Origin of the sequence: Acinetobacter sp. ANC 3832, assembly GCF_002135415.1 — a bacterium.
GTDB lineage: Bacteria > Pseudomonadota > Gammaproteobacteria > Pseudomonadales > Moraxellaceae > Acinetobacter.
In genome coordinates, this window is record NZ_NEGJ01000001.1 from 115,344 (window position 1) to 230,686 (window position 115,343).

The following is a 115,343-nucleotide window of genomic DNA, read 5'->3' on the forward strand; positions in this document are numbered from 1 at the left end:
CGGAGTACATGCGACAAACTGGGTTCATCTGCTAGAATCTTTTCAAATGTTGCTTGTAATGTTTCTGGACTAGAATCATCAAATTGATAATGATCAAAGAAATCTTGCTCTGCCACAACACCAAATGAACAACGACCATCTGCAAAAGGAATGAGCCAATACCAAGCACGATGATCTTTCTCATGTACGGTAATTAGAATTTTTTCACGATCAAATTCAGGGTCATCTAAAATACCATCTTCAATATGAGTGAAAATAGCACGGCGCACAGGAAAATTGGATGGGCTTTCCAAGTCTAAAAACTTAGGCAGTATTCGCCCAAAACCACTTGCATCAAGTAGAAATTTAGCCTGAATTTGGTATTGTTGTCCCTGCTCATCTTTAACCGTTAGAATTGGTTGTTCTGATTCCACATCCACCGCAATCACTTCATGCCCAAAGCGTAAATCAGCACCCTTTTTTTCAGCCTCAATCGCCAACAAATGGTCAAAATGAGCTCGACGAACTTGCCACGTTGTTCCAGGTCCATCTGTAAACTTTTCTGTAAAGTCATAAAAACTACGCTGTTGCCCTCTTAAAAAGGCAGCACCATTCTTAAATTGAAATGCATATTCATCCACATGATCACGAACGGTATCGAGTAATCCCGCTTCTTCTAAAAAAACCATCGATTGGGGTAATAAAGATTCACCAATTGAAAAACGTGGAAAATACTGTTTTTCAATGATTGTTACCTGATAGCCCTTTTGTCTTAACAAGGCTGCTGCTGAACTTCCAGATGGTCCAGCACCAATAATTAACACATCGGTTTGTTGTAATGAACTCATTTTCACCCCAAATTTCAGCTCTTTGGCTGATTATTTAAATTTTCATTTTGTAAAATAACACGATGTTGCCGATCTGCTTGAGTGAACACGGTTGCATAGATGAATGAAAAAATCACACCAAGCAAAACAGTTAAACCAAAACAATGAATGGCATAAGTGTGGCTAAACGATAATAAGCCAAACCCAAACAGTGTCGACATCATACATAAGAATAAAGCCATACCCACCACTTGTGGATGATCATGTCCATGCCGATAAAAAATGGCATAGTCTACGCCAATTCCAATAATCAGGAATGTCCCCATAATGCTGAATAGATTAATTTCTACCCCGAACCATGCTTGTACAGCAAAGGTACTGAGCAATGCCAAACTCACAGGAACAATTAAAGGTAAAATAGATTTCAACCCATAAATTAATCCTAAACCTACAGCCAAAGCAATCAATGCATAGACAAGCAGATATTGCGCCTGAATTCGATGCTGTTGGAATAAGTCCGATAAGTTTTTTACAGGTTGCAGTAACTTAATTTGTTCAGACTGCATTTGTTTGACTACTTGCTCATTTTTAATGCCTTGTAATAACACCAAACGCTCAGTCGGACTAGGTTGTAAAAATGCCAATGGATGTTGTTGAAACATATCTAAACTGAGTAATGGTTGATTTGAAAGTTGTTTCTGCCAAGCCAAAATATCCTGAATATTCAATTGCATCGCCTGAGCGTAGGTTTTTAAATCAACACTTGGAATGTGTTGTAACAGCTCAATATTCTGCTTTTGCTGTTGTAAAGAAGGAATGGATTGACCAATGGCCTGAAAACCATCAATCGAACCTGTTTCTTTTAATTGGCTTAATTTCTGAATCAACTGTTGTTCCAAGTGTTCAAGTTCAACACTACTTTTAGCTTGAATGACGAAATAATCACTGCCTTGTTGTTGCCCAAAGCGCTGGCGGACGTATTGATCTTCTTGTTTTAAAGTTTGATCCATACTTTGTAAATTACGAATATCATCATTAGGATCAATAAAAAGTAAACTCGCGACACTGCCAATAAAGATTAAAACAATCATTGAGTAACGTAGTTTATCTTGTGCTAAAACGTAACTGCGAATATTGCCTATAAATTTTAAAGTTTGAATTGCAGGTTCAGCATTTAATGCTTTTAAACGTGGCAATAATAAAATACTGGTGATCCATGCTGTTGTTAAACCAACAATTGAAAATACAGCAATCTGCCTAAACCCGGGAAAAGGCGTAAAACTTAAAAAAACATAAGCCACCAATGTTGTCATGAGACCCATAAATAAACTGGGTAATATGGGCTTTAAAATCGTAAAACCATCTAATTTACGGTGTTGAGATTGTAATGCCATAAAATAGAAAGAAAAATCAACACATACACCGACTAAACTTGCACCAAAAACCAAAGTCATTAGATGAATTTCAGAAAACATCCAATGCGTCACAACAAAAGCCACTAAGGTTCCACTACTGACTGCAATAAATTCTGTCAGCATCGGACGCAAAGAGCGAAAACCAAACCAAACCAAGAACAACACACCAAGGCTTGAACCTAAACCAATGGTTGAAATTTCTTTTTCAGCAGAGTTCGTCCCAAAACTTGAAAATAATAAAGTTCCTGTCCAATGCGGTTTTACGCCCATTTGCTTGAGTTGCTGTGTAGTTTGCTCCATCCATTCTGTCGTATCTTTCTGATAATTAATATTATAAGGGCTTTGAGTAAGCTCTAATATAAACATTCTAGAAATCGCATGTTCATCATGAATAGTTGCAAAACCTTGTTCCATCTCAATGGATGGATTGTTTTGTTGACTAGATAAACCCATAGCAAAACGAGGAAATAATAACAGTGGATCTTGCTTTAATAACTCCGCAGTAATGGGCATACCTGGGCTCATAATCTGCAATAAACTCTGCTCAGTTAACCCTGTATATTCCTGTTTAGACAGTAATTGGTGATCTTCTTTCGTCAGTAAACCTGCTCGATGCTGATACAATGTTTGAGCAAATTTTTCCGTATCTAATTGTGGCTTGAGAGGTTGCCACAAGTCACTATTTTTGATCTGTGTCTGCAATAAAGCTGTCGCTTTTGCTAAGGTTTGCTCATTCGGTGCATCAATGACCACGAAGACTTTATTATTCAGCTGCTGATTGATGTATTGCTGTGCCTGCTCCAATGCAGGGTCTTGATTTTCTTTAGGCAGTAAGGCAAAAATATTGGTCTGTATATGAATGTCTTTTTTTGCCCAAGACCATGCCAAACTTAAACCAATAGCCAATAAAAAAATTAACCAAATTGCAGAGAATTTATTTTGCCAATTGGAAAAGTGCATATTCTGCAGCCGTTAAAGTTTGAGGTTGTGTACTGTGTTGGCTAAAAAGAATCGTCGTCGAATTGTTGGCTTTTTCAGTGATAATAATCCGATCTACAAATTTCTGTCCTTGAGCATCAACTTGTACAAACAATTTTTTAAATAAATTACTTTTCGGTGTTAAAGAAACATTCCACTGCGTTGGACTATATTGCGCAGAAACAATATTAAAATTCTTAGCCAATGCCGCTTCATTACCAGACATCAGTTGTAAAAACATTGTTGCAACAGAACCATACGGAGATTTATCAATCTCAATTTGGCTCAAAGTCCGTTGTGTTTTTTGAACTAACTTTTGTGGTGTCACAATTAAACTGGCTTGCACTGGAGATTGAATCTGCCATACCACACCCTGTTGTTTAGAAAATAAAACTGTTCCCTTTGAAACAAAGGTTTTATTCAAAGACGCAAGTTTCTTTTGTTGTTGAAATTGAGCACGTACTGTAGGCGTGACAGATAATTGTTTAAATATCTGTTCAACTTGAATATTTTGAGCATAAGCTTGATTAGAAAAGCAAAAGCTTAAGAAAAACACCAAAATTAAAAGAACAGCAATATGGCGTTGCTTTTTGAGATGGTGATAATTCACTTCAAAATTAGCATAGAGGCTATCATTTTTTTGCATTTTTATACTCTTATTCAGCCTTAAAATCTGACCAAGCATTCAGTTGATTCAGTAAAATCTGAGGCGACTGAAAACACATTTCACGACTTTCAATATGCACTGCAACTTGAGAAGTATATCCTTTGGTTAAACGCTTACCTGATGTAGCATCGAAAATTAAATATTCAATTTTTAAACGGTTTTCCCACTCTTTTAGAATGGCACGAACCCGTATTTTTTGTTGAAACTCGATGCCTTGTACATAACGTACATAGCTTTCAATCACAGGCCATGCATAACCTGAATCTTTCATTTGCACATAGTTATAGCCAAATTGATCTAACAATTGACAGCGAGCAATTTCAAAATATTTTAAATAATGTCCATGCCAAACCACATTCATGGTATCAACGTCATGAAATGGAATATCAATAATGACATCAGCATGCATGTTCATTCTCCATTTTTACAGAATCAAGATGAGGGCTTTGTAATATAGCGCTCTGTAATAATGATAATTGTTCGAAACGATCGACCAAGTTTTGTAAATCTTGTTGTAAAGGACGATCTTCCTCTACAAAAGTGAAGCTTTCAAGCACCCAGTTTTGGAATTGTGTTAAAACTTGGCTTAAATTTTGGGATAAACCTTTAAGTTGAATCGCTTGCACACATGCACAACATAATGCTGCTATCACTTGTTCAGTCAAAATAATCACACGACTTGCATCACGTGCAGCAATCGTTCCCATGCTTACCTTGTCTTGATTATGGCATTCAGTAGACCGCGAGAAAATAGAAGCGGCTATCGTTTGCTTTAAAGCTTCAGCTGTCCATGCGGATACACCAATTTGTACCGCTTTAAACCCATGATTTAAAGGCAAGCGCTCATGACTTGCCCCAGTCAAGTTTTGTGGTAGTCCATGATTCATTTTATGATCGACCAACTGCGCCAATTGACGATCCATCAAATCAGCAATATTCGCAATCATAATTTTTAAGCTATCCATCGCTTGCGCAATATGTCCACCATAGAAATGACCACCGTGTAATACACGCAAATTCACTGGATCTATCAGTGGATTATCATTACTGGAATTTAATTCATTCTCGATAAATTGACGCAACCAAACTTTAGAATCTTCAAATACACCAATCACATGCGGCGCACAGCGTAAAGAATAACGATCTTGTAAGCGTGGGCTTTGATGTGCTGTTTGTACTTCACTGTTTAACCATTGTCGAAGTTGCAATGCAATCTTTTGCTGTCCCACATGAGGTTTTTGAGCAAATAATACTTCATCAAAATGGCTTGGATTACCTTCCAAAGCCAAAATATTCATGGCAGTGACTAAGGTACTGGTTAACGAAATTTGCTCTGCTTTTTTATAATTTAAACAAGCAATTGCAGTCATGACAGCAGTACCATTCATCAATGCTAAACCTTCTTTCGGTCTGAGTACCAGTGCTTGTATATTTTGCTTTTCGTAAATTGTAGAAATTGGAATAATTTTGCTTTCATCATTCCAGTACACATTACGTTCTCCAACCAATGCCCCTGCAATATACGACAATGGAGTTAAATCACCGCTTGCACCGACTGAACCTTCAGATGGAATCACAGGAATAATGTTTTCGTTCAGCATCCAAACCAAACGCTCAAGTAAGGTCAATGAAACTCCTGAATAACCACGAGCCAATGAACATAATCGGGTGATGACGACTGCTCGTGCAGTGACTAAATCTAAATTTTGTCCTAAACCACAGCCATGAAAACGAGTAAGATGTAAAGGAAGCTCATGAACTTGATGCGGAGGAACTTCAACTAAGCATGAATCGCCATAGCCTGTGGTTACTCCATAAATGACACCTTCGTCTTCAAGTAACTGATCTAAAAAATCAGCCCCTCGCTGAATTAATGCCTTCCATTCAGTAGATTCAGGTAAAGCCACTTTTACATTATTTTTTGCGACATCGATAATATCTTCAATGCTTAAAGGCTGTTCCCCAACCACGAGAATGCACATATTATTTTTTTCCACTTACTTATTCCAAAAAAGATAAAAATTAAACCATTGGTACGGCGCACGAATACAATGCTGTTCGAGTAAAGCCACATAATTTCGCATGACCCATTGCATGCTTTGCATACGTGTTGCACGAGGCAATTCAATACGATCTGCAAGTTGATGAATATGCACATCAAAATTATTTTGGTAGCGATAACAAAACACAGCCAACACGGGTACTTTCAATAAATTTGCTAAAATCCAAGCACCTTGTGGCCAATGTGCTTCATCGCCTAAAAAAGGAATTGATTGAACACGATCAGACTGCACAGGCACACGATCTGCAGCAACAATGATCCACTCCCCTTGTTCTAATTTTTCTTGCAAAAGTAATGCTGTTTCAATACCCAATTCATCTACAGACACTAAACTTACATCGGCTTTATCATTTAATTTTTTTAAAAACTGATTAAATTTTGAAGCATGCTTTTGATAAACCAATACATTAAGTTTTTGAGAGTGTTCAGATTTTATTGCTCTTAACAGCTCGACATTGCCAAAATGCGATACCACGATAATCGCACCCTTTTGGTAGTGTGCTTTAAAAAACTCATGACCATGTAAATTTAACTTTTCTTCTGGAATATGCCCTAGCCACCCTTCAATCTTATCTAAAATAGATTCACCAAACTGCATCAAATGAACATAAGTATTAGCGAGTGTCGGCATTTGAGGAAAAGGTGACTGCTCCTCAGCAAACTGATGAACCTTTTGTAAATAGAGTAATGAAGCCTGCTTCGCAGTGTGTGAAAAGAGCCAGTACCATAAAATAATAAAATTCAAAATAATGCGACATAAAAATCGTCCACCTAAACGGTAAAACCAGAGCATTAAAGTCAAAGGCAACATTCCACCTTTTTCTTTAATTTCATTCCATTGAGGTGAGTTGGATTCAGTCATGTTCTGAACCTTTTATCGATTTGGATTTCTGATCAATTTTTAATGTCTTCAATTTAGCAGTTCTAGAATTGGATATTTTATACATCATCAATTTCGGCAAACGTATCAACATACCTGCAAATAATCGCGCATGTGCTTTAGACATTCCGAGATTATCTCGCCAGACATTAAAATGCGAAATTCCATATTCAGGATAAATGACTTTGGTTGGCAGATTGATAAAAGGCACATTATTCCACTTTAAGCGGACTAAAACTTCACTATCAAAACCCATTCTCGGTTGAAATTTTGCCGAGTTTAAAACTTTTAATGTTTCATTGAGTGGATACACTCGGAATCCACACATGCTGTCCTTAATCTCGAAAGACAAGCTATTAATCCAAACCCAAATATGCGTTGCATAACGACCATACAAACGACCTTTGGGTACAGTTTCATCAAAAATAGGCTGCCCGATGACCATCGCCTGAGGGTTGGTTTCTGAAATTTTTAAAAACTGAGTAATATCATTCCAATCATGTTGCCCATCGCAATCTAATTGTAAAGCATGGCTTAAGCCCGAATCATGTGCTTTGTTAAGTCCAGTAATCACAGCCTGACCTTTACCTTGATTGCTTTCATGCTCGACTAAAACCATATTTGGAAATTGCTGGTCGAGCTGTTTTAATATTTCAGAACAATCCAGTTCACTACCATCATTCACTACAATAATCGGAAGATGAAAAGTATCTAAATGCTCAATTAAAGTCTGTAGATAGTATGGATGATTATAGACAGGGATGACAAAACCATATTGAGTATTCAACATTCAGCCCCAGTACTATTTTGGGATGCAAACAATAAACGCCCTGAAGCAAGAACTTTCAGCTCATTTTTAAGCTCAAAACTAATTTTATGTTGCTTACGTTTTAAGCTGAGTTCAAGCACACTATATGGATGAATTAAATCTTGAAATTTAAGTTGTTCATAACCATTACACCAAGCTAGATCTGACCATATTTGTTTGATAAAATGTTGAATAAACCCAATTTGCCCCACCCCAGGATAAATTGGATAATTGGGGAAATGTCCTTTAAAACATGCAAGTTCTGGCGGAAATTCTAATATATATTTTCCTTGCTCCAAACCCATTTGCTGCTCTAATACCACAGGCAATAATATTGGCTGAAATAAAGACTGAATATCGTGTTTATTCAATTTAGATTGTGCATTTTGTGGCAATTGACTTAAAAATCGCCATTGCCGTGGAATCGCAATAGGCTCTAATTTTTCTTGTAATTGTATTTTTAGTTTTCGAACAAATTGTGCTTTCCCTTCACTTTTTAAGTCTTGCTGTGCTTCTGAGTTTAAAACGGCTACACAAACTAGAATTTGTCGCTGATCATGATTAATCACGAGTACATGACACTGCTGTATTTCTTTCAGAGATACTATTTTTTGTTCAATCGCATCTAAACTTAAACGCTTCTCTTCTAATTTTACAATTCGATCTATACGACCCAAGAGCTGAAACGGGCTTTTATCATTATTTTGTTCAATGGCTTGCGCACGATCACCTGTCAAAATCCAATCTTGACTAAATGCATGATTACTTTTTACTGCAAGCTCTTCTTGTGCAACAATTTGAATATCAACATTAGCAAACGGCGTCCATAATGCTTCATCTTGCTGACGATGTGCAATACCACCTGTTTCAGAACTCCCCAAAACTTCAATAATTGGACGATTTAATAAAGGACGTACACCACTATCGAGCTTTCCACCCGAAGAATATACCATCGTGCAATCTTGCAAAATAACATCTGTTGTCCAGCGCTTAAGCAATGCTGGGCTCGAAATCACATAGTTATGACCACTCAATCCTTTTATTTTATTCTGGGTATCAATCACATCTTCAGGAAAGGCAAGTTGCGTATTATAAAAACAATGACCTTTCGCCAAAGGCCAAAGCAATTTAAACAATAAACCATAAATATGCTGATGGCTGACTGTCGCAATTGCAATAATTGGCTGCTCTAACACAAAACTTTGGTCTAAACCTTGTACTTCATTTAACAGTTGTTTCAGTGTTCTTGGAATTTTTTTAGGTTGCCCAGTTGAACCTGAAGTATAAAAATAAACCTGAGCCTGATTTAGAAAAGTATCATCCATATTTAAGGAAGCGATCTCTCCATCTCTAGATACAGAATGATCACTTCGTACTAAAAAATAAATCCCTTGCTCTTCGAGTTCAATCTCTAAATCTTTTACTCGGTGAGGCGCAATTAAAATATCTTTATTGGCAAACAATCCAGCAAATAACAGCACTAAAAACTCATAACTGTCACTTTCCCATAACGCCCAAGTTTGTTCTGTTTGTGTTTTTATAATAATAGATTGAGCATGCACATCTTGCCAAAACTCACTAAAGCGAATTTGAGTTAAATCATCTCGAACACATAAAACTTGTGTAGATTGAATATGATTTTGGAAATGGCATGTCATGATAAGTAAATAACTCGAGTAATATGATTGCAAATAAACGCCTGGGATCAAGCCTTTTAATATCTTGTTAGTATAGGAGATAAAAGGACTTGTAGAAATTTAAGTAAAGTATCTAATGATTTAACTCATTGGCATTTAAACGCTGATGGCGTTTACGCAAAATAAACTCACCCACAAATAATAGTCCCATCAATACATAAGACAGAAAGCCATTATAAATCACCCAGACCTGCATGGATGCTAAAAATACCGTCATTAAAGCAATGACAGCATTACAAGCAAAGAAAACGCACCAAACCAGTGTCACTTTCTTTGTCCAAACAACACCTGATTCAGGTAAATTAGGTTCAACCAGTCGTGCAAAACGCTCAATCATTGAAGGTGGTTTAATTAAGGTCGATGCGAAAATAATCAAAGCACCTAAGCTCATTAAAATAGGATACATTTTCAGCCAAGCATGATCTTTTAAAATCAAACTCAAACCACCACACAATATTGCAAACCAAGTTAATGGCCACATTAAACTATGGCTTTTACTGAATAAACGTATGATACCTAAAGCGACGAGTAAAGCACTGACCCAAATAAATTGCCCGTGGGACAAGCTCCACCCCACCAAAAAGGGATAAAGAATGAATAATGTAATCACTATCCCTTTTATAAAATGTTTCATTCAGCAGACATATTGTGAATAACAGTCACTACATCTTGAATGGTTCTCACATTTTTAAAGTCTTCAGGTTGCACTTGCTTTCCAGTTAATTCTTTAATTTTAACAACCAAATCAATTGCATCGATGCTATCTACATCTAAGTCAGAATAAAGATTCGAATCAAGCTGAATATCATTCGGCTCAATTTCAAATAATTCTTCCATCCATGAACGTAATTGTTTGAGTATTTGTTCTTGCGTTAACATCATAACCTCTTATGCTTTTTGTTGGGCTTCAACCAAAGCAACTAAACTTTGAACCGATTTAAAATGTTCTTTAGTATCTGAAGATTCAGCATTTAAATGGATGTTATAGCGTTTTTTTAACGCTAAACCCAACTCCAAAGCATCTATTGAATCTAAACCTAATCCATCACCAAATAGTGGTGCTTCCGTTTCAATATCATCTATGCTGATGTCCTCTAGAGCAAGTACATCAATAATCATTTGTTTTAATTCATCAGCAAGATTGCTCATTTTTTCAATAACTCTTGGTTAAAAAACTGTTGAAGTTTTTGGTTAAGCTGACGAACTTGCTTAGGAGACACTGTTGTATCTTCTAAGATCTCATCAACATGTATGGTATCTAATACTTTAATCTGAATATGAAAGGGCTCAGATGGAATGTGATACCACTTTTCATTTTTGGTTAATGTAGATGGTGTGCATTTTATTAAAATCGGACGTATTGGTACATTGGCACGAATAGCAATATTCGCTGCGCCACGTTGAAATTCATTGAGAATATCTCCTTTGGCTGTACGCGTTCCTTCAGGAAAAATCAATAAAGAAGCCGCTTGGTCTTCATTTAAGCGAACAACACAATCCTGAATAAACTGTTCAGAACCCGCATTGAGAATATAACCCGCACTGCGTACAGGCCCTTTGGTAAAAGGGTTTGACCATAATGCTTCTTTAACCACACAGTTGGCCTTTTCCATCAAACCAATTAAAACAACCACATCGATTAAAGTTGGATGATTCGCAATAACAAGTTCTTGACGACTATTTTCTAATTTATCTAAACCATCAACCTCATAAGTCATAATCCCTAGGCTGACCATCATTTCGACGAAACCTTTAAAACTATGTCGAATCACCTGTTGAGCACGTTGCTGTCTTAGAGCATGATTTCTTGAACTTAAACTCACTAACGGTGCAATAACGCCCCCAATAACAACCCCACCCACACCAAAACTTGCAAAGCTAAAACCTGTTGCACCAATACGCCATGCATAATGGGCTTTTGTTTTGAGTTGATTTACTTTCTTCTCAGCAGTTTTTTTGAAACCATTCAAATTTAACATACTGACCAAACACACATTTCACGGACTGACGTTTGTTTAAAAAAATCATGGAAATTTAGTGCATCCATAAATTTGTGCTCAATATTTGGAATATTATCTAATTTCAACATTAAATTTGGTTCATTTAACTCAACCAAAGCTGCCATTGCAAATCCTTGAAACGCTGTATATTCAGTATATACAGCAGGTAAAGGTTCATCATAATAAACCACCAATGCTTTACCATGGATCGCCTGTGTTTTTAAATAGGCATAAGCTTCAACTAAGGCTTCAGACCAAGTGGCACTCAAACTGATGGAAGGTGTTGAATCTTGGCATAAAATTGAATACAAGCCTGCAATTGCATTATGAACTGAAGTTGAAAACTGCGTAGGTGACGGCGTCATATCTTGTAAAACATCTTCTAAAATTTTATAAGTTTTAGTTTCATCACCATATTGTGAAGCCCAAACAATATACTCAATTTGAGTATCGGCTTTAGACTGAATTGCACTATTTAATGCCATTTTTGCAATTGTAGATAAACGTCTACGTTGCATCGCAGCAATATTCTCAAGCGCAGGATAAGTCTCTCCAGCACAACTAATACTCAGTTGCGATACTTTGATCTGAATCATGCTTATCTATTACCTAATCTTTTATTTTTGCATTTGCTGCGTTATTGAATCAATTATAGCATTTGAAACAAAAAACAACATAAAAAATACTCTTGAGTTTTTTTACCACAATCACTTTACAAAAAAACCCAAAGTAAACTTTGGGTTTTAGGGTTAAATAAATTTAGATTAGCTTCTAAATTTCTTCTCAGCCTTTTTGAACTTCTGAACATAACGACGCTTACGTGCAGCAATACGCTCATCCATTTGAGTTTTACGCCCTTCAAATGGATTTTCAGCAGTTTTAAAGTCAACTCGAACAGGTGTTCCTTCAAGGTTATACACTTTACGGAATACATTTTCTAAGTAACGACGATAATCCGCAGGCGTTTTATCGACTTTATTACCATGAATGACAATTGTTGGTGGATTTTGTCCGCCCATATGCGCATAACGCATTTTAATACGTTTACCACTGATCATTGGTGGTTGATGTGCATCCGTCGCATCATTCAAAATTTGTGTTAATTTTGCTGGTGTTACTTTCAAGTGTGACGAATCATAAGCACGGTGAATTGAAGGATACATTTCCCCCACACCTGTACCATGCAAAGCTGAAATTAAATGTACTTTCGCCCAAGGGATAAAGTCAAAACGACGATCTACATCTAATTTACATTGCTTACGATCATATTCAGTCATGTTATCCCATTTATTAATGGCGATTACCATGGCACGACCTGCTTCAAGCGCATAACCAATTAAATGCAAATCTTGTTCTACCACGCCTTCACGAGCATCCAAGACAACAACAATAACATGTGCATCTTTAATGGCTTGTAGCGTTTTCACAATTGAGAATTTCTCAATCATTTCATCTACACGACCTTTACGACGCACACCTGCTGTATCAATTAAGGTGTATTGACGACCATCACGTTCAAATGGAATATAAATAGAGTCACGTGTTGTACCTGGTTCATCAAATGCAACCACACGTTCTTCACCCAACAAACGGTTAACCAATGTAGATTTACCTACATTCGGACGACCAATAATTGCAAGGCGTAAACCTGTTGCTTTGTCGTGCGCATCAGCATCTTCATCTTCAGGCACATCAACAAGAATATCTTCAAGCATTTGTGCAACGCCACGACCATGGCTAGCAGCAACATGAATAGGCTCACCAAAACCAAGTTGATAAAATTCAACTACAGCGGCTTCAGCATGTACACCATCAACTTTATTGGCAACAAGATAAACTTTTTTGCCTAATGTGCGTATTTCACGGGCAATCTGCTCATCTGAAGCAAGTAAGCCTGCGCGCGCATCAACAACAAAAACAATAATATCAGCTTCATTGATCGCAGTTTTTGACTGCTCAGCCATATAGGCATCAATACCAGCATCATTCTCACCAATACCGCCAGTATCAACAACAATGAAAGATTTATTTTGATAAACAGCATCACCATATTTACGGTCACGAGTCAGACCGGCAAAGTCAGCAACAAGTGCATCACGACTTTTGGTAATCTGGTTAAATAGCGTTGATTTTCCGACGTTCGGACGACCAATGAGCGCAATTACGGGTTTCATAAAATAACCTTTATTCAAGATCAGCCAGTTGGACTGGTCTGAACATCAGAAATGTATAGGAAGAAAATAGGCATAGGCCTAAAATAAAAACACGGGGTATCGATTATTCAATCACCCCGGGTTTTAAAAATACGAATATGCTTTAGTTTAACATAAACTGAACAAAATTAACGATTCTGCCAAATGCTTAATGCACCCTTTCTGGTCGAAACATAAAGTTGATTATCAATTACACGTAAAAAACGAACTTCACCGCTGGTTTTTGAACGGCCAACGATTGTTCCAGTATTAGGATCAATCAGGTGCAGTACACCATCTAAATCACCTACAACCAAATTTTGTCCCAAAACAACAGGATTACTTAAATCACGATTAAGTAATTGTTCATTTTTCCAAAGCTGTTGACCCGTTGCCAAATCATAAGCGGTTAGCTTACCTGTAGTTTCAGCAACAAATACTTTATTATCAAACACTTCTGGGCGAGTTAAACTGCTCGCATCTTCACTCCAAACTACTCGGCGTGAAGCTAAATCTGTTGCTGTGACTTGTCCTTGATAGCTTGTTGTTACAAGTAGTTGTCCAGCCAAAACTGGATCACCATCAATGTCAATTAAACGTTGAATATCTGAACGCCCTTCAGATACTGCAACACGTTGTTGCATACGTGGTACACCTGTCAAACTATCAATGGCATAGATATAACCATTCGACGTTGCAACAGCAATTGTTCTTGGATCTATACTGATCGGCGCTGCTTGACCACGTAAACTAAACTGAGCATTGGCAAGTTTATATGTCCAAGCCTGCTGACCTGTTGCTTCATCAAAAGCAAATACAGTTCCATCATTCGCAACAACAATAACGCGACCTGTCTGAATCAAAGCAGGGCTGATAATTGCGCCAGACAATTGTGCTGTCCACGTTTGAGCACCCGTTGCTTGATCTAAGGCAAAAAGTTGACCTTTTTTATTACCAACAATCACTAAACCATCAGCAGCTTCGACACCTGAACTCAATTCATGTTTACTAACTTTCGTTTCCCAAAGGCGCTGTTTACCTTTGTAAGCAGCCACACCACCTTTAGGATTAACGATAAAAATCGTTCCATTATCTGTATCAAGTCTTAAACGTAATGGATCTTCTGCTGACGTAGCAGAAACACTTTGAGAAAATACAGGAACCAAACTCGTTGCCTGAGCAAGTTTAGGAAGTGGATTCGGTTTGACCTTTACTTCTTTCACTTTATTACTTGAGCAGCCTATGAGTGCCGCAGATAGAAGCGCTAAAGCAAAAGGTATTTTATATTTTCTTTCCATTAAGACTCATCCACTTGTGTTGCTAAAATTGGGCGTTCGAGTTGTGGATCATCCACTAATACGCCTACACTTTCGAGTTTAATTTGTAAAATTTGACGCTCTTGTTTACGCTCAATCAATGCATTCCATGCCGCTTGATACGATTTTTTCGCATTTTCAATATCATTTTTAGCCACATAAACATCGCCTTTTGCCTCTTCAGCAGTTGCTTTAAAAGCTGGCTCAGTCACTGTTGCTAATGTTTTCAATGCTTCATCAAATTTCTTTTGTGCCAATTGAGCATCTGCCAAACGGATTTTTACAATCTGCAATAATCCAGCATCTTTAAGGCTCGAATTTTCAACTTTTTTCAATTCACGTTCTGCTGTTGCATAATCATTTTTATCATATGCCAAACGTGCCATCACCATTTGAGCTTGAAGTGCTTGAATAGAGTTTGGATCTTCTTTCACAATTTTATCCGCAGAAGCAGCCAATGTTGCAAATGCATTTGGATTATCGGCAGCGGCTTTAGCATCATCCATCAGCTGCTGAACTTTCGCAGTTTGTATTTGATTATCCGCCAAAGTTTTTTTCTGCCAATATTCCCAACCAAAAAAGGCAATCAACGCGATTAAAATACCACTCATCATGGCTGAGCCATACTTTTTGAAAAATGACTTTAAACCATCAAGTTGTTCTTCATCAGTCAATGCGTTCATGTAATTGCCCTTTCCTTATATGTTATCGCTTATTTTGAAGAAAATTTATTGATGAAGAATGGCACGATATCCGCTACCGCAACTTCACTTTGTTCCGCTGTCGCTAACTCTTTCACTAAGAGTTGCTGAGCTTCCCATTCCCTTTCACCTAAAATTAAGGCATACACCGCACCAGATTGATCTGCCTTTTTCATTTGGCTTTTCATTGATCCTTGCGAACCGACTTTTAAACGAATAGGACTATTCTGCGCTTCCAAAAGATCACGCACTTGTTCCGCAAGAACCAAAGCTTTCGCCTGAGAAGCAGGATCAGCCAGTAAAAACACTTCACAATCACGTACTGGCGTATTATCTTCAACTTGTTCGAGTAAAAGCAATAAACGCTCCATTCCCATCGCAAAACCAACGGCAGGTACGGACTGATCAGCCTTAGCTTTCAATTGACCCACTAAACCATCATAACGCCCGCCTGCACAAATTGTACCTTGAGAACCTAGATGTGTCGTTGTCCATTCAAATACAGTTTTATTATAATAATCAAGACCACGTACCAATTTTTGGTTAATCACAAAAGCAATACCAGCATCCGTTAAATACTGTTGCAATTGTGCAAAATGATTCATGGTATCTTCTTTCATGAAATCATGTAATTTTGGTGCATTTTCTAGAATTTGCTGCGTACGTGCATCTTTAGAATCTAAAATACGTAAAGGATTCGTTGTCAAACGGCGTTGCGAATCTTCATCTAATTCAGTTTTATGTACAGTTAAAAACCCAACCAATGCAGCGCGATATTCAGCACGCTCATCGGACTCGCCAAGCGTATTGAGTTCAAGCTGAACTTTATCTGCGACACCCATGCGTTTCCACAAACGTGCTGTCATCAAAATCAACTCAGCATCCATATCTGGTGTTGCTACACCAAATGTTTCCACACCAAACTGATGAAACTGACGATAACGACCTTTTTGCGGTTTTTCATAGCGGAACATGGGTCCGACATACCATACACGCGGAGTAGCACCACGTAACAAGTTATGTTCAAGCATCGCACGTACACAACCCGCAGTCCCCTCAGGACGTAGCGTTAAAGACTCAGGTGGATTACCTTTATCTAAGAAAGTGTACATTTCTTTTTCAACAATATCGGTTGCATCACCGATAGAGCGTTTGAATAAGTTAGTTTGCTCAACAATCGGCAAGCGAATTTGCTGATAACCATAAGCATCCATTAATGATGCTAAATGTTGCTCAAGACGTCTCCAAGCAGCTGTTTGGCTCGGAAGAACATCATTAAAACCTTTAATTGCGACAATTGAACTCATGACTTATAACTTACTCAAAACTTGTACGAATAATCTCTTTCGATTTAGCTTTTTCAAGCTCTATTACACGTTGACGAACCATCGTTTCGATTTCATCAACCAACTGATTTGTATCGATCAAATGGCTCTTTTCACCATTTCGATACACAAGTGAGCGTGGTGCTGCACCGACAATACCAATATCTGCTTCTTTGGCTTCACCTGGACCATTCACTTTACAACCGATCACAGATACATCCATCGGTGTACGAATATCTTCCAAACGTTCTTCCAAAGCTTGCATCACTTGAATCACATTAAATTCTTGACGTGAGCAACTCGGACAAGCAATAAAATTAATACCATTTGAGCGCAAGCTTAATGATTTTAAAATATCGAAGCCAATTTTCACTTCTTCTTCTGGTTCTGCAGCCAAGGAAATACGCATCGTGTCACCGATACCATCCATCAACAAACCACCTAAAGCAATCGCTGATTTGACTGAACCTGTGCGATAAATTCCTGCTTCAGTCACACCTAAATGTAATGGATTATCAACCTGTTGTGACAACAAACGATACGCATCCATTGTTAGAAATACATTCGATGCTTTAACTGAAATTTTAAACTCATGAAAATTTAAACGGTCTAAAATATCAATATGACGCATTGCAGACTCAAGCAAAGCTTGACCTGTTGGCTCGCCATATTTTTTCTGAATATCTTTTTCTAAAGAGCCAGCATTGACACCAATACGCATGGAAATATCATGATGCTTTGCAGCAGCCACAACTTCACGAATCTTCGCTTCTGAACCAATATTACCCGGATTAATACGTAAGCAATCTGCTCCCATATCTGCAACTTTTAAGGCAATTTTATAATCGAAGTGAATATCTGCAACCAAAGGTACAGTCACACGCTTCCGAATTTCACCAAATGCTTCAGCTGCTTCCATCGATGGAACTGAAACACGCATGATGTCTGCACCCACATCTGCACAACGCTGAATCTGTGCAACTGTTGCATCAACATCACAGGTTTCAGTATTGGTCATACTTTGAATGCTAATAGGTGCATCACCACCTACATAGACAGAACCTACACGAATTTTCCGTGTAGGTTTGCGTTTAATCGGATTTGCAATCATTGTACTGCTCGACTCAATTAGATTAACGAGATAAACGGAATTCTGCTTTTCCGTTCACAGTATATGGAGACAATGAAATCTGTTCGTTATTCAAACTCAATGACACAGCTGTTGCATCATCAAGACGAATTTGAAATGGTGTTTGACCATGAACAGTTAATGTCGCAGCTTGACGACCAGTCGCTAAAACTTTACCTGTCGAATCTACAATATGTACTGCTGTCGGATGGCTAAAATTCAATACCATCTCATCACCAGAACTTGCAGTTGTACCATTATTTAATGATAAAACTTCAACTTGTGATTCTTGAGGCTTAGATTCAGCATCATCATTTTTGTTTGCTGACCATTTTTGGATGCCTGCGATCAATGCCCAAATCACAGCGATCACCACTAAAGTAATCACACTACGCTTTAGCCATTTTTTATTGCGATCACTCTTTGAACCTGGCAATTTCCCCATAATTTTAATTGGAGAATTATTTAAGGCATGATTCGGCAATAAGCCCGTATCATTTTCATAGATTTCATCAAAACGTTGAATAATGGCAGTTGCATCAACTTTTAAATATTTCGCATATAAACGATAGTAACCTTTAATAAAGGTCGCTTCAGGCAATGCCTTATATTCATCTTGCTCTAAAGCCTGTAATGTTTTTACAGGGATATTTAGATCAGCAGCAACATCCTTAATATCACGAACTTGTGATACACGGGTTTGGCGTAAATACTCACCTGGACGCTGAACATTTCCTAAACCATTAGGTACTGCATTTGAACCAGTAGGTTGTTGTGAATTAGGATTTACTTCCATACGGCCTCAGTACTGTACTGTAATTGCAAATAACGTTGATATTCTTGACTTTCAGGGAACAATGCTCGAAGTTGGTTGACCAATACTTGCATCCCCATATTATCACCATTGGCACGCGCAACACGAATGCCAATCCAAAGCGCTCTTGCGCCTTGATTCTTTTGACCAACCACACGAACATATTGTTCATAAAGTTGACTTGCAGCAGGAAAATTTTGCTGTAAATAAAAAATTTCAGACAACTCTATCATTGAAATGATTGAATCGCGATTGACTTGCAACGCTTGTTTGAATGTTTTCTCAGCATTCGGCACATCGCCAATTTTTAGATAAATACGACCTAAATTTTCCAACGCACGATAACGCTGATCATAACCCAATGTTGCACCAGCAATACTGAATTGTTCAATCGCTTCATTGTAACGTTCAAGTTGATATAAGTACGTACCATAATTATTACGAGCTTGTGCATTTTTAGGGTCTTTGGAAATTGCGCGCTTAAAATAAGCATCCGCTTTTTCCATATTCAGCTTACTGCCTTCTCGTTGCAGTAAAACTCCCATCATCATATTTGCGGTTGAATCACGAGGTTCAACCTCTAAAGCTTGATCTAAAGCGCGTTTAGCGGCATCTAAATCACCTGAACGAATATATTCAGCCGCTAACTGGGTGCGTACTTTTGCTGCTTTTTCAGGATCTTTTTTTGTAATTGTGCCACCAGTCTGTGTCGTCTGGCAGGCTTGTAAAAGCAAAGCTGAGAAACCTATCGCTATTACTAGGATCATTTTTTGATACATAGGTTTTCTCAAAGCTTGCCCCCTATAATTTTAAAAATCGTTATTAACCCTGTGAACGCATAATCACATGCTGTTCTTCAACTTTCTTTTTCCATTGTTCAGCACGACGTGTACGGTCAGCCACTTGTCCAACCAATTGACCACAAGCAGCATCAATATCATCACCACGTGTCTGACGAATCGTACACACAAATCCTGCATCAGACAAAGTTTTTTGGAAAGAAATAATTCGGTTTCGGCTTGAACGCGCATATGGCGCATGTGGAAATGGGTTAAATGGAATTAAATTAATTTTACTGGGTAAGTTTTTCAACAACTTAATCATTTGTTGTGCATGTTCAGGGTGGTCATTCACACCATCTAACATCACATATTCAATGGTCACATGCTTACGTGAGCTTTCATTACCATCTTTGGTAATATAACGCTGACATGCTGCAATCAATTGCGCCAATGGATATTTTTTATTAATAGGAACAAGTTCGTTACGTAACGCATCATTCGGTGCATGTAGAGAAATTGCCAAGGCAACATCAATATCTTTCACCAACTGATCAATTTTTGGTACAACACCAGATGTTGACAAGGTCACACGACGCTTAGACATGCCATAAGCAAAATCATCAAGCATGATCCGCATTGAACTCAATACAGCATCATAGTTCAATAAAGGTTCACCCATACCCATCATCACAACATTGGTCACCGAGCGCTCACGCTCAGCCACAGGCACTTCTTCCATATAAGAATAGTTTGCCACCCATAACTGCCCAATAATTTCATCTGGCGTTAAGTCACGTTGGAAACCTTGCTTACCTGTCGAGCAAAATGAACAGTCAAGCGCACAGCCAACTTGTGAAGAAATACATAAAGTACGACGTAATCCTGAACGATGTTCAGCAGGAATCAATACTGTCTCAACGAGAGAACCCGCACCGTCTCCGACACGGAATACCCACTTACGCGTACCATCTTTAGAATAGTTACGATGCACAACTTCAGGGGCTTTAATTTCACAAATTTTTTCTAATTTTTCACGAAGTTTGCCTGAAATATTGCTCATTTCAGCAAATTCAGTGATAAAGAACTGATGAATCCATTTCATCACCTGACCCGCACGGAATTTTTTTTCTCCAATTTCTTCGAAGAATTGTTCCATTTGCGGACGTGACATGCCAAGTAAATTCACTTTCTGAACAGTTTCAGTCTGTACAGACTTTGATGATGCAGGCTGCTGTTCATCTTGCTTTGACGATGAAGCGACAACTTCAGAATTCATGAGTATTACCTAAACAATGTCGGGGGATGAAGATTATGCTCAATATTTAAGCAATAAAATCTTAAAACAATAAAAAAACCAGACAAGCAGTATATCACTTATCTGGTTTAGGGTCTGTTATCAATTCATAAACAAGATGTGTTTTAAATCAGAATACTAGACCCTAGATACTACGAATTAACGAGTACGTGGGCAAACTTCTGTTTGAGCGAAGAAGTAGTTAACTTCACGATCAGCAGACGCAACAGAGTCAGAACCGTGAGCAGCATTTTCATCAATGCTTACAGCGAAATCTGCACGGATTGTACCAGGAGCAGCTTCTTTAGGGTTTGTAGCACCCAAAATTTCACGGTGAGCAAGAACAGCGTTTTCGCCTTCAAGAACTGAAACAACAACTGGACCAGAAGTCATGAAAGAAACGAGGTCAGCAAAGAAGCCACGTTCTTTATGTTCAGCGTAGAAACCTTCAGCTTCAGCTTGAGAAAGCTGTTTCATTTTAGTCGCAACGATTTTAAGACCAGATTTTTCGAAACGAGAAAAAATGTCACCGATGTGGTTTTTAGCAACTGCATCAGGTTTTACGATAGATAAAGTACGTTCAATAGCCATGATTGGCTCCTTAAGTCAATTTGACACGAAAATTTTGCGCATTATACCGAATAATGGACAATTTTCCGCTTTTGTAATGTAAAAAAACTGGATTTTTCGACGTGCTGATTAATTCGCTTCGTCAATCCACGCCATTTGAATTGCTTCTAATAGACCTTCTGTTGATTTTGTTGGGTCATCAGCAAACTCAGGTAAAGCACAAACCCAAGCATGTAGGTCAGTAAAACGTATCCATTGAGGATCGACATCGCTATGCGCTTCACTCAATTCAATGGCAATATCTATTGTATCCGTCCAACGTAAACCCATTAAGGTCTTCCTATACATCAAATCTAATAGATCGTTATTTTACCAAACTACGGCATCCGCAAGATACTGTTATTCGTAATCTTCACGTGCTCGAATCACAACATAATATTTAAGAATGGTGCACCTAGAATAATCAAACTTGCGACTGTTGCACCAATTAGAGCACCAACAATCACATCACTTGGATAATGTAAGCCTAAAACCATACGAGATAATGCGACCAATACCGTAAATGGAAGCATCACAAATAATAAAATCGGTTGAATATATCCCAGTACAACACTCGCCATCACTGCATGTAAAGTATGACCTGATGGAAAACTAAAATGATCCAATGGACGCTCGCCCAATACAATCACTTGATGCACCTGATAGGGTCTTGGTCGTGTCGTTTTATGTTTTAGAAATTTATAAATTGCAGTTCCAATTGAACCACCGAGCACAACATAAATAAGTTTTAAGCCGTAGATCAGACCTTTTTGCACCCAGATCAAAAGCAACATTGCATACCAAAATGCACCATCACCTAAGCGACTAATCATTTTAAAAAATAGTGCAATACTTTGGGTATGGGACAAATGATTGAGGTATAAACAACCTTTTAAGTCAAGATCGAGTATTTTTATTTTGGTATTTTTAAAGTTCATTTTATTCTTCTCCTGTTTTCTTTAACAGTCGTCATTTGGTCTAGTCAAGTGACCATGTAAGTCTCCTGAGCCACTTGATAAAATGCTTGTTCGAGTTGCTGAACAGGATGTTTCCAGCCGATGTCCTGTACATCTTGCATGGCACGCTGTCCCATTCGATGCAAAGTCATGTTATTTGGTAAATCTAAAATCGTTTGTATAAATTGTTCTACTTGCCCCAATGGACTTAACCAACCTGAAACTTGCTGTTTCACATGTAATTGTGCGCAGGCATAATTATAAGCAATAATGGGTAAACCACTTGCCATTGCTTCCAATACAACATTCCCAAAAGTCTCTACTTGACTCGCAAAGACAAAAACATCAGCACTTGCATAGGCTTCTGAAAGTTCCTTCCCATTTAAACTCCCCATAAATATCACTTGATCCGCACCTTGTTTTTTCTCTAAATAAACTCGGTCTGGACCATCGCCTACAATCACCAGTTTTACTTTCTTTTGATCTTTATTTTGCAAAGCAAATGTATCTATTAACACACCTATTTCTTTTTCTGGTGAGACACGTCCAACATACAACATCACGGTTGTATCTGTATCTGCGCCCCAAAGTTTCCTTAAATGCTCAGATCGATATTGTGCTGAAAACTTTTCGGTGTCGATTCCTCGCCCCACCACAACCAATGGACAAGTCACGCCAAATTGTCTCAGTGCCCTTTCTGTATCAACACTCGGTACACATGTTAATTGTGTATTGTTATGGAACCAACGTAAGTATTTTTGAATAGGTTTGACTAAAAAAGCCAAATCAAAAAAACGACTAAACTCCTGAAAAGGCGAATGAAAACCACTTGAGACTGGAATATGTTTAGACCTTGCTGCATGTAATGCGGTAAATCCCAATGGGCCTTCAGTCACGATATGTACAACATTTGGAGAAAAATCAGAAATGGCTTGTGATACTTTTAAATATTGTGGCCATCCAAATTGCATATCTGGATATTTAGGAATAGTTTGCGCTTTAATCAAGCACTCTTTATTGGGTTTAAATTCACTGCATTTATTTTTTTGTTCAGGTCGAATCAGTAAAATTTTATGACCTAGTTTTTGTAAACCTTTACACAGTTGCAATAAGGATAAAGCTACGCCATTAATTTCTGGCGCCCATGTTTCTGTGACAATGGCTATTTTTAATCTTGGGCGAACCAAATTTTGTAATAAATCTAAATATTGATTACCCAAATAATCTTTTTTTTGCTTAAAATAAAATTTAAAAATTTCTGGACAATCGTGTTGTTTATATCCTAAGGCTTCTACATGTGGGCTAATCATACAAACCCCGACCTATTCATTTTTTCTTATTTTAAATAGGCTTTCTTACATTTTAATGTGTTTTAGATGACAGTTTTTTGACTCACCCAAAAAAAACATCATCTTGACATAAACCACATCAAGATACTTTCCTACCTACATACGAATGGAAGGCTTACTCCCTAATGGCACTGCAATAATATATTTCGGCCCTATGTTTAATATTTGATGTTTAACTCGACAAAGGAATATTCCACATATTTGATCGTTCACCACCAATACTTATTTTTGTCCTGAGCCTATAAATACAATTACTCATAGAACTAAAACCTTCACTGCTACTTAAATTCAAACTATCTAAAAGATCTATTATAAGGATGTATTTACATAACTGCCCAACCTATCCACCTTCGCCAAGACTAGACAGTATATTTCACATGTTTATGATCATAAGATACTAATATTTTGACATAAATCAAATCCGTCATCATATTTAACCCTATTATTAAAACTCAAGACTGACATATAAATGATCTTGGTAAGTGCCTGCTGGTGTGAAAGCTGTTGGTCGTTCCAACAACTGAACCAACACGACAAATTTTTCATTCATACCTGCTGGTTGTACTAAAGGGACATTCCAACGTGAACTAGAAGCACCTGTAATATTCATTTGAGTTCTCAGCTTGTTGTTCCTTTGGTTAACCAAATAGCTTGCTCCATTCGTATTTGTTAAGTTTCGAGCATTAAATTGAATTGCATACCTCGTATCACATGAAACCGTAAAAGAGGTTGCTGCCTGACTCAAATAAGACGAACTCAATCTCAATTGATTTGATGTAAATCGATCAATCTGACATGGTTTCGCATCTACTGAAGCCATATAAAAGAATGATGCCATGATGATACAAACTTGAAGTTTCATATCCTACTCCTTCTATTTACAACTTATATCAACAGGCTGATTATTTTGCTCAGTCTGTTGAACCTTAACGACTAACTCAGACTTACAATCCTGATCCTCCTTTGACTTGATTGTTAAATGATATGTTTGTGGTATCAAACCATACAAAGTGACTGTGCCATCTGAAGATAAAGGATAGACATCCCCATCAATATTATTGACATAGACTTCCGAAGCAGCATCGAAGGTTTTCCCTTGAGCATTAACAGGACGAACAGTCACTTGTTTGGCATGATAAATTGGAAAATCAATTGAATAACCACGCTGATTTAAGGCTGTAATCTGCTTATTGGAATATAAAATTTTATCTTCAATAGGTAGCTGATTTTCATCAAAAGCGATGTCATATTTCACATAAGGAATAATGTCATGTACAAAGGCATAACCCTCTTTATTGGTTTTATCAACATGATTTAAGGCCCGATAAATATCAATGTCAGGATAAGAGTCAACTTTTACCAACGCAAATGCGTTATCGACTGCTTTGGAAAAGTTGAACTTTTTATTCAACATAACAACTGCACCACGATAGTAAACTTGCGACTCTCGATAAGAATCACTTTGTTGATGACTCAATTCCAAATCACCGACTTCAGTTTTTAAACGACCATCTACATTATATAAAATGTCGCCATTTCTCCGATTTGCACCGAAAGCATAGTCAAAACCAACTTGATTCGTATCATTTTTAACAAATTGAACATTACTATCTTCAGCAGTCGAATGACTCATATACAAGGTTTTTTGGCTATCAAAACTATAACTTAACGATAGTGTCGCACCTGAGTCAGAACGACCTCCTGTTTCATTAAAATAATTTAAACCGAGAATCATTTTTCGTCCAATTTGACGACTAAAACCCGCACGAAATATTCGCCTATCATCTCGCTCAAAATTTTCATTTTTATAATATTTTTGTTCTGCAAAATTCAAATTAATATTTTGCAACAATGGAACACCACTTATGCCCAAATAGACAAGATTCTCAAATTTTGGATAGCTACTTTCATTATTTAGCTCATCTCCTAAAAACTTAAAATGTTGTTCGGTATATTTACTATTTGCACCAAAGGAGAATCGACCAATGTCTTTACTTAATGATAAACCATATGAAAAATTGGTATCATTTCGATCATCATGTGAAGCTTGAGCAACACTTTCAAATAAAAACCAATTGCTTACCGCTTGTGTCCACATTAATCCAAGGTTTTGAATATCTTGACTATATAACGCATTAATACCTAATGATGTACTATTTGATATACCTCTTCTGAAAAATGTGTTCGCAAAAAAATCACGGTAATCACTACTTTCTAAATTGTAGTTATAACGCAACTTTCCGAGGGAAACATTGTATTCATTCAAGCCTGGGCGAAGTAATTTACTGGTCACCATAATCGGAAAATTCTGAACGCTTCTGTTACCCAAAATATCTTCGACAACAATTTGAGCATTACCAGATTGTTGAATTTGCGCACCCGTCTGTAAATTATAATCACCAGGACTGACCTTTTGATTATAAATATTGACTCCGTTAATATAGAGTTCAACTGTCGATGGCACTCGAGCACTACCTTCCAAAGAAGGTACATTCCAATAAATAAAGTTAGGTCTTTCTGTAAAATTAGTTCCCCAACTTAGCCCACCAAAACGCAATGAATTGATTAGTGGATTGTAAACCGTTGTGGTATCACCCAATGTCAGCCTTGTCATTTTTTCTGGAAATTCAAAATCAATACTGCTGTTAAGACGAATAAACTTATTTATTTCATCTTGATTTTGATAAAGTATTGCATTTTTAAACAACCAGTAATCTTTAAAAACACCAAGTTCAGTTAAGCCACTATAGCGATTTCCAGCATCACTATTGGCATAAAATAATTCATAATTAAAAAACCCACCTAAACTGGCTTTCTCTGGCATCTGAATAGTTTGATCAAATGTATTTGAAATAAAAAAACTTGGCGGTACTGTGACTTTTATTGCTTGTGAACCTTCATCAAAAAGCGATTGAACCTGTCCATCTGAAATAGAACAAAATTCAGGTTTCGATTGTAATATTTGAAATCGCGCAGTATCAATTCCCTTTTCTTTTAAAATACTGCATTCAATATAAAATTGATTGTTTTGTTTAATGAGTGTGACATCCGTATTCATATCCAATTCATTAACCCACAAATTTGCAAGAACTGGATCTACATTAGATTCACTCGCCTGAGCACTAAAGACCCAGAAAATATTAATCATGATTAATATTTTATTTTTAATAGGCATATAACCCCCTACAGACTACCCATTAGTCTGAAATTTGGAATTCAACCACCTTGTCATCTTTATCGGTATTGACTTGGACAGCATATTTTTGAGCACTATTCAGTCGTGTATTGCCGAGATCATAGCTATAGCTCTTTTTAGCCAATAAATAATTCATTTCATTACTTTTAAAAATTTCTTTTTTTGCAGTATCAACTATTTTTAAGTTTGTAATTTGAACATGCGAATTTGCTTCATTTATAACTTTCAACTGACTTCGTGAATGTTTAAATATAAGTTTTAAATCATCTTGCTTACCGACAAAAAGGGTAAGTTGAAGTTAAATAGAAAATTAACCGAGTTATCCTTGACCACTTGTGGCATTTCTTCAAGAATAATACGCCAAGCTTTTTCTTGACCACCCTCGACAATAGATGCAATAGGGCGAGAAAAACCAATTCTAATGGTTTGTTGTTTATATGGTTTTAAGATAAAACTTTTAGGATTAATCATCACGCTATCATCTGGAGTTAAAATATTTTTTCCAAATTCATCTTGTGTCCAGCTCAATGCCTTAACTTCAAATACTTTTTTTTCGGTTTCGTCGATAGATTCAACAGTTAATGTCGTTGACTTTTGTTTTGCAATATCACGAATGTAAAGTTGAACTGGATTAACCGCCACACCTGCATAAGTCATACCACCCAACAACATACTTATAGTAAAAAAAGAGATTCTTTTTTTCATTTTTCCACCCTCATATTATGAAAAATAAAACCTAACTCAATTAAGTCATTAAGTTAGGTTTATATCGGGCTTATATGTGTTTAGTAGAACACTCTGATTTTGTATGTATCAGTATAAGTGCCAGCTTTATTTGCTGCTGTTGTTGCGGCATTATCTACGGTCACAGTGTAGTTATCAGTACCAAAACCTGCATGGTTTGAAGTACCCCAACCTACTGCACCACCATTCGTTTTAATCGTTGTACTCACTTTCGCCAACGGATCAGTTACATGACGTACAAATGTTGTTGAACTTGTGCCTGCGTTAGCAGTGGATAACTCCAATACATAATTCGTATTACTTTGTATTGAATATGCCGATGTTTTAGTACCACCATTCGCACTTAAAACAATCGGATTCCCCCCAGTAACCACACATTTTTTAGGAACTTCTAGTGTAATTGGAATATCCTTACTACATCCTAGCTCTGTACAGCTACTCCAGTCTGGACTTCCACCTCCGCCACCTTTTTCTGCAACTTCGTCTGCATAAACGCCTGTTGAACAAACACCCAATACTAATGTCGCTAATGCGGCCTGTGTCATTTTATTCATGTTATTTCTCCCATTTTTCTTTATACAAGAAAATGTGCTTAGTAAATAAAACAATGTACAACTACACAGATTTCAACTCTTCTTTGAGTTATTGCGTAACTGCAACTAAAGCTTATTCCTAGCTTTTGAAAAATAAACAAAAAAACCACTATTCACGCTACTTATCTCACGCATCAATTTTGAATGAACATTATAAAAAAGCCATTGTTTTGGTTGTTTTTTAATCACAAAAACAACCATCGAAAGTTGCAATGTGGAATCATAAAATCAATCGCTTACCTCACTAGGCATAACAAACACATAATTTATATAAGGTTTTACAATTTACAAAATATTTCAAGACTTTTCATTTTGAATCACACTGTTACAAAAACCATCTATTTTTTTAACATTATTAAGATATATTTCTTAATATTTGCAATTATTAGTTTACTTTTCAACAAAATTATTTAGAAAAATTAAATACTTAATTAAATTAAGGACTAAAAATATACAAAATTCGTCACATTATGCTTAAATTTATGAGAATAAACATGAGATACACATAAGTTAAACTGATATGTATTTAAAAATTTGAATTAAACTCAATCCATCAGAATGTTAAATAATAATAACAAGTGAATAGATTGTTTTAGCCATTTCTTCTTCTTATCAAAAAACACAGACTGAACTAAATTACCCATTGAATATGACCACCCCCAATAAACCCTTTCTAGCACTAGAATTAAAATAATTTAAAAATAGATAGATATTTAAAATACTACTAAATAAAGAAGGCAGCTAATAACTACTTTTTTATCCAAATTATGCTTTTTACTGATAATTAATTTTTTTTAACAAACCGTTTTCAACCTGGTATAACTGTCCATTACCAAAATCAATTTGCTGTTTTTCACCATGCAAACTTGGAAAACCAACTATTTTGTCTAATTGTGGTGATCGCTGAAATTGTTGTGTTTTAGGGTTATACATCCAATAAATAAAATGCTTATCTTCAACTTTTAAACCGCTTGATACATCTGACAAAATCACATCATAATATCCGTCAAAATTAATATCCATATAGCCCATACTATTTGAAAATGCATTAAATCCCGTTAAGCTCTGTACCATCTTGTTTGTTGTCTTATTAATCACATCAACACGTTGTAAAATTTTTCCAGATGCTTGCGTACTATTATCCAAACCATAAAATTTAAAAATAAATGCAGGTTTATCTGCAATATTCACAGAAGGCTGAAATTGAATAGATTGCCCAAAAGTTTCTTTATTCTTTAATAACAAGGCATTCATATTGCCTGTATTTGCATTCAGCGTACCGATTAATTGATATACTGTATTATCTGCATCATTAGATTCTGATGCGACTGAGGTTAAATTCAGTTGATCACCTTTTTGCAGTCCTTTTAAATTGATACTTTTATTTTCCACAAGGTCATACAAAGTCCCATGTGGATTCCAAACCCCTGCATTAAGGTTTAAAAAATAGCGCCCTTCATTAGAACGTAACATCCGTTGCACCGAAACACGTACATTATTAAATGGTTTTAATTCAGCACCTTTTGAGCTTGTGACTGATTCAGCGAAGCTAGCACATGAAATAGACAATGCAGCCACACAAAGCAATAATTTTATTTTCATGATTTAGACATACTCAAACTCATAAGGAATATGAGTAATCTATCACAAAAAAACCCACTCTAAAGAGTGGGTTTTTGAACAAATTAAAGAATTAGTTCTTTTCTTTGTCTACAATTTTGTTTGCTTGAATCCAAGGCATCATACCACGTAACTTGTTACCTGTTACTTCGATACCATGTTCTGCATTTTGACGACGACGCGCAGTCATTGATGGATAGTTCAACGCACCTTCATTAATGAACATTTTCGCGTATTCACCAGATTGGATACGTTTCAATGCATTACGCATTGCTTCACGAGACTGTTCGTTAATCACTTCAGTACCCGTTACATATTCACCATATTCAGCATTGTTTGATACTGAATAGTTCATGTCCGCGATACCGCCTTCAAACATCAAGTCAACGATCAATTTAAGTTCGTGCAAGCATTCAAAGTAAGCCATTTCAGGTGCATAACCCGCTTCAACAAGCGTTTCATAACCCATTTTAACCAATTCAACAGCACCACCACAAAGAACTGCTTGCTCACCAAAAAGGTCAGTTTCAGTTTCTTCACGGAATGAAGTCTCGATAATACCTGTACGACCACCACCTACGCCAGAAGCATAAGAAAGCGCTACGTTACGTGCATTACCAGAAGCATCTTGGTGAATAGCGATTAAGTCAGGCACACCTGAACCACGTTGGAATTCTGAACGTACTGTGTGACCTGGTGCTTTTGGAGCAACCATAATGACATCTAAGTCAGCACGTGGGACAACTTGGTTATAAAGAATAGAGAAACCATGAGCAAAGGCTAAAGTCGCACCTTGCTTAATGTTTGGCTCAATAACATCACGATAAAGTTGTGATTGGAACTCATCTGGAGTCAAAATCATTACGACATCAGCTTGTGCGACAGCAGCAGGTACTTCAGCTACTTTAAGACCAGCATTTTCAGCTTTTTTCCATGAAGTAGAACCAGCACGTAAACCAACAGTTACGTCTACGCCAGAATCTTTCAGATTTTGCGCATGTGCATGACCTTGTGAACCGTAACCAATAATTGCTACTTTTTTACCTTGGATGATAGATAAATCACAGTCTTTATCATAAAAAATTTGCATTGTTGTCTCCGCTAAAATGCTTTGTTTTCCTCTTCCTATCCTAAAGATTTTTTTAATTTGAAATCTTCTAGTCTAAGTCCTCTCTTTTCAGCAAGAGAGGTTATACATGAGGTTATAAAAAATCAATCGAATCGATATTAAAACGATGACTTAAAGTGATAATACTTTTTCACCACGTGCGATACCTGACACACCTGAACGCACGACTTCTAAAATAGTATTTTCAGCCAGTGCATCAATAAAACCATCAATCTTTTCAGTTGTACCTGCAATTTGAATGGTGTAAGTCGTTGGCGTTACATCCACAATCTGTGCACGAAAAATATCTGCAGTGCGTTTAATTTCAGAACGTGCTGTACCTAATGCTTTGACTTTAATCAACATCAGTTCGCGCTCAATATGCGCACCTTCAGATAAATCAACAACTTTCACTACTTCAACCAATTTATTCAATTGCTTGGTGATTTGTTCAATTTTATGATCATCACCATAAGTCGTGAGGGTTAAACGCGACATGGTTGGATCTTCAGTCGGTGCAACGTTCAACGTCTCGATGTTATAACCACGTTGAGAGAACAAGCCGACCAAACGAGAAAGCGCGCCTGCTTCATTTTCTACCAGTACAGAAATTATATGTCTCATTCTGTGCGCTCCCCTTTAGATAACCACATATCCTGTAATGACTGACCTGCAATCAACATTGGATAAACATGCTCAGTACGATCAACCATGACATTAATGAAAACACACTTATCATTAATCGCCATTGCTTCAGCTAATTTCGATTCAAGCTCATCTGCATGATCAATTTGAATACCAACATGACCATAGGCTTCCATTAATTTCGGGAAGTCAGGTAATGAATCAACATAAGAACTTGAATGACGACCTTCATAGTTCATATCTTGCCACTGTTTTACCATGCCTAAAGCTTGGTTATTCAAGCACAAGATTTTTACATTCAAACCATATTGCTTACAGGTTGATAATTCTTGGATACACATCTGAATCGATGCTTCACCTGTGATACATACCACTTGTTGATCTGGGAATGCGAGTTTGGCTGCCATAGCATATGGCAAACCCACGCCCATTGTGCCTAAACCACCTGAGTTGATCCATTGACGTGGACGCTTGTAGGTATAGTACAACGCACCAAACATTTGATGCTGGCCAACATCAGAAGTAATAATGGCTTCACTATTGGTAATTTTATCGAGTGCTTGAACCACTTGCTGTGGCTTCATTACACCATTTACGCCTGCTTCATAACGCAAACCATGAACTTTACGCCATTCATTAATTTGTGCCCACCAACTCGCTATTTCTTCTGAGTTTGGTTTAGAAACATTCATTTGTTTCAACTGAACCAACATTTCCTGAAGAACTGGTTCTACCGCACCCACAATTGGGATATGCGCCATAATGGTTTTTGAAATTGTCGCAGGGTCAATATCAATATGAATGACTTTTGCATTTGGACAGAATTTTGCAGGGTTATTGGTTACGCGGTCATCAAAACGAGCGCCTACACACAAAATAACATCTGCATTGTGCATGGTCATATTCGCTTCATATGTCCCGTGCATACCCAACATACCTACAAATTGCTTATCATCACCTGGAAAACCGCCCAAACCCATTAAAGTATTGGTCACTGGATAGTTAAGTAAATGAGCAAGTTCAGTCAATAATTCAGAAGCATTCCCTTGAACAACACCACCCCCCGCATAAATTACTGGGCGTTTAGCATTAATCAATTCATCAATCGCTTTACGAATTTGACCTGAATGACCACGATGTGGCGGTTGATACGAACGCATCTTCACTTTTTCAGGATATTCGTATGCAAACTTATCTACTGGGTTGGTCGCATCTTTAGGAATATCTACAACGACAGGACCTGGACGACCTGAAGAGGCAATATAGAATGCTTTTTTAATAATGGCTGGAATTTCACTTGCATGACGCACTTGGAAACTATGCTTTACGATTGGGCGAGATACGCCAATCATATCTGTTTCTTGGAATGCATCTTCACCAATAAGATGTGTCGCAACCTGTCCAGACAAAATCACCATTGGGATTGAGTCCATATAAGCTGTTGCAATTGGCGTGACAGTATTTGTTGCGCCCGGTCCAGAAGTGACCAGAACGACCCCTGTTTTACCTGTGACACGTGAATAAGCATCTGCCATATGACCAGCAGCTTGCTCATGACGAACAAGGTAATGATTTATTTTGTCTTGTTTAAATAGCGCGTCATAAATATGTAAAACTGCGCCGCCTGGATATCCAAAAACATGTTCAACGCCTTCGTCCGCTAATGCACGAACAAGCATTTCACCACCAGATAAAAGTTCCAACGTAATTCACCCTATATCTTTTATTTCACGATGTTATGGGAGACATAAATCGTGTTTCATTCATTGAATTGTACGCTTTGTTATAGCACACATATTTCATAGTTTTCGCAGCAATAATAAAAAATTTCTGACTATATTGCCGTTTAGGGAATATAGACTTTAAAAAAATATGTTGGGATAAACACATTTTTAATCATGCTCATTTTCTCGGCTTAGAGAAAATGTCATTGCGTGCTATGTACATTATTCGAAGGGTGATCGAATAAAAACATATAAAACTATAGTGATGCATTTTTGTTGTTTCAGTCAGTAAAGTCAAGGCTTCAATCATGCTTTTTATTGATTATTTACCATCCGACTATATTTTAAACCATTCCTTTTTTTTTGAACATTTATAAAAAATATTTCAATGACTTATAAAGTTATAAATTTACGAAAGAAATATTTTATCCTGTCCAAAAATGATTAAAATAGCAACATTCAAATTATGAATAATAATCTCATTTTTTATAAGCTGTATATTTGATTCATCTTATAAAATGACTGAATTCATCCATTCAAAGAGTATTTTAATTATGAAAAAAATACACAGTTCTAAAATCGCAATTTTTTCTAGCGTATTTTTAGCAATAGCCTTACTCAGTTCTACACAAAGTTTTGCCAAGCAATATTACAAATGGGTAGACAGCAAAGGCTCTACCCATTACACAGCGACACCACCACCTAAAAGTGCCAAACAAAAAGGCAAAGTCGAAACCTATGGTTCACGTCATGGTGTTTCAGAAAACAATGCAGCTGTAACGCCAAATCAACAACCGACCAATGTAGCAACGCCTCCACCCCATCAAGGCGATCAGCAACAACGCCAAGCCAATGAGGCTTTACAGAAAGGTCAGCAACAAAATCAGAATGTCGCCGAAGCAAAATAATTAAATTTTAGATGCCACGAAAATAAAACTTCTTTTTTGATTTTTAAATAGCATGCAAAATTCACTTTTTAGTGCATTTTGCGCTATGCTGTGCAACAAACTTTTTAACCATTGTTCTTAATATACGTATATGACTACTTCTCACATTGACCCTGAATATCAAGCAAGTGCGATTGAGCCAAATGTCCAACAGGATTGGGAATCTCGCAAAGCCTTTAAAGTTGCCGACACTGTAGAAGGTAAACATCGTTATATCCTCTCGATGTTTCCTTACCCAAGTGGCAAACTGCATATGGGTCATGTGCGTAACTATACCATTGGTGATGTCATCAGTCGTTTTCACCGTTTAAAAGGTGAGACTGTTCTACAACCTATGGGTTGGGATGCTTTTGGTCTCCCTGCTGAAAATGCAGCAATCGCCCATCAAGTTGCTCCAGCAAAATGGACATTTGAAAATATTGCATATATGCGTGATCAATTGAAAAAGCTAGGTCTTTCAGTCGATTGGGATCGTGAATTTGCGACATGTACACCAGAATATTATCACTGGGAACAATGGTTATTTGTACAGCTCTATAAGAAAGGTTTGATTTATCGCAAACTTTCAACAGTCAACTGGGATCCTGTCGATCAAACTGTACTTGCCAATGAACAAGTTGAAAATGGTCGTGGTTGGCGTTCAGGTGCGTTGGTTGAAAAACGTGATATTCCAATGTATTACTTCCGCATTACCGATTATGCACAAGAATTATTAGACGACTTAGATTCATTGAAAGATGGTTGGCCGCAACAGGTTTTAACCATGCAACGCAATTGGATTGGTCGCTCACAAGGGATGGAAATTACCTTCCCTTCTGCAAATCCAGAAATTTATGCGGATGATTTAACGGTTTATACGACACGTGGCGATACCTTAATGGGTGTAACTTACGTAGCAGTTGCGGCTGAACATCCGTTGGCGCTAAAAGCAGCTGAAAGTAATCATGAACTAGCTGCATTTATTGAAGAATGCCGTATGGGTTCAGTTGCCGAAGCAGACCTTGCGACTGCCGAGAAAAAAGGTATGGCAACAGGCTTGTCTGTGAAGCACCCAATTACGGATGAAGCAGTCCCTGTTTGGATTGCAAACTACGTGTTGATGTCCTATGGCTCAGGCGCGGTGATGGCTGTTCCTGCTCATGACGAACGTGATTTTGAGTTTGCCAATAAATTTGGTTTGAACATCAAACAAGTGATTGATGCGAAAGGTGCAGAAGATCAAGCTTTCTCTGCAACTGAATGGCAAGAATGGTACAGCTCGAAAGATGGTACATTGGTAAATTCAGGTGAGTTTGATGGTTTAGCCTTTCAAGCGGCATTTGATGCCTTTATTACGAAACTAGAACCACAAAAATTAGCCAATACCAAAGTTCAATTCCGTTTACGTGATTGGGGTGTTTCTCGTCAACGTTATTGGGGTTGTCCAATTCCAATGATCAACTGTAACACGTGTGGTCAAGTACCCGTTCCAGAAGAACAACTTCCTGTGATTCTTCCAACAGATGTGGTTCCAGATGGTTCAGGTAACCCTCTCAATAAAATGCCTGAATTCTATGAAACCAAATGTCCATGTTGTGGTGCAGATGCACGTCGTGAAACAGATACTTTAGATACTTTTGTAGAATCATCTTGGTATTACGCACGTTATGCATCGCCAGACTTCACAGGTGGTTTAGTAAAACCTGAAGCTGCTCAATCTTGGTTACCTGTGAACCAATATATTGGTGGTGTAGAACATGCAATCCTACATTTATTGTATGCGCGTTTCTTCCATAAACTCATGCGTGATGAAGGCGTGGTACAAGGCAACGAACCATTCACCAATTTATTGACTCAAGGTATGGTTTTAGCAGATACCTTCTATCGTGAAGCTGAATCAGGGAAGAAAACTTGGTTTAACCCTGCGGATATTGAGTTAGAAAAAGACGAGAAAGGTCGTATTCTTTCTGCAAAATACACAGGTGATGGTCAAGAAGTTGTGGTTGGTGGTCAAGAAAAGATGTCGAAATCGAAAAATAACGGTATCGACCCACAATCTATTATTGATCAATATGGTGCAGATACTGCACGTGTCTTTATGATGTTTGCTGCTCCACCTGATCAATCTTTAGAATGGTCTGATGCAGGTGTGGAAGGCTCAAACCGCTTCTTGAAACGTGTATGGCGTTTAACCACTGGTTTCTTAGAAAAAGGCAATAATGCAACAGCGATTGATGTTGCAAACTTATCTAAGAATGCACAAGATTTACGTCGTAAAACGCATGAAACCATTCAAAAAGTCGGTGATGATATTGAACGTCGCCATGCATTCAATACTGCCATTGCTGCACAAATGGAATTATTAAATGCATGTAATAAATTTGAAGCGAATACTGACAATGATATCGCAGTAGAACGTGAATCAATCATTGCGTTGTTAACCATGCTCGCACCATTTGCACCACATTTAAGTCAAACATTGCTTGCTCAGTTTGATATTGATTTAACCACAACCTTGTTCCCAGAAGTGGATGCGTCTGCTTTAACACGTAACACTCAAACAATAGTGGTACAGGTGAATGGTAAACTTCGTGGAAAATTAGAAGTATCTGTTGATACCTCTAAAGAAGATATTTTGGCACAAGCGAAAGCTTTACCTGAAGTTCAACAGTTCTTGACTGGTCCAACCAAGAAAGAAATTGTTGTACCAAATAAACTTGTGAATTTGGTGGTTTAAACCTTTAGAGCTCCGTCCCTCCCCTAAAAAGAGAGGGAACTGCTAAAGAAAAACAATTCCCAAACAAAGCCCGTGGTCATTCAACGGGCTTTGACTCTAAAATCACTCAGTATTTTAAAATTAGTTTCACTTCAAACAAATGAAGAATTTCTACAGAGGACAAAGCATGCATTTGGCTCAACGTATTGCAGCAGTTGTATTAACTTTAGGCTTAAGTGCAAGCTTAGTCGGCTGTGGCTTTCATCTTAAAGGAACTAATCCACAAGCAACGCCATTGGTCTACACCAAGCTACAACTAGTACTTCCAGAGACTGCTGAAGCACTTGAACAAAAACTCAGTGTTTATTTAACAGCATCAGGCGTACAACTTAGCCAAGCCAATGACGCTTATGTTTTGCGTGTGCTTGATTACACGCCACGTCGTCAAGAGCTGAATGGTAAATTGGTTGAAACCTTATTACGCTTAACTGTCACTTTCCAAATTGAAGACCGTCAAGGTAATCCCATTACAGAGCCACGTACTGTGACTGCTTCACGTAGTTATCAATATGATGTTGCGACTGTAAATACAGATGATCAACAAAACACCTATTTAAGTAAAATTTTGATTGATGACATTGCACAGCAAATGACCCGTCAAATTTCTGCAAATCGCTTACCGAAAGCGCGTGTAAATGCCACCCTTCCAACTCATCAGCCTGCTCAATAATATTTTATGAAACTTGATTATATCCAAGCTTTAAAGCGTGTAGATGAAGCTCGTGGAGCTTGGATTTTACATGGTCAAGAACCGCTATTAGAACAAAACTTAATGGATACCTTTCGTAAAAGTTGGAATCAACAGAATATCGAAAGACAACGTTTCGATATCAGCAGCGTGAGCGATTGGAAAAATGTTTTTAATGCACTGAATAGCCTATCTTTATTTTCCAGTCAACTGGCGATTGAAGTCCACGGCAATATCAAACCTGATGCCAATGCATTAAAACTACTGAAACACTATATCCAACATAATGAGCACAATTTGCTTGTGATTATTATGCCAAAGCAAGATAGTAGTAGTTTGAAATCTGCATTTTTTCAAGTGGTTGAAGCGAATGGTGTTATCGTTGCTCTCACGGCAAACTATGCACAAGACCGTCAACGTATTTTAGTAGGTGAAGCCGAAAAACTAGGTATTCGACTCGAACAAGATGCATGGGCTTGGTTAGAACAACACCATGAACATAATTTACTGGCTGCTAAAAATAGTTTAATGCGTGTTGCGGATACATTCCCCAGTGTTCAAATGATCAAAATTGAACATTTACATGAATGTTTACAAGATCAATCTCGCTATACTACTTTTGATTTAAGTGATGCGTTAATTTCTGGAAATTTAGCGCAATCGATTAAAATTTTTCAATATTTAATTGAATCTGGTGAACCCAATAGTTTAATTTTATGGAACATCAGTAAAGAAATGCGCTTATTCATGCAATTGTATGAACAACCTCAAAATGCATTGCAACTGGGTATTTGGAAAACCAAAGTTTCAAATTATCAGCAAGCGTTAAGACGATTAAACCCACAAAATTTTCTGATGTGGCCACAACTTTTATTACGCATAGATGCTTCAATTAAAGGCAAAAGCGTAGAAAATGCAGAACATTTAATTTTGCAATGTGTGGCTGAAATGTGTGGAAAAACGCTATTTCCTGTATAGTTTTTGGCTTTATTTAGTCCATAATAATTATCATTCCTATTTATTTAAAAAAATTCACGTTTTATCCTTAATTCGACTCTATAATTTGATCAATTTTTAAATCTGCTTAGACTTGAATTACTATGCCAAAAATAAAATCTTCCAAAGTCATTCTCATCGCGATCTGTATTGCAATTATTGCTGCAATCGCATGGTTTATGTTGAAACCTAAAAATACACAACCTCAATATATTACTGCTGAAGTTAGTCGTGGGGATATTGAGGACTCTGTGCTCGCAACAGGTGATTTAGAAGCGACAAAAATGGTGAGTGTTGGTGCTCAGGTTTCAGGTCAGGTTAAAAAGATGTATGTGAAATTAGGTGACCAAGTGAAACAAGGTCAACTGATTGCGCAGATCGATTCTGTTCGACAAACCAATGATTTAAAAACAGCACAAGCAAGCATTAAAAATCAAGAAGCTCAATTGGCAACCAAACAAGCCAATCTGACAAAAATGGACGCTGAATATAAACGTCAACAAGCGATGTATGCTCAAGATGCAACCTCACGTGCTGAACTAGAATCTGCATTGGCAAGCTATAAAACAGCGCAAGCTGATATTGCTTCTGTCAATGCACAGATTGAGCAGTCTCGTTTAACTTTGGCGACTTCACAGGAAAATTTAGGCTATACCCAAATTGTAGCGCCAATGGATGGGACGGTTGTTGCAATTGTGACTGAAGAAGGTCAAACGGTGAATGCCAACCAAAGTGCACCAACCATCGTAAAATTAGCAAAATTGGACACCATGACCATCAAAGCACAGATTTCTGAAGCCGATGTTATGAAAGTCCAAGAAGGACAAACAGTTTATTTCACTACTTTAGGGGACAGTGAGAAAAAACGTTATGCAAAACTACGTCAAGTAGAACCTGCACCAGACTCAATTAATACTGAAACAACAAGCAATTCATCTTCTTCGTCAAGTACCGCTATTTATTATAATGCTTTATTTGATGTGCCTAATGATGACGGCAAGCTGCGTATTGATATGACGGCTCAAGTTTATATTATTCTTGCTGAAGCAAAAAATGCATTAACCGTTCCCGCTTCTGCATTACAAACATCAAATCGTGCGAATAAAAAAGGCAAACCTGACTCAAGTGCTGCATCACAAAGTCAAAGTACAAATACAAATAAACGCCAAAAAAATAAAGATAGTGCACAAAATAGTGATCGTCCTGAACGTTTAGAACTGACTGCTGATGAAAAAGCACTGATTGATCAAGGTAAAGCTTCTGTGGCAATCATTCGTGTTTTACAAGCCGATGGCACAGCAAAACGTCAGCAAGTCCTTGTCGGGCTAAATAACCGTGTTACAGCGCAAATTTTGCGTGGCTTAAAACAAGGTGATCAAATTATTCTTGCGGATGGTTCAGACACTTCAAATGATTCTGCAAAACGCAGCAATAAAAATGGCCCAATGAGATTTTAAACATGGATCAGAACAATAGTCAGAGCAATCAACCTCTGCTTGAGGTCAGCAATCTGATTCGTGAATTCCCTGCGGGTGAATCAACTATTCAGATTTTAAAAAGCATTGATTTAAAAATTTATGCAGGCGAACTCGTCGCTATTGTGGGTCAGTCGGGTTCTGGTAAATCAACCTTAATGAATATTTTAGGTTGTTTGGATAAACCAACTTCTGGCAGTTATAAAGTCAATGGTCGCGAAACAGGAAAACTTGAACCAGATGAGCTTGCACAATTACGCCGTGAATATTTTGGCTTTATTTTCCAGCGCTACCATTTATTGGGTGATTTAACTGCAGCAGGTAACGTAGAAGTTCCTGCAATTTATGCAGGTGTAGATCCAACTGCACGTCACAAACGTTCGCATGAAATTCTAACTGATCTAGGTTTAGCAGATAAAACGCAGAATCGTCCAAATCAATTATCAGGTGGTCAGCAACAACGTGTTTCTATTGCTCGTGCCTTAATGAATGGTGGTGACGTTATTCTTGCTGATGAACCAACAGGTGCATTGGATAAGAATAGTGGCGTTGAAGTAATGCGTATTTTACGTGAACTGAATGCCAAAGGTCATACCATCATCCTTGTTACACATGATATGAATGTTGCCAAAAATGCGACGCGTATTATTGAAATCAGTGATGGTAATATCATTGCGGATAAACCCAACACTCCAACCAATGATGACATTATTGATATTGGTACAGATTTAGAGAATGCCAAAAAGCAGAAAAAATCCTCTGCTTGGCGTTCAGCACTGGATCGTTTTGGTGAAGCATTCAATATGGCTTTACTGGCGATGAATGCACATCGTATGCGTACATTTTTAACCATGCTCGGTATTATTATTGGTATTGCATCCGTTGTTTCCGTGGTTGCTCTAGGTAATGGTTCGCAAAAGCAAATCTTAGAAAATATCAGCAGTTTAGGCACTAATACCATCACAGTCTTCCAAGGGCGTGGTTTTGGTGATAACTCTAAAACAGCTCAAGTCAAAACACTCATACCCGCTGATGCGGAGGCTCTTGCCGAACAACCCTATGTTGAAAGTGTCAGTCCTTCTGTCAGTTCAAGTGTTACGGGGCGTTTTAAAGACACTGAAGCATCAATTAGTGTCAATGGTGTAGGTGAAGACTTCTTCCATGTCAAAGGCTTAACCTTTGAATCAGGTCAAGCTTTTGATAAACAAAGTGTCACTCAGCGTGCTCAAGATGTGGTGATTGATTCAAATACCAAGAATACATTTTTTGCAGATGGTACAGATCCTGTGGGGCAAGTCATTTTGTTGGGGAGTGTACCGAGTCGTATTATTGGTGTGACAGATGCGCAAAAAGGCATGATGGGCAGTTCAGATAGCTTGAATGTTTATTTACCTTATTCGACAGTCATGAGTCGCATGTTGGGACAATCTAACGTTCGAAATATTATTGTTCGAGTCAAAGATGAATATCCAAGTGCAGCAGCAGAGAATGCCATTTTATCGTTGCTTGAACAACGTCATGGCGCACAGGATGTTTTTACTCAAAACTCCGATAGTATCCGTGAAACGATTGAACAAACCACAGCAACGATGACGCTTCTGGTCTCTGCAATTGCTGTTATTTCTCTGATTGTTGGTGGTATTGGCGTGATGAATATCATGCTCGTTTCAGTCACAGAACGTACTCAAGAAATTGGGGTGCGTATGGCTGTTGGTGCACGTCAAAGTGATATTTTGCAACAGTTTTTAATTGAAGCGATTCTCGTGTGTATTCTCGGCGGAATTTTGGGTGTACTGCTCTCTTTAGGGATTGGTCAAGTGATTGGTCACTTTGCCAAAGGTACCTTCCAAATGGAATATTCAACGACCTCTATTATTGCTGCCTTTGTCTGTTCAACCCTGATTGGCGTGGTGTTCGGTTTTATCCCAGCACGCAATGCTGCACAACTTGATCCTGTTGATGCACTGTCTAGAGAATAAGGAAATAATATGCAATTCAATTTAACAAAACTTGCGAGTGCCTTAGTTCTAGGTGGTTCATTGGTGGGATGTGCTGCTGTAGTCAAAACGCCATATCAAGCACCTACAGTACAAATACCCACTGACTTTGCCTATGACAAAGCAAAAGCGAATGTCCTACAAGCCGATCTGTATGCAGATCAATGGTGGACACTCTTTGGTGATGCTCAATTAAATCAATTGGTCAATCAGGTCTTAGAACGTAATACAGACTTAGCTGTTGCAGGGATAAATTTACAACAAGCTCGCTTACGTGCAGGGCTTGCTGAAAATCAGCAAGGTGTCCGCGTAAACTCAGGTGTTTCAACTGGACATTCTTTTGATTTAAATTCAGGTGATGATGCTTCTAAAGGACTCTCTCTCAGTGCAGGTGTAAGCTATGAAGTCGATTTATTTGGCAAGCTAGCACGACAAACTGAAGCCTCTAAATGGGAAGCACTCGCCACTGAGCAAGATTTACAAGCCACAGGGCAAAGTTTGATTGCAACAACTGCCAATCTATATTGGCAATTGGGTTATTTAAATGAACGCTATGCAACGGTTCAACAAAATTTAGCATCCACTCAAAAAACCTATGAATTGGTTCGCTCACAATATAAAGCTGGTGCTGTTTCTGGTTTAGATTTAACTCAAGCTGAACAATCTGTACAAAGTCAAAAAGCCAGTTTAAGCCAAATTGAACAACAGCGTGTAGAGGCTCGAACTGGCTTAGCAGTACTACTGCATATTCCTGTACAACAGCTCAACATTCAAGAACCACAACGATTACCAAAAGTCAGCCTCCCCAATATTTCAGCGGGCTTACCAGCAAATTTATTATCTCGTCGTCCAGATTTGCGTGCATCAGAACTCCGTTTACGTGAGTCTTTAGCTAATAAAGATGCAACGAAGGCAAGTTATTATCCTTCTATTAGTTTGACGGGGAATTTAGGATCAAGCAGCACATCTTTAACGAATTTATTAAAGAACCCTGCTTTGTCTTTGGGGGCAAGTTTAAGCCTACCTTTCCTGCAATATAATGATATGAAGAAAAACATTAAGATCAGTGATTTGGATTATGAAAAAGCAATTGTTCAATATCGTCAAACGCTATACCAAGCTTTTGCCGATACTGAAAATGCACTCTCAAATCGTACTGAGCTGGATAAACAAGTGGCTTTACAGCAACGTAATTTAGAGCTTGCTGAGAAAACTGAACGTCTCACCCAAGTTCGCTATAAGAATGGTGCGATTGCTTTAAAAAACTTGTTGGATGCACAGGAAACCACTCGTAATGCTCGTTTAACTTTGGTTCAAACCAAACAGAGTCAATACGGTGCTTATGTCACACTGATGCAAGCACTCGGTGGTAGTCCCATTCAGCAATTACCCCTCACAACGGAATAAGAGATTCCTAATATTACCTCTCTTAATTGCTCTCCCAATGAAAAAATAGAGAGATGATAAATCATGATTCAAGCTGTTTAAATGGCTTGAATTCTAAGCAATAAAAAAGAGCCTTCATTGAGGCTCTTTTTTATAACAATACCTGACTTATTCAGCTTCTGGTTTATCATCCGCTTGTTTTACACGAATTCCATGTCCATGCAAACGAAGAGTATTTAGACCTTTAATGGCTTTAATGGCTTCACGAGCGTGTGGCATATCCACAAAAGCAAAGCCTTTAGATTTACCTGTTCCAGCATCTAAAACCAATGTACATGATGCTACTGTGCCATATGCTTTGAACAATTCAAGCAATTCAGCTTCAGTGACCGTACGTTCTAAACTACGAACTAGAATTTTCATCTCACAACCTTAAAATATAAAATAGGCAAAAAACATCAAAAAGCACTCGCCTACTCTACTTTTTGAATGAAAAACATATATAGATGTAGTTTAATCTAGATCGATTCCAAAATCTAAATTAATCGACTGCCGTTCGATTAAGGTACTTTTCACGGTTTGTTGACGGGTTTTGTAATGCGTTTCCGTCGTACATAAATTACGCGTCAGATCATTTAAAAAATAACTTTCAATTTTTCTACCTTGCTCATCAACTTGATCTTTCGCCCACATATTTAAATTTTGTTTGGTCAAAATCAATTCATTCTGCGCACGTGTTAAAGCTACGTACAACACACGGCGCTCTTCCTCAACATCATCAAAATTATCCTGCGCACGTGCATGCGGATATTGCCCTGCTGACACATTAGCGACATAACAAACCTTCTGCTCAGTACCTTTAGCTGAGTGAATCGTGATGAGTGTGACCACATCATCTTGTGACTGACGTTCAATCTCGCTAATCGAAACTGGATCAAGTACATATTCCTCTAAAAACTCACTCAACTGCTGATGCTTAGAAGAAAGTTGCTTCACCAGATCAAAATCACCCAAACGCTTAGACCAATCTTTTTTCGCATAATTTTCTTCAAGCTGGTCTTTCAGTGCTTCAACCCCTAGACTGACACAGGCTTCAACTTCTGTTTTTAACACCAGCATTTGCTTCATTATCAGCAAAGTTTTTTCAGGAATACGCCCAAATTTTTCAAGTTTTTCAAAAATCACATCCATTTCAGGTTGTAATAATAATTGATGTGAAAGCTTACTCGCACTGACATCACCCACACTATTCCACAGAGTGAGAAAGCGCATCCATGCAATATCATCCAATGGATTCGCAATCACTCGTAATAAGCTCAGTAGATCTTTAACATGCGCCGTTTCAAGTAGCTTCATCCCACCAATAAAACGATACGGGATATTGGCTTGAATACACGCAGCTTCAATATGACGGGCGGCGAAACTTGAACGTACCAAAACCATGTGATCTTGCCACGCAGCGCCTTCCAGTAAATGCCGCTCTTTGATGTCAATCGCAATCCATTTGGCTTCATCAAATTCATTAGGAAAAACATGCATTCGCGGTTTAACACCACCACCACGATATGCTTCTAAATGTTTGTCATATCGAATTGAGCTTTGGTCGAGCAACCAATTGGAAAGGTCTAAAATTTCTTGGGTAGAACGATAGTTTTTTTCAAGTTTAAAAATTTGAGCATCAGGTACACGCTCTTTAAAATGATGAATATTTTCAAAATCTGCACCACGGAAACCGTAAATAGACTGTGCATCATCTCCCACACAAAATAGATGGGTCTTATCTTTCAGCGGTTCAAGTAAAGCCCATTGCAGTGGGTTAGTATCCTGCATTTCATCGACCAGCATGTGCTGACACAAGGATGCAACATAATCTACCAAACCTTCCGATTGCGCCAAAGCCGAAGCAACCACGGCCAAAATATCATCATAATCTAAAAAGCTACGAGCTTGTTTCCGTGCTTCATATTCTTTCATGATTTCAGCAATTTGGTCTTTATATTCTAAAAATTCAGGATGCTGTTTCTCTAAAGCCAAACTCAGTTTTTGACGAGTATTGCGTGCAAATGAATATAAATCACAGAGTTCTTTGGGCTTGGGCAATGCATTTGGATTTTTCTTATCATCTTTGCCACGAATCAGACGGAACATCATCATTTGATCATCACGATCAATAATTGAAAACTGTTCTAGACCAAAGGCTTTCGGCACACGGCGTAAAAGATACATACAAAAAGTATGAAATGTTGAAGCTCTTAAACCTTTGGCTTGATCGCCTAAAGCCAACTCTACACGTGCCACGATTTCACTGGCTGAACGACGGGTAAAGGTTAAAATTTGAATTTGATTGGCAGGAATACCTTGATCAATTAAATATGCTGCGCGCGCTACAATGGTTTTGGTTTTGCCACAGCCTGCACCTGCTAAAACCAGACTATGCTTGTTTTGTGTGGTTGCAGCTTGCTTTTGTTGAGGGTTTAATTCATCAATTAGGGTGGCGAAACTCATAATCTCTCATCGGTTTGTGGATGGAGGTAGTTTAACAAAACAATAGACAAGAAACAGAATTACCCTTTGAAAAGTTATTTTATGAAAATCTAAATTTAATTTTAAATTATATTAATCATTATTTTTACTAGAAAATAAAGCATTCCACAGCAAAGTAAAATGATTAAAAAATCTTTCCCTGAATATTTTTTTAATTTATTTTCTTCATCTGCCTTATTTACATCTTTACTTAAATAGCTCACTAACCCTGTAATTATAAGCAACACAAAAAATCCCAATAAATATAGGAATGTATATATTCCACTTAAGTTAGCAGCACTTATCATTATTCCTTTCCTTTATCGTTTTACTTCAATATTCGAGCAATATTTTCGCAGGTTCTTTCCAAATTTTTCTGACCATTTTTTAATGCAGCCCGTAAATCACATGTACCATCGACAATACTAAAAATTGCGCTAAAGCCTTCATCATATAATTCTTCAACTCCTTCACCGACATAGCCTGCAAAGGCGATCACAGGTTTATTCAATCGCTTTGCAACTTGTGCCACGCCAAACGGGGTTTTACCAAACTTGGTCTGAAAATCAATGCCACCTTCACCTGTAAAAACATAATCAGCTTGGGCAATATGTTCAGCAAGTTTCGTTTCTTCAATCACAATTTCAACCCCTGAACGGATTTTTGCACCTGTAAAAGCCATTAAACCAAAACCCAAACCACCTGCTGCGCCTGCTCCTGCAATATTTTGAAAATCTGTACCGATCTCTTGCGCAACCAAATTTGCAAAATATTTTAAATTTTTATCGAGTGTTTCAACCATTTCAGATGTTGCGCCTTTTTGTGGTCCAAACACATGGGAAGCCCCATTTTCACCACACAGCGGATTATTCACATCACTGGCAATAATAATTTCTGTTTGTTTTAAACGTGTATCTAATCTTGAGAGATCTATACTTTGAATTTGGTTGATTTGTCCGCCACCTAGAGCAACCTCACAGCTATTCATATCATAAAACGTCGCACCCAAAGCCTGTGCCATGCCTGCACCTGCATCATTGGTGATGCTTCCACCTAAGCCAATAATGATCTTACCAACACCTAAATCCAAAGCGTGTTTAATCATTTCTCCCGTACCCAAAGTTGTGGTCAATAATGGATTACGCTGTGACTTTTCGATTAGGTGAATCCCATTTGCCATCGCCATTTCAATGACTGCCGTTTTTCCGTTATCAATCAGACCTAAATACGTTTGAACTTTTTGTGATGCAAATGGTCCTGCCACTTCAACTGTAACTTTTTGACCTTGCCTTGCGCTAAGCAAAGCATCAACTGTGCCTTCACCACCATCAGCCATCGGCACGTGAATAAACTGAGCATCATTAAAAACTTTTGCGATGCCACGTTGCATTGCCTGACAGGCTTGTTCAGCAGTCATACTTTCTTTAAAGGAATCAGGAGCAAGGACAAAGATTTTAGGCATTTTAATGTTTCTAGACTAAGTTGGATGGATTCAAAAAATAACATAGCTACTTTTACAACATAGATAAACTGTTTCTTTCAAAGACCTCTAGGTTTAATCAATATGAAGCACGTTAATTTAGCCCAAGCTGTACCTGAACTTTATAAAACCGTGATTGAACTGGATAAAATCTCCACTCAAAAAATCAAAGAAGCAGGAATCAATGAAGGGTTCTCACATCTCCTTAAATTAAGAGCGTCTCAAATCAATCAATGTGCCTTCTGTGTACGAATGCATACACAAGATGCTGTTAAATGTGGCGAGTCAATTGAACGCATCGCCTTAACAAGTGCATGGCGTGAATCAGAATACTTTGATGCAAAAGAACGTGCAGCACTGATATTAATTGAAGAAATCACCCTGATTGCGCAACAGCATTTTCCTGATACTGCTTATGAAAATGCAACCAAAGAATTAAATCAGGATGAAATTGCAGCCATTGAATGGTTAGCCATTGTCATTAACACATGGAATCGTATCGCCATTTCAAGTCAATATTCAGTGATACCTGAATAATTTCAAAGTATGTCTTTATGTAGATGAATAAATGTTCTTTTATAGAATTGAAAATACCCTTGAGTTTTTGTGATTCAAGGGTATTAATTTCAAAGCAGAATAAAAAAAAAAATCAATCTATCATGAGTTTTATCGATCTGCCGAACTCGGTGGAATCTGTTTAATTGCTGCTGCAAATGTTAAATAATTGACACCCTGAAATAAAATATCCACCCCTAGAAATAATCCGAGCACCCAAAATGGTGAATCGGGTGAAGCAAGAATAATGGCACCTGTGACCAAGGTCAGTAAGCCTGAAAATAATGTCCATCCCCAGCCTGACATTGGTTTCAGCATAAATGCATTAATAATTCGAACAAAGCCACCAATCAATAAAGCCACAGCAAGTAAATTGGTTAATACCACAGCCGTCGTAATTGGTGATTTAAATGCGTAATATCCTGCACCAATGTACAACACACCAAATAGTGCCCACAACCATCGATATCCACCATCAAAAATTTTAAATGCTGCAATTAAATGCAACACTCCACCAATCATCATCAATGCTCCGAATAGCGCAACCACGGTTAATGTTGCCATTCCCAACGAAGCCAATAAAACAATGCCGAAAATAACCAGCACAGCCCCCAAGAGCAAATACCACTTTCTATTTTCATGCAATTGATGTCGAACCAAATCGTTACCTACAGTTATCATCGTTTTCTCTTCATTGTTATTAAGCTTATTTTATTCTTGAATTGTTTTTACAATTTGTCTGTATGAAATCTGCATCCATCCATAACCAAGCACTAATTCAATCTCAGTGCAAGGTCATATTTTTGAATATTTTATGACTAAATTTAACTCTACTTAATCCAACCCAACTCTTGAGCCGTTAAATGACTAATCATGGTGTATTGCAAATTATCAGGTGTTTTACTTTTAGCCTCGGTTAATGGAATATATCCGCCCATAATTTCTGCACGATCTTGCGGATACAATGGCTTTTGCTCAGGATTTGCATAACCTAAAGGATAAATAGGCTGACCTGTTGTAAAGTCATATTTATCCGTAGCACCAAAGGTATGTAATAACTCGTGTACCAATACGACTTGATTTGGTTCACTTTGTTTTTCTGAAGCAAATAAGTTCACCGTACCAATTCTGCCACGCTCTAGTGCGACCGAATGCTTCAGTTGTTTAATCTGTTGGGGATCATAATAATTCAAATATAAAGTCACGCTTGGTGAGCCATCCTCACTTTTATGCTGTTGCCATGCGTAATATCTAAACTTCAAACTCCACCAAATATTACTTAAAGCACTATTATTTTCAGGCACTTTAGGAGGTGATTTTTGTAGTTCACGACCCAATTGAAAGTTAAATGAAGTCGCCTGCCCTCGAAACTTTTGTGTCGCTTCTTGTAGATAGTTTTGCGACTCCTCAAAATCATCTATGGATAATTGTTGGATATATTTCTGTGTTGCTGCTTGTCCATCTGCATTAATCGGATGCAACAAAACAATAATCGGCTTGCTCCAATCCTGATTCATATCTCGCCATGCATTCATAGCAACGATGAGTAAAACAACCATCAGACAAGCTATTCGAATATTTTTCCACATAGTAATTAAACACTCTGCTTTTTAATTTTTTTTAAGAACATTTGACTAGTTTCTATTTTAGTTTCAAATAGATTAAGAATTTTTATCAATCCTGATAATTTAGCTCTACCATAATTTCGTGAGTCAAAATCAGGTTTAACTGCACTAATATACTGTCCAACCATGCTTAAATTCGCCCAACCATTTTCATCAGCATTATCTTTTACTGCTTTATAAATTAAATTTAAAGTTGCTCGATCAATCAAATCAGGAGTATTGATCTCTTCTTTGAGATTAGGACTAATTTTATTTTCAATTTGCTTATCTAAAACTGATGTTTTTTTCTGTGATGTGCTCAGTAATTCCTCATCCTCCTGTTGTTTAATATCAACAACATCTTCAATTAAATTTTCAACGTAAATAAATTTATCACAAGCTTTCTTAAAAGCTTCTGGTGTTTTTTTCTGTTCAAAACCATAAACCATTAATCCACTTTCACGAATTCTTGAAGCTAAAGGCGTAAAATCACTGTCGCTTGATACAATGCAAAAACCATCTAGTGCCCCACTGTATAATAAATCCATAGCATTAATGATCAGAATCATATCTGTTGCATCTTTACCTTTCGTATAGGCAAATTGTTGTACAGGTGTTATTGCATGAGGAAGTAATACATCCCGCCAATTCTTTAAAGTATCACTACTCCAATCCCCATAAACCCTTTTAACACTCGCAATTCCATATTTAGCAACTTCCTCAAGTACTAATGAAATTGAATTAATAGATGAGTTGTCTGCATCAATTAATACAGCTAGTTTTTTAGATTGATTTTCCATTTTCCCCCACAAAAAATATTTCAAGTTCTTATATAAATAATATTGACATAAAAAATGCCGACTTTCGCCAGCATATTTTAAATTAACTAAAGTAAATTAAGCTTCGACCCATTTCCCATCTTGATAAACCATAGACCATTTGGTTTGTTTGCCTTCAGGCGTTTCAGAACCAATATACTGCACTTGATTTTTACGACTGAATTTCACCAATGTCGGATTCCCTTCTGGATCAACATCTGGCGCTTGCAAAATAAATTGGTACTTAGGATCAAGCTTATCTGCAACTGAACGAAGTTCTGCAACTTTAGGTGCACGTGTTTCACGAACTTTAGGAAACTTACTGGCTGCAAGGAATAAACCTGCTGCACCATCACGCAGTACAAAGTAATCATCATGCTTCGTCGAGCGTAAATGTTCCATTTTGATCGGATCTACACGTGGAGGTGCAGGTTGACCACTCTTTAAAACTTTACGCGTATTGTCACAACTGGTACAAGCGAAGTACGGTCCAAAACGACCTGTCTTCAATTGCATTTCACCATCACATTTATCACATGGAATACTTGGACCATCGTAACCTTTAATTTTGAACTCACCTTCTTCAAGTTCAAAACCATTACAGTCTGGGTTATTACCACAGATATGTAATTTACGACCACCATCAATCACGTAACTGTCCATTGCAGTTTCACAAATTGGACAGCGTTTTTTCGACATTAAATCAGCAGTTTCTGCGCCATCATCATCAGACAATGCTGCCAATGATTCAACTGGTGTGAGATTCAATGTGCCTTTGCAACGTTCTTTCGGCGGTAAGTTATAACCTGAGCATCCTAAGAATACACCAGTAGTACCTGTACGAATCTGCATTGGGCGTTCACATTCTTTACAATGCACTGCTTCAACTTCAACAGGCTGATTACGGCGCATGCCATTTTCACCCTGTGCAGTCGTTAAACGTTTTTTGAAATCACCATAGAAATTATCGAGTAGCTCTTTCCAATTACGCTCGCCATCTGCCACTTTATCCAACTGACCTTCTAGATCTGCGGTAAAAGCGTAATTCATCAAATTATTGAAATTTTCATCTAAGCGATCTGTGACAATTTCGCCCATTTTCTCTGCAAAGAGACGACGATTATCTAATTTCACATAACCACGATCTTGAATTGTCGAGATAATTGCAGCATAAGTCGAAGGACGACCAATCCCTTTTTTCTCTAATTCTTTCACCAATGATGCTTCAGTAAAACGCGCAGGCGGTTTTGTAAAGTGTTGTGATGGATCTAGTTTTTCAAGTTTCAGTACTTCACCAACTTTAACAGCAGGCAGTAAAATATCATCATCCGCTTTGTTTGCACCGCGAACCTTAGTGAAACCATCAAAAACTAAAGTACGACCCTTCGCTTTCAACTCAATGCCATTGGCATCCACTAAAATAGTCGATGACAAATATTCTGCTGATGTCATTTGACAAGCCACAAACTGACGCCAAATCAAGTCATAAAGACGTTGTGCATCACGATCTACACCAACAAGTTGATCACCTTTCAGTGCTACATTGGATGGACGAATCGCTTCATGGGCTTCTTGCGCACCTGCTTTATTACCATAATGATTCGGTTTAGCAGGCAAATATTTTGCACCAAACTCAGATTCAATATGATCTCGTACCATACTCACAGCATCATTACTTAAGAATGTTGAGTCAGTACGCATATAAGTAATAAAACCAGCTTCATACAAACGTTGTGCCATAGTCATGGTTTTCTTCACAGAAAAACCTAAACGCGTACTGGCTGCTTGTTGTAAAGTCGAGGTGATATATGGTGCGCTTGGATTAACCTTGGTTGGTTTATCTTCACGTACCGATACTTTATATTCCGCATCATTTAGAATTTTCAATAAAGCATCTGTTTGTGCTTTATTTTGCAATTTTAAGGTTTTACCACCTTGTTTCACTGCTTCTAAACGAATGTCATCTTTTTTAGATTTAGTATCTGCAAAAACTTGCCAATATTCTTCAGGAACAAAAGCACGAATCTCACGCTCACGTTCTACCACAAGTTTGGTTGCAACGGATTGAACACGACCTGCCGATAAACCACGGGCAATTTTTTCCCACAGCAATGGCGAAATCATAAAGCCCACAATACGGTCTAGGAATCGACGCGCCTGCTGAGCATTGACTTTGTCTATATCTAAGCGTGAGGGATGCTTAAAGGCTTCTTGAATCGCATTTTTAGTGATTTCGTTGAAGACTACACGTTGATAACGTGATTCATCACCACCAATCACTTCTTTTAAATGCCAAGCAATCGCTTCCCCTTCACGGTCCATATCCGTTGCGAGATAGATTTCATCAACTTGTGAAGCCAGCTTTTTCAGCTCCGCAACCACATGTTCTTTGCCTGGAAGCACCTCGTAATGTGCTTTCCAGTCATGTTCTGGGTCTACCCCCATGCGATTAACCAATGCAGACTGGGCTTTTTCAGCCTTTTGTTCGTCCGTCAATTTGATCCGCGTTGCGGGTTTTTTATCTGTACTTTTACTTGAACCACCTGTTGGTAAGTCACGTACATGACCGACCGATGATTTGACAATGTAATTCGGACCTAAATATTTATTGATGGTTTTCGCTTTTGCAGGCGACTCCACAATCACTAAGGCACGTTTTTTCCCAGCATCGGAAGAGTTTGCTGTAGTGCTTTTGGATGTGGACCGAGGAGCATTCGCCATAATGAACCGTTATTCCTAATATAAAAAATTAAATTTTAGCTAAAGAGAGTAAAAATGCTTTCATATCGTCAAGCTGGGTTGCTCTTAAATCGGATTCTTCATCCCAATAAAGCCCCACACAGTTTGCCTGCATATCAATAGCATAAATCCCTTTTAATGCAATGGGAAAATCTTTAAATTTCTCATCACCCTGAACCAGAATGAGTTTTTGATCTTCCACTCTTGCACGCATTAAAGGAAGACGAGCTTCTGGAATCAAGACACTATAATAAGCCACCATACTGGCACGATCTTCTGTTGCCATTGGGATCTTTGTCCAATCTGGTGCAGCGATTAATCGTGGGTGCAAACTCATTTTTCGTGCTTTTTCACGCATTAGCCCCAATGCTTTTTCTCTTGGACTTACACGTAAGCCAAAAATTGAGCCAAGTACAAAAATCACAATAATTACCGCAACCCAAACACCAGTATGTTCCATAGTTCACCTTTTTATTCCTATATTAGAGTTGCATAAGCTGAATATAAAACGCAAGATGAAAATGCAGATTGATGCGGAATATGCTTTTTTTCCTACAAAATGATACTTAAATTCTTTTTCATGAAACGATTTGTTCCTTTTATAAAATCAGTACACATGTTTTTTGTAACCAACTAAAGTATATAGCCATGCTATTTTTTACCTTGAAAAAGTGTAAATAAAAAAGCCTCTATAGAAATATTTATATAGAGACTTAATTACGCTCTTTAAAAGAATAGGTTTCAATTAATTTAAGAACATTTCATGACTATAAATAACAGCATGCCCATTCCAATAAATATAGCCTTTTTCGATGAGTTCTTTTAAGAGTAAACGTACATCTGATTTTGGAAACATCTCTTCTAGTAAATCACGCAACTCATAAATATCTTTAGGTTTATCTGTTTTTAAAGCATTTAATCTATGGATGACTTCCATTTGTACAGGGTCAATTTTTTCAAAATTCTTAAACAATGATTTTTGAATATCTTGAACTGATCCTTGCTCTGGATCCATCACGACATCTTGAGCATCTTCACGTAATTTCGACAGAATTGAATCAATCTGCTCAAGTTTTGATTCACTAGCCTCAAACGGTTCTGAATGCTTTGATTCTAAGTTTAACTGAATCCATTGTTTTAATACTTTTTTACGGAATGCCACTTTTTCATCATAACGTTTTACAATTTTTAAATTGATTAACATTCCAACCAAATGCTGTGCTTTTTCAGGAACAACTTGCAAAATATTCGCAACGGAGTTTCTAAGCTTGACCACCGTATTCGGCTTACCTGTCATTTGCCCTAAAACATCACAGTACTTTTTAACCATTTGTAAATACGGCTTTTCTTTAATGGTTTCTAAAGTTGGAATTTTATGCTTTGAATCCTGTTCAGTACTATCTTTCTGAATTTGGATTAAGCTGCAATTTAACTCAGAACTAGTGAGCATTTGTACCAACATGTCACTACTCTGCATTGCAGAGATAACTTCAATATGGGTATCAGGTTCAAGTAAAGCTAAAAGTTGCCCGACAATCACGGCATATTCAAATTCTTTTTCAATTGCCGTCGGAGTATCTAAAATAATTAAGTTTCCACTGCTGATCCAACTTGCCAATTCAGTTAAATCTTCAAGTGAATATTCAAATTGCCCTTCGCAATTAAACAGATAGAGCGCTGGATAATGTTCAATAATATCCCGCAACATTTTTGCTGATGGCATATTATTTTCAAGATCGAGTAAAACGACTTTATTGTTCATGGTCAAAATGAAGGTACTTGAATTGAAAAGGATGCATTACAACGAGCTTTATGAAAAAGGTCAAATAAAATCAACAAATAGATGTAAACATTTTATTGGCAGAATCACATCCTTTTCGTTGAAAAAATTCAAAACAACGCTTTAAATCAAATCCAACACATTCAATATTTATTCAAAAGGTATGAATGATTGATCAATAATGTGGTGGGCGATCAGACATTGGGTCAAAAGAAGCAATTCCGTCAGATAAATCTGAAGATTCTATTCTTTGGTATAAAAACTGCATTTGTTTCTTTAAATCAACCAGTTCAGCATTTTGACGTGCAACTTGCTCATTTAATTGTTCAACTAAATCATCTAAAAATGCAATTCGGACTTGCAAATCTTCTATGGGTGCGGAAAATGACGCCTGATCATTAAGATTTTTTTGTTTAGTCATTTTAAGTCCTCATTTGGGATTTCAGGAAACACTATACTATGGCCTATATTACATTAAGGGATGTCCAACTCGCGTTTGGCGGACCTTCCCTGCTCGATGGCGCAAACTTCAATTTAGAACGTGGCGAACGAGTCTGTCTAATTGGCCGTAACGGTGAAGGTAAGTCTACTTTACTCAAGCTAATTGAAGGAAGCTTACTGCCTGATCGCGGTGAGGTTGCGTTACAAAATGGCATTACCATCTCTATGCTTGCTCAGGATGTTCCAATGGACTCTGGCAAAGTTGCAGACATCGTCGCTGATGGCGCAGGAGAAGCTGCTCAAGTGCTTAGAGAATACCATGAAGCTAGTGATGCATGTGTATTAGGTGATATGGAAGCCTGTGATCGCATGGGTGAGCTACAGCACAAGCTTGATCAACTTGATGGCTGGGCACTTGAAACTAAAGTAAATTCTATTCTCAGCAAAATGGGGTTAGATCCTGATGCTGATTTAGCAGATTTATCGGGTGGTCGTAAACGTCGTGTACTTTTAGCACGCGCTTTGTTGACTCAACCAGATGTACTGTTACTTGACGAACCGACGAACCATTTGGATGTTGAAAGTATTGAATGGTTAGAAAAATTCTTATTGGATCAAAACAACCTTACCTTACTGTTTATTTCACATGACCGTTCATTTGTGGACAGCATTGCGACACGTATTGTTGAATTAGACCGTGGTACTTTGCGTAGCTATGAAGGTAACTATTCACGTTACCTTGAATTAAAAGCGATGCAGATGGAAGCGGAAGAAAAGCAAAATGCGTTGTTTGATAAAAAATTAGCTGAAGAAGAGGTCTGGATTCGTCAGGGCATTAAAGCACGTCGTACGCGTAACGAAGGTCGTGTTCGTGCATTGAAAGATTTACGTGAAGAATCAAAAGCACGTCGTTCACAGCAAGGCAAAGTCAGCATGGCAACGCAAGATGCCAATCGTTCAGGTAAATTGGTCTTCGATATCGAAAACCTCAGTGTTGCCTTTGGCGACCAAGAGCCAATTATCAAAGATTTCTCTGCATTGGTACTTCGTGGCGACCGTATTGGTTTAGTGGGCGATAACGGTGTCGGTAAAACCACACTTGTAAAAGCTATTCTAGGTGAGCTTGAACATAGCGGTTCTGTGAAAACAGGTACACAGCTTGAAGTGGCTTATTTCGACCAATTACGTAATGCGCTTGATCTCGAAAAATCAGTCAAAGATAATATTTCTGAAGGTTCTGACTTTGTTGATGTCAATGGTGGTCGTCGCCATATTTACAGCTATCTTCAAGATTTCTTGTTCTCACCTGAACGAGCGCGTACACCTGTAAAAGCATTGTCTGGTGGTGAGCGTAACCGTATTCTCTTGGCAAAATTATTGCTTAAACCATCGAATCTCATTGTGATGGATGAGCCAACCAATGACTTGGATATGGTGACGTTAGAGCTATTAGAGGAAATGTTAGGTGGTTACACAGGTACATTACTTTTAATCTCACATGACCGTGCATTTATGGATAATGTCGTGACATCAACTTGGGTCTTTGATGGTAAAGGTCATATTGATGAGTACATCGGTGGTTATCAGGACTACTTAGAACAACGTCCTGATCAAACTGCTGTGGGTCAAAAAGGTGATGTTAAAAAAGCCATAGCAAAAGCTGAAGCCGCTGCTGCACCTAAAAAAGTAAAGTTGAGCTATAAAGATCAGCGTGCATTAGAACAATTGCCTGCTGAAATGGAAACGCTTGAAAAAGAACAAGCCGATATTAATGCCAAACTTGCAGATGGTTCATTGTTTGTATCTGACTCAGATACAGCCATGAAACTTTCAGCACGTTTAACAGAAATTGATGATCAGTTACTTGAAAAAATGGAACGTTGGGAAGCTTTAGAAGCAATGACCAAAGGCTAATTCCTAAACATTTGTCTGTTTTAATAAAAAACTCCGTATTCGTACGGAGTTTTTTATTTGCTCTGAGCTATTACCACACTAAAGTAAAATCATGAGTAAATACTGCATTAAAGCTCCCTATTTAAGGGCACAATGAGTTTAAAGTTGGCATCATGTCTATTTATTTCCTCTGTGTATCATTTTCTAAATTGACCATTCAAATAGATGATGCAAATCAATATTAAAATTTTTATGAAATAAAATCATGTTATTAGAAGAAATTAATAGCGATAAATAAAATTTGGCACTCATCTTGCTACCTGCAATACAAACACAAATAAAAAAAGGAATGTTTGTTATGCATAACTCATCCACCACAGATACTCTAGAAGATAAAGTATCATCTACTGCAGCAAATGAAACGCTAGAAGACTACACTTTACGTTATGCACCGCATAGTTTTAGACGTTGGAGTCCAAGAGTCGTTGCCATTACTGCCCTTGGTGGAATTGCTTATTTGGCTGACTTTTCTATTGGTGCAAGTATTGGCATGGCGTATGGCACAACAAATGCTATTTTAGCTATTCTATTCGCAGCTATTGTTATCTTTCTCACAGGCATACCTGTTTCCTATTATGCAGCACGTTATAATATTGATTTAGATTTAATTACTCGTGGTGCGGGCTTCGGTTATTTCGGCTCAGTTTTAACCAGTATTATTTTTGCCAGTTTTACCTTCATTTTTTTCGCACTTGAAGGTTCTATCATGGCTCAGGGGTTATTACTTGGCTTAGGTATACCTCTTTGGGCCGGTTATCTTATTTCAACCATTATGGTTATTCCATTGGTGATCTACGGTATGAAAGCCTTAAGTAAATTACAGGTTTGGACAACTCCAGTGTGGTTAATCCTCATGGTTGCACCTGTTGCATATTTAATTCATCAAGAACCTAATTTAGTGGGTCAATTTAGTTCTTTCAGTGGTAATGAAGGATTCAAGCCTTTTGATATGGCTGCCATCATGCTGGGTGCGGGTGTATGTTTATCTTTAATCATGCAAATTGGTGAGCAAATAGATTATTTGCGCTTTATGCCTGCAAAAACAAAAGAAAATAATAAATCATGGTGGATTGCAGTTATCTCTGCAGGTCCAGGTTGGGTCATTTTAGGTGCAATTAAGCAAATTATTGGGGCATTTCTCGGTTTCTATTTACTGACCAAAATTCCAGGTGTGAATACAACAGAACCTGTACAACAGTTCAATGCTGCATTTCATGACATGTTGCCAGGGTGGATTGCGTTAAGTTTAGCCGTTATTCTTGTTGTTATTTCACAAATTAAAATTAATGTCACCAATGCTTATTCAGGCTCACTGGCTTGGACAAGTGCCTATACTCGTATCAGTAAGCATTACCCAGGACGAATTGTTTTTGTCATCGTTAACCTCGCAATCGCACTTGCCCTTATGGAAGGCAATATGTTTGCAATGCTTGGGAAAATTTTAGGATTTTATTCAAATTTTGCTATCGCATGGGTTGTCGTTGTTGCAACAGATATCGCCATCAATAAATATGTCTTAAAACTTTCACCGAAAGAACCTGAGTATCGTCGTGAGATGTTATACGACATTAATCCAGTCGGCATGGTGTCTTTCATCGCTGCGGCAGGGCTTTCAATTGCTGCATTTTTTGGACTCTTTGGTAGCTTCGCGGCTGCTTATTCACCATTAATAGCACTCACCGTTGCTTTTGTTCTTACACCTGTAATGGGCATCATAACCAAAGGAAAATATTATATTAAGAAAGATAACGATGGTATTAAAGAGCCTCGATATGATGCAGAAGGTACACCCGTTGCAACGGTTTATCATTGCGTATCTTGCGATCAAGATTATGAGCGTCCTGATGTGATGTACTCACACCAACATAGTGGCGTAATCTGTTCATTATGCAAAACTCTTGAAAAATAAGAAGAATGCGATAGAGGAATAAATAAAAATAGATCACAATTATCATCAAGGCATCATAAAATTTAAAGCTCCTACATGGAGCTTTTTTTTATACGTGGATTCAAAAATCAAATACCAGTATGCATATCATTTGATCTATTCATCTTTAAATAATGCTTTTATATCAAACATTTAAATCTTGTATTAACACGACAAAATAAAGAACCTGTTCATACTGAGGGAGAGATCTTAATGTCTTGAATCAAAATATTGCATCATTGTTTCAAACAAAATGATTACACATTACCAATCTTCAACATCAATACTCAAAACAAAAAAATAGTCTCATACACGTATCAGACTATTTTAAAATTCACATTATTAAAACTCTGGAATAATGACTTATACCAAACCAATAACTGCAACAATTGCCGCAATCGAAGCAACAATCTTTTGACCATGAGGCACATATTTTTTTATAAAAGCCCCTAATGCAAGCCCGATAAAATAAATCATCGACATTGCAGCAGTCATACCCAAGATTAATGTTGCGACGTGTCCTGAATGTCCAAGCTCTGCACCATGTGCGACACCATGAAAAGTAACCAACATTGCTGTTGCGATCGGTAAGATGTGTGTTGATTTTTTCCATAACGCAGTCGCAACGACAAGTAATGACAAGACGATGCCATATTCAGCATATTGCTCTGGAATGAAATGCTGTGCACCAATAACAAACCCAACCATCAATGCTGTTGCTATTGCAATAAAACCAACTGCTTTCCATTGCTTTGCAACAGAGCTCAGAAGAACGCCCAATGCAAGTGCCATCATCATATGGTCAAGACCCGTAAAGGGATGAATAAATCCAGCCATAAAGCCTGTATGTGTTTGATCATGTCCAGGATGGGCCATAGCCATAACAGGCAAAAATGCCAAACTTATCAGCCCCATTTTTTGAATAATCTTTGTCATAACGCATCCCTTAGGCTTTAAATAAACCTTGTTTTTCGATAAATGAAATAATTTCTGCTACACCATCTTCAGTTTTCATATTAGAAAAAATAAAGGGTTTTTCGCCACGCATACGCTTAGCATCCTGATCCATCACATTCAAATTAGCACCGACCATCGGAGCTAGATCTGTTTTATTGATGATCAGCAAATCTGACTTGGTAATCCCCGGCCCACCTTTACGTGGAATTTTTTCACCACCTGCAACATCAATCACATAAAGGGTTAAATCAGATAATTCTGGGCTAAAGGTTGCCGCTAAATTATCTCCACCACTTTCAATAATAATGAGTTCTAGACCTGCAAATTTTTCACATAAATCATCAATTGCAGCTAGATTAATCGAAGCATCTTCACGAATAGCCGTATGTGGACATCCCCCCGTTTCCACACCCACAATACGATCAGGTGACATCGCTTCATTACGTGTTAAAAAATTAGAGTCTTCTTTGGTATAAATATCGTTGGTCACTACGGCCATATTGTATTTATCACGTAATGCACGACATAAATTTAAGGTGAGTGCTGTTTTTCCTGATCCAACTGGACCACCAATTCCAACTCTTAAAGGGCTACGTTCTGACATTTTTTATCCTTTTCACATCATCATTTCAATTAGATTTACGACCTAAACAATCGGGAATATTGTGTTTCATGTTGCATACTTAACATGGCGTATTGTGGCAAACTGCTGCTGATTTCAGCATCTTCAAGCTGTAGTGCTTTCTCTATCGCTTGCGGAATTTGTTGATGCAAGTGCCATAAAATACGCTGTCCACTCATCTGCCCAAGAGGTACTGTTTTAACCGCGCCTAATACTTGATTTTCTAATACTGTAAATGCGTATGCCGTGAGTACATCCGCAGTATTTAAACTTAAGCGACCACATAATTGTGCATATACAGGCACAAAACCAAATTGTTTATGCACGATGACAGGTATTTTAAGTACATCTCGAATCCATGCATTCAGCGAAAAAGCCAGTTGTTTTGACTCTGCCAAAAGCTCTTTACTTTCCCGACTTGCTCTATACATATTTGCCCAATAGTAAAATTGCTCATCATCGTCATAAAATTGCATTAAACGTTTCAAAATAGGCAATTCAAAACGTACCAACAACATTTCTAATACTTCTTCAAAATAGCAAATACTAGAGTGTTCATCATGAATCATGCCAATCTCTATCGCACTCTCTACGCCTTGCGAATAACAATATGCCCCCACTGGTAATGCTGTAGATGAAAGTGTTAATAGCTTAAGTAGATGTGCTGCATTAGTGATGGGCATGACCGTGAATCGCTTTAATTGGGCTGAGTCGATGATCATGGTTTGCTGATCCATGTTGTGCATAAGCACCACTTTCGGGTTCAAATGGATGATCTGTTTCAGAGACAGTTAAACCCAAACCTTTCACCATTTCAGCAAGAACATGATCAGGTTCAAAATAAAGTGCGGTTGGTGTCAACATCAGTGGCACATGACGATTGCCCAAATGATAAGCCGCTTTGAGCAAATCAAAATCATTGTTTGCACTCACTTTCATCACCCGTTCAGCTTTGGCATCTATACGTAAAATATCGCCTTGCTCTGTGGCAATATATGAACCGCTGCGTAAAATCCCTGTTCTTGGCAAATCGGTACCAATGTCGATGCCTGAATTTAACGTAGCTCGAAAACGACTTTTTTGACGCCTGTCAAACGTCAGTTCGATGCTTTCAACATTTTGCTGATCTTCAATATTTTCGAGGCGTTGGGTGTAGATTTTCATACTTATCCTTTTGTTGCGGTAACCGATAAACTGAACTTATCTATTTTATAGGTCATTGAAGTAACGCATCAAAAGTAAGCATTTTTCATGCCAATAATGGATTTTATTGGTGCATCTATTTTTTGAATACTTCAAATATTTTTGCTAATTGCTCTACGCCATCAAATGTAGTTGGAATATTGTCATCTGATGCGACAATTGGAGAAAATATGATGTTCTCAAATTTCTCAAATCCTGCCTGATTCTTTTTATGTAGCTTTTCTGAATCATCCGCATAATTATGAATAAATTGACAAAGTGCCATACGCAGTTCAAGTTGCATCATCTGCGACTTAATAGATCGTACTTCTTGTAAATTAATTCGATAGAAATAAAATAAGAATAGAATTAGAGAAATAGAGGGAATTAATACATACCAAATAGTAATCGGATTAATAACGACCTCTAGTACGATTAGAATGCCAAAGAAAATAATTTCAAGAATAGGAATTGCTAAAATAGCTCCCAAAAACCACTTAAAGTTACTTTTTGGACTTTTTAAATCCTCTATTTTTTGATCATAAATTTGCTTAAATCCCTTATTTAGTAGGACAAAATCATAAGTTTGTTTACTACTATCAAGGCGTTTTTCTAAATCGGAAACTAGTTTTTGCTTCTGATCAAAAAGCATTTCCCAATCTTCTACATATTTAATATATATATCTACTTGTTCTTTTATTTCATCAACTTTCTGCAGCTCTGAATCGTAATATTTTTGTTTAATTAAATCGAAGGGTAATACATTAACACCATGATAAAACAATGTATTAGTATAAAATATATGACTGGTTGTAAGAAGCCAAACAAACTGTTCAATCTTAGAATTTTGTTCAAAATTGAGAAAACGATATTCCTGACAAAAATTAAAAAGTATTCCTAATATTTCAGTTAAGAGTAGAATTTCGACATTTAAATCTAATGTTTCATCTCTGTTTAATGATAATTTTTCAACAGCTTTATTTATTGCTTGCTCTAAATTCAAAACAGGTAAACTTCTACTATAAATACATTTTTCAAATTGTTGTAAATTAAAATTAAATATTATTTTTAATAAAGGATGTGGATCTACTTGTGAAGAAATTATGTCTTTTTCGGATTTAATTGCAATGCACTGAACAAACTCTACCCAAGATTTTTTGAATGCTGTTGATTCAAATGAAAACTCCATATTTATCTCAATTATTATGGGAACTAAAAATGGAATTTTTCTATAGTTTTATTTTTAAAACAAGAAGTAACGTTGCGCCATCGGTAAGACTTCCGCAGGCTCACAGGTCAAATGTACACCATCGGCACGAACTTCATAAATTTCAGGATCAACCTCCATCACAGGACAATAGCTATTCAGCTTCATATCCGCTTTAGAAATATTACGGGTATTTTTGACCGCAGAGATAAGTTTATTCAAACCCAATTTTTCATGTACACCACTGTCTATGGCGACCTGCGATAAAAAAGTAATACAGGTGTTATGTACACCACGGGCATGTGCGCCAAACATCGGACGATAATGCACAGGCTGAGGTGTTGGAATTGATGCATTTATATCACCCATCGGCGCAGCAGCAATCATTCCCCCTTTAATAATCATGGATGGCTTTACCCCAAAAAATGCGGGCTTCCACAACACTAAATCTGCCAATTTCCCTTCTTCCACCGAACCCACTTCATGGCTTAAACCATGCGTAATGGCAGGGTTAATCGTATATTTGGCAATATAACGTTTGACCCGATTGTTATCATGCTCGGCATTATCCCCCTCGAGTGAACCCCGTTGCACTTTCATTTTATGTGCGGTTTGCCATGTGCGAATAATCACCTCACCGACTCGCCCCATCGCTTGGGAATCGGATGACATCATCGCAATTGCACCTAAATCCTGCAAAATATCTTCTGCTGCAATGGTTTCACGGCGAATCCGACTTTCGGCAAATGCCACATCCTCTGCAATCGCAGGGTCTAAATGGTGACAGACCATCAACATGTCTAAATGTTCATCAATGGTATTGACCGTATACGGACGAGTTGGATTGGTCGACGATGGCAACACATTCGGCTGACCAATAGCTTTTAAAATATCAGGCGCATGACCACCGCCTGCACCTTCAGTGTGATAGGTGTGAATGGTACGATTTTTAAATGCCGCCAAAGTTTCTTCTAAAAAACCACTTTCATTAAGCGTATCGGTATGAATGGCCACTTGCACATCATATTCATCAGCAACGGTCAGGCAATTATCAATGGCAGCAGGGGTTGAACCCCAATCTTCATGCAGCTTTAAACCCACCACACCAGCTTCAATTTGCTCACGAATCGGGTCAGGTAAACTTAAATTACCTTTGCCTAATAAACCAATATTCATGGGTAAATCATCAATGGCTTGTAGCATGGTGGCAATATGCCATGGCCCGGGTGTGACTGTGGTTGCAGATGTGCCTGCCGCAGGCCCTGTTCCACCGCCAATCATGGTGGTTGTCCCTGACATCAGTGCCGTTTCAACTTGTTGCGGACAAATCCAATGGATATGCGTATCAATCCCACCCGCAGTTAAAATTTGCCCTTCGCCTGCAATTACTTCAGTTGCAGCACCCAATGGAATGGTGATATTGGGCTGAATATCAGGATTTCCTGCTTTGCCAATTTTCCAGATGCGTCCATTTTTCAAACCCACATCGGCTTTAATGATGCCCCACCAATCTACAATTAACGCATTGGTAATCACGGTATCTGCAACATCTTCGGCTAGCAGTTGCGATTGCCCCATACCATCGCGGATGACTTTACCCCCACCAAATTTGACTTCTTCGCCATAGGTGGTGAGGTCTTGTTCGACTTGTATAAAAAGTTCTGTATCTGCTAAACGAACTCGATCACCGACTGTAGGACCAAACATTTCAGCATAGGCACGGCGTGACATTTTCATAATTTTTATCCTTTATTCTTTTCCGATTCAGCAGATTCTGATTCAACACTATCTAGTTTCCCCATGACTCGACCTGCAAATCCATAAACTTCTCGCTTACCCACCAAAGCCACCAATTCAATATTACGACCCTGCCCAGGTTCAAAACGAATCGCCGTTCCTGCAGCAATATTAAGACGAAAGCCTTTTGCCTTCTCACGATCGAACTGTAAAGCATCATTGGCTTCATAAAAATGAAAGTGTGAACCGATCTGAACTGGACGATCACCCAGATTATCTACCCGAATTTTAACGGACTCACGTCCCACATTGAATTCAAGATCACCTTCTTTCGTGATCACTTCACCCGGAATCATGGCATGCTCCTATACAATCGGTTGATGTACCGTGACCAATTTCGAACCATCTGGAAATGTCGCTTCGACTTGGACTTCAGAAATCATTTCGGCAATGCCATCCATAACATCATCACGCCCTAGCAATGTTGTGCCGTAATGCATTAAATCACTCACAGTCATGCCATCGCGCGCGCCCTCTAAAAGAGCTGCTGAAATAAAGGCAATGGCTTCTGGGTAATTAAGCTTTAAACCTCGTGCTTTACGGCGTTCCGCGACCAGACCTGCTGTAAAGATCAACATTTTGTCTTTTTCTGTCGGATTAAGTTCCATATTGTTACCCTTATTTTATCTATGAATAAATGCAAAAATTATGCAAAGTTCAAACCTGACGTCTTCTCGATCAATCACATTAAAAACAGAAATTTAAGTTCGCCAAATACGAGGAAACTCTTCATCTAAATCAAACCAATAACGTCGTAGACAGGCTCTAATTCCAGCAAATACATCATGGCATTGCCGTACATCATTGCCTAAATAGCGGGCGCTCACGACATAATCGAGTACAGTTAACGTCACGGGAATATTCATACGCATAATCAATTCACGAATACGATGGATGTGTTCATCTAAATAAAAAGTTGACCGATATTCTTCAGGAGGAACGGCCCAAAAACTTGCCATTACAGCATTGCCATTCATTCCTAAACATGAGCTTAACCAACGATCATTGCCCTTAAAATGCAAACAATCTGCAACCAATAGTTTTTTATTTTGATAAAGTTGAAACTTGTTTTGATAAAGACCTTGGTTAAATTTCTCTTCTCGTGCTTGCCGTCCTAAGACCAACATATCCCAACCGATAAAACTTGCTGTTTCAGCCAATTCAATCTTAATTTCAGAATATGCAACTGCACCATTAAAAAGCATCGTTTCTTGGGGTAGCCATTCAAAAATGGCTTGCTCTTCAACTTGAATAAAAATATGTTGGAAAGCCTGTTTTTTATTGGTTTTATACCACTTACCTGCACCTGGAGTCGTGACTAAAGCATGGGCTTGTTGTTCTACTTTAATATCAAAAGTTAAGTGATCTCCACCCGCGATACCAGCAGGCGGATGCACAATAATGGCATGACATATGCCTGTTTTTTCAGGCCATAGCATTTTTTGCACCCGAACAGGTCCAAAATGCTTTCGATGATGCAAAATGGTGCGATAGCCATCTGCTTTAAAACCCAATTCGAGTTTTGCATACCAATATGATGCATTTGTACTATTCTTTATCTCCAAATTTTGCTTCATGGGCAACTTTATTTATCAAGTTCATATAGAACTAGCAAGAAATGCACCAATTTTTATCAAGCTAATTTTATAAAGGGCGAATACTTGTTTTTTATCAAAATTTCCCAGTTAAATCCTGAATTCATAATGTACAACTGACAGCCTGAACTGTTAGAAAATATGAATGATTAAAAGGGGGGGAATTTCATGAAATGAAAAATAGAACAGATGTCGGTATCAAAAAAATTAATAAATATTCATAGTTATCGTTATTCTTAAAAATCTTTTAAAAACCCAGTTTCTTAGCATACTCTCATCATTATCTCGTATTTCTGAGCACTATTACTATTATTATCAACATTAACTCCATGATGTTTCCATAGAAATGATCGAATATAAAATTATGGAATCGACCTCGATCAATGAGAGAAGCACCATGAATAAATTAACATCAGTTTTATTAATTTCATTCACTATAGCAGTCTTTGCAAGTTCTGCAATGGCAGTAACACCAGCGAAACATGCCACGACTCATGTTGCGACAGATCAACATAAAATTGCACAAGCTCATACTGACAAAATGAAAGTCACAGCAAAAATTGAAAAAAGTAAAACCGACTAAAGCAAAAACTATGGTTTCCAAATAATATGAGTTAACTCAATAAAACCAATCTGTTTTCACCACATCTAATCAAGATGTGATTTTTTTATGCCACAGCTTTTCAGTAGGTTTCATAAGCCAAAGTGATAAATAGCGCAGTAGTCGATCAAACATAACCTGCTGTAATACCCAACATGTCAGCAGAGCCAATAGCAAACAAATGAAAATTTTCAACCCAATATTAAAATTTAGTTTTAAATAATGAGAAAGAAAGATGACAACAAAACCATGTAATAAATAGACAGGTAAAGTATGTGCCCCCAATTGAATAAAATGTGATTTGATTAATTTTGACAATGAAAAAATAGCACAAACACCTAAGCTTGAAACAAGTAAACACCCTGCTCGAATAAGCGTTCCATCCATCACACTCACTTTTAGTTGCCTATAACTTAAACTGCCATACAACCAGTATTGATTAAGATGTGTTGTATAGACCAATGCAACTATGCCAAGAAGAACGAATAATCCAATAATAGTGGAAAATTTAAAATCTTGAATGCTCTGAAGAATGATCTTGCCATACATATGACCAATCACAAAAAAAGGTAAGAATACAAAAATACGGCCTATTGAATATTGATAATTATTCCAAGGACTTAATCCAACAAATAAAGCCAATGCCAACGAAGCTAGCACAGGTAAAGGCATTTTTTTAAGAAAATATGTAAAAAGTGTCCATACCATCATGCCCATTAAATACCATAAAACCCAATAAGGTCGTTCGAACCAATTGATCCAATTAAAGTTAAACTTTCCTGTCCATAAAGCATCAAAAGCAGGAAATAAAAATTGAAAAGGCAAATATAAAGAGAGGAAAAATATAATATTTTTGAACCAGTTTTTATCTTTAAAAAGTAAACCTGAAATAAAAATAAATGCTGGCATATGAATAAAGTAAATCACTCCCAAAAGTGTATGACTGGTAGGCTCTCCCCAGCCAATGAAGCGCTCTAAAAAATGCCCCCATACCACTAAAAAGATGAGAATCGCCTTACTACTATCTAAATATTGATCTCTCATCTAGTTCTATCCTTTCTGATCTATTCAGTATTTTAAATTTGATCGAATCAAATAAATAGACTAATTTTCAACTTACTGTTCTATCCCGTGAATACCCATTTATACTTCGATTTCTCTTCATGTTACACTTTGCTCAATTTCCCCATAAATACTCCTCACAGGTATGAACAAAGAGCATCAATACAAACCCGGTGAATTTCAATGGCGTTTTTTACTCCCTCAATATTGGGGAATTTGGATTGCTATTGTCTTTTTGATGCTGCTTGCGATTCTACCTTGGGCAATTCAATATCGCCTTGCTACGTTTATTGGTCATTTAGCTTTCAAACGGCTCAAATCCCGTCGTAAAACGACTATTCGCAACTTAGAAATATGTTTTCCTGAATGGACAGCAGAGCAAGTTCAAGAAAATGCTCGCCAAGTCTTCATCGACATGATGATTGGATTTTTTGAAACATTAAATGCATGGTATTCGCCAAAATGGTTTAAAGATCGGGTCAGCATTGAAGGTCTTGAAAATTTGACCAGTGCACAAGCAAAGGGAAATGGCGTATTACTTTTAGGTACACACAGTACACTTTTAGATGCTGGTGGTTATCTTTGTGCAAAATATTTTAAGCTTGATGTGGTTTATCGCCCACAAAACAATCCTTTGTTAGACATGCTTATTTATCGTTGTCGCTCCACGATTTATGATCATCAAATTGACCATGACAATATGCGTGGTTTAATTCGACAGCTCAAACAAGGTGATGCAATTTGGTATAGCCCTGATCAAGATTACGGTTTAAAACAAGGTGTTATGGCACCATTTTTTGGAACACCTGCCGCAACAGTCACAGCACATCGTCGTTTATTAAAAATTTCAAAAGCGGTTGCAGTTCCTTTATATTTTTATCGAGATGGTGATATTAAAAACCCTCAATATCATGTTTTGCTTGAACCTATCGTTGAAAACTTGCCGAGTGATGATGAAGTAGAAGATGCAATTCGAGTGAATAAAATCATTGAAAATCAGCTTCGAATTGCTCCTACACAATACATGTGGTTCCATCGTCGTTTTAAAACTCGCCCTGATGGGTATGAACAGATTTATTAATTTTCTTTTTCTCTCACGTTTTCAACACGCTTATTAAGGAACTCTCTTATGAAAGTTATGCAACTCCTTCCTGAACTAAATAGTGGTGGTGTTGAACGTGGTACTTTAGAAATTGCCAAAGCTTTAATTGCCGATGGTCACGAATCTATTGTTGTATCAAATGGGGGGCGTTTAGTCCCTGAGTTAGAGGCTGAAGGTACAACACATTTAAGCTTAGCCATTCATAAAAAATCTTTATCAAGTCTTTGGCAAATTCGCCCTTTACGTAAACTGATTGAGCAACATCAACCTGATATCGTACATGTGCGTTCACGCGTTCCTGCTTGGCTGACCCATTTTGCTTTAAAAGGTATTCGAACAGATCAGCGTCCGCATCTGATCAGTACCGTACATGGTTTTTATTCAATTAATCGTTATAGTGCGATTATGACCCAAGCAGAAAAAGTCATTGCCGTATCAAATAGCGTTGTGAAATATATTACTGACCATTATAAAAATTGCCCGCCTGAAGATATTGTTCGTATCTATCGTGGAATTGATTCAAAAGCCTTTCCACATGGTTATCAACCCTCTGCTCAGTGGATTAATCAAACTTTTGTTGATTTCCCTCAACTTGAAAATAAATTTTTAATTTGCTTACCAGGTCGTATTACACGCTTAAAAGGTCATGAAACACTCATTGAATTAATTGAACAATTACAGCATCAATATCCAAATGTGCATGCCGTTGTTGTTGGTGGTGCTGATCAGAAAAAAGCAGCGTATCTAGATGAGTTAGAAAAGACCATTCAATCTAAAAGTTTAAGAGAAAAAATCACCTTTGTTGGACACCGTTCAGATATTCGTGAATGGCTCGCTTTTAGTGATATTGTTCTTTCGCTATCCAATCAAGCAGAGACATTTGGGCGCACCGCATTAGAAGCTTTATCTGTGGGTACACCTGTAATTGGATGGAATCGAGGTGGTGTGGCAGAAATTTTATCTCATCTCTATCCACAAGGTTTGATTGATGTTGATGACAAAACTATCCTATTAAGCGTCATCAAACAGCATATTGAAACGCCTCAATCTGTTACTCCTGTAACGATGTTTAGCTTAAAAGACATGTGTGATCAGACCCTTGCCTTATATAAACAAGTTACCAAGCTTTAACCTTACAAAATTCAATTTTTCTTTAAACCGAAGAAATTATACTGAGATGCTGGACTAAATTTTAGTTGAGCATTTTCTGTTAATTTTTGAGGCTTTGAATGAATATAATGAATAAGCTATTTTTAGTGCCTTTGGCGACTCTTATTTTAACAACAACCGCTTGTAGCGATAAGAAAAATACGTCTACGAACTCAGCAAAAACAACTGAGACGACAACAAACAATACTGCACAAGGCAACTGGAAAGCGAAAGCCAATGAACTGTCTTCTGCAAATGCAACTGACATTAAGGCTGATTTGATCCAATTAAATCTGATCATCAATCATTCAAATACAAAAGCGATAGAATTAAGAGATGAAGCTTCTAAAGCAAAAAATGCACCTGATAAAATCAAACAAATCTTAGTAAAAAGTCATGACACTCAAGCTGAAGTTCAACAGCAAATGATGGGGCTGAATTTAAAAAGCCAAGAAGTTCAAAACATTCGTACGCAGATGATTGATAATTTAATGACAGCGAATAAATTATTTGATTTATCCATGAAATCAGACTTTAACATGACTGTACCGAATGAAGAGTTTAAGCAATTAACGCAACGCTCTATAGCAATACAACAAAAAATAGCAATAGAATTAGATGCATTGAATACGCAATATTCAAAATAATACTCAAGCACAAATGAAAATTCCAAGCGAACCTTATAAAGCTCGCTTGGAATATATGAGAAGTGAATTTATGTTCAATTACATCAATCAATAACTAAATAAAATTTAGATTAAAAAACTTAATAACAATCAATTTCTCCCTTCTTACTTTATTTCTGTACATACTCTTTTTATCAGTAGAACCTTTCAATTTAACCTAAGGTTCGATTCAATATGAAAAGAGTAAAAGTGTTTTAAGTTAAGCAAAAAATTCCTCCTCCATGTGAATAAAAAATTCTAATTTCAAATCAAATATCGCATTACACTGCTTGTAATTTATAAGCATCTAAATGAAGCTGTTGGTTTAATTCATCAATCCAAATCGCCCAATCATCATCTTGTACTAAATGGCTAATTAAAAAGTCGCGCTGTGATCTATTCCAAAACGGCGCATCATGTAGTGATTGTTGTGCTGGTAGTTGATGTGTGCGCACATAAAGTTCTATCGCTGCTGGACTGTGTGGAAGCCCCAATTGTGAAAACAATAATTCTAAGGATGGTTTGTTCGTCCTGAGCATAGCACGCTCCTTATAAGTTAATTTGTCATTCTTTATGTAATTAACTTATAAGATATCTTCACGGAAAGATAGCATTAAACACAAATCAGTTGTTTCAATTTGTATTTAAATTTCACCCTATATAAATCCGATCTTAAAATAGTTCATTAATGCGAATTCTTTTGTTGATCCTGACTCATTAATTCATTTAAGTTATCAATTACTAATGACCAATTATCATCTTTTTGCCAATGGCTACGAAGAAACTCACGTTGTGAATCTGTCCAAAAATTTTCTTCATGCATCATAAGATCTTTTGGTAATTGATGAGTTTCAACAAAATGGTCAATTGAAGCATCATCTGAAGCTAGACCCAGTTGATCAAAAAGTAATTTCAGCGTCGGTTGTTCATCAAACATATCTTTATCCTCATGTTATTTATTGTATTGATTCAAACTATCGTGCTTTGTTAAAAATTTCAGCTAACACTTGGCATCTTCTTGTTATGTTTGTGTGACTTTTTAAATGCAATAAAAAAAGCACCCCAAAAGGGGTGCTTTTCTAAAAACTTAGTCTAAAAAACCAAGCTTTTAAAAATTAGTTGAACAAGTGAGCAACAGCAGCACGTTCGCCTTCTAATTCTTCAAGTGTAGCATCCATACGTTCGCGGCTGAATGCATCAATTTCTAAGCCTTCAACACGTGTGTATTGACCATTTGCACAAGTCACTGGAACACCATACATCACGCCTTCTGGAATACCATAAGAACCGTCAGAAGGAATACCCATTGTTACCCATTCGCCGTTTGTGCCAAGAGCCCAATCGCGCATATGGTCGATTGCAGCATTCGCAGCAGAAGCAGCAGAAGAAAGACCACGTGCTTCAATGATTGCAGCGCCACGTTTACCAACAGTAGGAAGGAATACATTTGCATTCCATTCTTGGTCGTTAATCATGTCTTTAACGCTTTCGCCATTGATTGTCGCAAAACGATAATCAGCATACATTGTTGGAGAGTGGTTACCCCAAACAGTCAGTTTCTTGATATCTTTAACTGCTTTACCTGTTTTAGCCGCAATTTGGCTAAGCGCACGGTTATGGTCAAGACGTAACATAGCAGTGAACTGACCAGGATTTAAATCAGGTGCAGATTTCATAGCAATGTAAGCATTCGTATTTGCAGGGTTACCTACAACAAGAACTTTAACGTCACGGCTTGCGTGGTCGTTAATTGATTTACCTTGAACAGTAAAGATTTTTGCATTTTCTTGTAAAAGCTCAGCACGTTCCATACCAGGACCACGTGGACGAGAACCTACAAGTAAACAGTAATCCGCATCTTTAAATGCAACATCTGGATTATCAGTACCGATCATGCCTTCTAAAAGAGGGAATGCACAGTCTTCAAGCTCCATCATTACGCCTTTAAGCGCAGCTTGTGGCTTCTCAAAAGGAACTTCTAACAACTGCAAAATAACTGGTTGATCTTTACCTAGCATTTCGCCACTTGCGATACGAAACAGTAAGCTATAACCAATTTGACCTGCAGCGCCAGTAACGGCAACACGAACGGCTTGCTTCATCTAATTATCTCCAATTGAGGATATTCAATGCGATTAAATAGTTAGTCCATTTAATCTAATCATCATAAACGCCAAAGATTGTACTCCAATCTTTTCGTAGATGCATGTGAAAGAGACCCAATTTCAACAAAAGTATGATAGGAAATATAAATAAAATGTATCAAAAAAGCTTAGTAAGCACCTTTGATTAAGAAAGAATTTGGGCAGTTAGATACAACATGACTCGAACATTCTTTATATTGCCCATTCACTTTGTAGCAAATTTCAATTTCAGTCAAAACGGGGTTAGATTTCAAACTTTGACAAGTAAAATGTATCCCATTACTTGGCATGCTTGGGTTCAATCTTAAAAACTGTGATCTTAAATTATTGTATTGAACTGTTTTATTTTCAGAACTTGCTAAATCTGCAGGAATTTTTAACTTTTCAGCAAAATTAATCACCATTCTAAAATATTGACTGGCATTCATTGGAATACAACCGCCTATATTTTTCCATAGCTGAATTCTTGCACTTTCTTCAGGCATGATCCGCGCCACAACTTTCGCTTGTAACGGTGATAATGCTGCTGAAGAATTGGTTGTACAGTCCTTACTATTGGTTTCAGGTGACAATCCAGTAATGGTTAGTGAATACCCCTCTAGGCATTTCCTTTTTTTCTGTTTATTGCCATCTAAAGCACAGGCTGCAGGTGTCATTTGCACCTGCATCACATAGCCTTGTACTTGTGGTGTCGCAGCATTGACCTGAATATTAAAAAAAGACCATCCTGCGCAGATCAAGATCCACGCTAAGCATTTCTTTTTCAAACTTCGGTATATGCTGTACTTCATTACTTTAGGCACTAAATGAAAGATTAAATTTAAAAACCAACATGCTATTGAACACTACGTGTTGGAATGATTGGCATACGGCTTTCAATTTTTTGAGCGCCCTGCCCCAACAAAATTCCATAGTGCACCGCATTGGTCATCACATTTTTCACGTAATCACGGGTTTCATTTAAAGGAATAGATTCCGTATATTGATCTGCAGCCAAAGACTGATAATCAGGCTGCCAACGTTTCGCACGATTTGGCCCCGCATTGTATCCTGCTGTTGCCAATACAGGATTGCTACTCAATTGATTCTGAATCATCGACAAATAATACGTACCATAACGAATATTGGTATTGGTATCTGTTAACGCAGCAGGATTATAGGTTTCACCCATTTGACGGGCCACTAATTTAGCGGTGTTTGGCATAATCTGCATTAAACCACCTGCACCGACATGTGAACGAGCCGCACTAACGAATCGGCTTTCTTGGCGCATCAAACCATAAGCCCATGCAGGATCAATACCGACATTACGACTATGGTTCACAACCGTTGCCTGATGAGGTGTTGCATAACGATAAGTATCATTATGCTTTTTCTCTGTACGATCTGCCGCATAAATTGCGCGATCATACCATCCCATATCTGTTGCACGTTTTGCTGCAGCAAGAAGCAAGCCATCATCATGCTTTAAGTATGCTTGACGAACAGCCCAGTTCCATTCTCTATTGGTATAATTTGCAGGTGCATTAATATTGCGTAAGGCAAATGCACGGCGAAAATGAATATCTTGATTCAGTCGTTGTAAATCACTATCAGATGGTTGCTCGTTTGCAGGAGCCGTATTATAGCGTTGCCCAATATGATCTTTTGCCAAAAGGTTATGATAATCATCACCCGACATAGCTAAACGACTAAAAATTTCTTGTGCAGTTTTTTTAGATTGGGCATCCGCACGTTGCTCTGAAGCACGCGCCAACCAATATTGCCAACGATCTTCCTGTTTTTGCGTTACGCTCATGCTGTCTATCGCACGAATCACACTTTCCCAACTGCCAAAACGAATCGCTTGACGTGCATAAACATCCGCTTCTTCTGCACTAAATGGCACACCATAACTGGCATCAAAACTGTTTAAAACTTCACGGTTAAAATTATTTTTCATTACTGTCGTACCACCAATATATCCCACGGTACGGTAAATATATTTTTGTACATCCGCTGGTACACCTTGCACTAGCTTAGGCACAGACTGTAAAGCAGAGGTTAAATCGGTATCTGCAGCTCGCCCAAGTGCAAAAGCAAGATAAGCATAATCTTGCACATTGTTTTTTGGCGCACTCCACAAATAATTTAAAGGATTGGCTTGGATTTGATTGAGTTGCGCTAAGGATAAATCAATTCCCATGCTTTGAGCAGTTGCAATCGCATAACCTGACTGCCCTGCGCGTAATTGTGCATAGAGTCGTTGTTGACGGTCTTGTGTTGTCATTAAAGGACTAGACAACATCATGCGTCCTAATCCAGTGCACGAATCAGGTTGAGAGTTGGTCGCCAACCACACATCTTTATATTCTGCAAAAACCAATTGATCCCCTGTTTTGGCACGAACTTGTGCCACCGCACAGCTTTCAGCTTGGTCAGGATTACTAACAAAGGGCAAAACAGGTTGTGCATTAATAAAGTCTGCTTGTTTGACTTTTTCTTCAACATAATCGGCAGATAACTTTTCAGCCATTGCAGATTGAGGATAACGTTGAGCAAAACTGGTAATTGCACTAGAGGATTGAAAACCGAGATTACTATTCAATTTCCAATATTCAGGATAATAACCCAGTGCATCATTTTGCATAGCAAATTGGTATTGATCGAGTTGTGTTGGACTATTTGCCACACGCAAAGCATCATTAAACTGTTCTTCAGCCGCGTGAGAAATTTGCAAACCAGCGCATGCCATAAATCCTAAGACATAACTTTTTAATTTTTTTTGATTCAATTGTTGCTTTAACACTATTTTTCTCACAACCGTTCTTCATCCTGCGTGGCTTATTGGCGACTAGCTTGAGCACTCATATGTGCCTAGTTTAATTATTCTAATCCATTTCTACTGTTGTGTTGTGTAACCTTCTGATTCATCTCTATTAATCAAATCGTCATTTGAGTTAAAAATCAGCGTTTAATGATGAACATATATTTATTATTCCTTTAGCTTGAAATGCTGTAAAATATTGGCCTTTTAAAGAATACAGCCTTAAAGCCATATTCATTTACGTTTTTGTAGTTCCCTAATACTCATATACATAGGATAGAAGCCTCCATGACGGTTCAAACCTTCATTCCAAATGGTGCCAAAGCTGCCTCAGAAAACACTGTTCTCCAGCCACAGCACACTCTTGCAAGCGATGTAGTGAAAAAACTCTATATCGAAACGCAAGGGTGTCAGATGAATGAGTACGACAGTCATCGTATGGCAGATCTTTTAGGTGATTCGCATGGTTATGTGCTCACTAAAGACCCTAAAGAGGCAGATATTCTGTTAATGAATACCTGTTCTATTCGTGAAAAAGCACAAGAAAAAGTGTTTTCTGAATTAGGTCGTTGGCGCAAACTCAAAGAAAAAAATCCTGACCTTGTGATTGGTGTTGGGGGATGCGTTGCTTCACAAGAAGGTGACAACATTCAAAAACGTGCACCTTATGTCGATATGGTATTTGGTCCACAAACCTTACACCGCTTGCCACAAATGTTAGATCAGCATAGTGAGCAAATTGAAAAACCGAAGAAAGATAAAATCCGCTTAGTGGATATTTCATTCCCTGATATTGAAAAATTTGACTTCCTACCTGAACCGCGTGTTGAAGGTTACAAAGCTTTTGTTTCCATTATGGAAGGCTGTTCAAAATATTGCTCATTCTGTGTAGTTCCTTATACACGTGGTGAAGAAGTTTCACGCCCATTGGATGATGTCTTGGCTGAAATTTCAGGTTTAGCTGAAAAAGGCGTTCGTGAAATTTCATTGCTGGGTCAGAATGTGAATGGTTACCGTGGTGAAACATTTGAAGGTGAAATTTGTACCTTCGCTGATTTACTTCGTTTGGTCGCTGAAATTCCGGGTATTGGTCGTTTACGCTATACAACATCACATCCACTTGAATTTAATGATGATTTGATTCAATGCTATCGTGACTTACCACAAATGGTTTCGCATTTACATTTACCTGTACAAAGCGGTTCAAATGATGTGTTACAAGCGATGAAACGAAATCATACGATTGATGTCTATATCGAAAAAATTGCCAAACTTCGTCAAGTTCGCCCAGATATGCATTTATCTTCAGACTTTATTATTGGCTTCCCAAATGAAACAGATGCTCACTTCGAAGAAACCTATCAATTTATTCAAGATCTAGACTTTGACCATTCATATAGTTTCATCTATTCAAAACGCCCGGGAACACCTGCTTCGGAATTAGAAGACACGACACCTGATAGTGTGAAAAAAGAGCGCTTGGCGAGAGTTCAACAATGGATCAAACGTTCAAGTATTGAAAAGACCGATGCAATGTTGGGTTCAATCCAACGTGTACTGATTGAAAATGTTTCTGACAAAGATCCTAATTTATTGGTCGGCACAGCAGACAATACACGTTTAGTAACATTTATTGGTGATGCGACTTGGGTCGGACGCTTTGCGGAGATTGAGGTTACAGAGATTAAGACCCTAAATTTAGTTTATGGCGAACTCTTGAATCTTGAGCCTGACGTGGCGTAATGTAAGGGGATAGACTTTATTTAAAAAAAAGGATATCTCTTGACTGCAGCAATTAGACGTACAGTAGCTTTTCCCGGTATTTCAATTGACCGTTTAAAAAGCATGTTGGGTGCTTATAACGGTCATTTGAAACAAATCGAACAACGTTTAGATGTGAAAATAGCCCACCGTGGTGATAGCTTTTTTATTGATGGTGACATTGATGCAGTTGAGAGAGCTGAAGGACTCATGCAACGTTTGCATGACGAAGCTGAATTCTCTCAACAAATTAGTCCAGATACATTGCACTTAATCATTCAAGGTAGTCAAACTGACCGTGAGTTACAACTTGATCCAGATCAGGAACATACAGGTCTAGAAGATGTTTGGTTACAAACACGTAAAGGGCGAATTAATCCACGCGGTGCAAATCAAAAGCGTTATGTGCAACGCATTTTGCAAAGTGATATCTCTTTTGGTATTGGCCCTGCGGGCACAGGCAAAACCTATCTTGCTGTTGCTGCTGCTGTTGATATGCTTGAACGCAACGAAATACAACGCATTCTTTTGGTACGACCTGCTGTTGAAGCGGGTGAAAAACTGGGGTTTTTACCAGGTGATTTAAGCCAAAAAATTGATCCTTATTTACGCCCACTTTACGATGCTTTGTATGAAATGCTCGGTTTCGAAAAAGTGGCTAAACTAATTGAACGTCAAATTATTGAGGTTGCTCCCCTCGCCTATATGCGTGGTCGTACTCTGAATCATTCTTTCGTGATTTTAGATGAAGCACAAAATACAACACCTGAACAAATGAAGATGTTCTTAACCCGTTTAGGTTTTGGTTCTCGTGCTGTTATTACAGGTGATATCACTCAAGTCGATTTACCCCGTGGTCAACAATCTGGTCTAGCACATTGTTTACGGGTTCTTGAGGGTGTTACAGAAATTCATATCACTCGCTTCCATTCTCGTGATGTTGTTCGACATCGACTTGTACAAAAAATTGTAGAAGCTTATGAAGGATGGGACAGTGAACAATATCGATTAAGTGCCGAAGGTCGTGCTGAACGAAAAGCACGTCAAGAAGCCTTAATTTCTGCAAATGACACTGCTGCGGATGCTCAACATGCTGAGCAATCAACAGAAAGTCAGGAAAATGTTTAAGGACTGGTTTTGAAGCTTAGCTTATCGTTACAACAATCGTTTGAAGCACCTGAATTGGTGCTCAAACGTGCGTATATTAAAAAAGTAATTGAAACATCGTTACGCCATCTTGATTATCAACAAGATACTGAAATTGGTATTGCCTGTGTCGATAATGAAGAAAGTCATAAACTGAATTTAGAGTATCGTCAGAAAGACAAATCAACCAATGTTTTGTCTTTTCCAAGTGATATTCCAGAAGAAATTTTACCGATGCTAGATGCATTTCCACTCGGTGATTTAGTGATTTGTATTCCTGTGGTTTTACAAGAAGCGATTGATCAGCAAAAAACACCGATTGAACATTTTACCCATATGCTTGTTCATGGGGTTTTACATTTAATGGGTTATGACCATGAAACTTCAGATGAAGATGCTGAGGAAATGGAAGCTTTTGAAATTGAAATTTTAGCTAAATTAGGATTTGAGAATCCTTATCTTGTGAAAGAAGATTGATTTTTCATTCCAACTTTCTCTTTTCAGGGACGGTTGGAGTGATTCTCTAGACAATCACTTAAATAAAGAAGAAAGCAAAGTCATCACGTAACTGTTTTAAAATAAAAAAGAATCTTATAGAAGCCTAATTATGAAATACGTCGTTATATTCAAAGCACAAATTAATATTTTGGATGATGAATATTTTCAAACAGCCCAACAATTACGTGAAAAAGCGATCAAGTATTTTAATTGTCAAAAATTTGAAGCAATTTCTGAACAAGGTTATGAGATTGCACTCTCTTATTGGAATTCTCTAGAAGATATAAAAGCGTGGTCTACAGATGCGGAACATGTTGTAGCTCAGCATTTAGGAAAAGAAAAATGGTATGAAGATTTTAGTGTGGAAATTTGTGAGATTTTAAGAAATTATTAATTGAATGACTTTTTATTAATTTGGTTAACGATTTAGACTATCATTTGATGGTTCCAACTTATCCATAGCCTCCAAATATATGTTTTAACTATAAAAAAATAAGCCCTCAATAAAGGGCTTACTTGATTCAAAATCATTTTATATAAAAATAATTTTGAATATTAAACGCTGGCTTGTTTCGCTTTAGACATGGTTAATGCTAAATCTTCAATCATGTCTTCCTGACCGCCAACCGTGCCACGGCGACCCAATTCCATCAAGATATCCCGTGCTGATACGCCATATTTCGCTTCGGCACGTTTTGCAAACAATAAGAATGAAGAATAAACACCTGCATAACCTAAAGTTGCAGCATCACGGTCTGCACGAATAGGATTCAGCATCATTGGAATCACAAGATCTTCGGCAACATCCTGAACTTTAAACAAGTCCACACCTGTTTCCATTTGCATACGGTTTGCAACCGCAATAAACAGTTCAAGTGGTGTATTACCTGCGCCAGCACCTAAGCCTGCTGCAGCCAAATCGACACGAATTGCACCTGCTTGAACGGCTGCAACTGTATTGGCGACGCCCATACCTAAGTTATGGTGACCATGGAAACCAATTTCGATATCTGAAGCTAAGCTTTGACGTAAAGTCTCAACTCGAGCGGTGACATCATGCGGCAACATATACCCTGCTGAATCTGTCACATAAATACAGTTCGCACCATAAGACACCATTTTATTGGCTTCTTCTAGCAGCTTCTCTGGTGTCGCCATATGCGCCATCATTAAAAAGCCAACCGTATCCATACCCAATTTTCGTGCAGCAGTAATGTGCTGTTCAGAAACGTCTGCTTCTGTTGAATGCGTTGCAACACGAATGGTCGATACACCAATCTCATGCGCCATGTGCAAATGATCAACCGTACCAATCCCAGGGATAAGCAATGCCGAGATTTTGGCATTTTTCATACGAGGAACAACAGCAGATAAGTATTCTTCATCTGTCGCAGCAGCAAAACCATAGTTTACAGATGCACCACCAAGGCCATCACCATGTGTTACCTCAATTAAAGGTACGCCTGCATCATCAAGTGCCGTTGAAATGGCAATCATTTGCTCTACAGTGGTTTGATGGCGCTGTGGATGCATACCATCACGTAAAGTCATATCGTGAACAATAATCTTAGACATGGTCTGCTCCTTAGGCTTCAGCTTTCGCTGTTTGATTGGCAATTAAACGCTCTGCAAACATTTCTGCAGTACGTGCAGCAGCAGCAGTCATAATGTCAAGGTTACCTGCATATTTAGGCAAGTAATCCCCTAGACCTTCAACTTCCATAAACACTGAAACACGGTTGCCATCAAAAACAGGACCATTTACAAGTTTATAACCTGGTACATATTTCTGAACTTCAATGATCATGGCATTGACTGATGCAATAATCGCGGCTTGATCTGGCTCGCCTTCAACCAAACAATGCACTGTATCACGCATCATCAATGGTGGCTCGGCAGGGTTAATAATGATGATCGCTTTACCTTGTTTTGCACCACCAACCTGCTCAATTGCACCTGCAGTCGTACGAGTAAACTCATCAATATTTTTACGTGTCCCTGGACCCACCGATTTGGTTGATACGGTGGCAATAATTTCACCATAGCTCACAGGTTGAATTCGTGAAATAGCAGCAACCATTGGAATGGTTGCCTGACCACCACAAGTCACCATATTTACATTCGGTAATTCACCTTGTTCAAGCAATGCTTCAAGATTTACTGGTGGTACACAGAAAGGACCAATCGCAGCAGGCGTTAAGTCAATCATTTGTACGCCAAGCTCATTCAGCTTACGGCTATTTTCAGCATGGACATATGCAGACGTTGCATCAAAAGCAATCTGAATATTATCTTCCAGTACGTGTGGCAATAAGCCATCCACACCTTCTGCTGTAGTTTTTAAACCCATTTTTTCAGCACGTGCCAAACCTTCAGAGATTGGATCAATCCCCACCATCCATACTGGTTCTAACCATTCGCTACGTTGAAGTTTGTAAAGTAAATCTGTTCCGATATTACCCGGACCAATCAATGCACATCTAATCTTTTTCATGAATGTACTCTCTAAAATTCTGATTTCTACAAAAAGCCTTACTCAGCAACAACAGCTGCAGCGAAAGCTGCAGTGACTGAGCCAAAGCCTTCAATTTCAACTTTAAATTCATCACCTGGGTGTGCGACCACCATTGGGCCAAGCGCACCTGTTAAAATGATGTCACCAGCTAAAAGTGGGCGTCCACGACGTACCATTTCATCTGCTAACCAAACTGCGGCATTGAGTGGATTTGCCAAACACGCTTTACCAACACCTTGAGACACGACCTCTTCACCACGTGTCATGGTCATTTTGCAATTGACTAGATCAAGATTTTCAAGCTTTACGGGTTGAGAACCTAAAACATAGGCTGCTGATGATGCGTTATCTGCAACGGTATCAATCAACGAAATTTTCCAATTTTCGATACGACTATCGACTACTTCCACAGCAGGCAAGGCATATTCAGTTGCGCTGATGATGTCTGCGTAGGTATGTTTTTCTTGGGTTAAATCTTTATTGATGATTAAGGCGATTTCAGCTTCAACTTTAGGTTGAATGAGTAAACCAGCAGGAATGGCTTCACCATCACCATATGCCATGTCAGCGAAAAGCATACCGAAATCAGGTTGATCCACACCAAGTTGAGCTTGAACGACTTTTGACGTTAAACCAATTTTACGTCCAACTAAACGTCGTCCTTCTTTGAGCGCTCGTTGGGTATTTAATTCTTGCGCTGCATATGCAATATCAACATCTGCACTTTCACCCCCTAATTGTGGGCGAATCGGTGCAATCGCAGTTTGAGTTAGCTCGGCTTCTCTCAGGGCTAAAGCAACTGATTCAACGCTTGTTTCAACAACAGCAGAATTCGACATCAATGTTTCCTTAAACTGCAAAAATGGACTTATACCGTTTTAGATGAAAATGACTGACTCAGATTTAAATACTCATATTTTGAAATTAAGATTTAAAAACACTTATTGATCCAATCAATCAGGATGGTCAAACGTTCTCTGATCATTAAGATCATCTATAAAACGCGTATGCCTATAAACAGTTTAAGAATCGGGAAAATGGCGGTTTTATGCCAATACTTATTTTATTTTTTACAATCGTTAGAACCTATAAATTGTTTTAATTTTTTTGATCAAAATAAATAGCTTAAAAAAATGAAATAGAAATACACCTAAATCACTCGGAATTCAGCTTTTGTAGATGTGAGTAAAAACGATCATCTACGACTAAAAGATAATAAGCGTGAAGGATATTAGACAGCTTGTATGAGTACTCATAAACGTTTTGATTTTTATATTTAAAGAGAAATTAAAAAGCTTTTTCTAAATGTTCAGCCAAACGTTACGCAGCAATAGATAAAGTTACTCATGAATGATGCTTAATTAATAGAGTCATCGAATCGTATGGCTTAGATTATATTTTCTTATTATTCACCATTAAGTTTAAGGCGTATATCCATATACGCCTTGAAACGTCATTCGCTTTGATTAAGCGACATCAGAAGCATTGACTTGCTGATTTAAAAACTGGTGTAAAGCAGGTACATCCTCAACAATTACTAGTGGATTGAATTGCTGTAAAGTTGCAAGCGTATGTACACCATAACTCACCCCGACTCTTGGCATTGCAATATTTCGCGCCATTTCCAAATCGTAAGAAGTGTCACCGACCATAATCGCATTCTCAGCTTTGACACCTGTAAACTCTAGAATTTCAGCGAGCATCAATGGATCAGGCTTAGACTTCGTTTCACTGGCTGCACGTGTAATTTCAAACAGTTCCATACTTTGAGTCTGATTCAAAACCCGATCTAAACCACGACGGCTTTTACCTGTCGCCACAGCAAGTTTTACACCCTGCGCTTTTAAATCAGTTAACATTTCTGAAACGCCTGCAAACCAACGATCATCTTTGGAATGTTCAACATAATGATCGCCGTAGCATTTTAAAATATCAGCATGTAGCTCAGGTACAGTTGAAAATAAAACGTGTGCAACCTCAGGTAAACCTAAACCAATAATACTTTTAGCATCCGCTTCTGTCAGGGGTTGATCAAACTGTTTTGCAGCAAACATTAAGCTCGCGACAATTTGTCCGACTGAATCAAATAGTGTTCCATCCCAATCGAAAACAATCAGTTCCACAGGTTTTTGCATGATAACTCCAAGATTTGATTCAACTCATCCCCTTTTCTTTGAGAAGATGAGAAGCACTGCTTTGCAAGAGAGAAGTTTTATATTGATATCAATCTTCCCGAGTACCACTTTATTAAAAATGTGTGTCCCCTCCTTTATCAAAGGAGGGTTAGGAAGGATTAAATGATTAGATGAAAATCACAATTTATCCCCGTCCAAGAATAGGGATAAATTTAAAATTAATATGGCACCATTATTCATCCAAATTCGTCGGTGTATCTTTGTCTTTCTTTTGCGCACGAAGTTGAGCAATCAAACTTTGCATATCTTCAGGCATCGGCGCTTCAATCACAGGATAGCCTGGAATTTCTAAACGCATCGCATGTAGACACAAACGACGTGCTTTTGGCCCACGATATTCAGTTTCATGACCATATTTATCATCACCAATCAGTGGATGACCAATACTCAAACCATGCACACGAATTTGATGGGTACGGCCTGAAAGTGGCGATGCATAAACCAATGTCGCATGCATAAAACGCTCTTGCACATTCCACTGGGTTTTTGACTCTTTGCCTTCTGATGACACACGTACACGACGCTCACCATTGGATAACTCATAACGGTGCAATGGCTGATCAATCAATTGACGATCTAAACTCACTTGCCCTTTAGTAATCGCAGCGTAGGTTTTTTTAATCTTATGTTCACGTAAAAAATCTTGTAGCGCTTTTAGCGTACTACGTTTTTTAGACACCATCACCAAACCGGAGGTATCTCGGTCAATACGATGAATCAGTTCTAAATATTTCTTCCCCGTTGCCGCACGTAAACCTTCAATCAAACCATACGCTACACCACTACCACCGTGCACAGCGATGCCTGAAGGTTTATTCACCACCAATAAACCTTCGTCTTCATAGATGACTCGGCTTAATAAACTTTGTGCGACCTTGTCTGAAACAGGCGCAGCTTCTTCCTTTTGCTCAAAGAAAATCGGCGCAACACGAATTTGATCACCAATGGCTAATTTGGTTTCAGCTTTAATGCGCTTTTTATTTACACGAACTTGACCTTCACGAATCAAACGATAAATACGACTTTTTGGTACACCTTTTAGACGACTAAACAAAAAATTATCAATACGTTGACCCGATTGATATTCATCAACTTCAAACCAAGTGACACTCAGCCATTCTTGCGTAGAATTCATACAGTTACTATGACCCAATAAAAACGAAATTTGATTAAAAACTGATCATTTAGACTATACTTTTCATACAAAATAGCAGTATAGCCCATAGGCAGATGATGCAAGGTTTGCTATAGTCAGCGCACGGATACCACCGTAAGTGAACTTTATTCGCGTTATTTCAAAAACTTTTAAAACAAAACTTTTTTGAAATACCAAACTCAATGAGTTGTTCACCAAAAGCTCGGAATGGTCCCAAAAGAATATGCCGACGCCGAAGGCTTTATTATATCGGCAAAAAGACAAACTGTTGCGTTTAATTGTGCTTCATGTACAAAAATCAGTTTGTTTAAAAATATATGTCGCCAAACTGGTAGTTATCCAGCGGTTGGTTTTTAAACATAAACTGATACACATCAGACAAGTCGCTTATGAGTGTAATTCAGGACTTAAGTGTTTGAGGCATTGGAACTGCACAATTTGTAAAGATACGATGATAATTCCGTATCAAGGCGCGCTCTACAAATAGAGAGTTGCCCTTCGAGCAATGTGACAGTGAAAGACGATGAAATTCAGTCATCCAATGCACCACTTTCAAGTACCAGTGAAAACTCAAAGACTTTAATGATTTAATGATAAGTTGAATAGTTAAAGCAGTATTGCCAACATCAATACAACGACTCAAACCCAAACCCTATTTCAAAACATAGGTGACAGGTAAATCGCTTAAAACATGTTGATGTATCCATGATTTAAGTTTTGATTCGCAAAAGTAGGATGTTCGCTTCACTAGAAATAAGCGAGTTGTTGGTGTGGATCACTATTAGGTGTTACCCCCATGAAACGTATGTTGATTAATGCAACCCATGCCGAAGAAGTTCGCGTTGCACTCATCACTGGTCACCGTCTTTACGATTTTGATTTAGAGAATCGTACTCGTGAACAAAAGAAAGCCAATATCTATAAAGGTCACGTGACTCGCGTTGAACCTTCTTTAGAAGCAGTATTTGTAGAATACGGTGCAGGTCGTCAAGGTTTCTTGTCGATGCGCGAAATTGCCAATACTTACTACAAAGCTGACCCTCGTCAAACGTCAAACATTCGTGAACTCATCACTGAAGGCACTGAACTTCTTGTTCAAGTTGAAAAAGAAGAACGTGGCAACAAAGGTGCTGCACTTTCGACTTACATCTCTTTAGCAGGTCGTTATTTGGTTCTTATGCCAAACAACCCTAAAGGTGGTGGTATTAGCCGTCAAATTTCAGGTTCAGTTCGTGAAGAATTGAAAGAAATGTTGGCAACATTAAATACCCCTCGTGGTATGAGCGTCATTGTTCGTACAGCGGGTATCGGTCGCTCAAAAGAAGAATTACAACTCGACTTACAACACTTGTTAGACCTTTGGACACAAATCCAAAGCACAGCAAGTTCAGGTCCATCTCCCATGTTGGTTCACCAAGAAGCAGGTGTTGTAACACGTGCTATTCGTGACTATTTACGTGATGATGTTGCAGAAATCTTAATTGATAATGAACAAGCTTATGGCGAAGCATATAACTTCGTTAAAGCAGTCATGCCAAGCCAATTAGACAAATTAAAAACCTATACTTTAAATGAGCCATTGTTTGCTCACTTTGGTATCGAAAGCCAAATTCAAACGGCTTATGAACGTGAAGTTAAACTTCCTGCTGGGGGTTCAATTGTTATTGATCAAACTGAAGCTTTGGTTTCAATCGATATTAACTCTGCAAAATCGACTCGTGGCCATGATGTCGAAGAAACTGCTTTAAGTACCAACTTAGAAGCTGCTGAAGAAATTGCACGTCAATTACGTTTACGTGATATTGGTGGCTTGGTTGTTATCGATTTCATCGACATGACCAAAGAACGCAACCAACGTATGGTTGAAGCAAAACTTCGTGAAGCAACTCAAAGTGACCGTGCACGTATTCAATTCGGTCAATTGTCACGTTTTGGCTTAATGGAAATGAGCCGTCAACGTTTACGCCCTTCATTAGAAGAAGCCACTGGTTATGTGTGCCCACGCTGCCATGGCACAGGCATGGTTCGTGACTTACGCTCTCTTTCTCTTTCAATTATGCGTAAAGTGGAAGAGATTGCATTACGTGAACGTCAAGGTGAAGTTCAAGTTGAAGTTCCTGTAGAAATTGCAGCGTTCTTATTAAACGAAAAACGTCATAGTCTTGTTTACTTAGAACAAACTTCAAATGTACGTGTGACTGTATTACCACATCCACATTTAGAAACGCCACATTACGAAATTTCGTTTAATCCAGAAGGTTTTGCGCCAACAAGCTATGAACGTACTGAAGCAACACGTTTAAGCGAAAAAGAATTGGGTTACGAATCTTCTGAATGGCATTTAGAAGAAGAACATACGCACCCCGTTGCAAATTCTGCTCAAAATAATAAGCAACAGAAAAAGCAACAACCTGCTCAACAGCAAAATGTTCAGCAACCTGTGCCTCAAGCTCAAGTGGCTGTGCCATCTTCTAGCCCATGTGCATGGTTAGAAAATTTGTTTGTTCAAAAACAAGCTGCGACTGTAGATCAATCACGTACTGCAAATAATGCTGCGGCTGCGATTGAACAAATGATTAATGGTGGTGCTGTAAGCCGTGGTCAAATGGGTCAAGTGGCAACACCTGCACCTGTCCGTACCGAAGTTGCTCCTGCTGTTGTTGAAACGAATAATGCTTATATCGCCAATACTTCTGCGCCTAAACCAGAAGCACGTGATTATGCTGATCGTAACGCTGAGAAAGATGATAAATCTCAGCGTACCAACAATAGCAACAACAAAAAGCGTAATAACAATAACAACAAGCACAAAGAACAGCGTGAACCTGTACAAGAGCCTATACAGCATCAAGTACATGAAGAAGTTGTGCAAATCTCTCGTCAAGAGCAACGTCAGGAACAGCGTGAGCAAAAACAACGCCAACCTAGACCGCCACGCAATGAGCAACGTCAAGAACAACGTGAGCAACCGTTCGAAGCTCAACAAGTTGAACAGCAAGCTGTGCCACGTCGTGACCGCAACAGCCAACGCCCACAACGCCCAAATCGTCACCGCGATCAAAGCGTGTTGAATGAGCCTGCTCAAGAACAAGCAGCGGTTACTCCTGTTCAAGCTCAACAACAACGTCAAGCTGAAAACACACAACAGATTAAAGTTGATGTGATTGATGTGCCCCGTCATGAAGCAATGACGACTGCACTTGTTGTCAATATCGATCAAGCGCAAAGCGAAATTATGGCATTGAACAAAGCTGTTCAACCTGCTCCAGTGCAGCAAAAACAAGCTGAACCTGTTGTAACGCCAGTTGCTATTCAAGCACCTGTTGAAAAAGCAGAAAAAGTGCAAATTGCTCCTGCGGTTCATGCACCAGTAGAAAAACAAGTTGAGTCACAACAACCTGTTAAACGTGCAAGCAATGATCCACGTCAAAACCGTCGCCAACAACGTGAAGCTGCTAAAGCAAAAGTAACAGCACCGAAGTTAACGCCATCACAAGTACCAACTTTGTCTCAGTACACTGTAGGAAGCTTAATTCGTCATGTTTATGGTGAAGATTGTTCAGTGTTAATTGAGCAATTTGGCTTAATTCCAACATTCAACCGTGCATTATTAAAATTCACGGAAGAGTTTGCAGCAACATTAACAGTTGATGCTGTGGCTGAAGAAGCTGAGCAAAAACCTGTTACACGTGATGTTGTTGTGACTCAGGTTAAACATGAAGTAGAACCTGCACCAGTGTTAGCTTTAACACCGCCAGAGTCTGTTTCAGACAACCGTGTTGCAAATGACCCACGTGAACGTCGTCGTTTAGCAAAACAAGCGGCTGAGCAAGCATTTGAGCAATCAAAGCATGCACCAACAGAAGCAACAAGCACAACTGAAGTGAAAGCAGAAGAAGCTCCTGTAGAAGCAACGACAACAACTCTTAACGTTGAAGAAGCTAAAATAGAAGCACCTGTTGCTGTTGAAACAGAAGTTCATGTCGTTGCAGAGCCCGTTGTTGAAAGTAATGTGACTGAAGTTGCCATTGCTGCACCGACAAAAGAAGAAGTGAAAGCGGCTAAAATCGCTGCCAAAGCTGAAGCTCAACAAGATTTAGCTTTAGAAACAGCAGCTAAAGATGAAGCCAACGACCTTGTGGACACAGATGATAAACCTGCCCGTCCTCGTCGTCCTCGTGGTCGCCCTCCAAAAAAAGCGACTCCGGCTGAATAACTGACATAACTTCAGCCAAATAATAAAAACCCAGTCATTTCGATGACTGGGTTTTTTTGATATGTTAATAAGATTTTTTAAATACTTTTGTCAAATTAGGTTGATTGCACTAGACCTAAGACTATAAAAAGACAACTGTAAGAATGGCTGCAAAATATATTGCGAACAAATAGATTTATTGGACTACGAAAAAGAATAGGATGAATATGAGCCAAATGCCACAGAATGATCTCATCAGTATTACTGATGTCGCAGCACGATTACCTAAATTTCTAAATAAAGTACCGAACTTAGTTTCAGGTCTTAAAGAAGCTTATTTACGTACACCTAATACACCTGCTGGTTTAGGCTTAGCCTTTGAAAAGGCGGTTAAACGCAATCCTTATGGTGATGCCTTATTATTTGAAGAACAACGCTATAGCTACAGTGACCTGAATGATTGGGCAAACCAACTCGCACATTACTACCTTTCAATTGGTGCAACCAAAGGCGATGTAATTGCTCTTATCGTTGAAAATCGACCTGAATTGATTGCCAGTGTGATTGCACTTGCAAAAATTGGTGTAACGACAGCACTGGTGAATACCTCACAAACAGGCAAAATTTTGACTCATAGCATTAACCTCGTAAAACCGATTGCGGTGATTGTTGGTGAAGAGTGCCGTGCTGCTGTAGATGAAATTCGTTCAGATCTGAATATTAGCAATGATCGTTTTCATTGGTTTGCGGATCAACCCACACGCCAAGATGTTGGTCAAGCACCTCAAGGCTTTATCAACCTTGCAGAAAAAGCCAATCAGTTTCCAAAATTTAATGTACCAACAACACATCGTGTTAAAGGTAAAGATGGATTGTTCTACATCTATACCTCGGGCACAACTGGTTTACCTAAAGCTGTGATCTTTACCAATAGTCGTTGGACTTTGGCGTATGGTACTTACGGACATGTACTGAATTTAAACGAAGATGACGTGATGTATTGTACTCTACCGCTTTACCATGCAACAGGCATGGTAGTGTGCTGGTGTGGCGTGATTGCAGGTGGAGCAACCCTTGCAATACGACGTAAATTTTCAACTTCAGCATTCTGGACTGATGTACAAAAATTCAATGCATCTGCGATTGGCTATGTCGGTGAGCTTTGCCGTTACCTAATTGATGCACCACCGTCTGATATTGATCGCGCACATCGTGTTAAAAAAATGATTGGTAATGGTATGCGCCCTAATATTTGGGGCAAATTTAAAGAACGTTTCGGTATAGACGAAATTCTAGAGCTCTACGCATCCAGTGAAGGTAATGTTGGTTTTAGTAATATCTTTAACTTTGATAATACAGTTGGTTTCTCACCAACGCCTTATGCCATTATTGAATTCGACAAAGAGAAAAATGAACCTATTCATGGATCAGATGGCTTCTGCAAGAAAGTAGAAAAAGGTGGTGTCGGCTTATTGGTTGGCAAGATTACCAGTCGCTCGCCATTTGATGGCTATACAGACCCTGAAAAGAACAAATCCGTGATTATGAAAGATGTCTTTAAAAAAGGTGACTCTTACTTTATTACAGGTGATTTAGTTCGTGATATCGGGTTCCGTCATGCACAATTTGTCGATCGTTTAGGCGATACCTTCCGTTGGAAAGGCGAAAATGTTTCAACCACTGAAGTGGAAAACATCGTTAGTGACTACCCTAAAATTACCGAAGCTGTGGTTTATGGTGTAGAAATTCCAGATACCAATGGTCGTGCAGGCATGGCTGCCATCACATTACATGATGGTGACGTACTTACCGAGCAAGATTTAACTGACATGGTCACGAATTTTAAAAAGAACTTGCCTGTTTACGCCATCCCTGTATTTTTACGCATTCAAAAAACCGTTGAAACAACAGGTACATTTAAATATCAGAAAAACAAATTGAAAGAAGATGGTTTCGACATCAATAAAGTTTCTGATCGTTTATTGGTTTTACTACCAAGTGCAACTGCCTATTGCAACATCTCGGCTGAAGTTTTTGCCAATATTGAAACGTACAAATATCGCTTCTAATAGGTTTTCACACAAATTTAAGCAATATTTGCTTAAATTTGTGTTATTTATAACCGAACGTTGCAAAGTTTTATAATTTCCTCTTGCGCTCTATCAATAACTTGCTAAAATACGCTCCATCAAAACGAAGTGGTGTTTAGATAAAACTTTTGTTTTTCTTGCACTGCATATTCAACCAAATGGTTGAATATTGGTTCAGGGTCGTTAGCTCAGCTGGTAGAGCAGCGGACTTTTAATCCGTTGGTCCCGCGTTCGAATCGCGGACGACCCACCACTTATTTTGATACTCAGAGATGGGTCGTTAGCTCAGCTGGTAGAGCAGCGGACTTTTAATCCGTTGGTCCCGCGTTCGAATCGCGGACGACCCACCATCTTATAGCTTCAAACACGAAGCTTTTTTGTTTTATGAAACTCATAAAACAATACTCCCTGAATGGGTCGTTAGCTCAGCTGGTAGAGCAGCGGACTTTTAATCCGTTGGTCCCGCGTTCGAATCGCGGACGACCCACCATTCTTTCTTCAAGCTTCTTTCTGTACTTCACTTTTAGTGCTATAGTTTTTCAAACTATTTAGAAATGAAACTTGCAAATATTCCGACCAAGACTTATTCATCCCCGTTCGGTTGATTCGCCATTCTCGAAATTTTGCTTCAATTGTTTGTTCAAGGTATTCATCCAATAGTGCAAAATAAGGTATTTTGATATACCTAAAAAATCATAGATTTTTGTTGCATTCATCCTTGTTCAGGGTTGTTAGCTCAGTTGGTAGAGCAGTAGACTCTTAATCTATTGGTCGTGGGTTCGAACCCCACACAACCCACCAGATATTTGATATAAAAGATACATTCAGAGCCTTTGCTTAAATGAAGAAGGTCATTTAAAATTTTTATTCTATTTATAAACTTAGCTATAAGCGATCACGATAAAGCACAGCTAAAGTTAGATGAGCATACGATAAGCAACTAAGACCCTGAATATTTTTTAAGAACATAAGCTTGTAATGGTGCAGGATTGCCTGCTGAAAAATAAGCCTTATTGACTGTCAATATTTTATCTAAGTCCATGACCAAATTGTTTTCTGAATTCACATGAAAATAAACCTCCATACCATTCTCATGCTTAATCACAATTTCTTGGTTTTTTTGATCATAAGACCACTGATTTTTCTGATAAGACTGATTTTCAGAAAGTGTATTCCCTTCATGATTCATCTTACCCAAATACATTAAAGTACGATGTGCTGAGCCATCAGGCAAAAGATTTAAAATAAATTCAGCATTGCCCTTTTCACATAACGCAAAAGCATCCTCACAACTGATATAGGCATGATAACGCCCTACAAATGAGCGTGCATTTTCAGGTAATGATTCAGTAGACGTGGCTTGTTCATCAGCAGTATCGACATTCATTGGTAAAGCTGCTGCCTGCCCCGCGACTTCTGTTAGCTTTTTTCCCTGATCTTCCACATCAATTTCATCTTGTACAACAGGTGAAGATACAGCTTCGATCTGTAATGGAGCTGAAACAGCTTGAGCATTAGAATGAGCTTGTTGATTTTTCTGATGATGAGATTGTGAGGAGTCACATGCACTCAAGATAAAACTGGTACACAGACTAAAGCAAAACAAGCGACATGGAACATGCCTACGAACCGTGGGAAACATCATCTTAAAAACCAAAAACAAGCTGGGTTATTGAACCTGACAACGGATATTTAATATTTTGAATATGGGTATAGTATTATTTTCCTGCCCAACTACAAATCAAAGCCGCTATAATTTTACAAAAGTATAATAGAGATACATTTTTAGCCCTTATTTCTAGCTCAATATACAACAATAGATTTTGATCAAATCTCTTTTAATTCTGATATTTGTATTTTTAAATTTTGTAAAAATTTTTACGTTGATAGGCTTTAAAAAATCAATGGCAAACACCATGTATATAACATGCAGAGATTAGATCACTTCTATCTCTAGCACCCTATTTATCTTTAAGGAGATTTTGATGACCAAATCTGGTTTATATCGTTCTAGCCGACATAATATGATCGCCGGTGTTATGGGCGGTATTGCTGAGCGTTTTGGTTGGAACGTCACATTATTACGCATTATTTTCGTAATCGTTTCATGTATGAGTGCTGCTTTTCCTGGCATCTTGGTTTATTTGGTACTGTGGTTGTTAATTCCAAAACAAGAATTACAACTCAACGTACCACCTACAGGTTATCAACAACCAGTCAGAACCATACATGAAGATGGCGTAAGACGTTAATCCTTAAATCACCGATGTAGGCTGTAAGTTTCATTTTAAATTTGAAATAGCGCATCTGCGCAATGTTTTAAGTTTTCAGCTACGACGGACTACCCCCTATTCTGTCGTAGCTTTTTTATGTCTATTTTTCAACTTTTATTTTTATAACAGACGATAAACAACTTCAAGTACCATGATTTTTTAAAGATATCTTGGATAAGTGCTTTGTGCAAAAGGCCTATCGCTTGGTATGATTTAATTGTTGCTGTAATGCTGCAATCATATCCGCACGACTAATCATCCCAACTAACTTTTGCTGTTCAACAACAGGAATATAATTAAAAGATTTTTCGACAAAATAAGGCACTAAATCTTGAATTGTTTGTGATGGTTTCACAGTCACAACTTTCCGATCCATAATTTGTTTGACCAAATGCTCCCAAGATGCACGTGGGTCTGCTGCGCGTTTAAACCATTCTAAGACATCGTACAATGCTAAGGTACCAACCAGTTCATCATTAATATTGACAACAGGTAAACTCATTAAATTGACTTGTTTAAACTTATCAATGGCTTTATGAATATCATCCAATTCATACAGATAAATCACATCTTTGCTCATAATGTCTTGGCACAAATATTCACTCACAACTCGAGCATTGGCTTTTTCTTGTGCCTCTAAGATGATTTTCTGTAAATCATAATCACTAATGTCCAAAAGCTCAGTTTGCTGCTCCAAAACATCTTGAATGTCTTGTGGTTGAATGGTGACTTTCTGTGTTGGTGTTGGGTCTTTAGAGCGTGTATTGAGTTGTGCAGTTTGTGGATATTGTTTTCCAAGCAACCGATTGAAAATAACGGCAACAATCAAAAGTAAAACTGAATTTAATAAGACGGGATAAAAGATAAAAGCATAGCCCAACTCATGTACGGTTGTTCCACCCAAGACAGCAGTAATCGCTACAGCTCCACTTGGTGGATGCAATGAATCTGTGGTCATCATCAAGAAGATAGATAAGGCAACAGCAATACTAAATGCGACTGTTAAATTTGAGATAAACAGTACACACGTCACCCCAATAACCCCTGCGATGATATTCCCCACCACCATATTCCACGGTTGGGCAAGTGGGCTTGCAGGCACGGCAAAGAGTAATACTGATGATGCACCCATTGGAGCGATATACCATGCATTAAAATCGCCAAGCGCATACCAACTAACCAATGAGGATATAACGAGTCCCAATAATGCACCAATACCGCAAACAAGACGGTCTTTGAGCGGTAGCACTTTAAAATTGGGTTTTAAGATATTGAGCCATTCAAGTTGTGAGTGAAACACAGCTATCCTTTTGCTTTAAATATGGGAGAAGTTTTAAATTATACGATGATGTACGAGAAGATGTATTAATTTTCTATCTTATAATTATGCCTAGTTTTGTTATTAGCTTTTTTAAAGCAAAAGGGTTTTAGATAAATACCAGTATTTGAATTTTAGTACTGAACCTAGTTAAGCAGATCTCTTTTCAATTTTTACAATGACTAAAATAAATCATAATTTTTACAATGAGATGTATAATTAATGCATCAATAAATATAAAGACTGATATGAAAAATTCCATGAACATTTAGAAACATGAGAATTATACCCTTGCCTGATTCCGTTAATACAATTCGAAATTTCCCTAGGTAATAAAATTACAAGTCACAACACACATGGTGGCTAGCCTAAAAAAAGTCATTTGATTTACTTAAGACAACAACTACATTTAAAACACACTGATTTCCCGCAACATCCTAATGTGAATGCAATGATTAATCGTGATATACATTGTAACTGGAAAACAGATACTTACTACGCTATTCACCACCATTTTATTATTGGATAGGCTCAATGAAAAAGAGTAAAAAAATACCTGAAAAAATTGAACTTTGTGAATGTTTAAATGAATTATTAAGCCTTGAGTTATCACTGGGAAATACTGTTTCTCATTTTAACAATAATGCTGGTTGGCCTCATCCAAACACTCATTTTGTAATGTTGATCAATGACCTGAGTATCAGATTAGAGAACTTGACCTTTTCACAAAATATATCTCATCAAATCTGCCGAGACCCACATTATGATTGGCATGATAAATGCGAATAAAAACTCACTACGATATACTTTCTGCGTGAAATACTAAACCCTTCTAAAACCTGCTATAAAATATAAATAGCTCTTTTCTATTTAAAAAATGAAAATTATGATACTGAAACTATTAAAAATGGGTACATACCTTATTAAACCCATTCAATTAAAATTTAGTGAATTATGTTTATCTTTACTACTTAGCCCTATAGGTACAATAATTTACACTCCATACCTTTTATATCAAATGTACATTCGTAGTACTTTTTCTGAAATCATTCAAGTAACCATCTTAACTCCATTTTTCGCACTTTTATGTATCTATCTCATTTTTTTAGTGACTGTTTTTCCAATCATTTTGATTACACACATTATTCTAAGACAATTTAAAATATTTAATATTTTAACAATTATTATCAGTTACTTAGGATTTAGTTATTACCTTGGGAAAAAAATTACTCCCTTATTCAGTGTTGAAAACATGCTTCCTATTCTGCTCATCTCCACACCAATAGTCGCATTTTATATCTTTATGCTTTTAAAGTTTGCATCAACCTCAATTAAAGACCCCATCAAAGCTATATAACCCTTTGCCACTCTCCTGCAAAATCCTTATACTGAGAACCAATTTTTCTCATATTTATAATGGATGCTGCATGAGTCGCGCCATATCGCATATCGATACATTTCAAGGCTTAATTCTTGCCTTACAAAATTACTGGGCTGAACAAGGTTGTGTGATTTTACAACCTTACGATATGGAGATGGGTGCAGGGACATTCCATACTGCAACATTCCTACGTGCGCTTGGACCTGAAACATGGAACGCGGCTTATGTACAGCCTTCACGCCGTCCAAAAGATGGTCGTTATGGCGAAAATCCAAACCGTTTGCAACATTATTACCAATTCCAAGTGGTGCTTAAGCCAAACCCAGACAACATCCAACAGCTTTATTTAGATTCTTTAAAAGCGATTGGTATTGATACCCTTGTGCACGACATTCGTTTTGTGGAAGACAACTGGGAATCTCCAACATTGGGCGCTTGGGGCTTAGGCTGGGAAGTTTGGTTGAATGGTATGGAAGTGACACAGTTCACTTACTTCCAACAAGTCGGCGGTATTGAATGTTACCCAGTGACAGGCGAAATCACCTATGGTCTTGAACGTCTTGCAATGTACTTGCAAGGTGTAGATTCAGTTTACGATTTGGTTTGGACCAAAGGTCAATTCGGTACTGTGACATATGGTGATGTGTTCCATCAAAATGAAGTCGAACAGTCGACCTATAACTTCGAATATGCCAACGTCGAAAAAATGTTTGAATTGTTCGATTTCTATGAAGTTGAAGCAACTCGTTTAATTGAAGCTGAACTGCCACTTCCTGCTTATGAGCAAGTGATTAAAGCATCACATTGCTTTAACTTATTGGATGCCCGTGGTGCGATTTCAGTGACTGAACGTCAGCGTTATATTTTACGTGTGCGTACTTTGGCGCGTTCAATTGCACAAAGTTATGTGGCTGCACGTGCGAAGCTTGGCTTCCCAATGGCAGAACCTGCATTACGTGATGAAGTATTGGCGCAGTTAAAAGCACAAGTTGAAGCTGAAGCGAAAGAAGCCAACAAGGAGAGCAAATAATGTCTAAACATACCGTTTTGTTCGAATTAGGCTGTGAAGAATTACCGCCAAAAAGCTTAAAAAAATTACGTGATGCGTTACAAGCAGAAACCATAAAAGGCTTAAAAGATGCTGGCTTGGCTTTTGATTCAATCGAAGCATATGCAGCGCCACGCCGTTTAGCTTTAAAAATTGTTAATGTTGATGGTGCGCAACCAGATACACAAAAGCGTTTTGATGGCCCTGCTAAACAAGCTGCTTTTGATGCCGAAGGCAATCCTACTAAAGCGCTTGAAGGCTTTATGCGTGGTCAAGGCATTACGGCTGATCAAGTCACGACTTTCCAAGCCGGTAAAGTTGAAAAAGTGTGTTATTTAAAAGATGTGAAAGGTCAAAGCCTTGACGTTTTATTACCACAGATTTTACAAACAGCTTTGGACAATCTTCCTATTGCAAAACGTATGCGTTCAGCGGCAAGTCGTACTGAATTTGTTCGTCCTGTAAAATGGGTCGTGTTGTTAAAAGACAATGATGTGATTAATGCAACTATTCAAGATCACAAAGCAAGTAACGTGACTTTTGGTCATCGTTTCCATGCACCTGAAGCGATTACTTTAGGTCATGCTGATGAATATCTTGCGAAATTAAAAGCCGCTTATGTTGTAGCGAACTTTGAAGAACGCCAAGCGATGATTGACGGTCAAGTGAAAGCACTTGCGGATGACGTGAATGCCATTGCGATTGTACCCAGCGATCTTCGTGATGAAGTGACAGCACTAGTCGAATGGCCTGTTGCGCTTCGTGCAAGTTTTGAAGAGCGTTTCCTTGCTGTACCGCAAGAAGCCTTGATCACCACCATGCAGGACAATCAGAAATATTTCTGCTTAGTGAATAGCGACAATAAACTTCAGCCTTACTTCATTACCGTTTCAAATATTGAGTCGAAAGATCCTGCTCAAATTATTGAAGGCAATGAAAAAGTGGTTCGTCCACGTCTATCTGATGCTGAATTCTTCTTCTTACAAGATCAAAAGCAACCGCTTGCATCACGTAAAGAAAAACTCGCCAATATGGTGTTCCAAGCTGAGTTGGGTACGCTGTGGAATAAGTCTGAACGTATTGCAAAATTGGCTGTGGCTTTAGCACCAATCACAGGTGCAAACCCTGCCGATGCTGAAAAAGCAGCTTTACTTGCAAAATGTGACTTAACTTCTGAATTGGTTGGTGAATTCCCTGAACTTCAAGGTATTGCGGGTACTTACTATGCACGTCTTGAAGGTGAAAGTGATGAAGTTTCAGAAGCTTTAGGTGAACAGTACTTACCTAAATTTGCTGGTGATGTTTTACCGCAAACCAAGACAGGTACGACTATTGCCCTTGCGGATCGCCTTGATACATTGACAGGTATTTTCGGTATTGGTCAAGCGCCTACAGGTTCAAAAGACCCATTTGCATTGCGTCGTTCTGCGATTGGTATCTTGCGTTTAGTGACTGAAAACAATCTTGATGTTTCAATTGAAGAACTCATCAAACTTGCTTTAGCTGCTTACGGCGATGTATTGAAAGATCACGCTAAGACTTTGGCAGATGCAGTTGCATTCCTTGAAGGTCGTTACCGTGCGAAGTATGAAGATCAAGGTGTTGCTGTTGATGTGATTCAAGCCGTTCAAGCCTTGTCACCAAAATCACCTTTAGATTTTGATAAGCGTGTGACTGCGGTGAATCATTTCCGTGCCTTGCCTGAAGCTGCTGCACTTGCTGCCGCCAACAAACGTGTTGCCAATATTCTTGCGAAAGAAGCTGAACCGACAGGTGCTGTGGTTGAAGCAAACTTGGTTGAAGATGCTGAAAAAGCATTGTTCGCTGAACTTGCTAAAGTAACGCCTATTGTTCAGCCATTGCTTGATGCAAAGAACTACACAGAAGCATTGTCTATGCTTGCTGCCTTGCGTGCGCCAATTGATGCTTTCTTTGAAGGTGTCATGGTCATGGCAGATGATGCTGAATTGAAAGCCAATCGTTTACGTATATTGGCGCAATTACGTGGTTTGTTTACCAGTGTTGCGGATATTTCAGTGTTACAGCACTAAGCTAAATATTTGAAATAAAATGAGAACCCTGCTTAAATAAGTGGGGTTTTATTTTTATTCATTTTTAAAGTATGATCAATAAAATTTCCTAAATAATTACAACCGATGGAAATTCGAAATTTTGCAATTGTAATTTCAATTATTTTATTAAGTGCATACCAAAAAATCACTAAAGACGGAGATTCAAATCCTAAAATAAAGCCAACGAATGAAATCCAGCTGATCGCTGAATAAAATAATAACTATCTATTAGATAATGGCGATTCATCTAAAAATGTAGATGGTAAAATTTCACTCTATAACGTAGAAAATGGCTGCCAGATCGATAATACTTTTATTTACTCAGAATCAATAGCTGTAATTTATCGTTATATCTTTAAAAAAATAAATTGATTTCAGCAATCACTATAAGCCCTAATAATTTTATGCCTAATAAAATGGATGAAGTTTGGAATGATCCTAAATCCCTCGCAATTATTGAAAATTTTAATAAATCAAAAGATATCTTGTCAGAAGATGAAATTTTACAGTGTATTTAAAAATGAAAAATGAAAAAATAAATTATTTCAGAATAGACTTTTATCTCATTCTTATACATGTAATTTTACTTTCCATAAGTTATATTATTTATTGCCTATATCCTACTGAACCAAACTCAAAAAACTTAATTTTACTTTTATTTCTTTTCATAGCAGTTTGTGAAATCATTCCAATATTATTTATAATCGCTATTGTATTACCTCACTTAGATACAAATATTAAATATGTAAAAATTAAAAAAATTTTCTTAATTATTTTATATTTCATATCAAGTTTTTTTATTTTAACATTCATAGGAATCTCTTCATTCCTTAATGAAAACGTATTTATACATATTACTACATACACCTCCATTTTATTTATTTCAATATATTTTTCAATAATTCGCTTTGTAAAATTAACTAAAGATCAGTATCTGTTTATCATCAGTATTCTTATAATATTTTTATTATTCATATTATGAAATTACACTACCTAATTACTTCTACGTCTATAACTAAAGCACTACTTTCAGAAAAATATACCTGCGTCTTTATAATTGAACGATACAAAAATAATCCTCCGCAACTACTTACAAAATACAATCATCTAATTGATATGTTAAACAAATAATCTATAGAAATATTATTTCAATTATTTATACTTAAATTCAATAGCACTGAAGAACAAAGTCCCTTATGAATCTAAAAACCATTTGTCTAACTACTTTTACATGTCTATCTATCACCGCTTGCTCAACCACGCTAACCAACCCCAACGCACCTATCGTTTTAGAACAACACAAAAACATTTCTGCTGAACCGACAACCAAGCACAATCTTGCTCGACTTATCAAACAACAAAACAATTGCGTGATCGAATTTACTGGAAATTTTCAAACAGGCAAAGCCACTGAACATTGGATTTTTAAAGGCGATCAACTCATTTCAGCATTTTCAAATGTGAATGCCGAAGTTGAAAATAAACAAACCATTTTTGACGTTCAAAATGCAGAAAAGCAAATTAACTTTACTGCACTTAAAAACAACTTCAAAAAGTCTAACTTAGATAAATGTTTATAAAATATTAGGCATATTGAACGCTCAATATAGCTTAATTCATATATCGGTTAAGCAATTGTTTTATTATCGATACGAATAAAATCATGTAGGGTCTTTGATTCATTCAAGTTTTGCCTGAATATCAAATAAATTTACGTTAACTTACAGTGTAAACAAACAAATCAACTTAAAAGTACAAACACAATGATTTACAGAAACTTAAGTAGAAATCATGCTTAAATGATATTCACAATTCTGTCATTTTTGTTACAAGGTTGTGTATAAGCTGTGGGTTTTTTATCTCAAATTATAATTAATCAATTCTGATCATTTATGATTCAGCTCATCTAAGGCTTGATCTAACTCAAGTTATAAAAGGAAAAAAACACATTATGAAAATGCTTAAAACAACTTTAATTACCACCGCTCTATTGGCTTCAACTCCTCTTTTTGCAAATACAGATGTGAATGGCAATGTCAGTGCTTCAGCAGATGTAAACAACAATGGGGTATTACATAACATTGGGCAAGGCATTCAAAATACAGCGGATAAAGTCGGTGCAGGCATCGAAAAAGGTGTTGATAAAACCCGCGAAGTTTCTAAAAATACATGGGAAGGTACAAAAGATGCATCACATTCTGTAGGTGAAGGTGTTCAAACGACTGCGGATAAAGTCGGTGGTGGTATTGAGAAAGGTGTTGATAAAACCCGTGAAGTTTCAAAAGATGCGTGGGATGACACCAAAAAGGTATCTAAAAAAGTAGATCATAGTGTGAAAAAAACAGCGACTAAAGTTGGTGGTGGCATTGAAAAAGGTGTAGATAACACCAAGACAGTAACCAAAGGCGCTTGGAAAAATACCAAAAAATTAAGCCATGAAGCATCTGAAAAAGTACATGAAAAAGCAGTAAAAACTAAGAAAGCTTTAACACCGAAGAAAGCGACTGCAAGTGCTGAAGTAGACTCAAGCGCTCAAATGTCTTCACCTGTAGGCAGTACCAAAATTGATATTACAACCAAACCGATTGTAAATAGCCAATAATTCATTTGCATGAATATGTTAAATCCATAAGCTCACTTCGGTGGGCTTTATTATTTTCAGCATTTTTATTTTCTGTATGAGATATCTAATCTAGAAAGTGGATATTGTTATTTTTTGAATGTAGCGATATGTAGCAAGCTGTATTCTTTTCCTTGCAAAACAAGTTATTGAATCTATAAATCAGTAAGATGCGTAGAATATTCAATCGTAATTTAAGTGCCACGCTGAAAGAGGTTTAAAGCAATAATGAATAAGATAAAAATGGTGTGCATCACGACAGCTATTTTGGCAACAACCTCCATTTATGCACAAAGCTCAAGTGAAACGAAAACAACGCTACCTTATGGTGATAACCCCAATATTTTCAAAGTACTTGCCTATAAAACAGGACAAGCTGTACAAAATACTGCTGAAAAAGTAGGAAATGCAACGGAAAAAGGCATCAATAAAATAAAGCCTAAAGTTGGCGAAACTTGGGACAACACCAAAACATATACGACAGAACAAGCAGAAATTGCACGAGATACCACCCGTAAAGGCATCGACACCGCAGTTAAAAAAATTAATGAAACCAAAGATAATATTGTCGGTACAAGTGGCGGTAATGTTCCAATTGAACGTGGCAATTTAAGTGATGCTTCAATGAGCTCTGTTCCAAGTCCTACAACTGTGACTGCACCTGTTATTACAGCACCTCCGATTGCTCCTGCACAAAATGCTTCAGCTCAAGAAGAACCTGAAATTACCAAGCAATCTCTACCTTTGAACAATGCCTCAGCTAAACAAACGACATCTAATGATGACGTAGGTGTTCCGCGTTAGTTAGCCTCTAAAATCATTTATATCTTAAAATAATTTATAAGAATCTTCCCTAGAAGCCATTCATAAAAAAGCCCACCATCAAGTGGGCAATATTTTGTTTTACTCAATTTTTACGGAACTCAATCTACTGAGCTTTTTACCACTTTTAATTCACCTGTCGAATTGGCTGTCCATGTTTAAATGCTTCAATATTTTCAACCAATTGATTGACCATTCTTTGACGTGCTTCAACACTGCCCCACGCACTGTGTGGCGTAATAATTAAATTTGGAATGTCATCTGCAAATAAAACCGAGCCGTTCTTAGGTGGTTCAACACTCAATACATCCGTTGCCGCCCCTGCAATTTTGCCTTGTCTTAATGCATCTGCAAGTGCTGGTTCATTCACAATGCCACCACGTGCACAGTTGATTAAAAATGCTGTTTTTTTCATGGTATTAAATGCATCTGTAGAAATCAAATCCCGAGTTTCATCGGTTAATGGACAATGTAGCGTTAAAAAATCGACTTGAACTAAAAGTTCAGAAAATGGGACGCGATTTTCATCACTTGGACGACTGGGTAATGCACCGACTAAAACTTTCATACCAAAAGCTTCGGCCAGTTTTCCAACGGCTTTACCAAGCTCACCATAACCCATAATGCCCAATGTTTTACCTGATAATTCAACTATCGGGAAGTCCAACAAACAAAATATGGGAGATGTGTTCCACTGCCCTTGTTTCACCGCTTGATCGTATTTTAATAGTGATGTCGCTAAAGCTAAGATTAGCGATAAAGTATGCTGAGCAACTGCTGCTGTTCCATATCCCTGACAATTGGATACCACAATACCTTGTTGCTTTGCCTGAGCTAAATCAACATTATTGGTTCCTGTTGCAGAAATAAGAATGACTTTTAGTTTGGGGCATTGCTCAATCGTTTCTGCATTCACGACCACTTTATTGGTAATCACTACATCTGCATGTTGAATGCGCTCTAAAACTTGTTCTGCTGTGCTTGATGGGTAAAGGATTAAATCTGCAAAAGCCGCTTTTAACTGGCTAAAGTCTAAATCATTTTTGTCCAGTGATTCATAATCTAAAAATACAGCTTTCATATCCCTTGCACCATTTTTCTATTTTCAATGTGTATTTATAACATGCTCAAAATGCGCTTAGAGATTTTGCATCAATATTCATAATGTCTTTAGTTTCCTCATTTAAAGAGAAATAAAAAATCATTCCTCTTAATGGATTATGGTTCTGGCATTTGAAATGAATCATTTTTTAATGCCAATAAATAAGCGATTGCCATGCGATAGGCTTCTTGGCAAATTGCCTCAGAAATATAGTTTTCAGTGTAATAACCATGTTTCATACAGGTAAAAACCAATTCCATTAAGATGGTTAAACTGTCTGGTTCTTGTGGTACATAACTATCTACTTGAATCATTTTTAAAGCTTGTCGAACACCTGCACTGACTTTTTTCAGCTCAACTTGATATTCTAAATAGGCTTGACGTGTAAATGGTCCACTCAAGATAATCAGGCTCGCCACTTCAGATTCATTAAAGAATCGTGCAGTGACTCGAATCATATTTGCACTCAGCAATTGCCCATATTCTTCAATACTGGCTTTTGGCTGTTCGGACAATACTTTAACGGCAGCTTTGCCTAATTCTGTGATTAAGCCATTTAAATGCATGAGCGCAATGTGCCGTAAAATATCGTATTTCGTCGGAAAAAACTGATAAATACTGGTGCGAGGTACACCCGATGCATTGGCAATTTCTGGAATAGAAATTTTTTCAATTCCAACACTTAGCAGCAACTCTTGTGTTGTTGCAATCACCCTTTCCATTCTTTTTTGGGTACGTTCTTGCTTTGGTTGCGTTACTTTTTTAGTCATTTTTTTCAATACAGATGTTGACTGAATTTTAAGCATCAGATAATCTCTCAAAATAACCCAACAAATGTTGGATTTAAAACTTCCTTGTCGTAATAAAAATAATAGAGGAACAGGGCATGAATTTACCCGTTGCCAATTTTAAAATGACCAAGCAAAATAAAGTGAAACTTTTTGCTGACCCAGAAGACGAACAACGTAGCCTTCGTATCCGTAAAGGGATTTTAGAGGCTGGCAATCAACTCCGTGAGAAACACCCTTGGTTGGTCAAGTATCAAGATCAAATTGGCATGGGTATTCTTATTACTGCTGTTTCAGGTATTGTTTTTAATATAACACAGTACTCACGTGGTCAAATGCCTGCGTATATTGCAATTCCGCTCTCTGCATTTTGGATGTCTATTCTGCATGAACTAGAACATGACTTAATCCATCAAATGTATTATCGCAAAAATAAACCTGTTAATGATGCAATGTTGGCAACGGTTTATGCTTTTCGCCCAAGTACTGTAAATCCATGGATGCGTCGTGATGTACATTTACATCATCACAAATCTTCTGGAACTCAGTCTGACCTTGAAGAACGTGGCATTAATAATGGTGATCGTTGGGGCTTAAAACGTTTAATCATGACTGGTGACAACATGCTTGCTGTCTATTTACGCCCAATCACGATGCTGAAAACCACCAATCGTTTTATACATGCACAAAAGAACTTAAACAAGTCAGAAAAACTAAAGCTCAGAGCTCGCCTTACAGCAAGTTATGCACCTCTTGGACATCTACATTATGCAATGTGGCATGGTTTTCTTCTAATGAGCGTTGCCAAATTAGCAATGAAAGCTGTGGGTCTGAAACAGCCTAAAAATGCGCTTTGGAAACTTGCCGATCGCACCACTAAATTTTACGCAGTGACCATTGCAGCACCTAACTTCTTACGTACCCTCAGCTTACATTTCACCAGTTCTAATATGCATTATTATGGCGATGTTGAAGAAGGCAATATCGTTCAACAGTGTCAAGTATGGACAGATTGGCGTATGAGACCCTTACAAGCTTTCTGCTTTAATTTTGCAGGAACACATGCCATACATCATTTTGTAGTCCGTGATCCCTTTTATATTCGCCAAGCCATTGCCCAAGATTGCTACCCCGTGATGCAAGAAAATGGCGTACGCTTCAATGACTTTGGTACATTTAAAAGAGCTAATCGACGTTTAGAGAAAACAGCATAATAAGAGAATAATAATAACGATAAGTCACGTCCGTTTACTCGGTTTATAGGGTCTTGTGCATGTATAGACCCTTTTTTTATTGCTTTTATTTTAAGTTAAATCAACTTATTTTATAGTCAATCTCTGATATCAAAGCTTTCATTTCTGTTAAATAGGAAAATTTAAAACTTGTGTATATGAATACAGATGTCTATGCTTTTAATCACAATGCATTTTCAATCATCACAAAATAACACTAACAATAAATCCAAACAAGACATTCAATTTATGAACAACGTTCTAAGTATTACTAAAAAAATATGCTTTATGATTGGCCTAACGCTGTTGTGCCCAATTCAACATGCTACTGAGCTTGTACTTCAATCTGTAGAAAATGTGGAAGAATATAAAAATCATGAAGGTAATTATTTTAAACTCATTAAAATTGAGCAAGGTTGTCGAATCGAAGTAGGATTTTATAATTTATTAAATCAAGAGTTTAAAATCTATATCTTTAAAAACAATGAACTTATCAGCGCAAAGAGTAAAACCTATAACTATCTCTATGAAAAAGATTATGAATTAAGCTTAGATCATGTTACCGATGTGATTCACTATTCCACTGAATACTACAATGTAAAAAATAACTTAGTAGAACAGAGCTTGAAAGAATATAAAGCTCTGTTTCCGACAGCCTATTTAAATCAATGCAAATAAAGCAAAGTAGATTTTAGATCACTACAAACTTTTCAGTATCTTGCACCGTATCTGCTTCAAAACTACAACTGCCCTGCTCATCACAACGCATATATAAGTTTTTATAACTCAATAGATAAAAATCAGCACATTTTTTAATAACAATCGGATTCATATCTAAAGATAAAGCATCATCCTTTTTAAAAAGCTTGGTCACGCGGCGATCATTCATACAAATCAAATAAACTTGTTTTTTGACTTCAACTTGCGCCAAACCACTATTTTCAACATGCAAAGGAATAATATATTTACCATTGATATCAATCACCTGTTGATCATAACTTTCAAGCTTTTGCGTAATCACATTAAAAACCAAAACATTGCCAAAGCTGTCTTGTAACTGTGTTTTATTTTCAAAAGGTAAGTTGACTTGAATTCCAAGTTTTTGTAAATCTTGTTCATCTACACGCTTATTGGTCAATAAAATACGCGTAATGGTTTGTTTTAAACTGGCATCAAAAAAGCTGCTGTCCAATTGAAGATCAATGGTTTTTAAAATTTTACCCAAAGCTTCATTATGCGATCCGAGTAAATGGGCAATCACACTACGATAATAAAACTTACTGTTCTTTTTCACTTCACGTATTTGCTTATAAAAGTACGTTTGATCATAAGGATGTTCAATAAAGTCACGTAATAGCGAAGAGCTTGCCAAAACAGCAATCGCATCATGCCCTGTATAAGGTAAATGCAAAGTATGTAACTGCGGAATTAAGGGCTTAATTTTTAAATAATGTTCTTTGTCATGCTCAAAATATGGATCATAGACAATGATATATTCGCAATTTGCTGAAATATCTTGTGTTTGGATTCGCATATCTGCATTTAAATGTGCATCATAAAAATCAGTATAACGACGATCTTCTACTTCGCTTGGATCGATTGAATATTGTGGCACCATTGCCACCACACGATTCATTTTGAATAGTTTTGAATACTTAATCGCTGCGTAACCACCCATTGACCCCCCATAGCCAACAACACGTTTGTATTGCGCTAAGATTGGTTCAAGATGTTGCAATAATGCCAGCATACTAGACATTGGAAACCATGACTTTTCTTTCGGCATAATACCGACAACACTGTAGTCATATTTCATTAATGACTTTTCAGCATTGATTGAAAGCCCTTTGGCACGCGAGATTAAGTCACCAAAAGAAAGCACTAATGTGTCCGAATTTCCTTTTAAATAAATTGCTCTGATTTGTTCATCTTCAAAAATTATTTGTTTATCCATTACGACACCGAAAAAAGGCTCTCTTATCTTTAGCTTCAAAAATTAACAAATAGATAACTTGCCTATTCATCGCATCCAATGTCATATTTTATAGATACTGCACAGATTAAAAAGCGCAAAATATGACACATTCCTTACATCCTACCGCACAAAAAGGCTTCAGTTCCGTTGCTGAACTTTATCAACAAGTTCGTCCCAGTTATCCCGCAGAGATTGTGCAATGGTTAAAGCATGATCTTCAACTTACTGCTGAATCTAGCGTGGTTGACCTCGGTTCTGGTACAGGAAAATTTCTTGATTATCTAAAACAAGTGACATCACATATTACAGCGATTGAACCTGTAACAGAAATGCTAGAACAGTTGAAAATAGTACATCCTGAAGTACACGCACTACAAGCATCAAGTGACAATATTCCACTCAGTTCTGAGTGTGTTGATGCGGTTTTATGCGCCCAGTCTTTTCATTGGTTTTCGAATATTGAAACCCTCAATGAAATTCATCATATCTTAAAGCCCGAAGGTCATTTGGGCTTGGTTTGGAATCAACGAGATGAGGAAGTTGTTTGGGTCAAAGCATTGGCAGATTTGATCGCACGCTATGAAGGAAACACGCCTCGCTACCACAGTGGTGAGTGGAAAAAGGTATTTGAAAACCAGTTTTTATTTAGACTTGAAGGAGTCAAATTGCTTTCGCAATTGCAAAAAGGCACAGTTGAAGATGTTGTGAGCAAACGTTTTCTATCAACCAGTTTTATTGCAGCCATGCCACAAGAACAACAACTGCAATTAAAACGACAACTCGAACAGATCGTCCTCGAGCATATTGGTAAACATCCTCAAGATGAAATTGAATTTCCTTACATCACTTATGCTTATCACTTTAAAAAGATTGAAAGCTAAATACCCATTTAAAGAATAGAATTTTTGAGAGAAAAATGAATATGCTAAAAACTGCTAAGCCCTTACTCATTACGAGTTTCGTTTGCTCTGTATTGTTAATAACCGCTTGTACTCCTAAATCTGAGCACAGTACAACTAATGACAAACCATCTAAAGATGCTTCTCAAGATGTGATTGATCAATTAAAAACACAGAGAATTAAAAAGTTTCCAAGTACACCTGATGATGCACATGACATTGCCCTGTTGACTGAATATGATCAAAAATTTAATCAGATGAGCGAAGAAATAGAAGCTGATCTTCGCAAAATGGCCAAAGATGGCAATCTAACAGAAGAAATTACGCATCAACGTAAACGTGATCAAATCAATTCTTCACTTAACATGCTCAAAGATTTAGATTTAAAGACCGAACAAGGGCGCTATATTCAAGGTTTGCTGTACCAATACTGGGAAAACCAAATCAAAGTCTATGATGAGAAAAAAGCATCTCCAGATGGTGAACTAAAAACCCCATCTGATGCGGTCAAAGGTATGAGGGATATGTTTACCGCAAATGACCAGCTCGAATATTGGAAAACAGTAACGCCAAAATCTTAATTTTTTACCATTACCCTCATGATAAAAAATTAAGAGATCTAAAAACATAAAAAATGGTATCAATGCCATTTTTTATTGTCTTTCTATACGAAAAACTTCTCTTTTCAATCACGCTTCTAAGAAACTCGAATGCGACATTGCCACTGTTGATCAGGTTGCTTAGTTGATTCCCAAGGGCGAATATGCACCAATTCAATTAGTTCTTGTCCAGGTTGCTCCGCTATAAAACGGAATGATTTCATCCCACCGACACCTACAGCACCTTCTTCGGCTTCACTTTGTAAAAATGTTTCTTCTGTTTTAAAGAGCTTTAAAGGTTGCAACAATTTCCATTGATAACCCGTAGATGGATTTTCTGCTGCATTAAAAACCAAAGTATCTCCAACTTTCATTACCATGATAGTCGGGCACTTTTGTTTAAGTGTATATTCATGCGTTTTACCAAGTGTAGGCGTCGAACTTTGACATGCGACTAATCCCATCCCCAACAGCAACGCTGTAATACACATTAAACCTTTCATTTATCACTACTCTATCTTGAATAAGTTTGTTTAAAATTACAGCGAGATATTAACAGTTTTTGCTATCCTGCTCAAATAAAAACCATTAAATGTTTTGTTTTTCAATCCATTGGATAGAGTCAACACGAATTAATTTGCATGCACCATCACCTACACCATTCCAATCTAAAGCAGATTTCCACACCAAGTTTTTATCATTCACCTGAACCAAATCACCTTTTAAGCGCACCAAATCTCCGCGTTTAACTTTTTTGATTTCATTGGCAATCTGAGGGTTTGCTGGAATGATATGCATATTACTCACAAATAGAGGCGCATATTGTGGTGCGACTGGCGTCCGTGCCATTTTCCAATTTAAATAACGATCATATTGATTAATTGAAATTTCACGTGCAATGCTCGGCTCAGTAAATAAACCACGCGTCACCGCATAATCAATCGGTGAGAACTTCGCTTGTTCATCATTCAAATATTCTTTAGATCCTAGAATACGGAACTCGCCATGAAAAGGCTCAAGTACCGAAATCGTCTGATCTTTGGCAACAGGTGCTAAACCTTTGGCAATATTATAATCTGTAGATTGATTGGCACTAACCTGAAATGCACTGAATGCCAATAATGCGGCACAAACTAACTTTCTGGTCATGGACAGCTCCTCAATCGTTAAACCAATATCTTTAATATTTAATACTATGCTTAAAATATTAAAACAAAACTAAGATTACGTAACAAAATAGGGAAATTTCGTCGCTTTTTTGTCTTATCTTTCAAATTGATTTGTGGTTAGAATGAACTGAAGTATAAATAGAAAAGTTAAATCAATGATTTATAAATTTTATCAACAACGTATTTTCCCGCATGTGTTAAACCAAATCATGCAAACACCTAGCCTTATGGAGAGCCGTCGTGAATTGCTCACCAAAATTCAAGGTGATGTACTCGAAATTGGTTTTGGTACAGGCTTAAACATTCCTTTTTATCAGGCTGTTGATACCTTATATGCGCTTGAACCGAATGCTGATGTCTACCATTTGGCGAAGGATCGTGTATTGAATGCACCTTTTCATGTGCAACACATTCAAGCCAGTGCAGAAAAATTACCTTTTGCAGATAACTCAATCGATAATATTGTCAGCACATGGACAATGTGTAGCATTTCCCAACTCGAACTTGCTATTACCGAAATTTATCGTGTGCTGAAACCTGAAGGTATCTTGCATCTTGTTGAACATGTGCAATATTTAGATCATCCAACTTTAAAGAAACTACAAGACATTCTAACTCCTCTACAAAAAGTAATAGCAGATGGCTGTCATTTAAATCGGAATATTGAGTTTGCGCTATTGAATGCCAATTTTAAATTTTTAGAAAAAGCTTATTTTGATGCAGAGGGTCTACCCAAAGTTGGACGACGTATGCTCATGGCAAGAGCGCAGAAAATGAAGACCGCATAAAAAACCAAACTAACATTTCATTAAAATAGCGGTGACCTAGTGCCACCGCTAAATAGAACTAATCCTCAAAATCAATCCGAATCGTTTCAAAACGTACTCGCCCTTCACGAATGGCTTGTGCAATCGCTTGTTGCCCTTTGGTCAATCGAGCGCCACCACTTTTAATATCAATCAAGACCACTTCAATATCTTCCGCCAAACCATCCCCATCTCGAAACTCGCTATAACCATCAAATACGACATAATCAATGGGATCACCCATAAATTTAGCATCACTGGGTAAATAGCGAAACTCAGGCATAATTGGAGCTAGTTGCTCTGCCATCTTGCCTTTAAGTACAGCACGACTGGTATTCACGCTGCGCTTTTGGGCGCTCAATAGAGCCTGTTGATGTTCTAACTCAAGCTCTGCAATATAGCGTTCATATTCTGCTTTAATCTTTCCATTACGGGTGCTCGACAACATCAAAGTTGTTAATACAACACCAATACAGGCACCGATTAACATCGCCATCCAAATGGACATTCTTTTATCCTAATGTGAAAACTTTGCACAATGTAAACAACAACTAAACTTTTGTCATGTGTCATCTACTCGCCTAAAAATAATGCTAAGCTAAGATCAAATTTTAATTGCCAATTTTAATTGTAACCCATGAAAACGATACTCATTGCAAATCAAAAAGGCGGTTGTGGTAAAACAATTACAGCCATTACATTGGCTTCGGCACTGGCACAAAAAGGCTATAAAGTCGCACTTGCAGATGCCGATAATCAGAAATCCGCATTGCAATGGTTAAAACAACGTCCTGAAGATGCTGCCAGTATTCAAAGCTTAGATTGGCGTCATGAAAAATCGATTGGTGATGCCCCTAAAAATCTACAATATCTAATTATTGATGCACCAGGTGCTTTAACAGGTCAGCATGCAGAACAACTGATTAGTGAGTGTCATGCCATTGTGACGCCATTACAACCTTCTTTTTTTGATATTGACAGTACCAAACGCTTTCTTAAACATATTCAAGACATGAAACGCATTCGTAAAGGAAAAGTTGCAGTTCATTTAATCGCTAATCGTATGAAAGCCAACAGTTCAAGTTCAAAAGACATTCAACAGTTTTTTGATAAAGTCGAACAAAAACCTGTCGCTTGGATTTCAGAACGTACCGCTTATGGTCAATTGGCTATGCAAGGTTTGAGTGTTTTTGATAAACCGCAAAAAAACTATTTAACAATCCAAGCACAATGGCAACCTCTCCTTGATGCATTAATTGACGATCCGAGTGATTGGTTCTAATTTTTTAAAAGCGTATCGAACACCGCACTTTTTTTACTTTTTCATATATGATGAAAAACAAGTGCAGGATTATGTCGTCTAAAAAAGTGGCATAGTCTAAATGATAATTTAAATTAGATTAGAGTGATTAATGCAAGAATTTAATCCGACCTTACAGCGTGCGTTATTATTTGGGCTGTTTTTTATTTTAATTTATTTGGGTTTTGACATACTCAAATACTTTATTGTGCCCGTCCTTTGGGCATGTATCATTGCTTATATGACTTGGCCCATGTACAAGCGCATCCAACGGATGTCTGGTGAACATCGCCCAACAGCAAGTGCATCGATCATGATTACCTTAGTAATTTTAGTCATCGGTCTGCCACTGACTTTTGCCATTTTTATTCTGCAACATGAAGGTCGCAATCTGTATTTAGATTTACAACGCCAGTTCTCTTCAGGTCATTTAACAGTGCCTGATTTTATACGTGAATTACCTATTATTGGTAAAGAGATTAGTCGTACTGTACGTGAAATCAATGCAGACCCAACCAGCTTATCTCAGAATATTGGTGCTTGGATTCAAGGACATATGAATTATGGTAAATTCGTCCTCAATGAAATTACTAAAAATGTGGTCAAACTTTGCTTTGCTGTGATGACTCTATTTTTCTTTTATCGTGATGGTCAAATCATTGTTCAGCAAGTCAGCCAAGCTTTAGAAAAAGTGATTGGTCCACGCATCCATCATTATATTGACACCATTTCTGAAACCACTCGTGCTGTGGTTTATGGCGTTGGCTTAACTGCAGTGGCTCAATCGATCTTGGCTGGGGTGAGTTATTTTGTTGCAGACGTACCTAATCCAATGGTCTTAACCATTGTGACATTCCTACTTGCATTAATTCCTTTTGGACCTCCTGTTGCCTATACCAGTGTTGCGTTATGGTTGTTGTCAAAAGGGCAAATGGTCGAAGCGATTGGTGTCATGGCATGGGGTGTTTGTATCGTAAGTACCGCAGATAATGTGATTCGTCCATTGGTCATCTCTGGTGCAACCCAAATTCCATTCATTTTAATTATGTTTGGCGTTTTAGGTGGCTTGGCAAGTTTCGGATTGGTTGGCTTATTTATTGGACCTGTCATTTTAGCCGTGTTATTGGCAATTTGGCGTGAATGGCTACATGAAACCATTGACCCAGTACAACTTCCAGATGCAACCTTGGCTTATGAAATAGAGGATGATTCAACTATTCCTAAGCAATAACAATCTAACTTGTTAATAAATTTATACAATCAAATACTTAAACCGTATTGTGTCGCATCCTTAGCTTTGTTTGAATGTCTAGAACAACAAACAAAACTAGGATGCTTTTTAATGCCTGCTCATTTTTTAAAACTTTCAGCTTTATGTACGCTGATCAGTCTGACTGCTGTCGGTTGTACAACTTCGAATACGGTTCCAAAAAATAATAAAGCACCTCAGCAAGTTGTTGATGTACATGCTGTCACAGCTCAAGGTGTAGGTGCAAAAATTGGTACAGTCACATTCCAAGACAGCCCCCAAGGGCTGAGTATTAGCTCGCATTTAACACAGCTCCCTTCAGGTTTTCATGGTTTTCACATCCATGAAAAAGGCTCGTGTGAGCCTGCTTTGAAAGATGGGAAAATGGGGGCGGCATTGGCTGCAGGCGGTCATTTCAATCCAGCACATGCTACTGGACATGGCACGCCGAATGACGGACATATGGGTGATTTACCTGTACTGAATGTAGATTCCGATGGTAATGCCAATACTACAGTCATTGCACCTCGCTTAAAACTTGCAGATATTCAAAGCTTAGCCGTGATGGTACATGCAGGAGGTGACAACTATTCAGATCATCCGAAACCATTAGGCGGTGGTGGTGAACGAATTGCTTGTGGTGTGATTAAATAAATCGAGCTTTATTCATCATGATGAGATTGTGGATAAATCAACACTTATACACAATCTCATCGCTTTGTCGCATAAAGCCTTTTAATTTTTCCTGCAATTTGATTTATCTTTCGATAA

General features: G+C 37.7%; 106 protein-coding genes, 4 tRNA genes and 2 pseudogenes (1 of these 112 only partly in view). 39 read left to right on the top strand and 73 right to left on the bottom strand.

Features of this window, described 5'->3' with window-relative positions:
* The 34 genes and pseudogenes from B9T35_RS00550 to B9T35_RS00710 all read right to left on the bottom strand — a co-directional run.
* Positions 1 to 827, bottom strand: partial view of an NAD(P)/FAD-dependent oxidoreductase gene (locus B9T35_RS00550; RefSeq protein ID WP_086189191.1) — the 5' portion only. The gene continues 472 nt to the left of window position 1, outside the view; the window shows 827 of its 1,299 coding nt (coding positions 1-827); the start codon lies at positions 825 to 827; the stop codon falls past the left edge of the window.
* 14 nt (positions 828 to 841) lie between these two features.
* Entirely contained in the window at positions 842 to 3,181 is a 2,340-nt protein-coding gene (locus tag B9T35_RS00555) for an MMPL family transporter (protein WP_086189192.1), read from the bottom strand.
* Positions 3,156 to 3,845 carry a LolA family protein gene (locus B9T35_RS00560; protein WP_086189193.1) on the bottom strand — a complete coding sequence of 230 codons (690 nt, stop codon included), beginning with the start codon at positions 3,843 to 3,845 and terminating at the stop codon, positions 3,156 to 3,158. Before B9T35_RS00560 ends, B9T35_RS00555 begins: the two co-directional genes overlap by 26 nt.
* A 10-nt stretch (positions 3,846 to 3,855) precedes the next feature.
* Positions 3,856 to 4,275, bottom strand: a complete 420-nt coding sequence (locus tag B9T35_RS00565) for an acyl-CoA thioesterase (RefSeq protein WP_086189194.1) — start codon at positions 4,273 to 4,275, stop codon at positions 3,856 to 3,858.
* Positions 4,265 to 5,848, bottom strand: coding sequence for an HAL/PAL/TAL family ammonia-lyase (locus B9T35_RS00570; RefSeq protein WP_086189523.1), 1,584 nt, complete (start codon positions 5,846 to 5,848; stop codon positions 4,265 to 4,267). Before B9T35_RS00570 ends, B9T35_RS00565 begins: the two co-directional genes overlap by 11 nt.
* Positions 5,849 to 5,863: 15 nt before the next feature.
* A complete protein-coding gene (locus tag B9T35_RS00575; RefSeq protein WP_086189195.1) occupies positions 5,864 to 6,790 on the bottom strand; it encodes an acyltransferase in 927 nt (308 codons plus the stop codon).
* Positions 6,791 to 6,863: 73 nt separating this feature from the next.
* A pseudogene (locus tag B9T35_RS00580) lies at positions 6,864 to 7,595 on the bottom strand (glycosyltransferase family 2 protein); the annotation flags it as partial.
* Positions 7,592 to 9,274 carry an AMP-binding protein gene (locus B9T35_RS00585; RefSeq protein WP_086189197.1) on the bottom strand — a complete coding sequence of 561 codons (1,683 nt, stop codon included), beginning with the start codon at positions 9,272 to 9,274 and terminating at the stop codon, positions 7,592 to 7,594. The pseudogene B9T35_RS00580 and the gene B9T35_RS00585, both read right to left, overlap by 4 nt.
* 112 nt (positions 9,275 to 9,386) lie before the next feature.
* Positions 9,387 to 9,947 carry a septation protein IspZ gene (locus B9T35_RS00590; RefSeq protein ID WP_086189198.1) on the bottom strand — a complete coding sequence of 187 codons (561 nt, stop codon included), beginning with the start codon at positions 9,945 to 9,947 and terminating at the stop codon, positions 9,387 to 9,389.
* Positions 9,944 to 10,192: an acyl carrier protein gene (locus B9T35_RS00595; RefSeq protein ID WP_086189199.1), complete on the bottom strand. Its 249-nt coding sequence runs from the start codon at positions 10,190 to 10,192 to the stop codon at positions 9,944 to 9,946. The genes B9T35_RS00590 and B9T35_RS00595 overlap by 4 nt, the downstream gene beginning before the upstream one ends.
* Positions 10,193 to 10,201: 9 nt before the next feature.
* Positions 10,202 to 10,462, bottom strand: a complete 261-nt coding sequence (locus B9T35_RS00600; RefSeq protein ID WP_086189200.1) for a phosphopantetheine-binding protein — start codon at positions 10,460 to 10,462, stop codon at positions 10,202 to 10,204.
* Positions 10,446 to 11,292 (bottom strand): annotated as a pseudogene (locus B9T35_RS00605) (lysophospholipid acyltransferase family protein). Before B9T35_RS00605 ends, B9T35_RS00600 begins: the two are co-directional and overlap by 17 nt.
* Positions 11,286 to 11,909, bottom strand: a complete 624-nt coding sequence (locus B9T35_RS00610; protein WP_086189201.1) for a beta-ketoacyl synthase chain length factor — start codon at positions 11,907 to 11,909, stop codon at positions 11,286 to 11,288. The pseudogene B9T35_RS00605 and the gene B9T35_RS00610 overlap by 7 nt, the downstream one beginning before the upstream one ends.
* 168 nt (positions 11,910 to 12,077) lie before the next feature.
* Positions 12,078 to 13,487 carry a ribosome biogenesis GTPase Der gene (gene der, locus B9T35_RS00615; RefSeq protein ID WP_086189202.1) on the bottom strand — a complete coding sequence of 470 codons (1,410 nt, stop codon included), beginning with the start codon at positions 13,485 to 13,487 and terminating at the stop codon, positions 12,078 to 12,080.
* Between the two features lie 167 nt (positions 13,488 to 13,654).
* Complete coding sequence (bamB, locus tag B9T35_RS00620) at positions 13,655 to 14,803, bottom strand: outer membrane protein assembly factor BamB (protein WP_086189203.1); 1,149 nt, start codon at positions 14,801 to 14,803, stop codon at positions 13,655 to 13,657.
* Positions 14,803 to 15,504 (bottom strand): YfgM family protein, encoded by a 702-nt coding sequence (locus tag B9T35_RS00625; protein WP_086189204.1) that lies wholly within the window; start codon positions 15,502 to 15,504, stop codon positions 14,803 to 14,805. The genes bamB and B9T35_RS00625 overlap by 1 nt, the downstream gene beginning before the upstream one ends.
* A gap of 29 nt (positions 15,505 to 15,533) precedes the next feature.
* On the bottom strand, positions 15,534 to 16,829 hold the full coding sequence (hisS, locus tag B9T35_RS00630) for a histidine--tRNA ligase (RefSeq protein ID WP_086189205.1): 1,296 nt from the start codon (positions 16,827 to 16,829) through the stop codon (positions 15,534 to 15,536).
* A gap of 10 nt (positions 16,830 to 16,839) precedes the next feature.
* Positions 16,840 to 17,958, bottom strand: coding sequence for a flavodoxin-dependent (E)-4-hydroxy-3-methylbut-2-enyl-diphosphate synthase (gene ispG, locus B9T35_RS00635; RefSeq protein WP_086189206.1), 1,119 nt, complete (start codon positions 17,956 to 17,958; stop codon positions 16,840 to 16,842).
* A 22-nt stretch (positions 17,959 to 17,980) separates the two neighbouring features.
* Positions 17,981 to 18,772: a helix-turn-helix domain-containing protein gene (locus tag B9T35_RS00640; protein WP_086189207.1), complete on the bottom strand. Its 792-nt coding sequence runs from the start codon at positions 18,770 to 18,772 to the stop codon at positions 17,981 to 17,983.
* Positions 18,763 to 19,569: a type IV pilus biogenesis/stability protein PilW gene (gene pilW / locus B9T35_RS00645; protein WP_086189208.1), complete on the bottom strand. Its 807-nt coding sequence runs from the start codon at positions 19,567 to 19,569 to the stop codon at positions 18,763 to 18,765. Before pilW ends, B9T35_RS00640 begins: the two co-directional genes overlap by 10 nt.
* Before the next feature lie 43 nt (positions 19,570 to 19,612).
* Entirely contained in the window at positions 19,613 to 20,848 is a 1,236-nt protein-coding gene (rlmN, locus tag B9T35_RS00650; RefSeq protein ID WP_086189209.1) for a 23S rRNA (adenine(2503)-C(2))-methyltransferase RlmN, read from the bottom strand.
* 177 nt (positions 20,849 to 21,025) lie between these two features.
* A complete protein-coding gene (gene ndk, locus B9T35_RS00655) occupies positions 21,026 to 21,457 on the bottom strand; it encodes a nucleoside-diphosphate kinase (protein ID WP_086189210.1) in 432 nt (143 codons plus the stop codon).
* A gap of 108 nt (positions 21,458 to 21,565) precedes the next feature.
* A complete protein-coding gene (iscX, locus tag B9T35_RS00660) occupies positions 21,566 to 21,766 on the bottom strand; it encodes a Fe-S cluster assembly protein IscX (RefSeq protein WP_086189211.1) in 201 nt (66 codons plus the stop codon).
* A 95-nt stretch (positions 21,767 to 21,861) separates the two neighbouring features.
* The gene (locus B9T35_RS00665) at positions 21,862 to 22,413 is read right to left on the bottom strand and encodes a phosphatase PAP2 family protein (protein ID WP_086189212.1); all 552 of its coding nucleotides are present in this window, start codon (positions 22,411 to 22,413) and stop codon (positions 21,862 to 21,864) included.
* A 44-nt stretch (positions 22,414 to 22,457) separates the two neighbouring features.
* Positions 22,458 to 23,741 carry a glycosyltransferase family 4 protein gene (locus B9T35_RS00670; protein WP_086189213.1) on the bottom strand — a complete coding sequence of 428 codons (1,284 nt, stop codon included), beginning with the start codon at positions 23,739 to 23,741 and terminating at the stop codon, positions 22,458 to 22,460.
* A 484-nt stretch (positions 23,742 to 24,225) separates the two neighbouring features.
* A complete protein-coding gene (locus tag B9T35_RS00675; protein WP_086189214.1) occupies positions 24,226 to 24,642 on the bottom strand; it encodes a hypothetical protein in 417 nt (138 codons plus the stop codon).
* 12 nt (positions 24,643 to 24,654) lie between these two features.
* Positions 24,655 to 26,955: a fimbria/pilus outer membrane usher protein gene (locus tag B9T35_RS00680; protein WP_086189215.1), complete on the bottom strand. Its 2,301-nt coding sequence runs from the start codon at positions 26,953 to 26,955 to the stop codon at positions 24,655 to 24,657.
* A gap of 22 nt (positions 26,956 to 26,977) precedes the next feature.
* Positions 26,978 to 27,205 (bottom strand): hypothetical protein, encoded by a 228-nt coding sequence (locus tag B9T35_RS18585; protein WP_228147058.1) that lies wholly within the window; start codon positions 27,203 to 27,205, stop codon positions 26,978 to 26,980.
* A 29-nt stretch (positions 27,206 to 27,234) separates the two neighbouring features.
* Positions 27,235 to 27,681 carry a hypothetical protein gene (locus B9T35_RS18590; protein WP_228147059.1) on the bottom strand — a complete coding sequence of 149 codons (447 nt, stop codon included), beginning with the start codon at positions 27,679 to 27,681 and terminating at the stop codon, positions 27,235 to 27,237.
* 80 nt (positions 27,682 to 27,761) lie between these two features.
* Positions 27,762 to 28,274 carry a hypothetical protein gene (locus B9T35_RS00690; protein ID WP_086189216.1) on the bottom strand — a complete coding sequence of 171 codons (513 nt, stop codon included), beginning with the start codon at positions 28,272 to 28,274 and terminating at the stop codon, positions 27,762 to 27,764.
* 813 nt (positions 28,275 to 29,087) lie between these two features.
* A complete protein-coding gene (locus B9T35_RS00695; RefSeq protein WP_086189217.1) occupies positions 29,088 to 29,915 on the bottom strand; it encodes an XAC2610-related protein in 828 nt (275 codons plus the stop codon).
* A 91-nt stretch (positions 29,916 to 30,006) separates the two neighbouring features.
* Positions 30,007 to 31,023 (bottom strand): ketol-acid reductoisomerase, encoded by a 1,017-nt coding sequence (gene ilvC / locus B9T35_RS00700; protein ID WP_086189218.1) that lies wholly within the window; start codon positions 31,021 to 31,023, stop codon positions 30,007 to 30,009.
* A 150-nt stretch (positions 31,024 to 31,173) separates the two neighbouring features.
* Complete coding sequence (ilvN, locus tag B9T35_RS00705) at positions 31,174 to 31,665, bottom strand: acetolactate synthase small subunit (protein ID WP_086189219.1); 492 nt, start codon at positions 31,663 to 31,665, stop codon at positions 31,174 to 31,176.
* Complete coding sequence (locus tag B9T35_RS00710; protein WP_086189220.1) at positions 31,662 to 33,389, bottom strand: acetolactate synthase 3 large subunit; 1,728 nt, start codon at positions 33,387 to 33,389, stop codon at positions 31,662 to 31,664. The genes ilvN and B9T35_RS00710 overlap by 4 nt, the downstream gene beginning before the upstream one ends.
* 575 nt (positions 33,390 to 33,964) lie before the next feature.
* On the opposite strand from B9T35_RS00710, the gene B9T35_RS00715 reads away from it, so the two are divergent.
* From B9T35_RS00715 to B9T35_RS00745, 7 genes are all read left to right on the top strand, one after another.
* Positions 33,965 to 34,318: a DUF4124 domain-containing protein gene (locus B9T35_RS00715; RefSeq protein WP_086189221.1), complete on the top strand. Its 354-nt coding sequence runs from the start codon at positions 33,965 to 33,967 to the stop codon at positions 34,316 to 34,318.
* A 130-nt stretch (positions 34,319 to 34,448) separates the two neighbouring features.
* On the top strand, positions 34,449 to 37,073 hold the full coding sequence (gene leuS / locus B9T35_RS00720; protein ID WP_086189222.1) for a leucine--tRNA ligase: 2,625 nt from the start codon (positions 34,449 to 34,451) through the stop codon (positions 37,071 to 37,073).
* Positions 37,074 to 37,239: 166 nt separating this feature from the next.
* On the top strand, positions 37,240 to 37,782 hold the full coding sequence (lptE, locus tag B9T35_RS00725; protein ID WP_086189223.1) for an LPS assembly lipoprotein LptE: 543 nt from the start codon (positions 37,240 to 37,242) through the stop codon (positions 37,780 to 37,782).
* 6 nt (positions 37,783 to 37,788) lie between these two features.
* Positions 37,789 to 38,778, top strand: a complete 990-nt coding sequence (gene holA, locus B9T35_RS00730; protein ID WP_086189224.1) for a DNA polymerase III subunit delta — start codon at positions 37,789 to 37,791, stop codon at positions 38,776 to 38,778.
* A 122-nt stretch (positions 38,779 to 38,900) separates the two neighbouring features.
* Positions 38,901 to 40,253 (top strand): MacA family efflux pump subunit, encoded by a 1,353-nt coding sequence (locus tag B9T35_RS00735; protein WP_086189225.1) that lies wholly within the window; start codon positions 38,901 to 38,903, stop codon positions 40,251 to 40,253.
* Positions 40,254 to 40,255: 2 nt separating this feature from the next.
* Positions 40,256 to 42,250, top strand: coding sequence for a MacB family efflux pump subunit (locus tag B9T35_RS00740; protein ID WP_086189226.1), 1,995 nt, complete (start codon positions 40,256 to 40,258; stop codon positions 42,248 to 42,250).
* Between the two features lie 9 nt (positions 42,251 to 42,259).
* A complete protein-coding gene (locus tag B9T35_RS00745) occupies positions 42,260 to 43,675 on the top strand; it encodes an efflux transporter outer membrane subunit (RefSeq protein ID WP_086189227.1) in 1,416 nt (471 codons plus the stop codon).
* Between the two features lie 147 nt (positions 43,676 to 43,822).
* On the opposite strand, the gene B9T35_RS00750 is transcribed toward B9T35_RS00745, so the two are convergent.
* The 4 genes from B9T35_RS00750 to B9T35_RS00765 all read right to left on the bottom strand — a co-directional run bounded on the left by B9T35_RS00750 (position 43,823) and on the right by B9T35_RS00765 (position 47,639).
* Entirely contained in the window at positions 43,823 to 44,077 is a 255-nt protein-coding gene (locus tag B9T35_RS00750) for an RNA recognition motif domain-containing protein (RefSeq protein ID WP_086189228.1), read from the bottom strand.
* A 90-nt stretch (positions 44,078 to 44,167) separates the two neighbouring features.
* Positions 44,168 to 46,159, bottom strand: a complete 1,992-nt coding sequence (locus tag B9T35_RS00755) for an ATP-dependent helicase (protein WP_086189229.1) — start codon at positions 46,157 to 46,159, stop codon at positions 44,168 to 44,170.
* Positions 46,160 to 46,260: 101 nt separating this feature from the next.
* Complete coding sequence (locus B9T35_RS00760) at positions 46,261 to 46,485, bottom strand: hypothetical protein (protein ID WP_086189230.1); 225 nt, start codon at positions 46,483 to 46,485, stop codon at positions 46,261 to 46,263.
* 20 nt (positions 46,486 to 46,505) lie between these two features.
* Entirely contained in the window at positions 46,506 to 47,639 is a 1,134-nt protein-coding gene (locus tag B9T35_RS00765; RefSeq protein WP_086189231.1) for a glycerate kinase, read from the bottom strand.
* A 102-nt stretch (positions 47,640 to 47,741) separates the two neighbouring features.
* Here B9T35_RS00765 and B9T35_RS00770 point away from each other — a divergent pair, with 102 nt between their 5' ends.
* Positions 47,742 to 48,194, top strand: coding sequence for a carboxymuconolactone decarboxylase family protein (locus tag B9T35_RS00770; protein WP_086189232.1), 453 nt, complete (start codon positions 47,742 to 47,744; stop codon positions 48,192 to 48,194).
* 129 nt (positions 48,195 to 48,323) lie between these two features.
* Here B9T35_RS00770 and B9T35_RS00775 read toward each other — a convergent pair whose 3' ends face one another.
* The 7 genes from B9T35_RS00775 to B9T35_RS00805 form a co-directional block, all read right to left on the bottom strand.
* Entirely contained in the window at positions 48,324 to 48,893 is a 570-nt protein-coding gene (locus B9T35_RS00775) for an HdeD family acid-resistance protein (protein ID WP_086189233.1), read from the bottom strand.
* Positions 48,894 to 49,042: 149 nt separating this feature from the next.
* A complete protein-coding gene (locus B9T35_RS00780) occupies positions 49,043 to 49,801 on the bottom strand; it encodes a hypothetical protein (protein WP_086189234.1) in 759 nt (252 codons plus the stop codon).
* A 5-nt stretch (positions 49,802 to 49,806) separates the two neighbouring features.
* Positions 49,807 to 50,616 carry an NYN domain-containing protein gene (locus tag B9T35_RS00785; RefSeq protein ID WP_086189235.1) on the bottom strand — a complete coding sequence of 270 codons (810 nt, stop codon included), beginning with the start codon at positions 50,614 to 50,616 and terminating at the stop codon, positions 49,807 to 49,809.
* 96 nt (positions 50,617 to 50,712) lie between these two features.
* Positions 50,713 to 53,355 carry a type I DNA topoisomerase gene (gene topA / locus B9T35_RS00790; RefSeq protein ID WP_086189236.1) on the bottom strand — a complete coding sequence of 881 codons (2,643 nt, stop codon included), beginning with the start codon at positions 53,353 to 53,355 and terminating at the stop codon, positions 50,713 to 50,715.
* 28 nt (positions 53,356 to 53,383) lie between these two features.
* Positions 53,384 to 53,833 carry an ammonium transporter gene (locus B9T35_RS00795; protein WP_086189237.1) on the bottom strand — a complete coding sequence of 150 codons (450 nt, stop codon included), beginning with the start codon at positions 53,831 to 53,833 and terminating at the stop codon, positions 53,384 to 53,386.
* A 285-nt stretch (positions 53,834 to 54,118) separates the two neighbouring features.
* Entirely contained in the window at positions 54,119 to 55,135 is a 1,017-nt protein-coding gene (locus tag B9T35_RS00800) for a hypothetical protein (RefSeq protein WP_086189238.1), read from the bottom strand.
* Between the two features lie 193 nt (positions 55,136 to 55,328).
* The gene (locus B9T35_RS00805; RefSeq protein ID WP_086189239.1) at positions 55,329 to 55,574 is read right to left on the bottom strand and encodes a SlyX family protein; all 246 of its coding nucleotides are present in this window, start codon (positions 55,572 to 55,574) and stop codon (positions 55,329 to 55,331) included.
* 38 nt (positions 55,575 to 55,612) lie between these two features.
* Here B9T35_RS00805 and B9T35_RS00810 point away from each other — a divergent pair, with 38 nt between their 5' ends.
* Entirely contained in the window at positions 55,613 to 57,508 is a 1,896-nt protein-coding gene (locus tag B9T35_RS00810) for an ATP-binding cassette domain-containing protein (protein WP_086189240.1), read from the top strand.
* Positions 57,509 to 57,845: 337 nt separating this feature from the next.
* A complete protein-coding gene (locus B9T35_RS00815; RefSeq protein ID WP_086189241.1) occupies positions 57,846 to 59,456 on the top strand; it encodes a purine-cytosine permease family protein in 1,611 nt (536 codons plus the stop codon).
* Between the two features lie 381 nt (positions 59,457 to 59,837).
* Here B9T35_RS00815 and B9T35_RS00820 read toward each other — a convergent pair whose 3' ends face one another.
* The 9 genes from B9T35_RS00820 to B9T35_RS00860 form a co-directional block, all read right to left on the bottom strand.
* Positions 59,838 to 60,410 carry a HupE/UreJ family protein gene (locus B9T35_RS00820; RefSeq protein WP_086189242.1) on the bottom strand — a complete coding sequence of 191 codons (573 nt, stop codon included), beginning with the start codon at positions 60,408 to 60,410 and terminating at the stop codon, positions 59,838 to 59,840.
* 10 nt (positions 60,411 to 60,420) lie between these two features.
* Entirely contained in the window at positions 60,421 to 61,035 is a 615-nt protein-coding gene (ureG, locus tag B9T35_RS00825; RefSeq protein WP_086189243.1) for an urease accessory protein UreG, read from the bottom strand.
* A gap of 35 nt (positions 61,036 to 61,070) precedes the next feature.
* On the bottom strand, positions 61,071 to 61,736 hold the full coding sequence (locus tag B9T35_RS00830; protein WP_086189244.1) for an urease accessory protein UreF: 666 nt from the start codon (positions 61,734 to 61,736) through the stop codon (positions 61,071 to 61,073).
* Positions 61,723 to 62,217: an urease accessory protein UreE gene (gene ureE, locus B9T35_RS00835; RefSeq protein ID WP_086189245.1), complete on the bottom strand. Its 495-nt coding sequence runs from the start codon at positions 62,215 to 62,217 to the stop codon at positions 61,723 to 61,725. The genes B9T35_RS00830 and ureE overlap by 14 nt, the downstream gene beginning before the upstream one ends.
* A gap of 115 nt (positions 62,218 to 62,332) precedes the next feature.
* Complete coding sequence (locus B9T35_RS18595; RefSeq protein WP_139841993.1) at positions 62,333 to 63,424, bottom strand: DUF2207 domain-containing protein; 1,092 nt, start codon at positions 63,422 to 63,424, stop codon at positions 62,333 to 62,335.
* A gap of 54 nt (positions 63,425 to 63,478) precedes the next feature.
* A complete protein-coding gene (ureC, locus tag B9T35_RS00845) occupies positions 63,479 to 65,179 on the bottom strand; it encodes an urease subunit alpha (protein WP_086189246.1) in 1,701 nt (566 codons plus the stop codon).
* Positions 65,180 to 65,184: 5 nt separating this feature from the next.
* Positions 65,185 to 65,535, bottom strand: a complete 351-nt coding sequence (locus B9T35_RS00850; protein ID WP_086189247.1) for an urease subunit beta — start codon at positions 65,533 to 65,535, stop codon at positions 65,185 to 65,187.
* 9 nt (positions 65,536 to 65,544) lie between these two features.
* Entirely contained in the window at positions 65,545 to 65,847 is a 303-nt protein-coding gene (gene ureA / locus B9T35_RS00855) for an urease subunit gamma (RefSeq protein WP_086189248.1), read from the bottom strand.
* A 93-nt stretch (positions 65,848 to 65,940) separates the two neighbouring features.
* On the bottom strand, positions 65,941 to 66,816 hold the full coding sequence (locus tag B9T35_RS00860; protein WP_086189249.1) for an urease accessory protein UreD: 876 nt from the start codon (positions 66,814 to 66,816) through the stop codon (positions 65,941 to 65,943).
* 415 nt (positions 66,817 to 67,231) lie between these two features.
* On the opposite strand from B9T35_RS00860, the gene B9T35_RS00865 reads away from it, so the two are divergent.
* The gene (locus B9T35_RS00865; RefSeq protein WP_086189250.1) at positions 67,232 to 67,417 is read left to right on the top strand and encodes a hypothetical protein; all 186 of its coding nucleotides are present in this window, start codon (positions 67,232 to 67,234) and stop codon (positions 67,415 to 67,417) included.
* A 69-nt stretch (positions 67,418 to 67,486) separates the two neighbouring features.
* Here the strand turns inward: B9T35_RS00865 and B9T35_RS00870 are convergent, their stop codons facing one another.
* Complete coding sequence (locus tag B9T35_RS00870; RefSeq protein WP_086189251.1) at positions 67,487 to 68,479, bottom strand: acyltransferase family protein; 993 nt, start codon at positions 68,477 to 68,479, stop codon at positions 67,487 to 67,489.
* Between the two features lie 163 nt (positions 68,480 to 68,642).
* Here B9T35_RS00870 and B9T35_RS00875 point away from each other — a divergent pair, with 163 nt between their 5' ends.
* From B9T35_RS00875 to B9T35_RS00885, 3 genes are all read left to right on the top strand, one after another.
* Positions 68,643 to 69,578: a lauroyl acyltransferase gene (locus B9T35_RS00875; protein WP_086189252.1), complete on the top strand. Its 936-nt coding sequence runs from the start codon at positions 68,643 to 68,645 to the stop codon at positions 69,576 to 69,578.
* A 48-nt stretch (positions 69,579 to 69,626) separates the two neighbouring features.
* Entirely contained in the window at positions 69,627 to 70,730 is a 1,104-nt protein-coding gene (locus tag B9T35_RS00880) for a glycosyltransferase family 4 protein (protein ID WP_086189253.1), read from the top strand.
* A gap of 98 nt (positions 70,731 to 70,828) precedes the next feature.
* Positions 70,829 to 71,395 carry a hypothetical protein gene (locus B9T35_RS00885; protein ID WP_086189254.1) on the top strand — a complete coding sequence of 189 codons (567 nt, stop codon included), beginning with the start codon at positions 70,829 to 70,831 and terminating at the stop codon, positions 71,393 to 71,395.
* Between the two features lie 299 nt (positions 71,396 to 71,694).
* Here the strand turns inward: B9T35_RS00885 and B9T35_RS00890 are convergent, their stop codons facing one another.
* From B9T35_RS00890 to B9T35_RS00910, 5 genes are all read right to left on the bottom strand, one after another.
* Positions 71,695 to 71,952 (bottom strand): DUF2789 family protein, encoded by a 258-nt coding sequence (locus B9T35_RS00890; RefSeq protein ID WP_086189255.1) that lies wholly within the window; start codon positions 71,950 to 71,952, stop codon positions 71,695 to 71,697.
* 146 nt (positions 71,953 to 72,098) lie between these two features.
* Positions 72,099 to 72,350, bottom strand: coding sequence for a DUF2789 family protein (locus tag B9T35_RS00895; RefSeq protein WP_086189256.1), 252 nt, complete (start codon positions 72,348 to 72,350; stop codon positions 72,099 to 72,101).
* Positions 72,351 to 72,528: 178 nt separating this feature from the next.
* Complete coding sequence (locus tag B9T35_RS00900) at positions 72,529 to 73,515, bottom strand: malate dehydrogenase (protein WP_086189257.1); 987 nt, start codon at positions 73,513 to 73,515, stop codon at positions 72,529 to 72,531.
* A gap of 170 nt (positions 73,516 to 73,685) precedes the next feature.
* Positions 73,686 to 74,348, bottom strand: coding sequence for a ribonuclease T2 family protein (locus B9T35_RS00905; protein WP_086189258.1), 663 nt, complete (start codon positions 74,346 to 74,348; stop codon positions 73,686 to 73,688).
* A gap of 44 nt (positions 74,349 to 74,392) precedes the next feature.
* Complete coding sequence (locus B9T35_RS00910) at positions 74,393 to 76,291, bottom strand: lytic transglycosylase domain-containing protein (RefSeq protein WP_086189525.1); 1,899 nt, start codon at positions 76,289 to 76,291, stop codon at positions 74,393 to 74,395.
* A 360-nt stretch (positions 76,292 to 76,651) separates the two neighbouring features.
* Between B9T35_RS00910 and miaB the strand changes: the two genes are divergently transcribed.
* From miaB to B9T35_RS00930, 4 genes are all read left to right on the top strand, one after another.
* Positions 76,652 to 78,106, top strand: coding sequence for a tRNA (N6-isopentenyl adenosine(37)-C2)-methylthiotransferase MiaB (gene miaB / locus B9T35_RS00915; protein WP_086189259.1), 1,455 nt, complete (start codon positions 76,652 to 76,654; stop codon positions 78,104 to 78,106).
* A 39-nt stretch (positions 78,107 to 78,145) separates the two neighbouring features.
* Entirely contained in the window at positions 78,146 to 79,252 is a 1,107-nt protein-coding gene (locus tag B9T35_RS00920; protein ID WP_086189260.1) for a PhoH family protein, read from the top strand.
* A 9-nt stretch (positions 79,253 to 79,261) separates the two neighbouring features.
* Complete coding sequence (ybeY, locus tag B9T35_RS00925; RefSeq protein ID WP_086189261.1) at positions 79,262 to 79,747, top strand: rRNA maturation RNase YbeY; 486 nt, start codon at positions 79,262 to 79,264, stop codon at positions 79,745 to 79,747.
* 130 nt (positions 79,748 to 79,877) lie between these two features.
* On the top strand, positions 79,878 to 80,162 hold the full coding sequence (locus B9T35_RS00930; protein ID WP_086189262.1) for an antibiotic biosynthesis monooxygenase family protein: 285 nt from the start codon (positions 79,878 to 79,880) through the stop codon (positions 80,160 to 80,162).
* 161 nt (positions 80,163 to 80,323) lie between these two features.
* Here the strand turns inward: B9T35_RS00930 and dmpG are convergent, their stop codons facing one another.
* The 5 genes from dmpG to B9T35_RS00955 all read right to left on the bottom strand — a co-directional run bounded on the left by dmpG (position 80,324) and on the right by B9T35_RS00955 (position 85,613).
* Positions 80,324 to 81,343, bottom strand: a complete 1,020-nt coding sequence (dmpG, locus tag B9T35_RS00935; RefSeq protein WP_086189263.1) for a 4-hydroxy-2-oxovalerate aldolase — start codon at positions 81,341 to 81,343, stop codon at positions 80,324 to 80,326.
* A gap of 10 nt (positions 81,344 to 81,353) precedes the next feature.
* Positions 81,354 to 82,262, bottom strand: a complete 909-nt coding sequence (locus tag B9T35_RS00940) for an acetaldehyde dehydrogenase (acetylating) (protein WP_086189264.1) — start codon at positions 82,260 to 82,262, stop codon at positions 81,354 to 81,356.
* Positions 82,263 to 82,300: 38 nt separating this feature from the next.
* Complete coding sequence (gene mhpD / locus B9T35_RS00945) at positions 82,301 to 83,122, bottom strand: 2-keto-4-pentenoate hydratase (RefSeq protein ID WP_086189265.1); 822 nt, start codon at positions 83,120 to 83,122, stop codon at positions 82,301 to 82,303.
* A 627-nt stretch (positions 83,123 to 83,749) separates the two neighbouring features.
* A complete protein-coding gene (locus B9T35_RS00950; RefSeq protein WP_086189266.1) occupies positions 83,750 to 84,418 on the bottom strand; it encodes an HAD-IA family hydrolase in 669 nt (222 codons plus the stop codon).
* 232 nt (positions 84,419 to 84,650) lie between these two features.
* Complete coding sequence (locus B9T35_RS00955; RefSeq protein WP_086189267.1) at positions 84,651 to 85,613, bottom strand: RluA family pseudouridine synthase; 963 nt, start codon at positions 85,611 to 85,613, stop codon at positions 84,651 to 84,653.
* A gap of 817 nt (positions 85,614 to 86,430) precedes the next feature.
* Between B9T35_RS00955 and B9T35_RS00965 the strand changes: the two genes are divergently transcribed.
* The 6 genes from B9T35_RS00965 (at position 86,431) to B9T35_RS00990 (ending at position 92,720) form a co-directional block, all read left to right on the top strand.
* Positions 86,431 to 89,850, top strand: a complete 3,420-nt coding sequence (locus B9T35_RS00965) for an Rne/Rng family ribonuclease (protein ID WP_086189268.1) — start codon at positions 86,431 to 86,433, stop codon at positions 89,848 to 89,850.
* A 206-nt stretch (positions 89,851 to 90,056) separates the two neighbouring features.
* Entirely contained in the window at positions 90,057 to 91,898 is a 1,842-nt protein-coding gene (locus tag B9T35_RS00970) for a long-chain-acyl-CoA synthetase (RefSeq protein ID WP_086189269.1), read from the top strand.
* A gap of 198 nt (positions 91,899 to 92,096) precedes the next feature.
* Positions 92,097 to 92,172 (top strand) — tRNA-Lys (locus tag B9T35_RS00975).
* A 21-nt stretch (positions 92,173 to 92,193) separates the two neighbouring features.
* Positions 92,194 to 92,269 (top strand) — tRNA-Lys (locus B9T35_RS00980).
* Between the two features lie 64 nt (positions 92,270 to 92,333).
* Positions 92,334 to 92,409 (top strand) — tRNA-Lys (locus B9T35_RS00985).
* Positions 92,410 to 92,644: 235 nt separating this feature from the next.
* Positions 92,645 to 92,720, top strand: a tRNA-Lys gene (locus B9T35_RS00990).
* A gap of 139 nt (positions 92,721 to 92,859) precedes the next feature.
* Here B9T35_RS00990 and B9T35_RS00995 read toward each other — a convergent pair.
* Positions 92,860 to 93,564 carry a hypothetical protein gene (locus tag B9T35_RS00995; RefSeq protein ID WP_086189270.1) on the bottom strand — a complete coding sequence of 235 codons (705 nt, stop codon included), beginning with the start codon at positions 93,562 to 93,564 and terminating at the stop codon, positions 92,860 to 92,862.
* 340 nt (positions 93,565 to 93,904) lie between these two features.
* Between B9T35_RS00995 and B9T35_RS01000 the strand changes: the two genes are divergently transcribed.
* Positions 93,905 to 94,171 carry a PspC domain-containing protein gene (locus B9T35_RS01000; RefSeq protein WP_086189271.1) on the top strand — a complete coding sequence of 89 codons (267 nt, stop codon included), beginning with the start codon at positions 93,905 to 93,907 and terminating at the stop codon, positions 94,169 to 94,171.
* A 217-nt stretch (positions 94,172 to 94,388) separates the two neighbouring features.
* Here the strand turns inward: B9T35_RS01000 and B9T35_RS01005 are convergent, their stop codons facing one another.
* Complete coding sequence (locus B9T35_RS01005) at positions 94,389 to 95,492, bottom strand: HPP family protein (protein ID WP_086189272.1); 1,104 nt, start codon at positions 95,490 to 95,492, stop codon at positions 94,389 to 94,391.
* 552 nt (positions 95,493 to 96,044) lie between these two features.
* On the opposite strand from B9T35_RS01005, the gene B9T35_RS01015 reads away from it, so the two are divergent.
* From B9T35_RS01015 to B9T35_RS01045, 6 genes are all read left to right on the top strand, one after another.
* Complete coding sequence (locus B9T35_RS01015) at positions 96,045 to 96,299, top strand: hypothetical protein (protein ID WP_228147060.1); 255 nt, start codon at positions 96,045 to 96,047, stop codon at positions 96,297 to 96,299.
* Between the two features lie 638 nt (positions 96,300 to 96,937).
* Positions 96,938 to 97,921: a glycine--tRNA ligase subunit alpha gene (gene glyQ, locus B9T35_RS01025; RefSeq protein ID WP_086189274.1), complete on the top strand. Its 984-nt coding sequence runs from the start codon at positions 96,938 to 96,940 to the stop codon at positions 97,919 to 97,921.
* Entirely contained in the window at positions 97,921 to 99,990 is a 2,070-nt protein-coding gene (gene glyS, locus B9T35_RS01030; protein WP_086189275.1) for a glycine--tRNA ligase subunit beta, read from the top strand. Before glyQ ends, glyS begins: the two co-directional genes overlap by 1 nt.
* 1,217 nt (positions 99,991 to 101,207) lie before the next feature.
* Positions 101,208 to 101,591: a hypothetical protein gene (locus B9T35_RS01035; RefSeq protein ID WP_086189276.1), complete on the top strand. Its 384-nt coding sequence runs from the start codon at positions 101,208 to 101,210 to the stop codon at positions 101,589 to 101,591.
* A gap of 371 nt (positions 101,592 to 101,962) precedes the next feature.
* Entirely contained in the window at positions 101,963 to 102,613 is a 651-nt protein-coding gene (locus B9T35_RS01040) for a hypothetical protein (protein ID WP_086189277.1), read from the top strand.
* Positions 102,614 to 102,859: 246 nt separating this feature from the next.
* A complete protein-coding gene (locus tag B9T35_RS01045) occupies positions 102,860 to 103,435 on the top strand; it encodes a hypothetical protein (RefSeq protein WP_086189278.1) in 576 nt (191 codons plus the stop codon).
* Positions 103,436 to 103,580: 145 nt separating this feature from the next.
* On the opposite strand, the gene B9T35_RS01050 is transcribed toward B9T35_RS01045, so the two are convergent.
* Together B9T35_RS01050 and B9T35_RS01055 are read right to left on the bottom strand one after the other, a co-directional pair.
* Positions 103,581 to 104,534, bottom strand: a complete 954-nt coding sequence (locus tag B9T35_RS01050; RefSeq protein ID WP_086189279.1) for a 2-hydroxyacid dehydrogenase — start codon at positions 104,532 to 104,534, stop codon at positions 103,581 to 103,583.
* Positions 104,535 to 104,671: 137 nt separating this feature from the next.
* The gene (locus tag B9T35_RS01055; protein ID WP_086189280.1) at positions 104,672 to 105,361 is read right to left on the bottom strand and encodes a TetR/AcrR family transcriptional regulator; all 690 of its coding nucleotides are present in this window, start codon (positions 105,359 to 105,361) and stop codon (positions 104,672 to 104,674) included.
* An 80-nt stretch (positions 105,362 to 105,441) separates the two neighbouring features.
* Here B9T35_RS01055 and B9T35_RS01060 point away from each other — a divergent pair, with 80 nt between their 5' ends.
* Complete coding sequence (locus B9T35_RS01060; protein ID WP_086189281.1) at positions 105,442 to 106,557, top strand: fatty acid desaturase; 1,116 nt, start codon at positions 105,442 to 105,444, stop codon at positions 106,555 to 106,557.
* 186 nt (positions 106,558 to 106,743) lie between these two features.
* Positions 106,744 to 107,253, top strand: a complete 510-nt coding sequence (locus tag B9T35_RS01065) for a hypothetical protein (protein ID WP_139841994.1) — start codon at positions 106,744 to 106,746, stop codon at positions 107,251 to 107,253.
* A gap of 13 nt (positions 107,254 to 107,266) precedes the next feature.
* Here B9T35_RS01065 and B9T35_RS01070 read toward each other — a convergent pair whose 3' ends face one another.
* Positions 107,267 to 108,529, bottom strand: coding sequence for a hypothetical protein (locus tag B9T35_RS01070; RefSeq protein WP_086189283.1), 1,263 nt, complete (start codon positions 108,527 to 108,529; stop codon positions 107,267 to 107,269).
* Positions 108,530 to 108,651: 122 nt separating this feature from the next.
* Here B9T35_RS01070 and B9T35_RS01075 point away from each other — a divergent pair, with 122 nt between their 5' ends.
* Positions 108,652 to 109,431: a class I SAM-dependent methyltransferase gene (locus B9T35_RS01075; protein WP_086189284.1), complete on the top strand. Its 780-nt coding sequence runs from the start codon at positions 108,652 to 108,654 to the stop codon at positions 109,429 to 109,431.
* A gap of 35 nt (positions 109,432 to 109,466) precedes the next feature.
* Entirely contained in the window at positions 109,467 to 110,030 is a 564-nt protein-coding gene (locus B9T35_RS01080; RefSeq protein ID WP_086189285.1) for a hypothetical protein, read from the top strand.
* Between the two features lie 116 nt (positions 110,031 to 110,146).
* Here the strand turns inward: B9T35_RS01080 and B9T35_RS01085 are convergent, their stop codons facing one another.
* Both B9T35_RS01085 and B9T35_RS01090 read right to left on the bottom strand, forming a co-directional pair.
* Entirely contained in the window at positions 110,147 to 110,551 is a 405-nt protein-coding gene (locus tag B9T35_RS01085) for a protease inhibitor I42 family protein (RefSeq protein ID WP_086189286.1), read from the bottom strand.
* Between the two features lie 85 nt (positions 110,552 to 110,636).
* Positions 110,637 to 111,197: a hypothetical protein gene (locus B9T35_RS01090; protein ID WP_086189287.1), complete on the bottom strand. Its 561-nt coding sequence runs from the start codon at positions 111,195 to 111,197 to the stop codon at positions 110,637 to 110,639.
* A gap of 175 nt (positions 111,198 to 111,372) precedes the next feature.
* Here B9T35_RS01090 and B9T35_RS01095 point away from each other — a divergent pair, with 175 nt between their 5' ends.
* Positions 111,373 to 112,005 carry a class I SAM-dependent methyltransferase gene (locus tag B9T35_RS01095; RefSeq protein ID WP_086189288.1) on the top strand — a complete coding sequence of 211 codons (633 nt, stop codon included), beginning with the start codon at positions 111,373 to 111,375 and terminating at the stop codon, positions 112,003 to 112,005.
* A 58-nt stretch (positions 112,006 to 112,063) separates the two neighbouring features.
* On the opposite strand, the gene B9T35_RS01100 is transcribed toward B9T35_RS01095, so the two are convergent.
* Entirely contained in the window at positions 112,064 to 112,531 is a 468-nt protein-coding gene (locus B9T35_RS01100; protein ID WP_086189289.1) for a Holliday junction resolvase-like protein, read from the bottom strand.
* Positions 112,532 to 112,660: 129 nt separating this feature from the next.
* Between B9T35_RS01100 and B9T35_RS01105 the strand changes: the two genes are divergently transcribed.
* The 3 genes from B9T35_RS01105 to sodC all read left to right on the top strand — a co-directional run bounded on the left by B9T35_RS01105 (position 112,661) and on the right by sodC (position 115,226).
* The gene (locus tag B9T35_RS01105; RefSeq protein ID WP_086189290.1) at positions 112,661 to 113,305 is read left to right on the top strand and encodes a ParA family protein; all 645 of its coding nucleotides are present in this window, start codon (positions 112,661 to 112,663) and stop codon (positions 113,303 to 113,305) included.
* A 130-nt stretch (positions 113,306 to 113,435) separates the two neighbouring features.
* The gene (locus tag B9T35_RS01110) at positions 113,436 to 114,554 is read left to right on the top strand and encodes an AI-2E family transporter (protein ID WP_086189291.1); all 1,119 of its coding nucleotides are present in this window, start codon (positions 113,436 to 113,438) and stop codon (positions 114,552 to 114,554) included.
* Between the two features lie 111 nt (positions 114,555 to 114,665).
* Positions 114,666 to 115,226: a superoxide dismutase family protein gene (sodC, locus tag B9T35_RS01115; RefSeq protein ID WP_086189292.1), complete on the top strand. Its 561-nt coding sequence runs from the start codon at positions 114,666 to 114,668 to the stop codon at positions 115,224 to 115,226.
* Positions 115,227 to 115,343 lie beyond the last annotated feature (117 nt).

Coding starts and splice junctions, on each gene's coding strand:
- B9T35_RS00555 (WP_086189192.1), bottom strand. CDS start 3,181: ATGCACTTTTCCAATTGGCAAAATAAATTCTCTGCAATTTGGTTAATT.
- B9T35_RS00560 (WP_086189193.1), bottom strand. CDS start 3,845: ATGCAAAAAAATGATAGCCTCTATGCTAATTTTGAAGTGAATTATCAC.
- B9T35_RS00565 (WP_086189194.1), bottom strand. CDS start 4,275: ATGCATGCTGATGTCATTATTGATATTCCATTTCATGACGTTGATACC.
- B9T35_RS00570 (WP_086189523.1), bottom strand. CDS start 5,848: ATGTGCATTCTCGTGGTTGGGGAACAGCCTTTAAGCATTGAAGATATT.
- B9T35_RS00575 (WP_086189195.1), bottom strand. CDS start 6,790: ATGACTGAATCCAACTCACCTCAATGGAATGAAATTAAAGAAAAAGGT.
- B9T35_RS00585 (WP_086189197.1), bottom strand. CDS start 9,274: ATGACATGCCATTTCCAAAATCATATTCAATCTACACAAGTTTTATGT.
- B9T35_RS00590 (WP_086189198.1), bottom strand. CDS start 9,947: ATGAAACATTTTATAAAAGGGATAGTGATTACATTATTCATTCTTTAT.
- B9T35_RS00595 (WP_086189199.1), bottom strand. CDS start 10,192: ATGTTAACGCAAGAACAAATACTCAAACAATTACGTTCATGGATGGAA.
- B9T35_RS00600 (WP_086189200.1), bottom strand. CDS start 10,462: ATGAGCAATCTTGCTGATGAATTAAAACAAATGATTATTGATGTACTT.
- B9T35_RS00610 (WP_086189201.1), bottom strand. CDS start 11,909: ATGATTCAGATCAAAGTATCGCAACTGAGTATTAGTTGTGCTGGAGAG.
- der (WP_086189202.1), bottom strand. CDS start 13,487: ATGAAACCCGTAATTGCGCTCATTGGTCGTCCGAACGTCGGAAAATCA.
- bamB (WP_086189203.1), bottom strand. CDS start 14,803: ATGGAAAGAAAATATAAAATACCTTTTGCTTTAGCGCTTCTATCTGCG.
- B9T35_RS00625 (WP_086189204.1), bottom strand. CDS start 15,504: ATGAACGCATTGACTGATGAAGAACAACTTGATGGTTTAAAGTCATTT.
- hisS (WP_086189205.1), bottom strand. CDS start 16,829: ATGAGTTCAATTGTCGCAATTAAAGGTTTTAATGATGTTCTTCCGAGC.
- ispG (WP_086189206.1), bottom strand. CDS start 17,958: ATGATTGCAAATCCGATTAAACGCAAACCTACACGGAAAATTCGTGTA.
- B9T35_RS00640 (WP_086189207.1), bottom strand. CDS start 18,772: ATGGAAGTAAATCCTAATTCACAACAACCTACTGGTTCAAATGCAGTA.
- pilW (WP_086189208.1), bottom strand. CDS start 19,569: ATGTATCAAAAAATGATCCTAGTAATAGCGATAGGTTTCTCAGCTTTG.
- rlmN (WP_086189209.1), bottom strand. CDS start 20,848: ATGAATTCTGAAGTTGTCGCTTCATCGTCAAAGCAAGATGAACAGCAG.
- ndk (WP_086189210.1), bottom strand. CDS start 21,457: ATGGCTATTGAACGTACTTTATCTATCGTAAAACCTGATGCAGTTGCT.
- iscX (WP_086189211.1), bottom strand. CDS start 21,766: ATGGGTTTACGTTGGACGGATACAATAGATATTGCCATTGAATTGAGT.
- B9T35_RS00665 (WP_086189212.1), bottom strand. CDS start 22,413: ATGAACTTTAAAAATACCAAAATAAAAATACTCGATCTTGACTTAAAA.
- B9T35_RS00670 (WP_086189213.1), bottom strand. CDS start 23,741: ATGATTAGCCCACATGTAGAAGCCTTAGGATATAAACAACACGATTGT.
- B9T35_RS00675 (WP_086189214.1), bottom strand. CDS start 24,642: ATGAAACTTCAAGTTTGTATCATCATGGCATCATTCTTTTATATGGCT.
- B9T35_RS00680 (WP_086189215.1), bottom strand. CDS start 26,955: ATGCCTATTAAAAATAAAATATTAATCATGATTAATATTTTCTGGGTC.
- B9T35_RS18590 (WP_228147059.1), bottom strand. CDS start 27,681: ATGAAAAAAAGAATCTCTTTTTTTACTATAAGTATGTTGTTGGGTGGT.
- B9T35_RS00690 (WP_086189216.1), bottom strand. CDS start 28,274: ATGAATAAAATGACACAGGCCGCATTAGCGACATTAGTATTGGGTGTT.
- B9T35_RS00695 (WP_086189217.1), bottom strand. CDS start 29,915: ATGAAAATAAAATTATTGCTTTGTGTGGCTGCATTGTCTATTTCATGT.
- ilvC (WP_086189218.1), bottom strand. CDS start 31,023: ATGCAAATTTTTTATGATAAAGACTGTGATTTATCTATCATCCAAGGT.
- ilvN (WP_086189219.1), bottom strand. CDS start 31,665: ATGAGACATATAATTTCTGTACTGGTAGAAAATGAAGCAGGCGCGCTT.
- B9T35_RS00715 (WP_086189221.1), top strand. CDS start 33,965: ATGAAAAAAATACACAGTTCTAAAATCGCAATTTTTTCTAGCGTATTT.
- leuS (WP_086189222.1), top strand. CDS start 34,449: ATGACTACTTCTCACATTGACCCTGAATATCAAGCAAGTGCGATTGAG.
- lptE (WP_086189223.1), top strand. CDS start 37,240: ATGCATTTGGCTCAACGTATTGCAGCAGTTGTATTAACTTTAGGCTTA.
- holA (WP_086189224.1), top strand. CDS start 37,789: ATGAAACTTGATTATATCCAAGCTTTAAAGCGTGTAGATGAAGCTCGT.
- B9T35_RS00735 (WP_086189225.1), top strand. CDS start 38,901: ATGCCAAAAATAAAATCTTCCAAAGTCATTCTCATCGCGATCTGTATT.
- B9T35_RS00740 (WP_086189226.1), top strand. CDS start 40,256: ATGGATCAGAACAATAGTCAGAGCAATCAACCTCTGCTTGAGGTCAGC.
- B9T35_RS00745 (WP_086189227.1), top strand. CDS start 42,260: ATGCAATTCAATTTAACAAAACTTGCGAGTGCCTTAGTTCTAGGTGGT.
- B9T35_RS00750 (WP_086189228.1), bottom strand. CDS start 44,077: ATGAAAATTCTAGTTCGTAGTTTAGAACGTACGGTCACTGAAGCTGAA.
- B9T35_RS00755 (WP_086189229.1), bottom strand. CDS start 46,159: ATGAGTTTCGCCACCCTAATTGATGAATTAAACCCTCAACAAAAGCAA.
- B9T35_RS00760 (WP_086189230.1), bottom strand. CDS start 46,485: ATGATAAGTGCTGCTAACTTAAGTGGAATATATACATTCCTATATTTA.
- B9T35_RS00765 (WP_086189231.1), bottom strand. CDS start 47,639: ATGCCTAAAATCTTTGTCCTTGCTCCTGATTCCTTTAAAGAAAGTATG.
- B9T35_RS00770 (WP_086189232.1), top strand. CDS start 47,742: ATGAAGCACGTTAATTTAGCCCAAGCTGTACCTGAACTTTATAAAACC.
- B9T35_RS00775 (WP_086189233.1), bottom strand. CDS start 48,893: ATGATAACTGTAGGTAACGATTTGGTTCGACATCAATTGCATGAAAAT.
- B9T35_RS00780 (WP_086189234.1), bottom strand. CDS start 49,801: ATGTGGAAAAATATTCGAATAGCTTGTCTGATGGTTGTTTTACTCATC.
- B9T35_RS00785 (WP_086189235.1), bottom strand. CDS start 50,616: ATGGAAAATCAATCTAAAAAACTAGCTGTATTAATTGATGCAGACAAC.
- topA (WP_086189236.1), bottom strand. CDS start 53,355: ATGGCGAATGCTCCTCGGTCCACATCCAAAAGCACTACAGCAAACTCT.
- B9T35_RS00795 (WP_086189237.1), bottom strand. CDS start 53,833: ATGGAACATACTGGTGTTTGGGTTGCGGTAATTATTGTGATTTTTGTA.
- B9T35_RS00800 (WP_086189238.1), bottom strand. CDS start 55,135: ATGAACAATAAAGTCGTTTTACTCGATCTTGAAAATAATATGCCATCA.
- B9T35_RS00805 (WP_086189239.1), bottom strand. CDS start 55,574: ATGACTAAACAAAAAAATCTTAATGATCAGGCGTCATTTTCCGCACCC.
- B9T35_RS00810 (WP_086189240.1), top strand. CDS start 55,613: ATGGCCTATATTACATTAAGGGATGTCCAACTCGCGTTTGGCGGACCT.
- B9T35_RS00815 (WP_086189241.1), top strand. CDS start 57,846: ATGCATAACTCATCCACCACAGATACTCTAGAAGATAAAGTATCATCT.
- B9T35_RS00820 (WP_086189242.1), bottom strand. CDS start 60,410: ATGACAAAGATTATTCAAAAAATGGGGCTGATAAGTTTGGCATTTTTG.
- ureG (WP_086189243.1), bottom strand. CDS start 61,035: ATGTCAGAACGTAGCCCTTTAAGAGTTGGAATTGGTGGTCCAGTTGGA.
- B9T35_RS00830 (WP_086189244.1), bottom strand. CDS start 61,736: ATGCCCATCACTAATGCAGCACATCTACTTAAGCTATTAACACTTTCA.
- ureE (WP_086189245.1), bottom strand. CDS start 62,217: ATGAAAATCTACACCCAACGCCTCGAAAATATTGAAGATCAGCAAAAT.
- B9T35_RS18595 (WP_139841993.1), bottom strand. CDS start 63,424: ATGGAGTTTTCATTTGAATCAACAGCATTCAAAAAATCTTGGGTAGAG.
- ureC (WP_086189246.1), bottom strand. CDS start 65,179: ATGAAAATGTCACGCCGTGCCTATGCTGAAATGTTTGGTCCTACAGTC.
- B9T35_RS00850 (WP_086189247.1), bottom strand. CDS start 65,535: ATGATTCCGGGTGAAGTGATCACGAAAGAAGGTGATCTTGAATTCAAT.
- ureA (WP_086189248.1), bottom strand. CDS start 65,847: ATGGAACTTAATCCGACAGAAAAAGACAAAATGTTGATCTTTACAGCA.
- B9T35_RS00860 (WP_086189249.1), bottom strand. CDS start 66,816: ATGAAGCAAAATTTGGAGATAAAGAATAGTACAAATGCATCATATTGG.
- B9T35_RS00865 (WP_086189250.1), top strand. CDS start 67,232: ATGAATAAATTAACATCAGTTTTATTAATTTCATTCACTATAGCAGTC.
- B9T35_RS00870 (WP_086189251.1), bottom strand. CDS start 68,479: ATGAGAGATCAATATTTAGATAGTAGTAAGGCGATTCTCATCTTTTTA.
- B9T35_RS00875 (WP_086189252.1), top strand. CDS start 68,643: ATGAACAAAGAGCATCAATACAAACCCGGTGAATTTCAATGGCGTTTT.
- B9T35_RS00880 (WP_086189253.1), top strand. CDS start 69,627: ATGAAAGTTATGCAACTCCTTCCTGAACTAAATAGTGGTGGTGTTGAA.
- B9T35_RS00885 (WP_086189254.1), top strand. CDS start 70,829: ATGAATATAATGAATAAGCTATTTTTAGTGCCTTTGGCGACTCTTATT.
- B9T35_RS00890 (WP_086189255.1), bottom strand. CDS start 71,952: ATGCTCAGGACGAACAAACCATCCTTAGAATTATTGTTTTCACAATTG.
- B9T35_RS00895 (WP_086189256.1), bottom strand. CDS start 72,350: ATGTTTGATGAACAACCGACGCTGAAATTACTTTTTGATCAACTGGGT.
- B9T35_RS00900 (WP_086189257.1), bottom strand. CDS start 73,515: ATGAAGCAAGCCGTTCGTGTTGCCGTTACTGGCGCTGCAGGTCAAATT.
- B9T35_RS00905 (WP_086189258.1), bottom strand. CDS start 74,348: ATGAAGTACAGCATATACCGAAGTTTGAAAAAGAAATGCTTAGCGTGG.
- B9T35_RS00910 (WP_086189525.1), bottom strand. CDS start 76,291: ATGGCATGCGCTGGTTTGCAAATTTCTCACGCGGCTGAAGAACAGTTT.
- miaB (WP_086189259.1), top strand. CDS start 76,652: ATGACGGTTCAAACCTTCATTCCAAATGGTGCCAAAGCTGCCTCAGAA.
- B9T35_RS00930 (WP_086189262.1), top strand. CDS start 79,878: ATGAAATACGTCGTTATATTCAAAGCACAAATTAATATTTTGGATGAT.
- dmpG (WP_086189263.1), bottom strand. CDS start 81,343: ATGTCTAAGATTATTGTTCACGATATGACTTTACGTGATGGTATGCAT.
- B9T35_RS00940 (WP_086189264.1), bottom strand. CDS start 82,262: ATGAAAAAGATTAGATGTGCATTGATTGGTCCGGGTAATATCGGAACA.
- mhpD (WP_086189265.1), bottom strand. CDS start 83,122: ATGTCGAATTCTGCTGTTGTTGAAACAAGCGTTGAATCAGTTGCTTTA.
- B9T35_RS00950 (WP_086189266.1), bottom strand. CDS start 84,418: ATGCAAAAACCTGTGGAACTGATTGTTTTCGATTGGGATGGAACACTA.
- B9T35_RS00955 (WP_086189267.1), bottom strand. CDS start 85,613: ATGAATTCTACGCAAGAATGGCTGAGTGTCACTTGGTTTGAAGTTGAT.
- B9T35_RS00965 (WP_086189268.1), top strand. CDS start 86,431: ATGAAACGTATGTTGATTAATGCAACCCATGCCGAAGAAGTTCGCGTT.
- B9T35_RS00970 (WP_086189269.1), top strand. CDS start 90,057: ATGAGCCAAATGCCACAGAATGATCTCATCAGTATTACTGATGTCGCA.
- B9T35_RS00995 (WP_086189270.1), bottom strand. CDS start 93,564: ATGATGTTTCCCACGGTTCGTAGGCATGTTCCATGTCGCTTGTTTTGC.
- B9T35_RS01000 (WP_086189271.1), top strand. CDS start 93,905: ATGACCAAATCTGGTTTATATCGTTCTAGCCGACATAATATGATCGCC.
- B9T35_RS01015 (WP_228147060.1), top strand. CDS start 96,045: ATGAAAAAGAGTAAAAAAATACCTGAAAAAATTGAACTTTGTGAATGT.
- glyQ (WP_086189274.1), top strand. CDS start 96,938: ATGAGTCGCGCCATATCGCATATCGATACATTTCAAGGCTTAATTCTT.
- glyS (WP_086189275.1), top strand. CDS start 97,921: ATGTCTAAACATACCGTTTTGTTCGAATTAGGCTGTGAAGAATTACCG.
- B9T35_RS01035 (WP_086189276.1), top strand. CDS start 101,208: ATGAATCTAAAAACCATTTGTCTAACTACTTTTACATGTCTATCTATC.
- B9T35_RS01040 (WP_086189277.1), top strand. CDS start 101,963: ATGAAAATGCTTAAAACAACTTTAATTACCACCGCTCTATTGGCTTCA.
- B9T35_RS01045 (WP_086189278.1), top strand. CDS start 102,860: ATGAATAAGATAAAAATGGTGTGCATCACGACAGCTATTTTGGCAACA.
- B9T35_RS01050 (WP_086189279.1), bottom strand. CDS start 104,534: ATGAAAGCTGTATTTTTAGATTATGAATCACTGGACAAAAATGATTTA.
- B9T35_RS01055 (WP_086189280.1), bottom strand. CDS start 105,361: ATGCTTAAAATTCAGTCAACATCTGTATTGAAAAAAATGACTAAAAAA.
- B9T35_RS01060 (WP_086189281.1), top strand. CDS start 105,442: ATGAATTTACCCGTTGCCAATTTTAAAATGACCAAGCAAAATAAAGTG.
- B9T35_RS01065 (WP_139841994.1), top strand. CDS start 106,744: ATGTCTATGCTTTTAATCACAATGCATTTTCAATCATCACAAAATAAC.
- B9T35_RS01070 (WP_086189283.1), bottom strand. CDS start 108,529: ATGGATAAACAAATAATTTTTGAAGATGAACAAATCAGAGCAATTTAT.
- B9T35_RS01075 (WP_086189284.1), top strand. CDS start 108,652: ATGACACATTCCTTACATCCTACCGCACAAAAAGGCTTCAGTTCCGTT.
- B9T35_RS01080 (WP_086189285.1), top strand. CDS start 109,467: ATGAATATGCTAAAAACTGCTAAGCCCTTACTCATTACGAGTTTCGTT.
- B9T35_RS01085 (WP_086189286.1), bottom strand. CDS start 110,551: ATGAAAGGTTTAATGTGTATTACAGCGTTGCTGTTGGGGATGGGATTA.
- B9T35_RS01090 (WP_086189287.1), bottom strand. CDS start 111,197: ATGACCAGAAAGTTAGTTTGTGCCGCATTATTGGCATTCAGTGCATTT.
- B9T35_RS01095 (WP_086189288.1), top strand. CDS start 111,373: ATGATTTATAAATTTTATCAACAACGTATTTTCCCGCATGTGTTAAAC.
- B9T35_RS01100 (WP_086189289.1), bottom strand. CDS start 112,531: ATGTCCATTTGGATGGCGATGTTAATCGGTGCCTGTATTGGTGTTGTA.
- B9T35_RS01105 (WP_086189290.1), top strand. CDS start 112,661: ATGAAAACGATACTCATTGCAAATCAAAAAGGCGGTTGTGGTAAAACA.
- B9T35_RS01110 (WP_086189291.1), top strand. CDS start 113,436: ATGCAAGAATTTAATCCGACCTTACAGCGTGCGTTATTATTTGGGCTG.
- sodC (WP_086189292.1), top strand. CDS start 114,666: ATGCCTGCTCATTTTTTAAAACTTTCAGCTTTATGTACGCTGATCAGT.